Here is a 112,527-nt window from a genome sequence, read left to right on the forward strand (position 1 = left end):
CGAACAGACGCTAAAAAGCCTCAGGCTTGAATACTGACCAGACTCAACAACTGCCCATCCCGCACACCGAACTGCGCATCAAGCTCACTGCCTTTGCGCCACTCGGCTGACAAATCCGTCAACAACCGCAGCCGCACTGCACCGGCCTCAGTCCATTCCAGCACTTCCGCGTGCTCGAAATAAAAGCGCTGCTGCACAATCGGATAGAGCGCCTTGAACAGGCTCTCCTTCACCGAAAACGTCAGCGTCACCCACAACGCCAATTGCTCTGGCGAACCGGCCGCCATGCGCTGCATTTCCGCCGGTGTGAGAATTTCCCCGGCCAGACGTTCGGCGCGCTCAGTGCTCAGCAGGTTTTCCAGATCCATGCCCAAGCCGCGCCAGTGTTGCTTGTTGGCGACAATTGCGGCGGCATGACCGGTGCTGTGGGTGATCGAGCCGCAGATGTGTGCGGGCCAGATCGGCGCGCGATCTTCGCCAATGGGCGGCACAACGTTGGAGCCCTCCAATTGCTGCAACGCCGCCCGGGCGCAGATTCGCCCGGCGAGAAACTCGGCCTGACGCTTGGCCACCGAACGCTGAATGCTCGGCGGTGCAACGATGGCGCTGCGTTGAAAGTCATCGCCAAGCAGTTGGGCGGGGTCGAAGTGAGTGCTGAGCAGCACGGTGTCAGGCAAGACCGTCGGCAACGGCCAGTGGCTGTCGAGCGCGGTGCAGCAGGCGGGGAGGGCGGGGGTGAGATTCATGGCGGGCATTTTGCCGGTTAGTCGGGGCGAGGTCGAGTTCGTACGATGAGGCATTCCCACGCTCTGTGTGGGAACGCCTCATCGGACGCTCCGCGTTCGGCTCTTGGGACGCAGAGCGTCCCGGGCTGCGTTCCCACGCAGAGCGTGGGAACGATCAGGTGCGCAGTGGGTTAGCTGAAGATTTTCTGGAAGAACGCTTTCATGTCCGCCCAGGATTTTTCATCCGCGGCCTTGTTGTAACCAATGTCCGGGCCACCGTGTTCGCCATGACTCAACCGATCGGCATCCGGATTGGTAAAGCCATGCTTGGCGCCATCCAGACTGACAAACTTGTAGTCTGCCCCGGCCTTGTCCATTTCCGATTTGAACGCGGTGACGTTGTCCGGGGTGACCATACTGTCCAGCGCACCGTGCTCGACCAGAATCTTCGCGTTCACACTGCCAGGGGTTGCCGGGGTCTTGGTCGCCAGCGCGCCGTGGAAACTCACCACGCCCGCCAGCGGCTCGCCTTGTCGCGCCGCGTTCAGCACCACGCCACCGCCGAAGCAGTAACCGATGGCGGCGATTTTATTCACGTCGGTCTGCGGCTGTTTCTTCAGCAAGTTCAGCCCGGCCTCGAAGCGCCTGCTGGAAGCAGCCGCGTCCGCAGTGGCTGCCTGCATGAACGCCATCGCGTCTTTCGGGTGCTCGGTGTTCTTGCCTTCGCCGTACATGTCGATCGCCAGTGCGCTGTAGCCGAGCGCGGCGAGATCGCGGGCGCGGCGCTTGGCGTAATCGTTCAGGCCCCACCATTCGTGCACCACGACCACGCCGGGGCGCGCGCCTTTTATGGCGTCGTCATACGCGTAGTAACCGATCAGCTGGGTGCCGTCGGCGCTCTGGTAGGGAATCTCTTCAGTCTTGATCGCAGCCTGGGTGAAGCTGCTGACCGCCAGCAAAGTGAGCGCGAGGAACAGGCGCATGGTCGGGGTCTCCTTATCGAAAGTGGTGAAAACAGCCTAGTCGATTTGGTTCAGGTCAGGTTCAGAGACGGTTCAGGGTCGGTACAGGGGCGGCTCAGTAACCTTGCGCCATACCCAAACAGCACTGTGAAAGAGGAAATACCCATGACTCGTTTTAACAAACTGTTGCTGGCGTTTACCCTGTTAGGCTCCAGCATCGCGGCCAATGCCGACGAGACCAGCAACTTCGCCGGCCTGACCTTTGGCCAGACCAGCGACAAGATCAACAAGTCCAACGCGCTCAACGACAACCTCGGCCACCCGAATGCCACAGGCGCCATCGACGGCAACAACACCTACGGCGTACGCCTCGGTCAGCAAAACAGCCAGGGTCGCTACTACGCCACCTACGACAACGTGTCGGGCTCGCACAATGGCATTAAACTCCGTCAGGAAAATCTGCTGGGCAGCTACGATCTGTTCTATCCAGTGGGCGGCAGCACCAAGTTGTTCGGCGGCGGCACGGCCGGTCTGACCAAGCTGACTCAGGATTCGCCAGGCTACAGCCGCGACAGTGACATCGGTTATGCGGTCGGCGGCCAGTTCGGTGTGTTGCAGCAAGTCTCGCAAAACACCTCGGTCGAACTCGGTTACCGTTACCTGATGAGCAACGCCAGCACCGAAATGAAAGAAAGCGGTGGCAGCAAACAGGGCTCGCTGGATTTGACCAGCAGCGCGCAGACTTACCTGTCGGCTAACTACAATTTCTAAGGAATTGTCGTCAGGCTAAATGTGGGAGCGAGCCTGCTCGCGAAAGCGGTGGATCAGTCGATCAATTTATCGACTGACACGCAGCGTTCGCGAGCAGGCTCGCTCCCACAGGTGTGTTTTTGGAGATTCTGGATTTACCGGGAGAGAGTCATGAAACTGTTGGTCGTCGAAGATGAGGCGCTGTTGCGCCATCACCTGCAAACCCGCCTCACTGAGAGCGGTCACGTGGTCGAATCCGTGGCCAATGCCGAAGAGGCGCTGTACCAGACCGGGCAGTTCAACTTTGACCTGGCGGTGATCGATCTCGGCCTGCCGGGCATGGGCGGTCTCGACCTGATCCGCCAGTTGCGCTCGGGCGGCAAGACCTTCCCGATCCTGATCCTCACCGCGCGCGGCAACTGGCAGGACAAGGTCGAAGGCCTCGCCGCCGGCGCCGACGATTACGTGGTCAAGCCATTTCAATTCGAAGAGCTCGACGCGCGCCTGAATGCCTTGCTGCGCCGCTCCAGCGGTTTCACCCAGTCGACCATCGTCGCCGGCCCGCTGCTGCTCGACCTCAATCGCAAGCAGGCGACTCTCGATGAACAGCCACTGGCGCTGACCGCGTACGAATATCGCATCCTCGAATACCTCATGCGCCACCATCAGCAAGTGGTGCCCAAGGATCGCTTGATGGAACAGCTCTATCCGGACGACGACGAGCGCGATCCGAATGTCATCGAAGTGCTGGTCGGCCGCCTGCGCCGCAAACTCGAAGGCCCGGCCGGGTTCAAGCCGATCGACACCGTGCGCGGCCTCGGCTACCTGTTCAATGAGCGCTGCACTTGATTCGTTCTCTTCGCGTTCGTTTGATGCTCGCCGCCACCACGTTGGCGGTGTTGTTCATGCTCGCCTTGCTCCCGGCGATGCAAGGCGCGTTCAGCCTGGCGTTGCAGGACTCGATCGAACAACGCTTGGCGTCTGACGTCACCACGCTAATCTCAGCCGCGCGTATCGAAAACGGTCGGCTGGTGATGCCCAACCAGTTGCCGGACGAGCGTTTCAACCTGACGGATTTCCGTTTGCTCGGCTACATCTACGACCGTGAAGGGCATCTGGTCTGGCGCTCGAAAGCCACCCAAGAAGAGCAGATCAATTACAAGCCGCGTTATGACGGCCTCGGTAACGAGTTTGCGCGGATCCGCGAGGTCAATGGTCAGGAATTCTTCGTTTACGACGTCGAAGTCAAACTGCTCGGCGGCAAAAGCGCAGCGTTCAGCATTGTCGCCCTGCAACCGGTGCGCGAGTACGAAACCACCCTTGAAGGCCTGCGGGAAAATCTCTATCTGGGTTTCGGCGCGGCTTTGCTGGTGTTGCTGGCGTTGCTGTGGATTGGCCTGACCTGGGGTCTCAAAGCCCTGCGCCAACTCAGCCAGGAATTGGATGAGATCGAAGGCGGCACCCGCGAAAGCCTCACCGAACAGCACCCGCGCGAACTGCTGCGCCTGACCGGCTCGCTCAACCGCTTGCTGCACAGCGAACGCCAGCAGCGCAGCCGCTACCGTGATTCCCTCGATGACCTCGCGCACAGCCTGAAAACCCCGTTGACGGTGTTGCAAGGCGTCAGCGAAGACATGGCCCAGCGCCCGGAAGATCGCGATCAGGCCTGGGTGCTGCAATCGCAGATCGAACGCATGAGCCAGCAGATCGGCTACCAACTGCAACGCGCGAGCCTGCGCAAAAGTGGTCTGGTGCGCCATCAGGTGCGCCTGCAACCAGTGTTGAAAAGTCTCTGCGACACCCTCGACAAGGTTTACCGCGATAAACACGTGCGCGTGGCCTTTGATCTGCCCGAGCATTGTTACGTGCCGATCGAGCAGGGTGCGTTGCTGGAGATGATGGGCAACCTGTTGGAAAACGCCTATCGCCTGTGCCTGGGCGAAGTGCGCATCAGCGTGCGTGAAAATCACGCCGGGGTTGAACTGTGCATCGAAGACGACGGCCCGGGCGTACCGCCGGATCAGCGTGCGCGGATTCTCGAGCGTGGCGAACGGCTGGATGCCCAGCATCCGGGGCAGGGGATCGGCTTGGCGGTGGTCAAGGACATCATCGAAAGTTACAGCGCCAAGCTCACGTTGGGGGATTCGCCGATGGGTGGGGCGGCGTTCAGGATTCATTTTCCTGCGGTTTAGAAGTCGGCAGTACCGGCCTCTACGCGAGCAGGCTCGCTCCCACCTTTGAAATGCATTCCCCTGTGGGAGCGAGCCTGCTCGCGAAAGCGCCCGTTAATTCACCACCGAAAGTCGCGGCTGCCTCACTGCTCCTGCGCCCGATACGCCCCCGGCGTCAGCCCCGTCCACTTCTTGAACGCCCGGTGAAACGCCGACGGCTCGGAAAACCCCAACTGCTCGGCAATCTGCTGCAACGACAAATCCGCGCGGCCCAAATGATAGATGGCGATATCCCGCCGCAGCTGATCCTTCAACTCCTGAAAACTGCTGCCTTCCTCACGCAAGTGCCGGCGCAGCGTTTGCGGGCTGATGTGCAAGTGCGCCGCCACTGCTTCCAGGTCCGGCCAGTTCGCACTGTCGCGGCTGAGCAAACGGCGCAGGCGACTGCTGAGGCTGTCGCCATCGTCCGGGCGCGAGAGCAGGTCGGCGGGGGAGCGTTCGAGAAAGTGTTTGAGCGTGCGCTCGTCTTGCAACAACGGCATCGGCAGGTAGCGGCTATGAAACAGCAGACTGCTGTGCTCGGTGCCGAAGGTCAGCGGGCAGGGGAACAGCAAGTCGTATTCGGCACCATGGGCGGGTTTCGCGTAACTGAAGGTTGCGTGTTCGAGGCGAATCCGCTGGCCGATCAGCCAACTGCCGAGGCGATGCCAGATCACCAGCAGGCTTTCGGTCAGAAAGTGATCCGGGTCCCATAACGCGCAATCGTCGAGGCTCAACCGCACCCATTCGTCTTCGCGGGTCAGGGTCAGACGCGGGGCGCCGGCGAATAGGCTATAAAACAATAAGCCGCGTTGCAGAGCCTTCTCCAGATTGCGGCAGTGAATCGCGGCATGGCACATCATGGCGAAACTGCCGGGTTTGCTCGGGGCGTTGCCGAAGCCCAGGTACTCGTCGTCCAGCGCCAGCCACAACGCCTGAAGCAATTGAGTGAACTGCTCCGGCGCGATGCGCGCACGCGGTTCATCGAGCAGCTCGGGGCTGATGCCCAGTTGCTGCAACAGGTCGGAGTAATCGAAGCCCAGACGGCGCGCGCCACCGAGGGCGGCACGGGCGAAATGACTGGCAATGGTGCGTTCGCGCATAAGCGGCAGATCCTTCCTCTAGTGCCGGATGGTAGTCGGGGGCGATCACCTGCAACAAGGCGGATTTCCGCCAAATTGTAGGACGAGAAGTGGCGAGTTGGCGGAAATCCGCCACACTCAAGTAACCAGGCGGTGACAGTAAAAAACCTGCAGGCCTTGATATCAAAAGGCTTGCAGCGATATGCACCAAAGTGGCACGGCGTTTGCGATAAGAGCGACAGAAGCGTGCGTTTATGCCGTCCGGAAAGCGCCGCTCCAACAACAAATCCCTCCAGTGCAGGAGGGTTCGCAATTCAGGTTTCGCGGTCAACAGATGGATGTTGCCACGCGAGGCTCTTGAGGAAATCTGCAATGACGACTCGTCAGCCACTGTACAAATCCCTGTATTTCCAGGTGATCATCGCGATCATCATCGGTATCGCGCTTGGTCATTACTACCCGCAGTTCGGCGTGGCGGTAAAGCCGCTGGGTGACGGGTTCATCAAACTGATCAAAATGATCATTGCTCCGATCATCTTCTGCACCGTGGTCAGCGGCATCGCTGGCATGCAAAGCATGAAATCGGTCGGCAAGACCGGTGGTTACGCTCTTCTGTACTTCGAAATCGTTTCGACCATCGCTCTGCTGGTTGGCCTGGTTGTGGTCAACATCGTCCAGCCAGGCAACGGCATGCACATCGACGTTGCGACCCTCGACGCTTCGAAAGTCGCTTCCTATGTGGCGGCTGGCGCTGACCAAAGCGTTGTCGGCTTCCTGCTCAACGTGATCCCGACCACCATCGTCGGCGCGTTCGCCACTGGCGACATCCTGCAAGTGCTGATGTTCTCGGTGATCTTCGGTTTCGCCCTGCATCGCCTGGGTGACTACGGCCGTCCGATCCTCGACTTCATCGATCGCTTCGCCCACGTGATGTTCAACATCATCAACATGATCATGAAGCTCGCGCCAATCGGTGCCTTCGGTGCCATGGCCTTCACCATCGGTGCCTACGGTGTCGGCTCGCTGGTGCAGCTCGGTCAACTGATGATCTGCTTCTACATCACCTGCCTGCTGTTCGTGCTGATCGTGCTCGGCGGTATCGCCCGTATGCACGGTTTCAGCGTGCTGAAGATGATCCGTTACATCCGTGAAGAACTGCTGATCGTACTCGGCACCTCGTCGTCGGAATCGGTATTGCCACGCATGCTGATCAAGATGGAGCGTCTGGGCGCGAAGAAGTCGGTAGTGGGTCTGGTGATCCCGACCGGTTACTCGTTCAACCTCGACGGTACTGCGATCTACCTGACCATGGCCGCCGTGTTCATTGCTCAGGCAACCGACACGCACATGGACATCACTCACCAGATCACCCTGCTGGTGGTGCTGCTGCTGTCCTCCAAAGGCGCCGCCGGTGTCACCGGTTCGGGCTTCATCGTGTTGGCGGCAACCCTGTCGGCGGTAGGTCACCTGCCGGTGGCCGGTCTGGCGCTGATCCTCGGTATTGATCGCTTCATGTCCGAAGCACGCGCACTGACCAACCTGGTGGGTAACGCTGTAGCGACCATCGTGGTTGCCAAGTGGGTGAAAGAGCTGGACACCGACGTCCTCGACGCCGAACTGGCTTCCGGCGGTCGCGGCATCTCCGAAACTCGCCCGGAAGACGACCTGGGTGTGGCTGAAGGCCCAACCCCGAGCAATGTGAAGTAAGCTTCGCTTATATGAAAAAACCCGCTTCGGCGGGTTTTTTCTTGGCTGCGATTTGAGCGTAACGGTCACACTCGCTGACATTTCCGGTGATTGCTGCATCGGCAATGGCTGCCTAGGCTGAGTGCATCGCTCAAGGAGTTTGCCCATGTCTGCACCGCTGGCCTCACTGAAGATCCTCGATTTCTCGACCTTGTTGCCGGGGCCGTTCGCCTCGCTGTTGCTGGCGGACATGGGCGCCGAGGTGCTGCGCATCGAATCGCCGACGCGCATGGACCTGCTGCGGGTATTACCGCCGCATGACGGCGGCACATCGGCCAGTCACGCTTATCTGAATCGCAATAAACGCAGCCTGGCGTTGGACCTGAAACAGCCCGAGGCGCTGGAAGTGGTCAAGCAGTTGCTGGGCGAGTACGACATTGTTCTGGAGCAATTTCGTCCCGGAGTGATGGAGCGTTTGGGGTTGGGTTATGAAGCGTTGAAAGCCATCAACCCGAAGTTGATCTACGTGTCGATCAGCGGCTACGGCCAGACCGGTCCGTACAAGGATCGCGCCGGGCATGACATCAACTATCTGGCGCTGGCGGGGCTGGCCAGCTACACCGGTCGCGGCGACAGCGGGCCACTGCCGTTGGGCATGCAAGTGGCGGACATCGCCGGTGGCTCGCTGCACGGCGTGATCGGCCTGCTGGCGGCGGTGATCGCCCGCCAGCAGACGGGGCAGGGCACGCATCTGGACGTGAGCATGACCGACTGCGCGTTCAGCCTCAACGCCATGGCTGGGGCCGGGTATCTGGCTTGTGGCGCGGAACCGGGCTGGGAAGATCAGATGCTCAATGGCGGCAGTTTCTATGACTACTACCGCTCGCGGGATGGCCGCTGGATGTCGGTGGGCAGTCTGGAACCGGCCTTCATGCAGCAATTGTGTGCGGCGCTGGGCCGGCCGGAGTTGGCGGCGCTGGGTTTATCGCCCAAACCAGAACAGCAGCAACAGTTGAAATACGCGCTGACGGTCGAGTTTGAAAAGCATGATTTCGCCGAACTGTGCGAGCTGTTTGCCGGGATCGATGCGTGTGTCGAGCCGGTGTTGAGTCTGAGTGAGGCGGTGCGCCATCCGCAGTTGCAGGCGCGTGAACTAGTGACGCAGGTGCCGCGGGGGGATGGTTCGACCCAAGCGCAGATAGCGTGCCCGTTGAAGTTTTCCGAGGCGTTGCCGGCGCCGCGGCATGTTGGCGCGGCGTTGGGGCAGCATACGGACGAGGTGTTGGCGGAGCTGGGGTTTGGTGCTGAGCGGATTGCTGAATTGCGTTCTGCCAAAGTCATTCTCTAGCGCCTATACCGGCTCTTTCGCGAGCAGGCCAGAACAGGCAATAAAAAACTGACTATTAGCTCGTTCCCACGCTCTGCGTGGGAATGCATCCCGTGACGCTCTGCGTCACAGTGGACGCGGAGCGTCCATGGCGGCGTTCCCACGCGGAGCATGGGAACGATCAGGGAGTCACTCGACGCGCATCTCGCCACTGAACACCAAGGTACTCCGGCAGCGCCGACACAAATATCGCCGCCCCTGCCTGACCAAACCATGGCGCTGCGCCGAGAACGGGAAATCACTGTCGACGCACGGGCATTTGTAGATGTAGCGGGTCACGCTGCGGCGTTTGATTGCATAGGTGTGGCAGCGATCCGGCGGCAGTTCGTAAACGCCGCGCATGATCAATTGCCATTCCTCGCCATGGGGCTGGATACGGTCGCCGAACAACTGATGGGCGATCAAGTGTGCAACTTCGTGGGCCACGGTCTGCTTGAGGAAGTGCTCGACGTTTTCCCGGTACAGCTGCGGGTTGAAGCGCAGCAGGTTCTCGTGCAAATGCGCGACACCGGCTTTTTGCCCGCGCAGCTTGAGGCTCACGACCGGGCGTGGGAAAGAACGTTTGAAAAAGGATTCAGCGAGTTGGTAACAATCTTCGACGCGGGTATTGAGTTGCTCGGGCATGCTTGATGGATCTCCAGAGGCGTCGAGTATGCCGCAACGCCGCCGACTTGCGAATCGTCGAGCTGCCGAATGGTCATCCTCGAAACGACAAGGCCGCCTTGCGGCGGCCTGGATTCAGCCTGACGAGTCAGTTGGTATAAACGGGCCCTACGCCCAGCCCCCAGACAATCACGGTGAACGCCATGATGGCAACCAGCACCACCAGACCCACCGCCAGCACCGAGCTGGAAAACAGGAAACCTTCATCCGACGGGATATTCATGAACGTCGGCAGCCCCACGTACAACAGATACACCGTGTAGCAGATCGCCGCGGTCCCCACGATCATTCCCAGCCACATATGCGGATACAGCGCCGCGAGTCCGCCGACAAACAACGGGGTCGCCGTGTACGTGGCAAATGCCACACAGCGCGCCAGGCTTGGATTGGCATCATAGGTGCGCGCCATCCAGTGCACGAAGGCGCCCATCACCGCGACGCCGCCGAGCATCGCCAGATACGACATGACGGTCATCCAGATCGCGCTTTCGACGGTGAGCATCACCGGCGCACGGTTGCCGATCACCCAGCCGACCTGAGTGGTGCCGATAAACGCCGAGACAGCGGGGATCGCCGCCAGAATCAACGTGTGGGTGAGGTACATGTGGCTGATGCTTTCCTCTTGGTCGCCACGGATTTCCTTCCATTCCTGATCGGGGTGGGTGAAAAGTCCCACTACGTGATGGATCATGCCAGTCACTCCTCTTGTTATTGCCATCGCCCCCCAACGGAGCGCCTACGGGCCAACGAGGCCGAGCAAATTCAGGTCTTCAGATGTGTGCGACCTTACGTCGCAGTATAGAAAGGACTTACCCGCACAGGTATTAGGGGCTTAGAGCAAATCGCGCTGTAAACAAGGCGCGTAATCGCCTCAGGGTCTGTCAACGCGCCGTCGGCGCACCGCGACAACCTGTGCCCACAACCCCGGGGTTTTTGCGTAAAATGCCGGCCTTTCGTCACACCTCACGGATTTCGCGTCATGGGCACTCTTACGGTCAACCAGAACAAACTGCAAAAGCGCCTGCGCCGCCTGGCCGGCGAAGCGGTCGCCGATTTCAACATGATTGAAGACGGCGACAAGGTCATGGTCTGCCTGTCTGGCGGCAAGGACAGTTACACCATGCTCGACGTGCTGCTGCACCTGCAGAAGGTTGCGCCGATCAAGTTCGAGATCGTTGCCGTGAACATGGACCAGAAGCAGCCGGGCTTCCCCGAGCACGTGCTGCCGGCCTATCTGAAAGAGCTGGGCGTCGAGTACCACATCGTCGAGAAAGACACCTATTCGGTGGTCAAGGAATTGATTCCGGAAGGCAAGACCACTTGCTCGCTGTGCTCGCGCCTGCGTCGCGGCACGCTGTACACCTTTGCTGACGAAATCGGCGCGACGAAAATGGCCCTGGGTCATCACCGCGACGACATCGTCGAGACGTTCTTCCTCAACATGTTCTTCAACGGTTCGCTGAAAGCCATGCCGCCGAAGCTGCGCGCCGATGACGGTCGCAACGTGGTGATCCGTCCGCTGGCGTACTGCAACGAGAAAGACATTCAGGCTTATTCGGACTTCAAGGAATTCCCGATCATCCCGTGCAACCTCTGCGGTTCGCAGGAAAACCTGCAGCGTCAGGTGGTCAAGGAAATGCTTCAGGACTGGGAACGCAAGACTCCGGGCCGAACGGAAAGCATCTTCCGCAGTCTGCAGAACGTGATCCCGTCGCAACTGGCCGACCGCAACCTGTTCGACTTCACCAGCCTCAAGATTGACGAGACCGCCGCTTCGCGCTTCGTCAACGTCGTTAACCTGTAAACACCTTCAAATGTGGGAGCGAGCCTGCTCGCGAAAGCGGTGTGTCATTCAACTGATTTGTTGACTGAGGCTCCCACTTCGCGAGCAGGCTCGCTCCCACGTTGGTTTCTTCGCTTTATTCAATAGGAGAGGGCATGCGCGATTACAAGTGGCTGCACGAATACTGTCTGAACCGTTTCGGTTCGGCGGCTGAACTGGAAGCCCATCTGCCCGTACCCAAGACGCCCGCACAACTGCGCAAGATCAGCGACGACCGCTACCTCTCGACCATGGCTCTGCGCGTGTTCCGTGCCGGCCTCAAGCACAGCCTGGTCGACGCCAAGTGGCCGGCCTTCGAAGAAGTGTTCTTCAAGTTCGATCCGGAAAAAGTTGTGCTGATGAGCGCCGAACATCTCGAGCGGCTGATGCAGGACGCGCGGATCATCCGTCACTTGGGCAAGCTCAAGAGCGTGCCGCGCAATGCGCAGTTCATTCTCGACGTGGAACAGGACAAGGGCAGCTTCGGTGCATTGATTGCCGACTGGCCGGTGACCGATATCGTCGGCCTGTGGACCTATCTGAAAAAGCACGGCCATCAGCTTGGCGGGCTCTCGGCGCCACGCTTTTTGCGCATGGTCGGCAAGGATACCTTCGTGCCGAGTTATGACGTGGTTGCGGCGCTGAACGCACAGAAGATCGTCGACAAGGTGCCGACCAGCCAGCGCGATCTGAAGATTGTCCAGGACGCGTTCAACCAGTGGCATGAACAGAGCGGCGGGCGGCCGATGAGCCAGATATCGATGATGCTCTCGTACACCGTCAACCATTAAGTCAATCCGATCGTTCCCATGCTCCGCGTGGGAATGCCGCCCGGGACGCTCCGCGTCCCTGAGACGCAGAGCGTCTCTGGATGCATTCCCACGCAGAGCGTGGGAACGATCGGTGTAGCAACTGATGGTGATCGGTCAGGCGACGGAAATCTCGCCTTCGCCCGCCAGTTTGCGATTCAACTGATACCGCCACCGCACATACAGCAGCGCCGAGCAGAACACCGCCAGGCTCGCAACCATCTCCAGCACCCCAAACAACTGCCGGTTCGGGTCATACGCCGCCAGTGCGCCTTTGATGAAATACAGATTCACCACGAAACACATCCACGAATGACCACGGGCGCTGCCGATGATCATCGCGGGCGCGAGGACGATCCACGGGATCAGCTCGACCAGCAGAATCACCCACGGACGCGCACCGTGCAGGTCGGCGAAGACCAGATAGTAGGCCGCGAGCAATCCGCCCAAAGCGAGAAAGCTCAGCAGGCTGACAATTCGCATCGCTTTCACGCGCGGCTCCAGCCATTCGACCGAGGGCAGGACTTTCGGCTTTTTCGCCACTGTCAGCCCTCCAGTTTCTGCGCAGTCTTGGCCAGGCGCAGACCGAGGGCGCGGCACAGTGCCACTTCGTGCTGATCGAGGGCTTTTTTGCCATCCGCCCCGGCGTGATGACTGGCACCGTAAGGCGTACCGCCGCCCTGGGTTTCCAGCAGCGCCGATTCGCTGTACGGCAGACCGGTGATCAACATGCCGTGGTGCAGCAACGGCAGCATCATCGACAGCAGAGTGGTTTCCTGACCGCCGTGCAAACTGGCGGTGGAGGTGAACACGCCGGCCGGTTTGCCGACGAGGGCGCCGGTCAGCCAGAGGTTGCTGGTGCCATCGAGGAAGTATTTCAGCGGTGCGGCCATGTTGCCGAACCGCGTCGGGCTGCCGAGGGCGAGGCCGGCGCAGTTCTTCAAATCATCGAGGGTGGCGTAGAGCGCGCCTTCGTCCGGGATGCTCGGCGATACCGCTTCGCACTCGGTGGAGATTGCCGGCACCGTGCGCAGACGCGCTTCAAGGCCTGCCTGCTCGACACCGCGAGCAATTTGCCGGGCCATCTCGTTGGTCGAGCCGTTGCGGCTGTAATACAACACCAGAATGTAGGGCGCGCTCACGGCAGCAACTCCAGCACATTCTCCGGCGGACGACCGATGACCGCTTTGTCGCCGACTTCAAGAATCGGCCGCTCCATCAGTTTTGGATGTTGGGCGATGGCGTCGATCAGTTGCGCTTCGCCGAGGCTTTCGTCAGCCAGCTGAAGCATTTTGTATTCATCTTCCCCGGTGCGCAGCAATTGGCGTGCGCTGATCCCGAGCTTGCCGAGCAGGGCCTTGATTTGCGCCGCGTTCAGCGGGGTTTCGAGGTAGCGCACGATGGTTGGGGTCAGGCCGCGGGCTTCGATGAGTTCCAGCGCGCCGCGGGATTTCGAGCAGCGCGGATTGTGATAAAGCGTCAGATCGGTCATGGCGGGTCGCTTCTGGCGTAAAGTGGCGGCTATTCTAACTGTGCAGCGCGCAATCCAGAACTCTCAGAGGCGATGGGTCGCAGGCGCGTTTAAATTTTCACAAGGAACACGACATGACACGGCGATTGGCAGCGGCATTGACGGTAATCGGGGCGTTGATGCTGGGGGGCTGCGGCAACGACTACGGCATCGACCAGAATGGGCAGAAAGTCGCCTCCGAACGTCTGGACAAGCAATGGGTGGTGCTCAATTACTGGGCCGAGTGGTGTGGCCCGTGCCGCACCGAGATTCCGGAACTCAACCATTTGGCCGATGAGCTCAAGGGCAAAAATGTCGGTGTGTTCGGGGTCAATTTCGACAATGTGCAGGGCGCGGAACTGAAGGACGCCAGCGAAAAACTCGGCATCAAGTTCACCGTGCTGGCGCAGGATCCGGCGGAGCTGTTCGACGTGCCGCGCAGCGAAGCGCTGCCGGTGACGTACATCATCGACAACAAGGGCAAGGTGCGTGAACAGTTGCTGGGCGAGCAGACGGCGGCGGGGGTGATGGCCAAGCTTGAGGCGTTGCAGGCGACCCAATAGATCGTTAGTGGAAAAAAAGATCGCAGCCTTCGGCAGCTCCTACAGGGTGGACACGATCCATGTAGGCGCTGCCGAAGGCTGCGATCTTTTGCGGCTTAACCCTCTTCCAGCCACCAGCGCAACGGCTTGCCTTCAGCCGGCCACAAGCGCATCTGCTCGATCGGCGAGATGTCCCAGCGCTCGACATGCTCCAGCGCCTGCAGGAAACGCTGCTCCTGCTCCATCAACGCCGGGGCGCAGAGCTTGCGGGTCTTGCCGATCTTGCCGAAGGTGATCTTGTCGCCTTCGAGGGTGTACGGCGCGAACCAATGGTTGCAGCCACCGTTGCCATAGGCACGGCCATCATCGCCAAGCGTGATGGTCAGGTGACTGTAATCCATCAACGGGCGTTCGCCGATCCACTCCAGAATGTAGCTGCGGTTCTGTTGCAGTTGCACAGGTTCTGCGGCACAGCCCACCAGGCCAGCGCCGACCAGAGCGGTCAGGGCAAGGCGTTTCATCATGCCGGCTCCTGGCATTTCGGGCACAGGTGCTTGTCGCCAACGGCTTTCCAGCCCAGCTCGGCAATGCGCGCGGTGGCGGCCGGTTTTTCCGCGGCCTTGCCCAGTTTGGCGTCGACCGCGAATTCGAAACTCAGCGCTTTGGCGCAGCTGTCGCAGTTGACCTGCCAGGTGTGGATGGCCAGTTCGCCGAACACCGGGCCTGTGGTCATCGCGGTCCATTGGCCCGGCGGGTTGATCAGGTGGCGGACGGTTTCGACGGTCAGTCGCATGGACAAGTCCTTGCTGCCTTTGAGGGTGACCAACAGGGCGTCACCGACGCGAATCGAACCACCGTTGCCGGTGACCTGATAGCGGCCCGGCACCAGGGCGCGGCATTCGGTGAGGGTGTGTTGCGGGTTCATCAGGGTGTAGCGGAAATCGTGTTCGACCATGGGTCCTCCAAATATGCGCGACATGCTAGCACGGCCTCGATTGCAGAATGATGCGCGCGTGCGACCTTCGATCCGGTTCAAATCGACGGGCGCTCATGGCAAACTGCCGCCCTCGACTCTGAAGGAACGGAACATGGCGCTGATTGAATGTTATGAATGCAAGCGGAGCATTAGCTCGGAAGCCACGGCGTGCATTCATTGCGGGGCTCCGATGGCGGAGCAGCCCGCTCACACCCAAGCGCAGCCCGTTGCGGCACCCGTCCAGGCGTCGACGATTTCATTCGGCAGCCTGCCGCGCAACAAGGCGGTTCCCGAAGCCGTAGCCCTGCCGCCGACGCCTGAACCGTTGCCCAAAGTCATCCCGGCAGCGGCGGGGCGGCGGCGTCGTCAGCAGACTGAATCGCCGGGTCAACCGACGGCTCAGCCGCAGATCAATGCCGACGGCAGCCGCCCGGTAGAAGGCTGGCTGAAGATCATGGTGTTTCTGCTGCCGATGGTGTTTGTCTGGTTCCTGCTGCGCAACGGGCATTCGGCGAAACAGCGCTTGTTCGGCTTCGGCTGGCTGGCGCTGCTGATTCTGGCCTCGTCGCTCTCGCCAAAATAAGCTTTAACCTTCGACCTGGTTTTGCGGCGCACCGGCCGCCCAGGTCGCGATGTTGTGCAGGGTGGTCGCGGCAATCGCGCCCAGTGCTTCACGGGTCAGAAAGGCCTGGTGCGCGGTGATGATCACGTTAGGAAAGGTCAGCAATCGCGCCAGCACATCGTCCTGCAACGGCAGGTCGGAGCGATCTTCGAAAAATATCTGCGCCTCTTCTTCATACACGTCCAGCCCCAGATAACCGAGTTGCCCGTCCTTCAAGGCGTCGATCAGCGCCGGCGTGTCGACCAGACCGCCACGCCCGGTATTGATCAGCATCGCGCCGGGCTGCATGTGCGCCAGTGAATCGCGGTTGATCAAATGTTTGCTCTGCGCGTTGAGCGGACAGTGCAGGCTGATGATGCGCGACTGCGCGAGCAATTCCGGCAGGCTCAGGTAGCGCGCGCCCAAGGCCAGCACTTCGGGATTCGGATAGGGATCGTAAGCCAGCAACTCGCAGCCAAAACCGCGCATGATTTTCGCGAACGTCGCGCCGATCTGCCCGGTGCCGACGATGCCGACGGTCTTGCCAACCAGGTCGAAACCGGTCAGACCGTGCAGGCTGAAATCGCCTTCGCGGGTGCGGTTGTAGGCACGGTGCAGACGCCTATTGAGGGCGAGGATCAGTGCCACGGCATGTTCGGCCACGGCGTGTGGCGAGTAGGCCGGCACGCGCACGACGGTCAGCCCCAAGCGTTTCGCCACGGCCAGATCGACATGGTTGTAGCCGGCCGAACGCAGGGCAATCAGGCGTGTGCCGCCAGCGGCCAGACGTTCCAGCACCGGCGCGCCGAGATCGTCATTGATGAAGGCGCAGACCACTTCGTGGCCGTCGGCCAATGCGGCGGTGTCGAGACTTAACCGCGCTGGCTGGAAGTGCAGGTCGATTCCGGCCGGGCAATCGACACCGAGAAAACTGTCGCGGTCGTAGGTCTGGCTGCTGAAAATGAGCGTGCGCATGAAATCCTCCTGGAGCAATGACGCGGGCGCAAATGACCCGCGACAAGCTTAGCGGTCTTGAGCGTTCGCGACATTGCCTTGGATCAGGCGCTGATCTTCGCCTGAGCGGCCAGTCGATGGATCGCCCGCTCCAGGTCATCAAGGGCCATCAGCGCTTTCGGGTCATTCTGTTTGAGCAGGGTTTCACTGCGCTGACACGCCGCGCGCAATTGCGGCACGCCACAGTAGCGGGTCGCGCCGTGCAGGCGATGGACGCGCTCAAGCAGCGCATTCTGGTCATGGCTGTCACGGGCGGCACGAATGGCTTCGCGATCGGCTTCCAGTGAAGCGAGCAGCATCGCCAGCATGTCCGCCGCAAGATCGGCTTTGCCGGCGGCCAGACGCAAACCTTCCTCATGGTCGAGCACCGGCAGTTCATGGCTGACGCCCGTCTGCTCGCTACTGCGTTCCGGGCCTTGATTGCGCAGGGCGAGTCCGGTCCATTTCAATACGACTTGAGCCAATTGCCGCTCGCTGATCGGTTTGGTCAGGTAGTCGTCCATGCCGCTTTGCAGCAGGGCGCGCTTTTCGTTGGCCATGGCGTGCGCAGTGAGGGCGACGATCGGCAGCGGCGTGCAATGCCGTTCGCTTTCCCACTGGCGGATGGTTTCGGTGCTCTGGCGACCGTCCATGCCGGGCATTTGCACATCCATCAGCACCAGATCGAAGGATTCGGTCTGCACCGCTTTGACCGCCGCGTAACCACTCTCGACGGCGAGCACCTTGGCGCCCATGTCTTCGAGCAGGGTTTGCACCAGCAACAGGTTGGCCGGGTTGTCGTCGACGCAGAGCACTTTCGGCGCGCGACTCGCCAACTGTTCTCCCGGCTCGTTGCGCAGCTGGCGCGGGTTGGCCAGATCGGAGAGGGCGCGGCGCAATTTGCGCGTGCAGGCCGGTTTCGCCTGCAACTGGCTGTGCGGGTTCGGTACAGACAGATGGAACAGCGTCTGTTCCGTGGTCGGGCACAGCACCAGCACTTTGCAGCCGAGGTGTTCGAGGTCCCAGATGTGCTGGTTCAAACGCTCGGGGAGCATGTCATTGCTGGTGATGCCGAGCACCGCCAGATCGATTGCCTGATCCGTCTGGTGGGCGCCGGTCACGCCATTAGTCAGGCTCTCAAGGGTGTTGAAGGTGGTGACGTCGAGTCCGCAGTCTTCGAGTTGATGCTGCAACGCTTGACGGGCCAATTCATGGTTTTCCAGCACTGCCACGCGGCGTCCGAGCAACGGCGCGGCCGGCAGGTCTTCGGCGTCGTCGCGGGTTTTCGGCAGGCTCAGGCTGATCCAGAACTCCGAACCTTCGCCCGGTGTGCTGTCGACGCCGATTTCGCCGCCCATCTGTTCGATCAGACGCTTGGAAATCACCAGCCCCAGACCGGTGCCGCCCGGTTGCCGGGACAGCGAGTTGTCGGCCTGACTGAAGGCTTGGAACAACGCGCGCACGTCCTGACTCGACAGGCCGATCCCGGTGTCCTGAATACTGATGCGCAGTTGCACGCTGTCTTCGTGTTCTTCTTCAAGCATCGCCCGGGCAACGATGGTGCCTTCGCGGGTGAACTTGATCGCGTTGCTGACCAGGTTGGTCAGAATCTGCTTGAGCCGCAGCGGGTCGCCGACCAGCGACAGCGGGGTGTCGCGATAGACCAGACTGACCAGCTCAAGCTGTTTGGCGTGGGCGGCGGGCGCCAGAATAGTCAGCGTGTCTTGCAGCAAATCGCGCAGGTTGAACGGAATGTGGTCGAGCACCAGTTTGCCGGCCTCGATCTTCGAGAAGTCGAGGATCTCGTTGATGATGCCCAACAGGCTGTCGGCGGACTTTTCGATGGTGCCCAGATAGTCGAGCTGGCGCGGGGTCAGTTCGCTTTTCTGCAACAAGTGCGTGAAGCCGAGAATGCCGTTGAGCGGCGTGCGGATTTCATGGCTCATGTTGGCGAGGAATTCGGATTTGATCCGGCTGGCTTCCAGCGCCTCTTTGCGCGCCAGATCCAGTTCGATGTTCTGGATCTCGATGGTTTCCAGGTTCTGCCGGACGTCTTCGGTGGCCTGATCGACGCTGTGCTGCAGTTCCTCGCGGGCGTTTTGCAGGGTGCCGGCCATGCGGTTGATGCCCGACGCCAGTTCATCCAGTTCCTGACTGCCGAGCGGCGGCAGACGGGTTTCGAGGTGGCCGTCCTTGAGTTGCGCGACGGCCTGTTTGATCTGGCTCAGCGGCCGGTTGATCGTGCGGCCCATGCGCAACGCCAGCAGCGCCGCCCCGGCCAGACCGGCGGCAATCAACAGCAGGCTGGCAAACAGACTGCGATAACCGCGCAGCAGCATACCGTTGTGCGACAGCTCCAGCTCGACCCAGCCGAGCAGGCGTTCGGACTCTTCCGGGATCAGTTCGCCGGCCAGATTACGGTGCTTGCCGAAGACCGGCATCAGGTAGCGGGTGGCGTCGTTGCCACTGCGTCGTTGCAGGTGCGCGCTGTCACCGCTTGGCGCCTGATTGAGCATGGTCGGGCCGGCGTGGGCCAGGGGGTGAGCGGTCGGGCGCGAGGAACGTCACCGCACGCACGTCCGGTTGTTCCAGGGATTGGGTGGCGATGCGTTCGAGCAGATCACTGTCGCCATGGCCCATGGCGGGGGCCACCAAGGGCGCCAGTTGCTCGGCAATCATTTCGCCGCGCTGCATCAATTGGCTCTGCAGGTCGGACTGCTGCGTCCAGGTGAAATAGCCACCCAGCACCAGCGCCATCAGGCTGGTCGGCAACAAGGTCAGCAACAACACTCGACCTTTGATTCCCAGTTTCTTGAGCACGCCTTTCTCCTGCATCCCGCTGATCTGTTGACTCATGCGTGCATCCGGCACGCGACATGGGCGCAGTGTAGCGATTTGCTCGCGGGCAATCTCCGGAAAAATGCACGCGCAATGAGTCTGATGGGCGGGTGCGCGTTGGTCGGCTGGCTCAACCTTGAGTTGCCCACTGTCCGACAATCTTGAATAATCGCGCCCAACTGAGAATTACTTGCAGATACTCATGACTCCTGTTCCCGTTGGCCCGCCACGCATTCTATCCATCGAGGACGATCCGGTCCTCGGTGCCTATGTCCACGAGCATCTGGGCCGCAGCGGTTTTCAGGTGACCTGGTGCCAGAACGGTCAGGAAGGTCTGAGCATCGCCAGGCGCCAGCCGTTCGACGTGGTGCTGATGGACATTCTGTTGCCGGGCCTGGACGGCTTGAACGTGCTGACCCAGTTGCGCCAGAGCCATTCGACGCCGGTGTTGCTGATGTCCGCCCTTGGCGCCGAAGCCGACCGTATCAGCGGCTTCCGCCTGGGCGCCGATGACTATTTGCCCAAACCCTTCAGCATGGCCGAGCTGCATGTGCGCATCGAAGCGATTCTGCGCCGGGTGGCGCTGGATCGGCGCCCGGCGGCGCTTGCCGTGCCAGTGGCGACGGGCACGCTGCGCTTCGACGATGAGCAGTGCGAGGTGTTCTTTCGCGAACAACCTGCCGGGCTGACCCGCAGCGAATTCCGTCTGCTGGAAACTCTCAATCGCAACGACGAGGAAGTGCTGAGCAAAGCCTTCCTTTATCAGCATGTGTTGCAGCGCGGCTACGCGGCCCACGACCGCAGCCTCGACATGCACATCAGCCAGATTCGCCGCAAACTCAAAGCCATCGGCTATACCGAACGCGAGGTGCGCACGGTGTGGGGCAAGGGTTACGTGTTGAGTGCCGCCGATGAAACGCTCTGAACTGCCGGGGCGGCATTCGCTGTTCTGGAAACTGGCGTGCCTGCTGGTCGCGTTCTGCCTGCTGATGATCTGGCTGAGCTGGTCGTGGGGCCGCTACATGGAGGAGCGCAATCAGTTTCTCTCCGATGAGGCGCGCAGCACCCTGAGCCGATATGCGTCGCAAGCCGAGCAAGCGTGGCAGCGCGGCGGTCGTCGCGGGGTCGATGACTGGTTGCAGAGCATGGAATTGCGCGAAGCCAGTTGGGTCGGTGTGATCGGCGGCAATCTGCAGTCGCTGAGCAATGAGCCGCTGAACGATCAGGAGCTCCAGCACATGACGTTCCTGCGCGGGCTCGACTGGCCGATTCACAAAACAGGCCGACCATGGCTGCGCATTCCTTTTCCTCAAGAGCCCGCCGCCGGCAGTCTGGTGATTGAATTGCCCGAGCGCTTCGTGCCGGGGAAATACAGGCTGTTCTGGCGGGTCATCACCAACGGGGTGATTCCCGGTCTGTTCACTTTATTGCTCTGCGTCGGCCTGTATCGGTTGCTGGTGGTGCCGCTGAACAACCTGCGTGAACAGGCCAACGCCTGGCGCGCCGATCAATTGAATGTGCGGCTGTCGAGCGGCATCACCCAGCGCCCGGACGAACTCGGCGAACTGGCCCGCGCGTTCGACTCGATGTCCGAGCGGCTGCAAACCACCGTCGCCCTGCAACAACAGTTGCTGCGTGATCTGTCCCACGAACTGCGCACGCCATTGAGCCGCTTGCGCGTCGCCAGTGAAAGCGAACAAAGTCTGCTGCAGTTGCGCGAGCGCATCGGTCGCGAAGTCGACGGTATGCAAAGACTGGTCGAAGACACCCTGCAACTGGCCTGGCTCGACACCGACCGCACGCCGCTGCCCGACGAGGCGATCCAGATTCAGGCCCTGTGGGAAATGCTCACGGATAACGCCTGTTATGAAAGCGGCTGGCCGAGTTTGCAATTGCAGTGTTCGGTCGAAGCGTCATGCTGGGTGCGTGGCAACCTGAATACGCTGGCGCAGGCACTGGAGAACATTTTGCGCAACGCCATTCGGCATTCGCCGGAGGGCGGGATCGTGCGACTGGATGGACGGCGCGATGGCGATTTCTGGCATCTGTGGCTGGAAGATCAGGGCGGCGGCGTAGCGGAAGGGGATCTGGAACGGATCTTCTCACCGTTCACCCGGCTCGACGGGTCGCGGCCCGGTGATGGCGGTTTTGGCTTGGGGCTGAGCATTGCGCGCAATGCCGTGCAGCGTCAGGGCGGAAGGATTTGGGCGGAGAATGCCGGGGCGGGGTTGCGGTTGAATTTGCGGTTGCTGGCTGAGGGTGATGTTGCGCCGACTGACGCCTTCGCGAGCAGGCTCGCTCCCACATTGGATCTCGGTTCGCCGCAGATTGTGTGAACAACAGTTAATAGTGTCATCACCGCTGACACTATTCTGCGAATGACACTACTCCCGGTGGGAGCGAGCCTGCTCGCGAAGAGTCTCTGTGCGTCATCACCAATGAAAATGGCTCCCCACAAAAGTCGCACCACTGGCGCGACTTTTAATCGCTTATTCCCATAAACCATAAGCACCGCACTTTGCGTGATATGGCCTGCGCAGGTTTGCCGGTATGATAGGCGCCCCCGCACGTCTGGATTGCGAATACGCCATGACCCTGCAGTACCCAACCATCGCCGATTGCGTCGGCAACACTCCGCTGGTGCGTTTGCAGCGCCTGCCCGGTGAAACGAGCAACACCCTATTGCTCAAGCTCGAAGGGAATAACCCGGCGGGTTCGGTCAAGGATCGTCCGGCGCTGTCGATGATCACCCGTGCCGAATTGCGCGGGCAGATCCACGCCGGCGATACGCTGATCGAAGCGACCTCGGGTAACACCGGGATCGCGCTGGCCATGGCGGCTGCGATCAAGGGTTACAAGATGATCCTGATCATGCCCGACAACTCCAGCGCCGAGCGCAAAGCGGCGATGACCGCTTACGGTGCCGAGCTGATTCTGGTCAGCCAGGAAGAAGGCATGGAAGGCGCGCGCGATCTGGCGCAGCGTATGGAAGCCGAAGGCCGTGGCAAGGTGCTCGATCAGTTCGCCAACGGCGACAATCCTGAAGCGCACTACACCACCACCGGCCCGGAAATCTGGCGCCAGACCCAGGGCAGCATCACCCACTTCGTCAGTTCGATGGGCACCACCGGTACCATCATGGGCGTGTCGCGTTATTTGAAAGAGCAGAGCGACAGCGTGCAGATCGTCGGTTTGCAGCCGATGGAAGGCTCGGCCATTCCGGGCATCCGCCGCTGGCCGCAGGAATACCTGCCGAAGATTTATCAGGCTGACCGCGTTGATCGCATCGTCGACATGGCGCAAAGCGAGGCCGAGGACGTCACCCGTCGTCTGGCCCGCGAAGAAGGCATCTTCTGCGGCGTGTCCTCGGGCGGTGCGGTCGCAGCGATGCTGCGCCTGTCCAAAGAAGTTGAAAACGCGGTGATCGTCGCGATCATCTGCGACCGTGGCGACCGTTACCTGTCGACCGGCATTTTCGACGCGCCCAACTGATGGCCAAGCACGAGAGAGGCCTGCGCTTCCAGCCCACGGGCGGAAGCAAGGCCCCGCAAATCCCGACCGGCAAAAAGCAGCGCTTGAGCATCGAGCGCCTGGCCAATGACGGTCGCGGCATCGCGTTTTTCGAAGGCAAAACCTGGTTCGTCCTCGGCGCCCTTGCCGGTGAGGAGGTCGAAGCGCGGGTGCTCGGCGCCCACGGCAAAGTGGTCGAGGCGCGCACCGAGCGCGTGTTCAAGGCCAGCGAATTGCGTCGCCCGGCACCGTGTCAGCATGCCGGCCGCTGTGGCGGTTGCAGCGTGCAGCATTTGTCCCATGACGAACAACTCGCCCTGAAACAGCGCATGCTCGCCGAGCAATTGTCGCGCGTTGCTGGTGTCGAACCTGAGGAATGGGCAGCACCGCTGACCGGCCCCGAATTCGGCTATCGCCGTCGCGCCCGGATTGCGGTGCGCTGGGACATGAAGGCGAAGAAACTCGAAGTGGGTTTCCGCGCTGCCGGCAGTCAGGACATCGTCGCGATCAGCGAATGCCCGGTGCTGGTACAGCCCTTGCAACCGATCATGACCCGTTTGCCGGAGATGCTCCGTCGTTTGAGCAAACCGCAGGCGTTGGGTCATGTCGAATTGTTCAGTGGCTCGTCACTGGCGGTGTTGCTGCGGCACATGGCGCCGTTGTCCGAAGCGGATCTGAGCATTCTCAAGGACTTCTGCCAGTTCCATGAAGCGCAACTCTGGCTGCATGGCGAAGGCGAGCCGCAACCGGTCGATGCGACCCAGTCGTTGGGCTATCGTCTGGAACAGTGGGATCTGAATTTGGCGTACCGGCCCGGCGACTTTATCCAGGTCAATGCCGGCGTCAACGAGGCAATGGTGGCGCAGGCGCTGGACTGGCTGAAACCGGGGCGCGACGAGCGCGTGCTGGATCTGTTCTGCGGTCTGGGCAACTTCGCCTTGCCGCTGGCCAAAGCCGTGCGCGAAGTGGTGGCGGTGGAAGGCGTGCAGACTATGGTCGATCGCGCGGAAGCCAACGCCGCCAGTAACAATTTGCATAACACAAAGTTTTTTCAAGCCGATTTATCCCAGCCTTTGAGCCATGCTCAGTGGGTCGGAAATGGTTTTTCTGCGGTACTCTTGGACCCACCCCGTGACGGTGCTTTCGAGGTGGTACGCAAGCTGGCGACCCTGGGCGCGAAACGGTTGGTGTATGTGTCGTGCAACCCGGCAACGCTGGCGCGCGACACGGTGGAATTGATCAAGCAGGGCTACCGGTTAAAACGTGCCGGGATTCTCGATATGTTTCCTCAGACGGCACATGTCGAGGCCATGGCGTTATTTGAAGCGAGCCAGGATGGCTCGTCTGAATCCGCCTGACCTGTCCGCGCAGCGCTCGCATTAGCCCCGCGAGCGCAAACGGGCAGCAGAGGTCAGCGATTTGACGCATTGAATCTGCGTCGTAGGGAAGGTAAAGCAAGATGGTACAGGTGAGAGCACACCAGCCGATCAACACTGACGGCAGTATCAATCTCGAGGCTTGGCTCGATCACGCGGTCAGTGTCGATCTGGCACTGGATCGCGAAGCCTTGAAAGAAGCCTGCGAGTTCGCTCGCGAGGCCGAACAACAGTCCAATGCCAAGAAGAATCTGTGGGCCGAAGGCTCCGGCAGTTTCAGTACTGGTTTGGAGATCGCCGAGATTCTCGCCGACCTCAAGCTCGATCAGGATTCGCTGGTCGCGGCGGTCCTGTATCGCGGCGTACGTGAAGGCCAGATCGAACTCGCGGCTATCGGCCAGCGCTTCGGCCCGGTGGTGGCCAAGCTGATCGACGGCGTGCAGCGCATGGCCGCGATCAGCGCCAGCCTCAGCCCGCGTCAGTCGATGGTCATGGGCACGCAAGGGCAGGTGGAAAACCTGCGCAAAATGCTCGTGGCGATGGTCGACGACGTGCGTGTTGCGCTGATCAAACTGGCCGAGCGTACCTGCGCCATCCGTGCGGTGAAAACCGCCGACGATGAAAAGCGTAACCGGGTCGCCCGCGAAGTCTTCGACATTTATGCGCCGCTCGCGCACCGCCTCGGCATCGGTCATATCAAATGGGAACTGGAGGACTTGTCCTTCCGTTATCTCGAGCCGGATCAATACAAGCAGATCGCCAAGTTGCTCCACGAGCGACGGCTGGATCGCGAGCGTTTCATCGCTGATGTGATGACCCAGCTCAAGGACGAATTGCAGGCCACCGGCGTCGACGCTGACATCAGCGGCCGGGCCAAACACATCTATTCGATCTGGCGCAAAATGCAGCGCAAGGGTCTGGAGTTCAGCCAGATCTACGACGTGCGTGCGGTGCGCGTGCTGGTGCCGGAAATGCGCGACTGCTACACCGCGCTCGGTATCGTCCACACCTTGTGGCGGCACATCCCGAAAGAATTCGACGACTACATCGCCAACCCTAAAGAGAACGGCTACCGCTCGCTGCACACCGCGGTGATTGGCCCGGAAGGCAAGGTTCTCGAAGTGCAGATCCGTACGCACTCGATGCACGAGGAAGCCGAGCTCGGCGTCTGCGCGCACTGGCGCTACAAGGGCACCGACGTCAAATCCGGCTCAAACCATTACGAAGAGAAAATCTCCTGGCTGCGTCAGGTGCTCGAGTGGCACGAAGAGCTGGGCGATATCGGCGGTCTGGCTGAACAGTTGCGCGTCGATATCGAGCCTGATCGGGTTTACATCTTCACCCCCGACGGTCACGCCATCGACTTGCCGAAAGGCGCGACGCCGCTGGACTTCGCTTACCGCGTGCACACCGAGATCGGCCACAACTGCCGTGGCGCCAAGATCAACGGGCGCATCGTGCCGCTCAACTACAGCCTGCAGACCGGTGAGCAGGTCGAGATCATCACCAGCAAGCACGGCACGCCGAGCCGCGACTGGCTGAACTCCAACCTCGGTTACGTCACCACCTCGCGGGCGCGGGCGAAGATCGTTCACTGGTTCAAATTGCAGGCGCGCGACCAGAACGTTGCGGCCGGTAAAACCCTGATCGAGCGCGAACTGACGCGCCTCGGTCTGCCAGCGGTGGATTTCGACAAGCTGGCCGACAAGGCCAACATGAAAACCGCGGAAGACATGTTCGCCGCCCTCGGTGCCGGCGACTTGCGCCTGGCGCAACTGGTCAACCTGGCGCAGCAACTGGTCGAGCCGGAACGCGGTAACGAGCAACTGGAGCTGATTCCGCGCAAAGCCACCGGCTACAAACCGGGCAAGCGCGGCGACATTCAGATTCAGGGCGTCGGCAACCTGATGACGCAGATGGCCGGCTGCTGCCAGCCGCTGCCGGGCGATGCAATCGTCGGTTACATCACTCAGGGCCGTGGCGTGAGCATTCACCGTCAGGACTGCGCCTCGGTGCTGCAACTGGGCGGGCGCGAGCCTGAGCGGATCATCCAGGTCAGCTGGGGCCCGGTGCCGGTGCTCACCTATCCGGTGGACATCATCATCCGCGCCTACGATCGCTCCGGTCTGCTGCGTGACGTTTCGCAAGTGCTGCTCAACGAGCGGATCAACGTGCTGGCGGTCAACACCCGCTCGAACAAGGAAGACAACACCGCGTTGATGTCCCTGACCATCGAGATCCCGGGTCTGGATGCGCTGGGGCGGTTGCTGGGACGGATTTCCCAGTTGCCGAACATCATCGAAACGCGGCGTAACCGTACTCCGTGATGTGGTTTCTCTGTGGGAGCGAGCCTGCTCGCGAAGAGGGCGTGTCAGTCGACAACATTGTTGCAGACACACCGCTTTCGCGAGCAGGCTCGCTCCCACAAGGTTTTGTGTTGAGAGATAAATGATGTACAGCCTTGAAGACCTGCTCCACCTGATGAACCGTCTGCGTGATCCGCAGTTCGGTTGCCCGTGGGACATCAAGCAAACCTACGCGACCATCGTTCCGCACACCCTCGAAGAAGCCTACGAAGTGGCCGATGCCATCGAGCGTGGCGACTTCGATCATTTGCAGGGCGAGCTCGGCGATCTGTTGTTTCAGGTCGTCTATTACAGCCAGCTCGCGAAGGAAGAAGGGCGCTTCGAATTCGCCGGGGTGATCGACAGCATCACCCGCAAACTGATCCGTCGTCATCCCCATGTGTTTCCAACGGGCGATCTGTACGCACCGCTCGACGTGCCGCGCTTGAGCGAAGAGCAGGTCAAGCAACGCTGGGAAGAGATCAAGGCCGAAGAACGCGCCGAGCACTCCGCTGCGCCCGAACAACTGTCCCTGCTTGATGACGTGCCGGCCACGCTGCCGGCACTGTCGCGCTCAGCCAAGCTGCAGAAGCGTGCAGGGCAGGTCGGTTTCGACTGGCCGGAGGCCTTGCCGGTGTTCGACAAAGTCCGCGAAGAGCTCGATGAAGTGCTCGAAGCCATGTCGGAAAACGATCCCGTGGCTGTGGCGGACGAGATCGGCGACCTGCTGTTTTCCGTGGTCAATCTGGCCCGGCATCTGAAGGTCGATCCGGAAACCGCACTGCGTGGCGCCAACGGCAAGTTTGAAAGACGTTTCCGATTTATCGAACAGGCATTGCGCGACACCCACCGTCCCATAGAAGATTGCACCCTCGAAGAGTTGGACGCCCTGTGGGGTGAAGCCAAACGTCAGGAAAAGAATGCGCCCAGCTGCGGCTGAGCAACTGCCCAAGTGAGTAAGCCCCATGAGTATTTCCCTTCGCGACCAGTTGCTCAAAGCAGGCCTGGTCAACCAAAAGCAGGCCAAACAGGTCGGCAAGGACAAGCAGAAGCAGCAGCGTCTGGCCCACAAAGGCCAGATCGAACTGGATGACTCGCAACAGCGCGCCGCTCAGGAAGCCAAGGCCGAGAAGGTCAAGCGCGATCAGGAGCTGAACCGCCAACAGCAGGAGAAAGTTGAAGCCAAGGCGCGTGCCGCTCAGGTCAAGCAACTGATCGAAGTCTCCCGTCTGCCGAAGCTGACCACCGAGGACTACTACAACTTCGTTGACGACAAGAAGGTCAAGCGCATCTCGGTCAACACGCTGATGCGCAACAAGCTCAGCAGCGGTTCGCTGGCGATCGTGCACCATGCCGGTGGTTACGAAGTGATTCCCCGTGAAGCGGCCCTGAAGATCCAGGAGCGCGACCCGCAGCGCATCGTGCAGCTCAACGTGCAGACCGAAGAAGTCAGCACCGAAGACGATCCGTATGCGGCCTACCAGATCCCTGATGATCTGATGTGGTAAATCGATAAAGCTGCAACAACGACAAACCCCGCTCATGGCGGGGTTTGTCGTTTTCAATGCTGTGGTTGAATCAGGCGGATTTCAGATCCCGTTGCTGCTCTTGCACTTCGAGTTCGGCCTTGTAGTTGTGGGCATCGATCTCGTTGTGAAACATGCCGACCAGCAAGTCTTGTTGATGCACGTCCCAGATGCGGATACCGGCGGCTACGCCTTCGTGGGACATGTGTGAATCGTCGCGTTCAGTTACTTTTACAGTCATCTGCTAGCTCCAAATCTCAAGTTATCTGCAGCAAGGCGTGTGCAGGACTCTTTTATATGATTGGTTAGCTTGCTAAGTAAACGGCTTATTTGTGCAAGGTGTTGTTGCGTTTTATGCAACAGTGCTGCAGCCCGCTGAATCCGCGACATTCGGTCGCAGGGGGCAAAGTTTCATGACAGAAGTTTCATCTCCAGACGCTGGGCAAGTCCACTGTGGGAGCGAGCCTGCTCGCGAATTCGGTGGGTCAGACGATGATAAGGTGACTGAAATATCGCATTCGCGAGCAGGCTCGCTCCCACAGGGGTTAGCGGTGTAAGTGCCATTTTCTGCAGACGAAAAAAAACGCCCCGAACCAGTCGGGGCGTTTTCATGTGTGGCTCAAGCGGGGAGAATTACTTGCCTTCCCAGCGCTTCAGTACCAGCGTGGCGTTGGTGCCGCCGAAGCCGAAGCTGTTGCTCATCACGGTGTTGATGGTGGCGTTTTCGCGGGTCTTGGTCAGCACCGGCAGATCGGCCACTTCAGGGTCCAGCTCGTCGATGTTGGCGGAACCGGCAATGAAGTTGCCTTCCATCATCAGCATGCAGTAGATCGCTTCGTGAACGCCGGCGGCGCCCAGGGAGTGACCGGACAGGCTCTTGGTCGAGCTGATCGCTGGAGCCTTGTCGCCGAACACTTCACGCACACCTTTCATTTCCGCGACGTCGCCGACCGGAGTCGAAGTGCCGTGGGTGTTCAGGTAGTCGATCGGGGTGTCGACGGTGGACATCGCCATCTGCATGCAGCGGATCGCGCCTTCGCCACTTGGGGCAACCATGTCGTAGCCGTCGGACGTTGCGCCGTAGCCAACGATTTCGGCGTAGATCTTGGCGCCACGGGCCAAAGCGTGTTCCAGCTCTTCAACCACGACCATGCCGCCACCGCCAGCGATGACGAAACCGTCACGGTCAGCGTCGTAGGCACGGGAAGCTTGTTCCGGCGTGTCGTTACGCTTGCTGGACAGAGCACCCATGGCGTCGAACAGGAACGACTGGCTCCAGTGCTCTTCTTCACCGCCACCGGCGAAAACGATGTCCTGCTTGCCCATCTGGATCTGTTCCATGGCGGTACCGATGCAGTGAGCACTGGTGGCGCAGGCAGAAGCGATGGAGTAGTTCAGGCCTTTGATCTTGAACGGCGTGGCCAGGCAAGCGGAAACGGTGCTGCTCATGGTCCGCGTTACACGGTATGGGCCAACGCGCTTCACGCCTTTCTCGCGCAGGATGTCCAGCGCTTCCATCTGGTTCAGCGTGGAAGCACCGCCGGAACCGGCGATCAGGCCAGTGCGCGGGTTGGACACTTGCTCTTCGGTCAGGCCGGAGTCAGTGATCGCGTCTTTCATGGCCAGGTAGGCGTATGCCGCTGCGTGGCCGACGAAGCGATAGATCTTGCGATCGATCAGCTCTTCAAGGTTGAGGTCGATGGAGCCGGAAACCTGGCTACGCAGACCCATTTCGGCATATTCCGGGTTGAACCGGATGCCAGGGCGGCTTGCACGCAGGTTAGCGGAGACGGTCTCTTTGTCATTGCCCAGGCACGAAACAATGCCCAGACCAGTGATAACGACGCGGCGCATGCGAATAACCCTTAGAAGTTGTCAGTGGAGGTGAACACGCCGACGCGAAGGCCTTCGGCGGTGTAGATTTCGCGACCGTCAACAGACACCGAACCGTCGGCAATGGCCAGGTTCAACTTGCCCTTGAGGACGCGCTTGATTTGAATGTTGTAGGTGACTTTCTTGGCGGTCGGCAGAACCTGACCGAAGAATTTCACTTCGCCCGAACCCAGCGCACGGCCACGGCCCGGCAGACCTTGCCAACCCAGGAAGAAGCCGACCAATTGCCACATGGCGTCCAGACCCAGGCAGCCCGGCATCACCGGATCGCCTTCGAAGTGGCATGCGAAGAACCACAGGTCAGGGTTGATATCCAGTTCGGCGACCAATTCACCTTTGCCGTACTTGCCACCTTCTTCGCTGATATGGGTGATGCGATCCACCATCAGCATGTTCGGGGCGGGCAGTTGCGCGTTACCTGGGCCGAACAGCTCACCGCGACTGCAGCGCAGCAGATCTTCCCGAGTAAAGGCGTTTTGTTTGGTCATGCGAGCTCCTCAATAATCCCATGCGGCAGGTGGGGCAAATCTTCCCGACCGTTCGAAGCGTTCATGCCTCGAACCGGCAGCCTACTCATAGACTATTGCGTTGTGGTGAAAGTCACAGCACCAAGGACATGAATGTACACTTGTGCACTGAAATTTTTAATCAAGCCCCTTTTGAGGCCCGTTCGGGTGCCTAAGACTGCCGCACTTTCGCTTTTCACGCCAGTCGCAGATGGTCGAAAAGCCGTCACTACTGCACCCAGCGCTGCAGAATCTGCTGTAGGTCATTGCGTTTGAACGGCTTGGCCAGATAATCGTTCATGCCGGCGGCCAGACAGGTTTCGCGGTCGCCCTGCAAGGCATTGGCGGTCAGCGCGATGATCGGTATGTCCGTACGTCCGGGCAGACGGCGGATCTGCCGGGTCGCTTCGTAACCGTCGATAATCGGCAAGCGGCAATCCATCAAAATCACTTCGAACGCGCCGTCCTCGGCACTGCGCACTGCTTGCGCGCCATCGGTGGCCACACTGACAGTAAAGCCCAGACTGCGCAGCATCGCTTCGATCACAGTCTGGTTGACCGGATTGTCTTCGACCAGCAAGACGTTACGCCCTCCGCCATGGCCGTTGCCACTGAGTGCCCGTGGCGCGGCCAGTGGCGGCAACGCCTGCTTATAAAGTGCCAACGGAATTTCCAGGGTGAACACCGAGCCGCGACCTTCTTCGCTTTGCGCGCGCAGTGTGCCGCCCATGCGTTCAGCGAGCGTGCGGGCGATCGGCAAACCGAGGCCGGTGCCACCGTAACGCCGCGAAATCGAACTGTCGGCCTGCTGGAATGCGTTGAACATCAATTCCAGGCTCTCGGACGAAATACCGATGCCGCTGTCGCGCACCGAGCAGGTGAACCATAGCAGTTCGTGATCCAGCGACTGCCACTGCGCCTCGATGCTGACCCGGCCCTGTTCGGTGAACTTCAACGCGTTGCCGACCAGATTGACCAGAATCTGCCGGATCCGCGTCGGATCGCCCTGTACCTGCAAACTGCGCATGTCGTCGGGGATACGCAGGTTCAGCGCCAGCCCGCGTTGCACGGCGCTGTGCTGGAACGACTGCGCGCAGGCACCGATCAGCTCGGCGAGATTGAACGGGATGTGTTCCAGCTCCAGTTCCGAACGCTCGATGCGCGAGAAGTCGAGAATGTCGTTGATGACTTTCAACAGGTGCTCGGTGGATTCCGAGGCGAGGGCGGCGTACTCGACCTGCTCCTCGGTCATCTCGGTGGTTTCCAGCAATTGCAGCATGCCCAGCACACCGTTCATGGGCGTGCGCAATTCATGGCTCATCATCGCGAGGAAATCGGATTTGGCGTTGTTGGCCTTTTCCGCTTCTTCACGGGTCTGGATCAGTTGCGCCATGGCCTGATGCTGCTCGCGGCTGGCCTGCTCCAGTGCCTGGGCGAGATTGTTGATGTGCTGCGACAACGCGCCCAGTTCGGTGTCATCGACGATCGGCAGCGGGGTCTTATAGTCGCCGTCCTGAATCGCCTTCACCGCATCGCCGATATCGCGGATCGGCTGCGACAGGCTGCCGGCCAGACGCCGCGCCAATACAAAGGTGAAGAGCAGGGCGAACAGCGCGAGGATCCCGGCCTTGAGCAGAATTTCCTGCTGGCGTTGACTGAACGCGTCGTTGGACAGACCGACGATCACCCGTCCCAGATAATCCTCGCTGGCGCCGCTGTTACTGCCTTTGCCATCCTGAAAAAAATCGTTGTGCAGGGCGATGCGCTGCAGTCGCACCGGTGCCTGAAAAACCTCCACCTGATGCGGGCGATTGTGGATGGCTGCCGGTTGTTCGACGTAGACCAGAATCCGGTTGGCGCTGTCCTGCACCTCCAGAAAGCGCACGTTGGGCGTGGCCAGCGTGGCTTTGAGCAGGCTCTCCAGCACTTCGTTGTTGCCGGAAATCACCCCGTACTCGGTGGCAGGCGCCAGTTGGTTGGCGATCAGTTGGCCGGTGTGGTTCAGCTCCTGACGCAAATCCTGGATGCGCACAAAGGTGAAGAAGCTGATCAGCAACAACGTCAGCAACAGTGCCGGGCCCAAGCTGATCAGCTGGGTGCGGGTGTTGATGTCCCAACGGCGACGAAAACTCATGGGCGGCGTTCTCCTTCGGCCAGCTCGCTGGCGACAGAGGCTTCATTCAAGGGTTCGATGCCTAATGAACGAGCGACTTGCGCATTACTTGAAACTTTAAAGTGTGCGGGATAGAGCGTTCGCGGCCAGGTGGCCGTGGGCTGGTCGAGCAAATGATCGAGGATCGTCAGCCAGTCGCTCTGGTCGCTGTAGGTGCTGGCCAGACTGCCGGCGCGGACGAAGGCAATGTTCGGTCCGATCAACGCCACCTGCCGCGAATAACTGCTGAGCAGCAGGTTTTTCGCGGTCTTCGGGTTGTATAAATCGGGATCGTCGAGGCCGAGCAAGACATCGCTGTTTTTCAGCACCGCTTGCAGGGGGCGGCTGTCTTGCGTGTTGTCCCAACGCTGGGTGACGATTTCCAGATTCAGCGGCTGCGCGGCCTGGTGCAGCTCTTTGAGCAGAAATTCGCTGTGCTGATCGAACAGCACGCCGATGCGACGGGCCTGCGGCAAAATTCGCCGGATCAATTGCAATTGCCGGCTCAGCGGCGGATCGCTCCACAGCAGACTCAGGCGCGTCGGTTGAACATCACCCAAACGCTGCCGTGCTTGTAGTCGACTGATGCGCAGCACCAGCGTCGCCGGGCCTTGAGAATCCTGCAGGCGCCAGTCGAGGGCCGGTAAATCCAGCAGGATCAGACGCAGGTTGGCCGGCAGTTTGCCCGGCGCCGGCAGACTCGCCAGCGGCTGGAAACGCACGGTATCGGTCGGGCGCAATTCGCTGAGGGCTTGAACGAACGCCTGCACGCCGGGGCTTTCCTCGGCGCCGGTGAGCAGAATGTCGGCGGCCTGTACCGCGACGCCATGCAGCCATGCGGTCAAGAACAGACAGACCCCGGCCAGCCAGTGGCCAAGGGTTGGTATCTTCCGTGATTGCCCGTAACGCATCCTAAAACTCCAGCTCGGCGCTGAAGTACATCACCCGGCGTTCGTCGTAATTGTTGTCGACGAAGGTGGTCGGCTCATGGTCGAGACGCTGTTGCAGCACCCCGGCCAGTTGCAACTGGGCTTTGCCCAACGGGATACGTTTGGCGATGCGCGTGTCGACCCGTTCGAAGCGGTAGCCATTGAGCGCGTTGTCGCCGTAATAGAAGAGGGCGCTGTTCCAGCCATGGCCCCAATCGCGCAGCCATCCGGCCGAACCGCTGTTGCGCGAGGTGAACTGCTGATCCAGTGGATTGCTCGCTTCAGCGTCGACGAAGGCGTAAGTGAAGCGCAAGCGATCGGCGAGGCTCACGCGCCAGTCGAGTTGGGTTTCCGTGCCGCGAAAGCGTGAGCTGTTAGCGTTACTGGCGATGTACTGATTGTTGCGCAGCGGCTCACTGATCATCCCGGTGATTTCGTCATAGAACAGCTTTACATCGACGGCCAGACCCAGCTCGGCGAAATAGCCGTTGTAGCCCAACTCCCGCGAGCGCATGTGTTCCTGATCGAGATCGCCGGGGCCTCGGGTCTTGACGAAGTAACGCGCCGAAGACTGCCCATAAGCCGAGGGCCGCAGGTTGCTGACCTGATAGCTCCAGTTGACGTTGTTCTCGAACATGTCCGGCGAACGGATCGCTTCCGAGTACACCGCGCGCAGGCCGTGACGCGGGTTGATCAGATAATTGACGGCAAAGCGCGGGGTCAGCGAACTGCCGATCAGTTGCGTGTCTTCGAACATCGCCCCGCCCTGTAACAGCCAGTGTTCGGTGGCGCGCCATTCCAATTGGCCGAAGGCGCGCCATGTGGTGTCGTCCAGCGTGCCGTTGAAATAGGTCTCGGAGTCGGCGCGGTCGTAACGATAGTTCATGCCGCTGACCAGACGCAGGCTGTCGGACAGACTGAGGGTGTCTTGCAGTTCGAGGTCGTAGCGCGATTCCCGGGCGCTCTGGTCGATGTCGCCGCACAAGGTCTGGCTGGCACCGTTGCGCCACTGATCGAGCACTCGATTGGCCAAGGCCATTTCCTGCGGTGTGCCCGGTGCTGCGCCGGGGCCGGTGAACTGGGTGATGTTGCGTGCCAGGCGTTCGGTGTAATTCGGGTTGAGCTGCCACAGTTGCGTCAACTCGGGGCTGAACGACACTTCGGCATCACAGGCGCGCCACACTTGCTGGCGATCCCAGTGCTGCGCTGAACCTTGTACATAAAGGCTGTGATCGGGATTGATGTCGAGATTCCAGCGCAGCGAGCCGGCGTAATCCTTGGCCACTACGTCGGAATTGTTACCAGCATCGGTAATCCCGGAGAACACCGGGCGGTAGGTGTAGGGCCGCTGATTGCTGCCGTCCTTCGCGTTGAGCTGCCAGTCGAGGCTCTGGTCGTCGTTGAGGCTATGGCTGACGGCGAGGTTGAAACGGGTCAAGCGGCGGCTGTCGCGGTAGTCGGCGCCGCTGCGATCGCTGTCGAAGCCATCGTCTTCCTGGCCGGACAGCGACAAACGCAGATCGCCGCCATCCCAGACAGTGCCCTGGCTGGCATAAAAATCATTGATGCCGCGCTGACCACGGGTGTATTTCAGCCGCGTACCGTGGCTGTCCGCCGGGTGGCGAGTGATGATGTTGATCACCGCCATCAGCGCATTGGCGCCGTAGCTGACAGTGTTCGGCCCGCGAAAGACTTCGATGCGCTCGATGTCTTCCATCGCCACGGGGATATCGCTCCAGTCCACCGTCGCCAGACCCGCGCGATACACCGAGCGGCCGTCGATCAGCACCTGCATGCGTCGCGCTTCGGTGGCATTGGTGCCGTGGTAATTGACCGCCGCCTGATTGCCATTGATGTTGCCGACCATCATGCCCGGCACCAGCCGCAGCAGTTCGCTGATGTCGCGGGCGCCGCTGGCGTGGATCAATTCGCTGTCGAGTACGGTCATGCTTCCCGGCACTTCCGCCGGGGTTTGTTTCAGGCGCGTGGCCGTCAGCACCTGCGGCAGCGTTTCGCTGTCGACAAACAGGTCATCCGCCAGTAACGCCGGGCTGAACAGCAGCGCCAGCAATAATGACGAACGCGGTGAGGGAGGGCCAAAAAGCACAACGCAGCCTATAGAGAAAAGAATTGGCGCGCATGTTAACCGAGGGCAGCGACTTTTCCAGTCACGTTGCAGGCATTTTCCTAGGTTTTATTGGTCTTCTTCCTACAAGTGTCGGTAATTGTTGCGGGGGCTGGCCGCGACCGGGTCGCCCCGTATAATGCCGCCATCGCCACTGGTATGGATTAACGGATTGCATATGACTGAACAGCGCCCGATTGCGGTCCTGGGAGGCGGAAGTTTTGGTACCGCCGTGGCCAATCTTTTGGCCGAGAACGGCCATCAAGTCCTGCAGTGGATGCGAGACCCCGAGCAGGCTGAAGCCATCCGGGTCAATCGCGAAAACCCGCGTTACCTCAAAGGCATCAAGATTCTGCCGGGCGTGACTGCCGTCACCGACCTGCAAGCAACCCTCGACGCCTGTGATTTGTGCTTTGTCGCGCTGCCGTCCAGCGCGTTGCGCACGGTGCTCGCCGCCCACGCCGAGCGCCTGAGCGGCAAGATGCTGGTCAGCCTGACCAAAGGCATCGAAGCGCACACCTTCAAGCTGATGAGCCAGATCCTCGAAGAGATCGCGCCGAATGCGCGCATCGGCGTGCTCTCCGGGCCGAACCTGGCACGCGAGATCGCCGAGCACGCGCTGACCGCCACGGTGGTCGCCAGCGAAGACGAAGAACTCTGCAAAGCCGTGCAAGCCGCATTACACGGTCGCACCTTCCGCGTGTACGCCAGCGCCGACCGTTTCGGCGTCGAGTTGGGCGGGGCGTTGAAAAACGTGTACGCGATCATCGCCGGCATGGCGGTGGCCCTGGAAATGGGCGAGAACACCAAAAGCATGCTGATCACCCGTGCGCTGGCCGAGATGACTCGCTTTGCGGTGAATCAGGGCGCCAACCCAATGACCTTCCTCGGTCTGGCTGGCGTCGGTGATTTGATCGTCACCTGTTCGTCGCCGAAGAGCCGCAACTATCAGGTCGGTTTCGCCCTCGGTCAGGGCCTGAGCCTCGACGAAGCAGTGTCGCGCCTCGGTGAAGTCGCTGAGGGCGTGAATACGCTGAAAGTGCTCAAAGCCAAATCCCAAGAAGTCGGCGTGTACATGCCGCTGGTCGCCGGGCTGCACGCGATCCTGTTTGAGGGACGCACGCTGGAGCAGGTGATTGGTCTACTGATGCGAGCCGAGCCGAAAACCGACGTCGACTTTATTTCCACCAGTGGTTTCAACTGAGACCCCAGCACGGAGCAAGCCATGAACGATCCGAAAACCGAAGCCAAGTACGAATCCATCCTCCTGCGGGTGTTGTGGATGATCGTCTATGTGCTGGTCTGGCAAGTGGCGCAGTTCATCCTCGGCGCGGTGGTGCTGGTGCAACTGATCTATCGTTTGATCTACGGCGCCCCGAGCGCCAGCCTGATGAACTTCGGCGACAGCCTGAGCCAGTTTCTGGCGCAGATTGGCCGTTTCGGCAGTTTTCACAGTGATCAGAAACCGTGGCCGTTCGCCGACTGGCCAGCGCCGCGTACCCCGGAAGGTGAAGCGCCGCACGCCGTCGCCCCCGCACCGCATCCGGTCCGGGATGAGGAGCCCAAGCTATGAAACTCTGGGTATTGCGTCACGGTGAGGCCGTGCCTTACGGCTCTTGCCCCGACTCCGAACGTGAACTGACCGATCATGGTCGCAAGGAAGCCTTGAGCGCCGCCGCCCACTTGATCGGCCAGCCGCTGACGGCGATCTACGCCAGCCCTTATTTGCGCGCGCAGCAGACCGCGCAGATTGTCCGCGAGGCGCTGGGTTTTGAGCCGGAGATTCGTACGGTTGAATGGCTGACGCCGGAGGTTGATCCGGACAAGGTCACCGATCAATTGGTATCGGTGAGTAATGTTCTGCTGGTCAGCCACAACCCGTTGGTGGGCAATCTGCTGAGCTATCTGCAGCATGGCGCCGGGCATCCGCCGGAGCGGGTCAGCACGGCCGGGTTGGCGGAGCTGGAAAGCCCTGAGCTGCTGATTGGCTCGATGACGCTTAACAGCCTCAAACATCCTTAACGCCGATCCCTTGTGGGAGCGAGCCTGCTCGCGAAAGCGGAGTGTCATTCACCGATGAGGTGCCTGACAGCCTGCATTCGCGAGCAGGCTCGGTCCCACACTGGTTTCTGCCATTCATGAAATTATTTGTGTGAATTTTCCAACCAAGCACTTGCTTGGTTGACTACGCTTGCTCCAGACCAAAATCACAGGAGCGAGTCGCATGTCTGCCGCCTTCCGATTGCCGCTGGACGTGTTTTACGAACGTGAAGCCCGGCATCCGCGCCAGCGCTTTCTGGTTCAGCCCACCGGCGGCGGGCAAGTCGAGACCCTGAGCTGGGCCGACGTCGGCCATCAGGCTCGCTGCGCTGCGCATTGGTTGCGGGCGCGGGAGTTGCCGCAAGGCAGTCATATCGCCCTGATCTCGAAAAACTGCGCGCACTGGATCATCGCCGACCTCGCCATCTGGATGGCCGGCCATGTTTCGGTTCCGCTTTATCCCAATCTCACCGCCGACTCCGTGGCGCAGGTGCTCAACCATTCGGAGAGCGTACTGGCGTTTATTGGCAAACTTGATGACTGGTCGAACATGTCCAAAGGTGTGCCCGCGGATCTGCCGACCATCAGCCTGCCGCTGCACCCGCCCGGCGCGTTCGATTTCAGCTGGTCCGACTTGCAACGCAGTTCGCCGATCCAGGACGACCCGCGTCCCGCCGCCGAGCAACTGGCAACGATCATCTACACCTCAGGTACCACGGGGCTGCCAAAAGGCGTGATGCACAGCTTCGCCAATCTTGGTTTCGCCACGACCCGTGGCACGCATTTGTTCGGCCTTAACGAGAACGACCGGCTGTTGTCGTACTTGCCGCTGTGCCATGTCGCCGAGCGCATGTTCGTGGAGTTGGCGTCGATCTACACCGGGCAAACGGTGTTCTTTGCCGAGAGCCTCGACACGTTCATCACCGATTTGCAGCGGGCGCGGCCGACTGCGATGTTCGGCGTGCCACGGATCTGGACCAAATTCCAGATGGGCGTGTACAGCAAAATCCCCGCTAAACGTCTGGATTTCCTCCTCGGCCTGCCGTTCATTGGTAAGCGGGTCGGGCATAAAGTCCTCGCTGGGCTGGGCTTGGACGCTTTGCGTGTGGCGTTGTCGGGCGCGGCGCCGGTGCCGCAGACGTTGCTCACTTGGTATCAGAAGCTCGGCCTCGATGTGCTTGAGGTTTACGGCATGACCGAGAGTTGCGGCTATTCGCACATTTGCCTGCCGGGCCAGTACAAACAGGGCTGGATCGGCAAACCGTGCCCGGATGTCGAGGTGCGCATCGATGAGCTGGGCGAAGTGCAGGTGCGCAGTCAGGCGAACATGCTCGGCTACTTCAAGGAGCCGCAGAAAACCGCTGAGACGATCACAGAAGACGGCTTTCTGCGCACCGGTGACAAGGGCGAGCAGGACGCCGAGGGACGTCTGCGCCTGACCGGGCGACTCAAGGAAATCTTCAAGACCAGCAAAGGCAAATACGTCGCCCCGGCGCCGATCGAAAACCGCTTGGCCGTGCATTCACGGATCGAACAGGTCTGTGTGGTCGGCGACGGATTGAGCGCGCCGCTGGGCTTGTGCGTGCTGTCGACGGTCAATCAGGAGGAGGGCCGGGCGAGTCTGCATTCGAGCCTGGAAAAACTCCTGGAAGAGGTCAACGCCGTCCTCGACAAGCACGAACGCCTGCGCCGACTGGTGGTGGTCAAGGACAGTTGGGCGGTGGAGAACGGCTTTCTCACGCCGACTTTGAAGATCAAGCGCAACGTCATCGAAGACACTTACGGCGCGCGCTTCGAAGAATGGAGCGAGCGCAGCGAGGCGGTGCTGTGGCAGGATTGAGCGACCACTACAACAACAAAGGAAGTCTGCGATGAGCTTGTGGCGCACCACTCCCAACATCGAGCAGTTGAATGCGATTCAGAAAAACACCATCGGCGAAGTGCTCGACATCCGCTTCGAGTCGTTCGACGAAGAATCGCTGACCGCGAGCATGGTCATCGATCATCGCACCCATCAGCCTTACGGTTTGCTGCATGGCGGCGCGTCGGTGGTGCTGGCGGAAAGCGTCGGCTCGATGGCCAGCTATTTGTGCATTGATGCCAGCAAGTTTTACTGCGTCGGGCTTGAGATCAACGCCAACCATCTGCGCGGCTTGCGCAGTGGACGGGTCACGGCGGTGGCCAAACCCATTCACATCGGCCGCACCACCCACGTCTGGGATATCCGCTTGACCAGTGACGAAGGCAAGGCCAGTTGCGTGTCGCGGTTGACCATGGCGGTGGTGCCGTTGGGCGAGCAGCCGCCGGCGCGTTGATGTCGAAAAAGCCCCTCACCCTAACCCTCTCCCAGAGGGAGAGGGGACTGACCGGGCTGGATGTTCGAGTTGCGCCGACCTGAGTTATCGAGCCGAACTCAGGTTTTGAAACTCATGCAGATCTGCGCCCTTTCCCCCTCGCCCCCTTGGGGGAGAGGTTGGGGTGAGGGGGGAAGCTATCTCCCTGACACACCATCACGCTGACCGGACTGTCATCATTCCTGGCAGTTACGGTCATTGCTGTGGGGCGCGGTCTTACGGACAATCAACGCCACGTTTCCCGCCCATGGATTTACCGGTATGTCGCAACCGATCTTTTTCGCCCACGCCAACGGCTTCCCTTCGGGCACCTATGGCAAGTTGTTCGCGGCGCTGGCGCCCGAGTATCGGGTCGCGCATCTGGAACAGCATGCCCATGACCCGCGCTTTCCGGCGGATGACAACTGGTACAACCTCGTTGACGAGCTGATCCACCATTTGCAGCAGCAGGATCAACCGGTGTGGGGTGTCGGCCATTCCTTCGGCGGCGTGCTGCATTTACATGCGGCGCTGCGTTGCCCTGAGCTGTATCGCGGCGTAGTGATGCTCGATTCGCCGGTATTGACCCGCACCGATCAGTGGGTGATCCGCGCTGCCAAACGTTTCGGCTTCATCGACAAACTGACCCCGGCCGGGCGCACGTTGGGCCGCCGCGAAGAGTTTGCCGATCTCGCCAGTGCGCGTAGCTATTTCGCCGGCAAAACCCTGTTTCGTGGATTCGATCCGGAATGTTTCGATGCCTATCTGCAACACGGCTTGCACCAAGTCGGCGACAAGCTGCGCCTGCGCTTCGATCCGGCGACTGAAATCAGCATCTATCGCGGTGTGCCGCACACCAGCCCTGGCCGTACCCGGCAATTGCAGGTGCCGCTGGCCGTGGTGCGCGGACACAAAAGCCGCGTGGTCATGCGCCATCACACCCGTTTCGTTTCGCGTCTGGCCCAAGGCGAGGCGTTGAGCATGCCCGGTGGGCACATGTTTCCATTGGAACGGCCGCAGGACACCGCACGCCTGCTGAAGACTCTGTTCAGCCGCTGGGAAAACCGTCAGGACAAGGATTGCGCATGAGCCCGACCTTCGAAGAAGTGCGCCTGAGCCTGCCGCATATCGAATTGGCCGCGCATTTGTTCGGTCCAGAAGACGGCGTGCCGGTGATTGCCTTGCATGGCTGGCTCGACAACGCCAACAGCTTCGCCCGGCTGGCGCCGAAGCTCAAAGGCTTGCGCATCATTGCCCTGGACATGGCCGGGCACGGGCATTCCGGGCATCGACCGAACGGCGCCGGTTATGCGCTGTGGGACTACGCCCATGACGTGTTGCAAGTCGCCGAACAACTGGGCTGGAAGCGTTTCGGCCTGCTCGGGCATTCGATGGGCGCGATCGTTTCCATGGTGTTGGCCGGCTCGATGCCGGAGCGCGTCAGCCATCTCGCGCTGATCGACGGCGTGATTCCTCCTACGGACAAAGGCGAAAACGCTGCCGAGCGGATGGGCATGGCCCTGCAAGCGCAACTGGATCTGCGCGAGAAGCGCAAACCGGTCTACAACACCCTCGACCGTGCGATCGAAGCGCGGATGAAAGGCTTAGTGGCGGTCAGTCGCGAAGCCGCCGAACTGCTCGCGCAACGCGGTTTGATGCCAGTGCCCGGCGGCTACACCTGGCGCACCGACAATCGCCTGACCCTGCCGTCGCCGCTGCGTCTGACCCAGGAGCAAGCGATGGCCTTCGCCCTGCGGGTCAGTTGCCCGGCACATCTGGTGGTTGCCGCCGATGGCATGCTGGCCAAACATCCGGAGCTGCTGGAGCGTCTACCCTTTAGCCGGGAACAGCTGCCCGGCGGGCACCATTTGCACCTGAACGACGAGTCGGGCGCGGGTCTTGTCGCAGACTGTTTCAATCGCTTCTTCGCCATTCCTTGACTTGCCGTGGGCAACTGTCGAGGCTGGGCGGGTTGAAATGGGAGACAACCACGATGGATCTATACACCGCTGCGACCCCGAATCACTCAGTCATGCCGATCCGATGAGGCTGACTATGCGGTCACTCAGTCTGTTGGCACTGTGCTGTTTCAGTTCCGTTTCATTCGCCGCCGATGTGCCGGGCAGTCACGATCTGCAGATCGTGCCACGACTGGCCGATGCGCAGATCGTCGACTATCGCCCTCCGGCCGAGCTGGAGCGCATCTATCCGACGGGCTCGATCCGCAAGATCAGCGGCCAGTTGCGTTTCGACGGTCAGGTGACCGCGCGCGGTCAAACCACCTCCGTGACATACGAATTGCCCCCCGAACATTCCGCCACTGAAGCGTTCACCGCCGCCCGTGAAGCCTTGCAGAAACAGGACGCCGAGTTGCTGTTCTGGTGCCAGGCCCGCGATTGCGGGGAAAGCAGCCTGTGGGCCAACGAGGTGTTCGGCAATTCCAAACTGTACGGTTCGGATGAGCAGCAAGCGTATCTGCTGTTGCGACTGGCACCGCCGCGGGACAACACGCTGGTGGCGCTGTACAGCATCACTCGCGGCAATCGCAAAGCCTATCTGCACGTCGAACAGTTCGAAGCGACGGCGCCGCTGGGTGAGCTGCTGCCGACATCGGCAACCCTGTTGCGTCAGCTCAAAAGCACCGGCGAACTGGATTTCCCAGATCGAGTCGATGATCCCGATGACACCTGGTTGCGTCTGATTTCCCGTGGACTCAACCTCGACACGACCTTGCGCGTGACGGTGTCCGGACCCAAGGCCGAGGCCTGGCGTCAGGCTCTGATCAATCAGGGCGTGCGTGCCGCGCGGATGGAAACCGGCACTGTCGAAGGCTCTGGCCTGCGCATCGACCTGTTGCGTTAAGCTGTGACGAGCGAGCACGCACGGCGGGTTCGCCTACTCTTGGCCTGACTGACTTTTTCGAGATTCTACATGCTCAATAACGATCGCCTGCTGGTGCAGATCCTTTTGCTGGTGCTGTTCGGCGCCAGTCTGTGGGTGATGGCCCCGTTCTGGTCGGCGCTGTTCTGGGGCGCGGTGCTGGCATTCGCCAGTTGGCCGCTGATGCGTCTGCTGACCCGTTGGCTCAATGGTCGCGAATCGTTGGCGGCGGCGATTCTGACCTTGGGCTGGATGTTGCTGGTGGCGGCGCCATTGGTTTGGCTGGGCTTCAATCTGGCGGATCATGTGCGCGATGCCACGGCGTTCATCAAGGATGTCCAGGTTGACGGTCTGCCGGAGGCACCGGTGTGGCTGGGGACTGTGCCGTTCGTAGGGGAGAGGCTGGTCGGGCTGTGGAACAGCATTGATCAGCAAGGCGCAGCGCTGATGGTCTCGGTCAAACCGTATCTGGGGCAGGTGGGCAACTGGTTGCTGGCGCGCAGTGCGCAGATTGGCGGCGGCATTCTCGAGCTGACCCTGAGCATTGTCTTTGTGTTCTTTTTCTATCGGGACGGGCCACGGCTGGCGGCGTTTGTGCACAGTCTGCTGGAGCGCTTGATCGGTGATCGCGCCGGGTATTACATCGAGCTGGTGGCCGGTACGGTGCAGCGAGTGGTCAACGGTGTGATCGGGACGGCGGCGGCGCAGGCGATTCTGGCGTTGATCGGGTTCCTGATTGCCGGCGTGCCCGGGGCGTTGGTGCTGGGGATTGTGACGTTTCTGCTGAGCCTGATTCCGATGGGCCCGCCGTTGGTGTGGGTGCCGGCGACGGCTTGGCTGGCGTGGAAGGGTGAGTACGGGATGGCGGTGTTTCTCGGGATCTGGGGGACGTTCATCATCAGTGGCGTGGATAACGTGCTCAAGCCGTATCTGATCAGCCGTGGTGGGAATTTGCCGTTGGTGATTGTATTGCTCGGGGTATTTGGCGGGCTGATTGCGTTTGGGTTTATCGGGTTGTTTATTGGGCCTACGTTGTTGGCGGTGGCTTACAGTTTGTTGACGGACTGGAGCAAGAGTCAGGCCCGGGTTTAAGACATGGCGGCCTTCCAGCCGACCAATCCTCGCTGACTGCATGCAATCCCCCTGTGGGAGCTCGCCCTGCTGGCGATGGCGACCTTCCAGTCGCCCACTCTCTGGCCGGTGGATGCGGTTCAAACTGTGGGAGCGACCCTGCTTGCGAAAAGGTGGTTCCGGCCAGGCAATTTTTCTCGGATGTCATCAAATGACCGTCTCCAAGCGCACCACTTGGAAACGATCAGCCTTCACCGGATCAATTCACGTCGCCACATTCAAATACTTGCCCACCGACGCGGTGTTTTCCAGCGAGTATTGCTTGCTCAAGTTCGCAATCATGCGGTTCAGCGCTTCAGTGGTGCTCTGCGTCGAAGCGGTCTGCTCTTCATCCGGCCGTTCACGCCCTGCCTGTAAAGCCGCTTTCAATTCATCGCTGCTCACGCCGCCGCTGCTGTCGCTATCGAGAACCTTGAGCAGCGCTGCGCTGGTGTCAGTGCTGGTGGTTGAAGTCGAGCTGGCGCTGGTTTGCAGGGCGCTGCTCAGTTCGGTGGCGGTGACGCTGCCGTCGCCATCGCTGTCGAGTTGGCTGAACAGTTCGTCGCTGTTGATGTGTGGAGGTGGCGGTGGCGGTGGGGGCAGGCTGGCGGTGAGTTCGTCCTGGCTGACGGTGCCGTCCTTGTTCTTGTCCAGGGCGGAGAAAATTTCGGTGCTGTCGGCGGTGCTGCCGGCGCTGGTCAGGCCGCTGCTCAGTTCGTCGCTGCTGATGGCGCCGTCGCCATCGGTGTCGAGGGCGCTGATCAGGGCGTCGGCCAGATCGGTGTCTGGCGCTTGATCTTGCGGCGGTGGCGGTGGCGGCGCCATGGCGGTCATTTCGTCAGCGCTGAGGCTGCCGCTGGTGTCGCTGTCCAGATCGCCGAACTGTTTGCTCAGGCTGACCAGCAGGCCATCGTCGGACTTTTGCGACAGGGCGCTTTTCAGTTCGTCCTGATCCACCGCGCCGTCGGCGTTGCTGTCGAGTTTGGCGAACAGTTCTTTTTGCAGTTGCGTGCTGCGCGCGTTCTGCGTGGCGGTGCTGCTGGTGCTGGTATAGCTCGTGTAGTTGCTGACGCTACCGATCATCGGGCTCACTCCTTGGACTGGAAAACCGGTGGGTGTACCGGCTTATGCAGGGTCAGGGCGCAAGGTGTCGGGCGTATGTGAGGTTTGTACCGGGTGGTACACAGATGCAATGAACACCGCTGAACCCCTGTGGGAGCGGTGTTATCAGGTGCGCGGCAGGCGGATGACAGCCGTGAGGCCACCGCCCGGAGTTTCTTCCAGATTCAATTGCCCGCCCAAACGCTGCGCGGCCTCGCGTGCAATGGTCATACCCAGCCCGACGCCGCCGGAGTTGCGATTGCGCGAGCCTTCCAATCGATAAAACGGCTCAAACACGGCTTCGCGTTTGTCGGCGGCGATCCCCGGGCCGTGGTCGATCACGCGAATCAGCAATTGCTCGCGCTGATCCTGTAATTCGATCTGCGCCTGTCCGGCATAACGCAAGGCGTTGTCCATGAGGTTATTGATGCACGAACGCAATGCCATCGGCTGCACCGGCATTGGCGCGCAATGGCCGCTGACCTGCACATCAGCGCCCTGATCCTGCGCGTTCTCGCTCAGCGATTCGACCAGCGCCTGCACGTCCATCATTTGCACGGCTTCGCTGGTGCGCTGTTCGTGCAGGTAGGTGAGGGTGGCGTCGAGCATGCCGATCATGTCGTCGAGGTCCTGACGCATCTGGCCCTGGAGCTTTTCATCGCTGATGTTTTCCAGGCGCAGTTTCAGGCGCGACAGCGGTGTGCGCAGGTCGTGGGAGACCGCGCCGAGCATGCGTGCGCGTTGCTGCACTTGTTCGCGAATGCGTTGCTGCATCAGGTTGAAGGTGTGCGCCGCTTGCCGTGCTTCGCGCGGGCCGGACTCGTCCAGTGGCGGGCTGTCGAGGTCCTCGCTGAGACGTTCGGCGGCGTCGCTCAGGCGCTGGATCGGGCGGCTGAGGAGTTTGGCGCCGTACCACGCCGCGATCATCAGCGTGATGAATTGAAAGGTCAGGGGCACCACCGGGCCGCCGAACCACGGGCGCGGTGGTCGTGGCGGGTAGCGTGGGTCTTGCGCTATCGGTTGGCCGTCCGCGCCTTGGGAAAATTCCGGCGGCGGCGGAGGCGGGGGCGGGCCGTAGAGGCGGAACCAGGTGAAGGCCAGCAGGTGCGCCAGGACAATCGCCACGAACAGCACGCCAAACAGGCGGCCGAACAGCGTGTCGAAGCGCGCCCGCATCAGCCGATGTCCCGCGCGTCGAACAGGTAACCCTCACCGCGTACGGTTTTGATCAACTGCGGGGCCTTCGGGTCGTCACCAAGTTTTTGCCGCAGGCGCGACACCAGCAGATCGATACTGCGGTCGAACGCTTCGATCGAACGACCCCGGGCGGCGTCGAGCAATTGTTCGCGGCTGAGCACCCGGCGCGGACGCTCGATGAACACCCAGAGCAAACGGAATTCGGCGTTGGACAGCGGCACCACCAGACCATCGTCGGCGATCAATTGGCGCAGGACGCTGTTCAGGCGCCAGTTGTCGAAACGAATGTTGGCCCGTTGCTCGGTCCGGTCATCGCGCACACGGCGCAGGATGGTCTGGATGCGCGCGACCAGTTCACGCGGCTCGAACGGCTTGGCCATGTAGTCATCGGCACCCAGTTCGAGGCCGATGATGCGGTCGGTGGGTTCGCAGCGCGCAGTGAGCATCAGGATCGGAATATCCGATTCGGCGCGCAGCCAGCGGCACAGCGACAGACCGTCTTCACCGGGCAGCATCAGGTCGAGCACGACCACATCGAAGTGTTCGGCCTGCATCGCCACGCGCATGGCCGCGCCGTCGGTGACCCCGCTGGCGTGGATGTTGAAGCGGGCGAGGTAATCGATCATCAGCTCGCGGATCGGCACATCGTCGTCGACGATCAGCGCGCGGATGCTCCAGCGCTTGTCGTCTTTTGGCTCATCCGTCGCGGTCGTTTGGGTGTTGTGCATGGGGCTGTTCATCTGCCAGTAGGCCGCCAACCACAAAGATGGGCTGCGAGGTTGTGGTTTCAGCATAGGCGTCCTGCCGTGAGGCGGGAAGTGCTGATGTAAGGGCGTGTTGCGGCTGGCGAGGCTAGCGCGGGCGCGTGTTGGCGGCGTGTCGGTTGTGTATCGGAGTCGACACAATAGCAGCGGACGCTATGCTGATCACGGTTGGCGCGACGATTTACCGATCATCGGGTGCCGCGCCGCCGCCGGTTCCGCTACAATGCGCGCCGATTTCGTCCTGCCTGAGAGCCCATTCATGTCCGCCTGCCAGACTCCTATCATCGTCGCCCTGGATTTCCCTACCCGTGACGCCGCACTGAAGCTGGCCGACCAGTTGGACCCGAAACTGTGCCGGGTCAAAGTGGGCAAGGAACTGTTCACCAGTTGCGCCGCTGAAATCGTCGGCACCCTGCGTGACAAGGGTTTCGAAGTGTTCCTCGATCTGAAATTCCACGACATTCCCAACACCACCGCGATGGCCGTGAAAGCCGCTGCCGAGATGGGCGTGTGGATGGTCAACGTGCACTGCTCCGGTGGCATGCGCATGATGGCTGCCTGCCGTGAAGAGCTGGACAAGCGCAGCGGCCCGCAGCCATTGCTGATCGGCGTGACCGTGCTGACCTCGATGGAGCGTGAAGATCTGGCCGGTATTGGTCTGGATATCGAGCCGCAAGAACAAGTGCTGCGTCTGGCCGCATTGGCCGAGAAGGCTGGCATGGACGGTCTGGTGTGCTCGGCGCTGGAAGCCACTGCGCTGAAAGCCGCGCACCCGTCGCTGCAATTGGTGACCCCGGGGATTCGTCCGGCGGGCAGCGCGCAAGACGATCAGCGCCGCATTCTGACCCCGCGTCAGGCGCTGGATGCCGGTTCCGATTATCTGGTGATTGGCCGTCCGATCAGCCAGGCGGCTGATCCGGCGCAGGCGTTGGCTTCGGTTGTCGCCGAAATCGCCTAAGTAATACCGTAGATCCAAATGTGGGAGCGAGCCTGCTCGCGAATGCGGTGAATCAGTCGATGTAGATGTCGACTGACACTCCCTCTTCGCGAGCAGGCTCGCTCCCACATTGGTTTTTGGGGGGGCTTAAACCTTCAGCACCAACTTGCCAAAATTCTCACCGCTGAACAGTTTCATCAGCGTCTCCGGAAAGGTCTCCAGACCTTCGACGATGTCTTCCTTGCTCTTGAGCTGCCCCTTGGCCATCCACCCGGCCATTTCCTGCGCCGCGCTGGCGTACTGCGCCGCGTAATCCATCACCACGAAGCCCTCCATCCGCGCACGGTTGACCAGCAGCGCCAGGTAGTTGGCCGGGCCTTTGACCGCTTCTTTGTTGTTGTACTGGCTGATGGCGCCGCAGATGACCACTCGGGCTTTCATGTTCAAACGGCTCAACACCGCGTCGAGAATGTCGCCGCCGACGTTATCGAAATACACGTCGACGCCTTTCGGGCATTCGCGTTTAAGACCGGCGACGACATCTTCTGACTTGTAATCGATGGCGCCGTCGAAGCCCAATTCATCAATCAGGAATTTGCACTTGTCGGCGCCACCGGCAATGCCGACCACGCGGCAGCCTTTGATCTTGGCGATCTGCCCGGCAATGCTGCCCACCGCACCGGCTGCACCGGACAACACCACGGTGTCGCCAGCCTTCGGTGCGCCGACATCGAGCAGGGCGAAATACGCGGTCATGCCGGTCATGCCCAGTGCGGACAAGTACACCGGCAGCGGTGCCAGTTTCGGATCGACTTTATAGAAACCTCGTGGCTCGCCGAGGAAATAATCCTGCACGCCAATGGCGCCGTTGACGTAGTCGCCGACGGCAAAGCCCGGATTGTTCGAGGCGATGACTTTTCCCACGCCAAGTGCGCGCATGACTTCGCCGATGCCGACCGGCGGGATGTAGGACTTGCCCTCGTTCATCCAGCCGCGCATGGCCGGGTCGAGGGACAGGTATTCGTTCTTGACCAGAATCTGTCCATCTGCCGGCTCGCCGACTGGCACTTCCTGATAGGTGAAGGTCTCGCGGGTGGCGGCGCCCACCGGGCGTTTGGCGAGCAGGAACTGGCGATTGGTCTGGTTGGTCATGACAGGCACTCGAACGAAATGAAGTGTTGTTGATAGACCTTCAGTCGGCATGTCGCAAGGTGAGCGGGCGTGGCGAATGCAGGTCGATCCAAAGCGGTGATAGTACACGCCAGGGTTTTATCACTGCCACGCATGGGCGGATAAACAGCCTTCTGATAGTGCTGACGCCGGGCCAACCCCAGTGGCTATGCTGCAATGCCACACCCCCAGCATCTTTGCGTTCGAGGACATAACAATGAGCATGACGTTTTCCGGTCAGGTCGCCGTCGTCACGGGAGCGGCCAATGGCATCGGCCGTGCGACGGCCCAGGCGTTCGCCGCCGAGGGCTTGAAGGTGGTGGTGGCCGACCTCGACACCGCAGGGGGCGAGGGCACCGTAGCGCTGATTCGTACAGCCGGCGGCGAAGCAACCTTCGTGCGTTGTAACGTGACCATCGAAAGCGAAGTAAAAAATCTGATGGACGAGGTGATCAATACCTACGGCCGTCTCGACTATGCCTTCAACAATGCGGGTATCGAAATCGAGAAAGGCAAACTGGCGGAAGGCTCAATGGATGAGTTCGACGCAATCATCGGCGTCAACGTCAAAGGTGTGTGGCTGTGCATGAAGTATCAGCTGCCGCTGCTGCTGGCCCAGGGCGGCGGGGCGATCGTCAACACGGCGTCGGTAGCCGGGTTGGGCGCGGCGCCGAAGATGAGCATTTATGCGGCGTCAAAACACGCGGTGATCGGCCTGACCAAATCGGCGGCCATCGAATACGCGAAGAAGAAAATCCGCGTCAACGCCGTGTGCCCGGCAGTGATCGACACCGACATGTTCCGCCGCGCCTATGAGGCTGACCCGAAGAAGGGCGAGTTCGCCAACGCCATGCACCCGGTCGGGCGGATCGGCAAGGTCGAGGAAATCGCCAGTGCCGTGCTGTACCTGTGCAGCGACGGTGCTGCGTTCACCACGGGCCATTCGCTGGCGGTGGACGGTGGCGTGACCGCGTTCTGAAAAAACGGCTATATGAAAAACCCGCCTTCGTGCGGGTTTTTCTATGTCTGTCGTTTAGTTCGGTGAATCGGCGCTAAACAATGTGTATCAAATAGTTAGAGCAAGCACTTTTGACGGTGTTGTCGCACAGCCTGTCGAGCGCGGCTGTGATTTACTGCCGCCAGCAAAACGGACAGGAGTTTGCTTGCTCATGGAATTGAGAATTGACCGACAGGCAATGGTGCCTGTCGTGCAGCAGATTGTTGACGGGGTCATTGACTGGATCACCCGCGACGCGGTCGCACCGAATACTCGTCTGCCCTCGGTACGGCAGATCGCGCGCTGCAATCTGCTCAGCCAATCATGCGTGGCAGAGGCATGCGAACGGCTCGTCGCCCAAGGTGTTCTGGCCTCGCGCCACGGTGCAGGATTCATGGTCGCGGCATCGCCTTCGTTGGCGCCAGGCAAGTCGCATCGTCCGGGCAGCGAAGGCACTCACAGTGTCCGTGGCTTTGGCGCCTGGCTGAAACTCGGTGATGGCGGCCTGCCCGAAAACTGGCGGGAGTCCGATGACCTCAATTACGCGATTCGCCAGGTCGCGCGAGCCGACATGGCCAGCCTGTTCAGCTATAGCTCGCCGTTGGGATTGCCGGTGTTGCGCGAGCAAATTGTCAAACGTCTCGGGCTGGTCGGTATCGAGGCTTGCGAGAAACAGGTGCTGACCACCAGCGGCGCCAGCCATGCGCTGGATCTGCTGGTCAGGACGCTGCTCAAGGCCGGTGATTATGTGGTGGTGGAAAGTCCGGGCTATGCGCCGCTGTTCGATCTGTTGCGGCTGCACGGCGTCCACTTGCTGGAGGTGCGCCGCACCCCCAGCGGTCCGGACACTGCCATGCTGGAGACGTTGCTGAAAAAATTCCGCCCGGTCGTCATGTTCATCAACAGCCATCACCACAACCCGACGGGCAGCTGTTTGACGCAGCCCGTTGCACAACGGATCTTGCAGCTGTGTGCAACCCATGGCGTGCGGCTGGTTGAAGACGATGTCTATGCGGACATGCATCACGGCAACGGCATGCGCCTCGCTGCACTGGATGCGCAGGTGATCTACGTCGGCAGTTTCTCGAAAACCCTCAGCAGTTCGCTGCGGATCGGCTTTGTGCTGGCGGATGACGCGCTGATTGCACGCCTGGCGCAGGTCAAAATGGTCACCAGCCTCGGCGTTTGCCGTTTCGCCGAAGCGGTGTTGGCCAGCCTCCTGGCCAGCGGTGCCTACCGCAAGCTGGTGCAACGTCAGCGCCAGCGTTTGAACACCGATCGTGCCGCTGCCCTGCAAGCGCTGGAAGACGCCGATTGGGAAGTGTTCGGCAAACCGGTCGGTGGCTTGTTCATCTGGGCGCGACCGCCATTGACCGACCCCGCCCGATTGCACAGAACTGCACAGCGCAGTGGCGTGGAGTTGCCGGTGGCGAGTGCGTTCAGCCCCAGCGGCGAGATCACCGAGTGGCAGCGCATCAATGTCGCGCATGCCTGCGATCCACGGGCCCGGCAGTTTTTTCGCAACACTCGCGCGGATCGACCTCAAGCGTTCTGAAAACGACGGGGGCGTAGCTTTTTGCCATTATTCCGACGCCAGAGACTTGTGCAGTTGGATGGCCGTTGCGAATCTTCGTCTACAGACTATGGCAGAGGGCTACGCGCAATGATTTCGGCCGTGCAAGGACGTTTTGCCAACCTCGGTATGGCGAAAAAACTGGGTATCGGGTTCGTGCTCGTCCTGCTGCTGACGGCGCTGGTTGCCGCCATTGGTGTCTGGTCCCTGCAAACCATCAGTCAACGCTTTGATGGCCTCAAACAGATGTCTTCGCTCAATAGCGGCTTGCTCAAGGTGCGCTTGCTGGAACAGGACTATGCCCTGCACGCCAACCCGAAAACCGCCGATACCCTGCGCGAAGGTGTCGACGGTTTGATTGCACTGGCCGATCAGCTCAAAGCGCAGTCGCCGGCCAACGTCTCGGTGATGAACGATGTTCAGCTGTCGCTGGGGGCGTACCGCAAAGCTTTCGATGAGTTTGTTTCGCTGACTCAGGCCAAGGATCTTGCGCTGGAAATGGCCAGTTGGTCGGTCTCCAGTGTGGCCAATAATCTTGATGTGCTGCAGGCCGGGCTGGCCGACGACGGCGCGTATACCTTGAAAGACAGCGAAGGCAAGGACGGTGCGCAGTTCATCGAACAGGCCAATCAGGTCAGCCAGGTGTCGCGGCTGATGCTTCAGGCGATGAACGAGGCGCGGGTGCGTCTGGATCAAAGCCGCAAGGGCGATGCCGACAGCGCCGGCGAGGGCAATATCGAGCAGGCTGCGCAGGCGCAGACGCAGGCCGAGGAGCTGAAGTCCACGGTCAAGGATGAGGGTTACCTGACGGTGCTCAATGAAGTGTCCGGACACATCGCCGGGTTCAACGACAAACTGGCCGAGTACACCGGTTTGCTCGCCCAGGAAAAAACCGTCTATGCGCAATTGCACCAGCGCGCGAATCAGGTGGTTGAGCGCGTCGATCAGGCCTATGTCGCCGAAGACGCGGCCATGCAGACTGAGCTGAAGAAAAACTCGCTGCTGATCATTGGTTCTTCAGCGCTGGCGTTGTTGGTCGGGTTGATTGCCGCGTGGGTTATCACGCGCCTGATCGTCTCGCCGCTGCGCAGCGTGATTCAGCTGGCGCAGCAGATCGCTGCCGGTGATTTGAGTGCGACCGTCGAGGTGACCCGACGTGACGAGATCGGCCAACTGATGCTGGCGATGCAACAGATGGGCGCGGGGCTCAGCACGATCGTCAGCGGTTTGCAGGCGGGCATCGAGCAACTGGCCAGCTCGGCGCAGTCGTTGTCGGCGGTGACCGAGCAGACCAATCTTGAGGTCAGCAGTCAGAAGGAGGAGACCGAGCAGGTCGCCACTGCCATGAACCAGATGACGGCCACCGTGCATGACGTTGCGCGCAATGCCGAAGAAGCGGCGCTGGCCGCACAGACAGCAGACGACAAGGTGGAAAGTGGTCAGCAGGTGGTGCGTCAGAGCATGGCGCGGATCGAGCAATTGGCGGATTCGGCGACGTCGGCCAGTTCGAGCATCGAGAGCCTCAGTGCGCAAATTCAGAATATCGGTACCGTGCTTGACGTGATCAAGAGCGTGGCGGAGCAGACCAATCTGTTGGCGCTGAATGCGGCGATCGAGGCGGCGCGGGCCGGGGAGCAGGGCAGGGGCTTTGCGGTGGTGGCCGATGAGGTGCGGGCGTTGGCGCGGCGTACGCAGCAATCGACCGAAGAGATCGAGCGGCTGGTCAGTGCATTGCGCGCGGCGGCGCATGCGTCGGTGCAGCAGATTCAGGGCAGTGGTGAGTTGGTCAAGCTGGCGGTCAGTGATGCGCTGCAGACGGAGAGTGCGTTGGGGAGTATTGCGGCGGCGGTGTCGTTGATCCAGCAGATGAATCAGCAAATTGCGGCGGCAGCGGAGCAGCAGAGTTCGGTGGCGGAGGAGATCAATCGCAGTGTCACGAGTATTCGTGCGAGTGCGGATCAGTCTTCGTTGGCGATGCGCGGGAATGCGGCTTCGAGTGTTGAGCTGGCGCAGTTGGGGGTTGGGTTGCGTGGGATGGTTGGGCATTTTCGGCTGTGACGCTTTGGACTTGGCGGCCTTTGGGCCGGCCATGCTTTTGGGGTTTTGGGTGAATATCCGGTTTTGCGGGTGGTGCTTCTGGCGGTTTCGCCCTTACGGCGAGTCACTTTGGCAAACGCCGGAGTGCCGGCCCAGCCCAAAGTAACCAAAGGTCTGCGCCCTGACGTTCGGCCCACTCGCTGGGGCTCGGGGTTCCTTCGCTCCGGGATCGATCCGGGCGCATCGCCTACGGTGTGCTTCGCTGCACCTCCTCTCGATGCATTTGGCTTCGCCAAACGCCCACCCCGGATCAATCCCTCCACTCAGCCTGCCGACGGGCTTAAGATCAAAAGCGGTACTCGAGCTTGCGCTCATTGTTTTGAGTGGGGCGGCTTTGCCGCATGGGTGTTCGCAAATCAAAACTGTGTGGCTTGCCGTCGATGGCGGCCTGACAGCCGACCAATTTTTTGCAGGACGTATGCGATCAAACTGTGGGAGCCAGCTCTGCTGGCGATGGCGGTCTTCCATTCACCCGATCCCCATCGGTCAGCCACAAAAAAGCCACCTCTGCGGTGGCTTCCTTTCTTGCATCGAGGATCAGTCGTAGATCACTTTTTTCTTCCAGTCTGCATCCGCTTCGACGTCTTTGAGGCCGGCGGTGAGTTGGTTTTCTTCGCCTTCGACAGGGGCGATTTTGTCCATGACCTGGGCGTTGGCGCGGGCCAGTAGTTTTTCCAGGTATTGCAGTTGTTCGGAGTAGATCTGCGGGTCTGGCTGTTTGCGCAGGTATTGCACGCCGCGTTCGAAGGCGAGGCGGGCCTGGCCGGGTTGGTTTTGTTGCAGGGACTGTTGGCCGAGGTTGTTGAAGAACTCGATGTGCAGCAGCACCAGGATGTGGCGCACTTCGCGAATCCAGTGTTTGGCTTCGTTCGGTGGCAGGAAGCCGTCGTGGGCGGCGCGGGTGATCTGGCCGTGCAGGGCTTCCAGGAGGAAGCGCACGTCTTTGGCTTTGGCTTCGGTGATGATCGGGGCCGGCGGGTTGTTGACCGGGATCGATTCGCCTTGGGCGACCATGGCGCTCAGTTCGGTGATGCGTGCCTTGGTGGTGGCGCTGGTTTTTTCGAGGTTCAACAGGCGCTGGCAGACGTTCAGTTCCAGGCGGGTCAGCAGCAGCTTGAGCGCAGGCGTCATGAACTGGCCGGGGAAGGTTTCGGTCAGTTCGCCGCAACGACGCAGGCGATCGTTGAGTTCGACTTTGGTGCGGGCCTTCTCCAGTTTGTTGGCTTCCACCACATGGTTCATGTAGCCAATGGCGATCAGGATTGCGATCCCGGCTACGACGAGCAGGGTGATCATGAGTGGTGTCACCGGTAAGACCTCTTTATAGGGTTCGCACGCGAGTGTAGTGGCTGGGCACTTGGGCGCCTAGCGCCGCTCGACGAGTTGGATCGGCGGGTTCAATCTGTATCGGCCGCGTGCTGCTTATATGAATGCTGGCGCTTGATGTGCAGATTGCCATCACTGAGCAGTGGACTATAACGTCTTGGCGAGTGTCGGAATATAGGCGTCAAGGACTGGGCGAAGGAAAAGCCCGATTGCTCCCGTAAAGCAGGTCGAAGTCATTGATTTAAATAAATTTATATCTGGGGGTTGACGACCTCTCAATCCATCCATAGAATGCGCGCCACTTGCAGCGTAAAGCACACAGCGAAGCGCGGCAGGGAGTGAATGTTGTAGTGTGTCCCCTTCGTCTAGTGGCCTAGGACACCGCCCTTTCACGGCGGTAACAGGGGTTCGAGTCCCCTAGGGGACGCCAATGCGGGAATAGCTCAGTTGGTAGAGCACGACCTTGCCAAGGTCGGGGTCGCGAGTTCGAGTCTCGTTTCCCGCTCCAATTTTAAACAGCAGCGCTTTCGGGCGGTGCTGAGTGAAACCAGAACCAAGTCTTCGGACACGGATCTGGACACCGAAACACACACCATGTGTTCCGGGTAGCGTGTCCCCTTCGTCTAGTGGCCTAGGACACCGCCCTTTCACGGCGGTAACAGGGGTTCGAGTCCCCTAGGGGACGCCATTTGCGGGAATAGCTCAGTTGGTAGAGCACGACCTTGCCAAGGTCGGGGTCGCGAGTTCGAGTCTCGTTTCCCGCTCCAAATTCTAAAAACGCCGCTCAGTGAGCGGCGTTTTTATTAGTGAAAGTTGTAGCCTGTGTCCCCTTCGTCTAGTGGCCTAGGACACCGCCCTTTCACGGCGGTAACAGGGGTTCGAGTCCCCTAGGGGACGCCATTGCGGGAATAGCTCAGTTGGTAGAGCACGACCTTGCCAAGGTCGGGGTCGCGAGTTCGAGTCTCGTTTCCCGCTCCATATTCAACAAAAACGCCGATCAGTGATGATCGGCGTTTTTGTTTGTGCGCAATTTGTCGCGCCCACAAAAAAGGACCTTCGCGGGTCCTTTTTTGTGGGCGTCTGAACCCGATCCAACAACTGCGACCGGGTTCGAACGATGGATCACAGCTTCGGCAGTTGCCCGATGCGGCCCATCATTTCGGTAACGATCTGCAGATCCAGCAAGAACTGGTCAACGGTCTTGAACTCGCCATCGGTGTGCCCGGTGTATTTCACTTCCGGACGCGCCAGGCCGAATTGCACGCCGTTTGGCAGTTCATGCACCGAGGTTGCACCGGCAGAAGTGCCGAACTCGTGCTTCATGCCAAGGTTTTCCGTGGACACCGCCAGCAGCGCCTTGACCCATTCACCTTCCGGATTGCGATACATCGGTTCGGCGACCGAGTAATCGAACGCCACGGCGACGTTGGTTTTCTTCGTCCAGGCACTCAGTTTGTCGGCGATCTCAGCCTTGAGTTTTTCCGGGGATTTGCCCTTAGGCACCCGCAGATTCACCGCCAGTTTGAACGCATTGGCATCCTCGCCGACGTAGGTCAGGGAAGTGGTCAGTGGCCCCATGAAATCATCGGCGAAGCCCACGCCGAGTTTTTTGCCCAGGTAATCCAGGCCCCAGTTATCGGCGGCGTAGCGAGCGGCGTCGGTGAACTGGTTGTGCTTGAGCGCGACCTTGCCATCAAGGCTGTTGATGAACACCAGCATGCGCGCCACCGGGTTAACCCCGGATTCCGGCTCTGAGGAGTGCGCGGAAACCCCGGTCACCGTCAGTTTGACGTCTCTGCCGTCGACCTTCGCCGCGACCTGGAAGTCGCCACCATTGGCTTTGGCGTAAGCAGTGCCGGCCTTTTGCAGGCTGGCCGCGAGTTCGGCAGGCTTGTCGGTCACCAGCGTCACGACGGACGCCGATGGAATCTGGTTGGTCGCCAGGCCGCCGGTCATTGAGGTGATTTCTGCGCCTTTGCCTTCAGCGGTGCGTTTGGCAAATTTGGCCATCACGGTGCCGTAGCCTTTCTCGGCAATCACCACCGGGTAACCACCGTCCAGCGCCATGTTGTAGGCCGGTGTCGGGTTGTGTTCGAAGTAATAAGGGATCGCGTCACCGCTGGTTTCTTCGGTGGTGTCGACCAGCAATTTGAAGTTGCGCGCCAGCGGCAGCTTCTCTTCCTTGATCACTTTCATTGCGTACATGGCGACGACGATGCCGTTCTTGTCATCCTCGGTGCCGCGACCGTACATGCGATCGCCGATCAGGGTGACTTTGAACGGATCAAGCTTGGTGCCGTCCTTGAGCACCCAGTTTTCCGGGGTGACGGGCACAACGTCAGCGTGAGCATGAATGCCGACAACTTCGTCGCCCTGACCTTCGAGGGAAATTTCGTAGACGCGGTTATCGACGTTGCGGAAGTTCAGGTTGAACGACTCGGCAAGGCTTTTGATCTTGGCCGCGATCTTGATGAATTCAGGATTGTCGTGCTGCGCCACGCCTTCTTTCTGGAAGGTCGGGATCTCGACCAGTTCGCGCAGGGTTTCCAATGCGGCTTTGCCGTACTTCACTCGGGTGTAAATGCCCAGCAGGCGATGAATTTCGTTCTGCTGTTCAGCATTCAACGTCTTGTTGTCGAGAAAAGTGCTGATGGTCGGGCCGAGATTGTCGCTTTTGGCGATGTCGCTCTTGGCCAGACTTCCCAGAAACTCGCGAAAATCCGTGACGCTTTTGTCGTCGAAGGATTTCAGGATGACCGCGCTCTGCTGGGGGGTGATGTTGGCTTGAGCGGCGGTGGTGAAGGACGCGAGGCTGGCCAGCATCAGGGTAGCGGCGGCCAGTTGCTTGAGGGAGAAATCCATTACGGAGGCTTTCCTTGCGGGCAATTGATAGAGATATTTCTGTCGGTTGCGTCAGAAACATTTTGCAAACTAACACTGTGGGCGACTAACGAGGGAGTCTTGAAACTTGATCTGTCGCACAGAAACGCAAAAGAGGCGCAGAAATGAAAAAGTCCCGGCAAGCGCACGCCGGGACTTTTTTGTGGGTTACATCGACAGCACCAAGCGCCCGGCGAACAGAATCAGAATCACGCCCATGCTGCGTTCGAACCAGTGGCCCAGGCGCATAAACAGCAAACGCACTTTGTTGCTGGAGAAAAACAGCGCGACGATGACGAACCACAACGCGTTCACGAAACACATCCACACGCCATAGAAGGCCTGGACTTGCAGCGGTGTGGTGGCGCTGATGATCGTGGTGAAGATCGCCAGAAAGAACAGCGTTGCCTTAGGATTGGTGGCGTTGGTCAGGAAACCGGTACTGAACGCCTTGAACAGTGATTGTTCAACCAACGGTTCCTCTGCAGTTTTTTCGCCTTCGAGGGCGGTTTTCGGTTTGCTGCGGATCAGGCTGACGCCGAGGTACAGAATGTAGGCGCCACCTACGACCTTGGCCACGGTCAGCAACCACGGTGTGGTGTGCATCAGCGCCCCGACGCCGAGCAGCGTGTACAACACGTGCACGGAAATCCCTGCACCAATGCCCAGCGCCGTGCAAATCCCCACCAACCGTCCGAAGCGTACGCTTTGCCGAATGGTCACCGCGAAGTCCGGTCCGGGAGCGACCACAGCAAGAAAATGGATGGTGGCCAGGGCCAGAAATTCGCCCAGATAATTCGAATACATCTCAGCTCCAGAAAGTCAGGGGTGAAGCATTGCCGCGATAGCCGACAAAGAAGGAAAGGCTCAAGCGCGGATCCGCCACGCCCGGGGTCACCGAGTGCATGCAGCGCGAATTGAACATGATGAAATCGCCGGGCTCAGGCCGCACCTCAAGGGCCGGTGCGCCGAGCAGTGCCGGGTCGATGCCGTAACTGTCGCCGCGCATCTCGTCGAACTGGTCCGGGCTAATGTCGTCGTCCCACATCTGCAATGCGCCGCCTGCGGTGGGCATGTTCAGGTAGACATTGCAGGCGAACTGCGCCTCCAGGCTGCGCGCCTGAAAGCTTTCCGGGGCGTCCTTGGCAAAGATGTCGTGGTGGGCGAGAAAGCACACACCGGGTTTCACCACGCGGGAAAGGCCGACATACATCTTGCGCCCGTAGAGGTTTTCCAGATGGGCGCCGGCGGGCCAGGATTCATCGAGCATGCAGCGCAAGGTGTCGACCGGCGACGAGTAGGGCGAGCAACGCTGACGCAACTCGGCGATGTTGCGGGTGGCGCGCTCGAAGTAATCTTCGATCAGCAGTGGCTGGTTTTCCGCCTCGTAAAATGCCATGCCGATGCGCCCGATGCTCGGGGCGTTGATGTAGCCCTCAAAACCCGGCGCAAGAATCTTGTCGCCAATCTCGATCGCCAGCGGCGTGGGCAAGAAGCCTTTGACGCGGATGGCGAGGACTTCTTCGTTGGCCAGTTTATTTATGCACGTCTCATCGAGACGCTCGACGTCTAGCATCATGTTGTCTAGGTCCATCTATCGATAGTCAACGGAACCGGCGAGTGCGGTTCCTCCGGCGACGGACGCTGCGCAACGCAGCGCCCGAAATGCTCAATCCACGCTGTAGTGGACGGACAGCGTGCCTTTCTTCTGCGAAAGGGACGCGATCGTGACTGTGCCCAGTTCCTTCAGGCTGCGTACATGGGTGCCGCCGCAGCCATAGGCCGGGAGGTCACCAAAACCGATTTCCCGCGCGCCTTCGCGCAGCGAGGTGAGGCGCGGCAGATCGTGCTCGATCCACTGGCCGATGCCGTGTTGAACGGTCTCCGCTTCGACTTCCTGCGCAGCATCGCCGGGTTTGAATTGCACCCGGCCTTCGTCTGGCCAGTGGTGCGCCTTGATCGGCGTCCAGCCCAAGGCTTGAACGAAATGGCCGATCAGATGCCCGGCCGAATGCATGCGGGTGTTGAAGCGGCGGCGATCTTCATCGACGCGGATGCAGGTCATGCCGATCGCTACCGGTCGGTCGACGAAATGCACGATTCGATCTGGCTCCTGCACCACCCGCAGCACTCGGCTCTCGCCAATCCAGCCGGTATCGCAAGGCTGACCGCCACCCTGCGGATGGAACAATGTGGCGCGCAGTACGACGGCAAATTCATTCTCGTGGGGCGTGCAGTCGAGGACTTCCACGTTCGCCTTGAGGTCATCGCTATGGAAAAACAGGCGAAGCGTCATGTTCCATGCCCTTAGGAAAGTTTCTATTTTTTATTATATGAATCGTGCAATAACGTGATAATCCGTTCAAACATCAAAGGACTTGTGCACTGTGAGCATCAATCTGCCGTTGCCATTGCTGGGTGAAATGGCGATTTTCGTCAAAGTCGTCGAGACCGGCAGCTTCTCTGAAGCGGCCCGGCAACTGGGCTCTTCGCCATCGGCGGTCAGCCGCAGTATCTCGCGTCTGGAAAAAGCCCTGGCCACCCGCTTGCTGCAACGCACCACGCGCAAACTGCGCTTGAGCGACGGCGGGGAGGAGGTGTTCAAGCGCTGCCAGGAGATGGTCAGTGCGGCCAAGTCGGTGATGGAGATCAGTGGCCAGTTCACCCACGAAGCAGAAGGGCTGGTGCGAGTCAGCGTGCCGAAAGCGGTCGGGCGCTTTGTGATCCATCCGCATATGCCGGAATTTCTGCGGCGTTATCCCAAGGTCGATGTCGAGTTGTTGCTGGAGGACCGCCAGGTCGATTTGATCGATGATCATGTCGACCTGGCGATTCGCATCACCGACCGCCCGCCGGCAGGATTGGTCGGGCGGCAACTGTTGACCATCGACCATTTGCTCTGCGCGACGCCGCAATATCTGGCCGAACACGGCACGCCAACCCATCCCCACGACTTGCTCAATCACAGCTGCATTTATCTGGGTGAAACCCCGAGTGATGCGCGCTGGAAATTCAAGAAGGGCAGCAAAGCCGTCACGGTTGGCGTGCGCGGTCGCTATGCCGCCAACCATACCGGCGTGCGTTTGGGCGCGGTGTTGCAACACATCGGTATTGGCAGCCTGCCGTACTTCACCGCGCGTTATGCCTTGGAGCAGAAGTTGATCGTGCAAGTGCTGCCGGACTGGACGTTCCTCGCGTCCTACCACGGCGGACTCTGGCTGCTGCATTCGCCGACGCGGTATCTGCCGCCGAAGTTGCGGGTGTTTATCGATTTTCTGGTGGGGTGCCTGGAGAAAGAGCCGACGTTGAGCAAACCTGGGAAGTCGGGCGATGACAGCACAGTATCGATGGAGTATGAGTTGCCTGAGAGCGAGGGGCTGCTGTAACGCCTGCAAAAAAAAGGCCCGCATGGATCACCCTGCGGGCCTTTTCATAACGAGTGACAATCAGTGCTTGCTGTCCTGAGCGGACATCGCCAGCAACTGTTTTTCCTGATTCCAATCGAACGGTTCATCGTTCTGTTCGGCGTCGTAGCGACGTTCTTCCAGCGCCTGATACAGGTCGATTTCTTCATCGGACAAGTAATGCAGGCAGTCACCGGCGAAGAACCACAGCAGATCCCGCGGGATCAGGTGGGCAATTTGCGGGTAACGGGTAATCACTTGAGTCAGGATGTCCTGGCCCAGGTATTGGCTTTCGATCGGATCGATCGGCAGCGATGCCAGCAGTTCGTCGAAGCGCTCCAGGAACAAGGCATGGCTTTCTTCGGGAACCTGTTCGGCCTCACCTACGGCGACCAGGATACTGCGCAGGTGGTCGAGCAATACAAGATGATCGGCAACGACGTTGGACACGAGATAAGTCCTCAAGAGCAAAACGGGCGCGGGAGTATAAAGCTCCCGCGCCCTCTTGGACATGCCTGTCAGGATCAGCGGACTTTGCCCTCTGCCTGTTTCAGCTCCTCTTTATCGAAATCATCGACATCGATCACTTTGCGTCGCGCCGCTTCGGCATCGCGCAGGCTCTGCGCTTCCACCGGCTGCAGCACGCCGGCTTCCAGCGCCGCATCAATGGCGTGTTCGCCTGCGGTCGGTTTGACCTGACCGCTTTTCAGCGAGGTGTGCAGCTTTTTGTGCAACGGCTGCGCGGCATTCAGCAGGTCGCTGGCATGTTGCAATGCACCGACCGCGTCGTCCGCAGACTGTGGGCGATAGCAACCGGCAAGCAATTCTTCCAGCGCCGGATCGCCCTTGGCGCGACCAATTACGCCAGCCACTTCGGCGCCGAGTTTGTCCGACGGACCTTTGTGACGACGACCAAACGGGAACACGATGACCCGCAGCAGACAGCCGAACACTTTGTTCGGGAAGTTGCTCAGCAGTTCATCCAGCGCTCGTTCCGATTGACCGAGGCTTTCTTCCATCGCCCAACGGAACAATGGCTCCATGTGGGCCGGCGAATCCAGATCGTGATAACGCTTGAGCGCGGCGGAAGCCAGATACAGGTTGCTCAACACATCACCCAGACGTGCCGACAAACGTTCGCGACGTTTCAATTCGCCACCGAGCAGCATCATGCTGAAGTCGGCGAGCATGGCGAACGCTGCAGCCTGACGATTGAGAGCGCGGAAGTAGCCTTGGCTGATCTTGTCGCCGGGCGCACGTTCGAAGTGGCCGAAACCGAGGTTCAGCACCAGCGTGCTGGCGGCGTTGCTCACGGCAAAACCGATGTGTTTGAGCAGCAGGCCGTCAAACTCTTTGAGGGCTTGATCCTTGTCTTCACGACCGGCAAGCGCCATTTCCTTGAGCACGAACGGATGGCAACGAATGGCGCCCTGACCGAAGATCATCAGGTTGCGCGACAGAATGTTCGCGCCCTCCACGGTGATGAAGATCGGCGCACCGTTCCAGCTGCGGCCCAAGTAGTTGTTCGGGCCCATGATGATCGCTTTGCCGCCGTGCACGTCCATCGCGTGGCTGATGCATTCACGACCGCGTTCGGTCAGGTGGTACTTGAGGATCGCTGACAACACCGAAGGTTTTTCGCCCAGATCCACCGCGTTGGCGGTGAGCATCCGCGCGGCGTCCATCATCCACGCGTTGCCGCCGATGCGCGCCATGGCTTCCTGGATGCCTTCGAAAGCCGACAGCGGCACATTGAATTGCTCACGAATCTGCGCGTACTGACCGGTGACCAGGCTGGTGAATTTGGCTGCGCCGGTGCCGACTGCCGGGAGCGAAATCGAACGCCCGACCGACAGGCAGTTCATCAGCATCATCCAGCCTTTGCCGAGCATCTCCTGACCACCGATGAGGTAGTCCAGCGGGATGAACACATCTTTGCCCGAGTTCGGCCCGTTCATGAACGCCGCGCCCAGTGGCAGGTGACGACGGCCGATTTCGACCCCTTCGGTATCGGTCGGAATCAGCGCCAGGCTGATGCCGAGGTCTTCCTTGTCACCCAGCAAATGCTCCGGGTCATAGGCCTTGAAGGCCAGACCGAGCAGGGTGGCCACGGGGCCGAGAGTGATGTAACGCTTTTCCCAGTTCAGGCGCAGGCCGATGACTTCCTGACCTTCCCACTGACCTTTGCAGATGATCCCGGTGTCCGGCATCGCCCCGGCATCGGAACCGGCGAGCGGGCCGGTGAGGGCGAAGCACGGGATGTCGTCGCCGCGAGCCAGTCGTGGCAGGTAATGATTGCGTTGTTCGTCAGTGCCGTAATGCAGCAACAGTTCGGCCGGGCCGAGGGAGTTGGGCACCATCACGGTGGAAGCAAGGTCGCCGCTGCGGGTGGCGAGTTTCATCGCCACTTGCGAGTGGGCGTAAGCCGAGAAGCCTTTGCCGCCAAATTCTTTCGGAATGATCAGGGCAAAAAAGCCGTGTTCCTTGATGTGCGTCCAGGCTTCGGGCGGCAGGTCCATCGCCTGGCCAATCTGCCAGTCAGTGACCATGGCGCAGAGTTCTTCGGTCGGGCCGTCAATGAACGCCTGTTCTTCGTCAGTGAGTTGCACCTTCGGGTAGGCCAGCAGTTTGTCCCAGTCCGGACGGCCGCTGAACAGCTCGCCATCCCACCAGACGGTGCCGGCATCGATTGCGTCGCGCTCGGTCTGCGACATCGGCGGCAGGGTTTTCTGGAACCAGTTGAACAGCGGCGCGGTGAAGTGTTTGCGACGCAGGTCGGGCAGCAACAAAGGCGCGGCGACCACCGCCAGCACGACCCAGAAAACCAGCAGCAGCCAGCCGGGTGCGTGACTGAAAATACCCATCGCCAAGAGGTACACGGCAAAGATGCCCAACGCGGGCAGCGGGGAAATACGCCGGTGGGCGAGATACGCCACGCCGACCAGCAAAACCAGTATCCACAACAACAGCATATTCAGTCCTCCGTGAACCAAGGCAAATCGACCCTCCAGAGCTTAGACCGCATCTGCGAATCAGGGTGGTCAGACCAAGGTGATTGAAATCGTGGGAAACCCCGGATGGTGTTCGTAGGTTCGGTGGGCAACACGTGTGGGAAATCGTTCGGTCATCCCGCGTCTTTGCGTCCAAGTTTGGCCGAAACGTCGTTATCTCTGTGCTTGAGCTGTCGCTAGACTCCAGGCTCATCCAGGAGATTGCCGTCATGCACGAGTATCTGAACCCCGGCCGCTTCATCGATAGTGACCACCCGGCGGTGGTGGAGTTCGCCGAACAACATCGGGGTGCCAGCCGCGATCCGCTGGAGCAGGCGATCAGCCTTTATTACGCCGTACGCGAGGCCGTGCGCTACAACCCCTACACCTTCAGCCGGGATCCGCAGACCTTGTGCGGCAGCTATGCGTTGGCGACGGGGGAGAGCTATTGCGTTCCTAAAGCCACGCTGCTCGCCGCTTGCGCGCGACATTGCGGGATCCCGGCACGGATCGGCCTGGCCGACGTGAAAAATCACCTGTCGACCCCGCGTCTGCTCGAGTTATTGAAAAGCGACATGTTCGCCATGCACGGCTACACCGAGTTTTTTCTCAATGATCGTTGGGTCAAGGCCACCCCCGCGTTCAACCAGAAGCTCTGTGAATTGTTCAACGTCGCGCCGCTGGAATTCGACGGGATCAACGACAGCGTTTTCCATCCGTATAACCGCGACGGCGCGCAGTTGATGGAGTATCTGGTCGATCACGGCCAGTTCGCTGACGTGCCGGAAACCTTCTTCTTCGAACACCTGCAAAAGTGCTATCCGCATCTGTTCACTGATCAACAGCCGTCTTTGCTCGGCGATATGCACAGTGATGTGAGTCGCGTCTGATCCGGCGTATGCTGCCTGCCCACGCATTGGAAAAGAGGCGGTCATGCTGAAGATCTGGGGACGGAAAAACTCATCGAATGTCAGGAAGCCATTGTGGGCCGCCGAGGAACTTGGCCTGGCCTACGAGGCGATTGATGCCGGCGGCGCCTTCGGTGTGGTCGACACAGCCGAGTACCGGGCGATGAACCCGAACGGTCGCGTGCCGGTGATCGAAGACGACGGTTTCGTGCTGTGGGAATCCAACGCCATCGTGCGTTATCTGCTGGCCAAACACGCGCCTGACAGCTCGTGGTATCCAACGGATCCGCAAGCCCGCGCCATGGCTGACAAGTGGATGGACTGGACCACGTCGAGTTTCGCCGGCCCCTTCCGCACGGTGTTCTGGGGTGTCTTGCGCACACCGGCGGATAAGCAGGACTGGGCCGCCATCAACGCCGCGATGAAGGAATGCAGCGAGTTGCTGAGCATGGCCGACGAGGCGTTGGCCGGTCAGCCTTACCTATCCGGCAAAGACATCGGCATGGGCGATATTCCGCTGGGCAGTTTCATTTATGCCTGGTTCGAGATGCCCATCGAACGCACACCGCAAGCGCATCTGCAAGCCTGGTACGAGCGCCTGAAACAGCGTCCGGCCTATCAAAAAGCGGTGATGACCGCGTTGACTTAATACTTACTATCGACACACTTGACTGTACTTGTACGGCGGCGGCAAGCACCATTGCGCACTTGCGCTGCGGTTCGATCCATCGCCGCCGTCTCCTTTTTTCCTTCAATGGTGCGTAAATCAGATATGAGTTCCGCTCTGTCCATCCGGCAGCTAACCAAAACCTACGGCAACGGGTTCCAGGCCTTGAGTGGTATCGATCTGGACGTCGCCGAAGGTGACTTTTTCGCCTTGCTCGGCCCTAACGGTGCCGGCAAATCCACGACCATCGGCATTCTCTCGACCCTGGTGAACAAGACCAGCGGCACGGTGAATATCTTTGGCAATGACCTGGACAAAAATCCTGCACAGCTCAAACGCTCAATCGGCGTAGTGCCCCAGGAATTCAACTTCAACCAGTTCGAAAAGACTTTCGACATCGTCGTGACCCAGGCCGGTTACTACGGCATTCCGGCGAAGATCGCCAAGGAACGCGCCGAGCAGTACCTGACGCAACTGGGCCTGTGGGACAAGCGTGATGTGCCGTCGCGGTCGCTGTCCGGCGGCATGAAACGGCGCTTGATGATTGCCCGCGCGCTGGTGCACGAACCTCGCCTGCTGATCCTCGATGAACCGACCGCAGGCGTCGACATCGAGCTGCGCCGTTCGATGTGGACGTTCCTCACCGAGTTGAACCAGAAAGGCATCACCATCATCCTCACCACGCATTACCTGGAAGAGGCTGAGCAGTTGTGCCGCAACATCGGCATCATCGACCACGGCACCATCGTCGAGAACACCAGCATGAAACAGTTGCTGGGCCAGTTGCACGTCGAAACCTTTTTGCTCGATCTGAAAAACGACTTGAGCGCGGCGCCACAATTGCTCGGCTACCCGGCCCGGTTGATCGACGGCCATACCCTGGAAGTTCAGGTCGACAAGTCGATGGGCATCACGGCGTTGTTCAGCCAATTGGCGCTGCAGAACATTGAAGTGCTGAGCCTGCGCAACAAAACCAATCGCCTCGAGGAGCTGTTCGTGTCCCTGGTGGAGAAAAATCTGTCGAAGGTGGCGGTATGAGTTCTGAATTCCGTCCCAACCTCGTCGCCCTGCAGACCATCGTTTACCGCGAGGTCAAACGCTTCACGCGGATCTGGCCACAGACGCTTCTGCCGCCGGCGATCACCATGGTTCTGTACTTCGTGATCTTCGGTAACCTGATCGGTCGGCAGATCGGCGACATGGGTGGCTTCACCTACATGGAGTACATCGTGCCGGGGCTGATCATGATGTCGGTGATCACCAACTCCTACGGCAACGTGGTCTCGAGCTTCTTCGGCAGCAAGTTCCAGCGCTCCATCGAGGAATTGATGGTTTCGCCGGTGTCGCCGCACACGATTCTGATCGGCTTCACCATTGGCGGCGTATTGCGCGGTTTGATGGTCGGCGTGATCGTGACGATGCTGTCGCTGTTTTTCACCCACTTGCAGGTGCATCACCTCGGCGTGACCATTCTGGTGGTTGTACTGACGGCGACGATCTTCTCGCTGCTGGGCTTCATCAACGCGGTGTTTGCGCGCAACTTCGATGACATTTCGATCATCCCGACGTTCGTCCTGACCCCGCTGACCTACCTGGGTGGCGTGTTCTACTCGATCACCTTGCTGCCGCCGTTCTGGCAAACCGTGTCGCTGGCGAACCCGGTGCTGCACATGGTCAACGCCTTCCGTTACGGCATTCTCGGTGTGTCGGATATCCGCATTGGTATTGCGATCACTTTTATGCTGGTGGCGACGGTGGTGCTGTACCTCGGTTGTGCGCGGTTGCTGGTGAGTGGGCGCGGGATGCGCACCTGATCCGAGACCGCGTCTACCGCTTCGCGAGCAGGCTCGCTCCCACAAGAGATCTTCAGCGCAACATATATCCAATGTGGGAGCGAGCCTGCTCGCGAATGCAGACAACACAAAACAAAACGGCCTCCCACTGCGGAGGCCGTTTTGCATTCAACGCTTTCTGCTTTTCTTGCGCCGCGCCCATTGCCGCGCGACCCACCAGCGCCAGTACATCATCACCAGACAATAGGCGAGGGCGCCGAGCACCAATCCTACAACCACCGAGCCGAGCAAGAATGGCTGCCACAACGTCGACAGCTCACCGCTGATCCATTCCCAGGTCAGCTCATCCGGCAGATGCCGCGCGGGCACGTCCATCAAAAACGCACCGGCCTGATAGGTGCAGAAAAACACCGCTGGCATGGTGATCGGGTTGGTCAGCCAAACCAGGCTCACGGCAATCGGCATGTTGCCGCGCACCGCAACCGCCAGCGCCGCCGCCACGAGCATCTGCGCCGGTATCGGCAGGAAGGCGGCAAACAAACCGACAGCCATCGCCCGCGCGACCGAGTGGCGATTGAGGTGCCAGAGGTTCGGGTCATGCAGCAACTTGCCGAGAAAGCGTAAGGATTTGTGTTCCCTGATGCTCGTCGGGTCGGGCATGTAACGTTTGAATAAGCGCCGGGGCATAAGGCTTCTCGGTCGGTTAAGGCGGCAAGTATGTCTGGATTCTACGAAGCGCCCATTCAGACTTTGTGACAATTGTTGACGACGCAGGTGCCCGACACCCGCTATGCCTAAGTGCGGGACTCTCAAGGACGGGCTTATGCGCACAGGGATGATGGCGCTGGCAGTCGGTCTGCTGGCCCCGATGTTTTTACCGGCATTGCCGTCGGTCGGGTGGATGCTGCTGTTGCCGGTGGTGGGTTTGATGTTGTTGCCGTTTCGCAGCTATCCATTGGCGCTTTTGTTGTTCGGTTTCACCTGGGCTTGCGTGAGTGCGCAGTGGGCGCTGAATGATCGTTTGCCGGCGCATCTGGATGGCGAAACCCGTTGGCTCGAAGGGCGGGTGAGCGGTTTGCCGCAAAACGCCGACGGCGTGGTGCGTTTCGAGTTGGCCGACGCGCAATCACGTCACGGGAAATTACCCACGCTAATGCGTCTGGCGTGGTACGCCGGGCCGCCGGTCAATAGCGGCGAGCGCTGGCGGCTGGCGGTCAAACTCAAGCGTCCCAGCGGTTTGCTCAATCCGCACGCTTTCGATCATGAGGCGTGGCTGTTGGCGCAACGCATCGGTGCGACCGGCACGATCAAGGATGGCCAACGCCTGAGTGAAGCCCGCTGGGCCTGGCGTGACAGCATTCGTCAGCGCTTGCTGGCAGTGGACGCGCAAGGTCGGGCCGGAGCGCTGGCGGCGCTGGTACTCGGCGATGGATCCGGGCTGAGCCGCGAGGATTGGCAGATTCTCCAGGACACCGGCACCGTGCATTTGCTGGTGATTTCCGGCCAGCACATCGGAATGCTGGCGGCGGTGATGTATCTGCTGGTCGCCGGGCTCGCGCGGTATGGCCTGTGGCCGCTGCGTTGGCCGTGGCTGCCGTGGGCCTGTGGGCTGGCATTCGCGGCGGCGCTCGGTTACGGCTTGCTCGCTGGATTTGATGTGCCGGTGCAACGCGCCTGTGTGATGGTCGGGTTGGTGTTGTTGTGGCGTCTGCGTTTTCGTCACCTTGGGGCGTGGTGGCCACTGTTGCTGGCTTTCAATGGCGTGCTGCTGCTCGATCCGCTTGCCAGTCTGCGTCCGGGCTTGTGGCTGTCGTTTGCGGCGGTGGCGGTGCTGATCTTCACCTTTGGCGGTCGCTTGGGCGCGTGGCGCTGGTGGCAGACCTGGACACGCGCGCAGTGGTTGATCGCCATCGGTCTATGTCCGGTGCTGCTTGCGCTGAATCTGCCGATCAGCCTTAGCGGACCGCTGGCGAATCTGTTGGCGGTGCCGTGGGTCAGTCTGCTGGTGCTGCCGCCCGCGCTGCTTGGAACGCTGTTGCTGGCGGTGCCTTACATCGGCGAAGGGTTGCTGTGGTTGGCCGGTGGTTTGATCGATGGGTTGTTTCGCGCTCTGGCGCTGATTGCCGGGCAATGGCCGGCGTGGATTGCACCCTCGATACCTGTTTGGGACTGGGCCATTGGCAGCCTCGGCGCGCTGTTGTTGCTAATGCCGCGGGGTGTGCCGATGCGAGCGCTGGGCTGGCCGTTATTGCTGATTCTGGTGGTGCCGCCGCGTGAGCGACTGAACGAGGGACTGGCCGATGTCTGGCAGCTCGATGTCGGCCAGGGTCTGGCAATCCTGATCAGAACCCGTCACCACACGTTGCTGTATGACGCCGGGCCGCGTTTTGGCGATTTCGACCTCGGCGAGCGCGTCGTACTGCCCGCAATGCGCAAACTCAGCGTTAAAAAACTTGATCTGATGCTGCTCAGCCATGCGGACGCCGATCATGCCGGCGGCGCTTTGGCGATCAAACGTCATTTGGCCGTCGATCAAGTGATCAGTGGCGACCCGGCCGGACTGCCCGCGCAATTGAGCGCCGAAGCGTGTGAAAGCGGCCAACAATGGCAGTGGGACGGCGTGCGCTTTCAACTCTGGATGTGGTCGCAAGCCCACGACAGCAATCAGCGCTCCTGCGTGTTGCAGATTGAAGCCAACGGTGAGCGGCTGCTGCTGACCGGCGATATCGACACCCACGCCGAACGTGACCTGCTCGACAGTCCCTTGGCAGTGCCGACGCAATGGCTGCAGGCGCCTCACCACGGTAGCCGCAGTTCCTCGTCAATGGCCTTGCTCAAAGCCTTGCAGCCCGAGTCGGTGCTGATCTCCCGAGGCCACGGCAACTCCTTCGGCCATCCGCACCCGACGGTGCTGGCGCGCTACCGCAAACAAGGTCTGCGCATTTACGACAGCGCCGAGCAGGGCGCCATTCATCTGCAATTGGGTAGCTTCAAAGCGCCGCGGACGATGCGCCAACAGCGGCGTTTCTGGCGCGATCCGCCGACGCTCGCCCGTTGATCGGTGCCAGTATGGATGGCACATCACGGTCGTCGGGCCAGCGGGTCTTAATCGCGGATCGGTATGGTAAAGTGGCGCACTTTCTCGAGGGGACTGTCACTGTGTGGGAATTGGTCAAATCCGGCGGCTGGATGATGTTGCCGATCATTCTGAGTTCCATCGCGGCCATGGCGATCGTCGCCGAGCGCCTGTGGACACTGCGCGCCAGTCGCGTTACCCCTGAGCATTTGCTGGGTCAGGTCTGGGTCTGGATCAAGGACAAGCAGCTCAACAAAGAAAAACTCAAGGAATTGCGCGCCAATTCGCCGCTGGGGGAAATCCTCGCCGCCGGTCTGGCCAACTCCAAGCATGGTCGCGAGATCATGAAAGAGTGCATTGAAGAGGCCGCCGCCCGCGTCATCCATGAGCTCGAGCGCTACGTCAATGCGCTGGGCACCATCGCTGCGATGTCGCCGTTGCTCGGCCTGCTGGGTACGGTGCTGGGCATGATCGATATTTTCAGCGCCTTCACCGGTTCCGGTATGACTACCAATGCCTCGGTATTGGCCGGGGGTATTTCCAAAGCGCTGATCACCACCGCTGCAGGCCTGATGGTCGGTATTCCAGCGGTGTTCTTCCACCGGTTCCTGCAACGCCGCATTGATGAACTGGTGGTGGGCATGGAGCAGGAAGCGATCAAACTGGTTGAAGTGGTGCAGGGTGACCGTGACGTCGACCTGGCCGAGGGCCGCGTGTGAAATTCCGTCGCAAGCCTCGGGAAACGATCGACATCAACCTCGCTTCGTTGATCGACGTGGTGTTCATCCTGCTGCTGTTTTTCGTCGTGACCACCACGTTCACTCGCGAAACCCAGTTGCGCGTAGACCTGCCGGAAGCGGTCAGCGGCTCGCCGGCTGAAGATCAGCAGCTCAAACAACTGGATGTCGCGATCAGTGCTGAAGGCGTGTTTTCGGTGAACAACAAGATCCTGCCGAAAAACGATCTGGCGACCTTGATGGAAGCCATGCAGAAAGAAGCCAACGGTGACACCAACATGCCGTTGTCGATCAGCGCCGACGGCAAGACTCAGCATCAATCAGTGATCACCGCCATGGACGCGGCCGGCAAGCTCGGTTTCAGCCATCTGCGCATGACCACGGTTGAGGCTGCGCCGAAATCCTGATGAGCCTGTCCGATCGCTTGCTCGCCGCGTGGTACCAGGGGCACCCGGCTCTGGCGTTGCTGCGGCCGCTGGAGTCGTTGTACCGCCGGGTAGTGATCAACAAGCGTCAGCGTTTTCTCGACGGTGAAGGCGAGATCTACCAGCCGCCGGTGCCGTTGATCGTGGTCGGCAACATTACCGTCGGCGGCACCGGCAAAACGCCGATGATTCTCTGGCTGATTGAGCATTGCCGACGCCGTGGTTTGCGCGTCGGTGTGGTCAGCCGCGGCTACGGCGCCAAGCCGCCGCACTTGCCATGGCGGGTTGAAGCAGATCAGACCGCCGACATCGCTGGCGACGAACCGCTGCTGATCGTCCAGCGCACCGGCGTGCCCTTGATGATCGATCCTGATCGCAGCGCCGCCGTCAAAGCCTTGCTCGCCAGCGAACCGCTGGATCTGATTCTCTCCGATGACGGCATGCAGCATTACCGTCTGGCGCGGGATCTGGAGCTGGTGTTGATCGATGCCGCGCGTGGCCTCGGCAATAAACGCTGCCTGCCTGCGGGGCCGTTGCGCGAACCGATCGAGCGTCTGCAAAGCGTCGACGGCGTACTGTTCAACGGCGCCACTGCCGATCGCGATGACGGTTTCGCTTTCCATCTGCAACCGACTGCGCTGGTCAACCTGCGCAGCGGCGAGCGCAAACCGCTCGATCATTTTCCGTCCGGTCAAAACGTGCACGCGGTCGCCGGGATCGGCAATCCGCAACGTTTCTTCAATTCCCTCGAAGCGCTAGACTGGCGAGCAGTCCCGCATGCGTTTGCCGACCACGCCGAATACAGCGTGCAGGCGTTGAATTTCACACCGTCATTGCCAGTGGTGATGACCGAAAAGGACGCGGTGAAGTGCCGTGCCTTCGCTGCTGCCGAGTGGTGGTATCTGGCGGTCGATGCCGTGCCGTCGCCGGCCTTTGTGGCCTGGTTCGACACACAGCTGATGCGCCTGCTACCCGATCGGCTTTTGCCTTAATTCTTTTATCCAGGGAAAGTTCATGGACACCAAATTGCTCGACATCCTCGCGTGCCCGATCTGCAAAGGCCCGCTCAAGCTCAGCGCCGACAAGACCGAGCTGATCAGCAAGGGCGCCGGCCTGGCCTATCCGATCCGCGACGGCATCCCAGTGATGCTCGAAAGCGAAGCCCGCACCCTGACCACCGACGAGCGTCTGGATAAATGACCACCGCCTTCACCGTTGTCATCCCGTCGCGTTACGCCTCGACCCGTCTCCCGGGCAAGCCGCTGCTGGACATCGCCGGCAAACCGATGATCCAGCATGTCTGGGAACAGGCGAGCAAAAGCAGCGCGACCCGCGTGGTGGTTGCCACTGACGATGCGCGCATTGTCGAGGCCTGCAAGGCTTTTGGCGCCGAAGTGGTGCTGACCCGTGAAGATCACAATTCCGGCACTGATCGTCTGGCCGAAGTCGCGGCGAAACTGGGCCTTGAGCTCGACGCGATCGTGGTCAACGTCCAGGGTGATGAGCCGCTGATCCCGCCAAGCGTGATCGATCAGGTCGCCGCCAACCTCGCCGCTCACACCGAAGCGCGCATGGCCACCCTGGCCGAGCCGATCGAAGACGTCGACACCCTGTTCAATCCGAACGTGGTCAAGGTCGTTAGCGACATCAACGGTCTGGCGCTGACCTTCAGTCGTGCCACGTTACCGTGGGCACGCGATGCCTTCGCCAAGAGCCGCGAGCAATTGCCGGAAGGTGTGCCATACCGTCGCCACATCGGCATTTATGCCTACCGCGCCGGTTTCCTTCAGGACTTCGTGAGTTGGGGCCCGTGCTGGCTGGAAAACACCGAATCCCTTGAACAGCTGCGTGCCCTGTGGCACGGCGTGCGCATTCACGTTGCCGACGCGTTGATCGCGCCGCCGACCGGTGTCGACACTGTCGAAGACCTCGAGCGCGTTCGTCGCCTGCTGGGGGCTTGATGCGCGTTCTGTTTGTGTGCCTGGGCAACATTTGCCGTTCGCCCACGGCCGAAGGGGTTTTGCGCCACAAATTGCGTGAAGCGGGGCTGGCGGATCAGGTCGAAGTGGCCTCCGCCGGCACCGGTGACTGGCACGTCGGCAACCCGCCGGACAAGCGCAGTCAGGCTGCGGCGAAAGTGCGTGGATATGACCTGTCGGCGCAACGCGCGCAGCAGGTCAGCCGTGCTGATTTCGCCAGTTACGACCTGATTCTGGCCATGGACAACAGCAACCTGCGCAACCTCAAAGCCCTGCAACCGTCCACCGGCAAAGCCGAGCTGGATCTGTTCCTGCGCCGTTATGCCGGTGTGGTCGATGAAGTGCCGGATCCGTACTACGACGGCGATCAGGGCTTCGAGCAAGTGCTGGATCTGATCGAAGCGGCTTGTGACCAATTGCTGATCGAAGTGAAGGGCCGGTTATGAGTTTGCAGGTGCAACCGCAGGTTTCCCTGAAACCGTTCAACAGTTTTGGTGTGGACGTGCGCGCGCAACTGTTCGCTGAAGCCCATAGCGACGCCGATGTCCGTGAAGCACTGGCGTATGCCACCGCGCACGATGTGCCGTTGCTGGTGATCGGCGGTGGCAGCAACTTGCTGCTGACCGCGGATATCCCGGCGCTGGTCCTGCGCATGGCGACACGCGGGATCCGCGTGATCAGCGATGACGGCAACCGCGTGGTGATCGAGGCGGAAGCGGGCGAACCGTGGCATCCGTTCGTGCAGCACACGTTGGCGCTGGGCTTCTCCGGGCTGGAAAATCTCAGCCTGATCCCGGGCACCGTTGGCGCCGCACCGATGCAGAACATTGGCGCTTACGGTGTCGAGATCAAGGATGTGTTCGCCGGGCTCACCGCGTTGGACCGCCACACCGGCGAGCTGCGCGATTTCACTCTGGAAGAATGCAACTTTGCCTACCGCGACAGCCTGTTCAAGCAGCAGCCGGGACGCTGGCTGATCCTGCGGGTGCGCTTCACGCTTAATCGCGTGGCGCATTTGCATCTGGAATATGGCCCGGTGCGTCAGCGCCTGAGCGAGCAGGGCATCGAGCAACCGACGCCGACCGATGTCAGCCGTGCGATCTGCAGCATCCGCAGCGAAAAACTGCCGGATCCGGCGGTGCTCGGCAATGCCGGCAGCTTCTTCAAGAACCCGCTGGTGTCGGCGGCCATCGTCACGCAGATCAAAGCGCAGCACCCGGATGTGGTGGCTTACGCGCAGCCGGACGGCCAGATGAAGTTGGCCGCTGGTTGGTTGATCGAGCGCGCCGGCTGGAAAGGTTTCCGCGAAGCCGATGCCGGCGTGCATAAATTGCAGGCGCTGGTGCTGGTCAATTACGGCACCGCGACCGGCCTGCAATTGTTCGATCTGGCGCAACGTATCCAGAAAGACATTGCCGAACGTTTCAATGTCGACCTGGAAATGGAGCCCAATCGGTATTGAAGCAGCTGCGAGCTTCAAGCTTCTAGCGGCAAGCTACAATCTTGAGCGTGAGCCAGCTACTGCTTTTACTTGCGGCTTGTAGCTAAACGCTCGCCACTGAAAAGCCCTGTCTCAGCAGGGCTTTTTCGTTAATGCTGGGTTAACTTAGCGAGCTAACGATAACCGTCATTTGCTCCACCAAAGGCCCGGTGCAGACGTTCGCGTCGACACAAGAGAGCCTCATTAGCCTGAGTCGATCTGCGTGAACCACCGCCGATGCAACGGCGGCAGATTGCTCGACCCCATAACCACCAACAATATGCGGGCGTGCCCATGATTACCCTGAAACTCAATGGTCAAGACCATCCCCTTGATGTCACGGAAGACATGCCGCTGCTCTGGGCCATCCGCGACGTCGCCGGTTACAACGGCACCAAATTCGGCTGCGGTATGGGCCTGTGTGGTGCCTGCACCATTCACATCGACGGTCTGCCGGCACGCAGTTGCATCACGCCGATCGGCTCGGTGATCGGGCAGAACGTCACCACCATCGACAACCTGCATGCCGACCCCGTCGGGCAAGTCGTCCAGCAAGCCTGGCTCGACACGGCGGTCGCGCAGTGCGGTTTCTGTCAGGGCGGGCAAATCATGTCGGCCACCGCATTGCTCAAAACCAATCCGAACCCGAGCGACGAGCAGATCGAAGAAGCCATGGTCGGCAACATCTGCCGCTGCGGCACTTATAACCGCATCAAAACCGCGATCCGCCAAGCCTCCACGCATTTGAAGGAGGCGAAAGCATGAGTCGCCTTCCGAACGATTTCGCCCTGAGCAATCTCAGTCGCCGCGGTTTCCTCAAAGGCGTCGGCGCGACGGGCGCGTTGGTGCTTGCCGCGAGTTGGGGTTGGCAGGATGCGCTGGCCGACGAGAAAGAAAAGAAATTCGGCGCTGACGGCATGCCCAACGGCTGGATCGATGATCCGAAAGTTTATGTGAGCATTGCGGCTGACGGCACTGTCACCGTGGTCTGCAATCGCTCGGAGATGGGCCAGGGCGTGCGTACCAGTCTGACCATGGTCGTTGCCGATGAGCTGGACGCCGATTGGGCCAAGGTCAAAGTGCAGCAGGCGCCGGGCGACGAAGTGCGTTTCGGCAATCAGGACACCGACGGCTCGCGCAGCATGCGGCACTGGTACGAACCGATGCGGCGTTGCGGCGCTGCGGCCCGGACGATGCTCGAACAAGCGGCGGCCGCGCAGTGGAAAGTGCCGGTCGGCGAATGCCACGCGCAACTGCACAAAGTCATTCACCAGCCATCCGGGCGTGAGCTGGGTTACGGCGAACTCGCCGCCGCAGCCAGTGCGTTGACGGTGCCTGCGCGTGACAGCCTGCGCCTCAAGCAACCATCGGAATTTCGCTACATCGGCAAGGAAGGCACCAAAGCCATCGATGGCGACGACATCGTCAACGGCCGCGCCGTGTACGGTGCCGACGTGCATTTCGACGGCATGTTGTTCGCGACCATTGCCCGTCCGGCCGTATATGGCGGCAAGGTCAAATCGGTGGATGACAGCGCTGCACTGAAAGTCCCCGGTGTGCTTAAAGTGATTCAAATTGAAGGTCGTCCGTTGCCTTCTGAGTTTCAGCCATTGGGCGGCGTGGCCGTCGTGGCCAGCAACACCTGGGCGGCGATCAAGGGCCGCGAGGCGTTGAAAATCGAGTGGGACGATGGCCCGAATGCCAGTTACGACTCGATTGCCTATCGCAAGGAGCTCGAAGCCGCCTCGCTGAAGCCCGGCAAAGTGGTGCGCAACACCGGCGATATCGACAAGGCCTTGAGCAGCGCCGCGAGTACGCTCGAAGCGTCTTACTATCTGCCGCACCTGGCGCAGTCGCCGATGGAGCCGATGGTTGCCATCGCCCGTTACAAGGATGGCGTCTGCGAAGCCTGGGCACCGAGTCAGGCGCCGCAAGTCACCCGCGAACGCATTAGCGAGCGTCTGGGTCTGCCGTTCGACAATGTCACCTTCAATGTCACGCTGCTGGGCGGCGGTTTCGGTCGTAAATCCAAACCGGACTTCGTCGTTGAAGCAGCGATTCTTGCCAAAGAGTTTCCCGGCAAAGCAGTGCGGGTGCAGTGGACCCGTGAAGACGATATCCATAACTCGTATTTCCACACGGTGTCCGCCGAATATCTCAAGGCTGGCGTCGGCAAGGACGGCATGCCGGCGGGCTGGTTGCATCGCACGGTGGCGCCGAGCATCACCGCGCTGTTTGCCCCGGGCATGAACCATGAAGCGGCATTCGAGCTGGGCATGGGGTTTACCAACATGGCCTACGCGATCCCCAACGTGCGTCTGGAAAACCCGGAGGCGACCGTGCATACGCGGGTGGGCTGGTATCGCTCGGTGTCGAACATTCCCCATGGTTTCGCCATCCAGAGTTTTGTCGATGAACTGGCGCACAAGGCCGGCGAAGATCCGCTCAAGTATCAGATCAAGCTGCTCGGCCCGGATCGGCAGATCGACCCGCGCACGTTAAGTGAAGAGTGGAACTACGGCGAATCTCCCGAGCGTTATCCGATCGACACCGGACGCATGCGCACCGTGCTGGAAACCGCCGCGAAGGCCGCCGGTTGGGGGCGTAAACTGCCCAAGGGCCGTGGTCTTGGCCTCGCCGTGCATTACAGTTTCGTCACCTATGTGGCGGCGGTGATCGAAGTTGAAGTCAAGGACGACGGCACGCTGATCGTGCACAAGGCTGATATCGCCGTGGATTGCGGGCCGCAGATCAACCCTGAGCGTATTCGCTCGCAGTTCGAGGGTGCGTGTGTGATGGGGCTGGGCAACGCGGTGCTGGGTGAAATCAGCTTCAAGGACGGCAAGGTCCAGCAGGACAACTTCCATATGTACGAAGTGGCGCGCATGTCGCTGGCACCGAAGGAGGTCGCGGTGCATCTGGTGACGCCACCGGGCGATGTACCGTTGGGTGGCGTTGGTGAGCCGGGCGTACCGCCGATTGCCCCGGCGCTGTGCAATGCGATTTACGCCGCCACCGGCAAGCGTATTCGTAACCTGCCGGTACGCTATCAGTTGCAGGGCTGGCAGAAGGCAGACGCCTGATGGACAGCGTCGACCTCAACGTCTTGCGCAGTGTCCTTGAGTGGCGCCGCGCGGGGCAGCGGGTGGTGTTGTTCAGCGTGGTGCAGACCTGGGGCACCGCGCCAAGATCACCCGGTGCGATGCTCGCCTTGCGCGAGGATGGCGTGGTGATTGGTTCGGTGTCGGGCGGCTGTGTCGAGGATGACTTGATCGCCCGTTTGCACGACGGCCGCATCGCCACCGACGGGCCGCCGGTGCAATTGATCACTTACGGCGTGACACGTGAAGAGGCAGCGCGATTTGGCTTGCCTTGCGGTGGCACGTTGCGCCTGACCGAGGAACGCGTGGGTGATCCGGCGTGGGTGGCTGACTTGCTCGCACGTTGTGAGGCCCATGAGATTGTTGCCCGTGAGCTGAACATCGAAACGGGCGAAGTGGTTTTGACGGCGGCAGGCAAAAGCGATTCGCTGGCGTTCGACGGCAAAACCCTGCGTGCGATTTACGGCCCGCGTTGGCGTCTGCTGCTGATCGGCGCCGGGCAATTGTCGCGCTATGTGGCGGACATGGCACGATTGCTGGATTTCGAGGTGCTGATTTGCGATCCGCGCACCGAGTTTGTGTATGGCTGGGAAGAGCATCACGGTCGTTTTGTCCCGGGGATGCCGGATGACGCGGTGTTGAGCATCCAGACCGACGAACGCACAGCGATTGTCGCGTTGACCCATGATCCGCGTCTGGATGACATGGCCCTGCTGACGGCGCTCGACTCGCCAGCCTTCTACGTTGGTGCGCTCGGTTCGCGGGTCAACAGCCAGAAGCGCCGGGAGAATCTGGCTCAGCTAGGCTTGTCGGTACAGGCGATCGATCGACTGCATGGTCCGATCGGTCTGCACATTGGCAGTCATTCGCCTGCGGAAATTGCCCTGTCCTTGCTGGCGGAGATCGTCGCGATCAAGAACGGCGTCGAACTGAAACAGAAGAAAACTTTGGAGGACGCATGAGTCGATCCATCGCAGTGATTGTGCTGGCGGCAGGCGAGGGCAGCCGCTTTCGCCAGGTGGCGGGTGCGGACAAGGACAAGTTGCTGGCCGATTGCACCGGGCGTGATGGCGCGGTGCGTTCGGTGATCGAGCAAGTGTTGGTTAATCTGCCGGCCAGTCTTGATAAGCGCGTGTTGGTGACAACTGAGGCGCGACCCCAAGCGATGCGCATGGCGCAGGCGTATGGCTGCGATATCGTTTCGATTGAATCGACCGGAATAGGTGACAGCATTGCCGCCGGTGTTGCGGCTTGCCCGGACGCCGATGGCTGGTTGATTGTGCTGGGGGATATGCCGTTTATCTTGCCATCGAGTATTGAACGAGTCGTTGCGGCCATTGCAGATGATGCGGTGAGCGTGCCGGTGCAGGATGGCGAGTTTGGCCATCCGGTCGGATTTGGCCGCGCGTTTGGTGCGGGGTTGCTGGCGTTGAGCGGTGATCGTGGGGCCAGACCGTTGTTCGCGCAGGGCAGGGTGGTGGAGGTTGCCGTCGATGATCCAGGTGTGCTGTGGGATATCGATGTGCCTGACTTTCTGGTGTTCACCCAATCCTGAGTCTTGCATAGACCCCTGTGGGAGCGAGCTTGCTCGCGATAGCGGCGTGTCAGTTGACACATCTTTTTGCTGAACCACCGCTATCGCGAGCAGGCTCACTCCTACAGGGGGCCGTGTTAAGGTTTAAATTTCAGGCATAAAAAAAGCCCCGCCAGGTTTTCACCGGGCGGGGCTTTTTAACGGCTTTGGAAATTACACGAGTGGTTTAGGCTCGTGTTCTTTTTCCTCGGCCTCTTGGTGTTGCTCAACCGCGTCCTGAACGGAGCGTGGTGCTTCAGCGATCACCGATTCAACCACGGCGTCTTCAGTCACCGGGGCAGGAGCTGCCTCGACCACTTCAGCAACCACGGCTGGCTCGGCAGCGACTGGAGCAGCAGCGGCAGCCAGTTCGGCTTCCTTCTGCAGACGCTCTTCTTCACGCTTGCGACGACGCACTTCACGTGGGTCGTTCGGCGCGCGGCCGCTTGGCGTCAGCGCGCTGACCGGAGCCGGTGCTTCAACCACTGGGGCTGGCGCTTCGGCAACCACCGGCGCTTCGACAACCGGCGCTGGTTCAGCAACGACCACTGGCTCGGCAGCTTTGCTCTCTTCAACCACAGGAGCTTCAACCACAGGCGCTTCGAACACTGGCGTTTCAACAACCGGTGCTTCAACCACTGGCGCTGGCGTTTGAGCAACTGCTGGCTCGGCAACCCAGTTGAAAGCGGTCTGCTCTTCGCGAACTTCACGCACGGTTTCAGTGACTGTTTCAGAAACGGTTTCAACCACCGGCTCGGCAGCCACAAATGGCGCTGGCTCGACCTGAGGCAGGGTTTCCTGAACCGGAGCCACTTCGACTTCCGGAGCAGCAACCACTTCTACCGGGGTAGTCGCTTCAACAACCGGCGCTTCCACGGCGGCAGTTTCTTCAACGGCGGCGGTGGCGCGTTCAGCTTGCTCGTGGGCTTGAGCTTCGGCAGGCGCGCTGATCACGGTGCTGGCAACGGCTGCGGTAACCGCCAGGCCGGCGGCCAGATCGGCAGTGCTTGGGCCCTCTGCGTTTTCGCCGTTTTCGCCGGCTTCGGATTCTTCCGAGCCTTCGATCACGTTGCCGTTGGCATCACGCTGACGCTCACGACGGTTGCTGCGACGACGCTGACCGCGGGAGCGACGACGTGGACGATCGCCTTCGGCGCTCTCCGAACCGTCTTCCGGCAATTGCTCTTCGTTGGTGTTCACTTCTTCTTCAGCGACGGCAGCAGCGGCCTGCTCGGCACGCGGTTGACGCTCTTCACGCGGCGGACGCGGTGCGCGCTCTTCGCGTGGCTGACGCGCCGGACGCTCTTCAGCGGTTACGGCAACGGCGGCTGCAGCAGCTGGAACGGCGTCCAGTGGCTCGCGCAGTTCACGTACACGCTCTTCACGCTCGCCACGAGGCTTGCGATCTTCACGCGGCGCACGTGGAGCACGTTCTTCACGCGGGGCGCGTGGTGCGCGTTCCTCGCGGGCTACTGGCGCTTCGGTGCGAGCTTCACGTGGCTCACGGGCTTCGCGTGGAGCGCGTTCTTCACGCGGCTCGCGTGGGGCACGTTCTTCACGGGGGGCACGTTCTTCGCGCGGCTTGCGTTCTTCATCGCGGCGACCGTTACGGTTGCGGCTCTGCTGACGACCGTTGCGACGCTCTTCGTTTCGGGCCGGACGCTCGGTAGCCGGTTTTTCAACCACGGCCGGGGCAACTGGCTCTTCTTTGGTAGCAAACAGGCTGACCAGCGACTTCACCAGACCTTTGAACAGGCTTGGTTCTGGCGCGGCAACCGGAGCCGGTGCAGCGGCGACTGGTGCGGCAACTTCGGTCGGAACCGGAGCGTTGGCACGAGCCGGAGCAGTCTTGACCGCGGCTTCCTGGCGAACCAGGGTGCGGGTCGCGGCGGCTGGCTGAACTTCTTCGACTTCGGCAGCGGCGGCAGCGATTTCGTAGCTGGACTGGTTGGTCGCGGCTTCCGGGCTGTCGTCACGCAGACGCTGTACTTCGAAGTGCGGCGTTTCGAGGTGATCGTTCGGCAGAATGATGATGCGGGCACGGGTGCGCAGTTCGATCTTGGTGATCGAGTTGCGTTTTTCGTTGAGCAGGAACGCGGCGACCGGGATCGGCACCTGAGCGCGCACTTCGGCAGTGCGGTCTTTCAGGGCTTCTTCTTCGATCAGACGCAGGATCGCCAGCGACAGCGATTCAACGTCACGGATGATGCCGGTGCCGTTGCAACGCGGGCAGACGATGCCGCTGCTTTCGCCCAGGGATGGACGCAGGCGCTGACGGGACATTTCCAGCAGGCCGAAGCGCGAGATGCGACCGATCTGCACGCGAGCGCGGTCGGCTTCCAGGCATTCGCGGACTTTCTCTTCCACGGCGCGCTGGTTCTTGGCAGGGGTCATGTCGATGAAGTCGATGACGATCAGGCCGCCGATGTCGCGCAGGCGCAACTGACGGGCGATTTCTTCGGCCGCTTCAAGGTTGGTTTGCAGAGCGGTTTCTTCGATGTCGCTGCCTTTGGTAGCGCGCGCCGAGTTGATGTCGATGGACACCAGGGCTTCGGTCGGATCGATGACGATGGAGCCGCCGGAAGGCAGTTCAACAACGCGCTGGAAAGCGGTCTCGATCTGGCTTTCGATCTGGAAACGGTTGAACAGCGGAACGCTGTCTTCGTACAGCTTGATCTTGCTGGCGTACTGCGGCATCACCTGGCGGATGAAGGTCAGGGCTTCGTCCTGGGCTTCAACGCTGTCGATCAGCACTTCGCCGATGTCCTGGCGCAGGTAATCGCGGATGGCGCGGATGATCACGTTGCTTTCCTGGTAGATCAGGAATGGCGCGGAGCGATCCAGCGAGGCTTCTTTGATGGCGGTCCACAGTTGCAGCAGGTAATCGAGGTCCCACTGCATTTCTTCGCTGCTGCGGCCCAGGCCGGCAGTGCGCACGATCAGACCCATGTCGGCCGGTGCGACCAGACCGTTCAGCGCTTCACGCAGTTCATTGCGCTCTTCGCCTTCGATGCGACGGGAGATACCGCCGGCACGCGGGTTGTTCGGCATCAGCACGAGGTAACGACCGGCCAGGCTGATGAAGGTGGTCAGGGCTGCGCCCTTGTTGCCACGTTCTTCTTTTTCGACCTGAACGATGACTTCCTGGCCTTCGCTCAGGACGTCCTTGATGTTGACGCGGCCTTCAGGGGCTTTCTTGAAGTATTCGCGGGAGATTTCTTTGAGGGGCAGGAAGCCGTGGCGCTCGGAGCCGAAATCGACAAAGGCAGCCTCAAGGCTTGGTTCGATGCGAGTGATGCGGCCTTTATAAATGTTGGCCTTCTTCTGCTCGCGTGCACCGGATTCGATGTCCAGGTCGTAGAGGCGTTGGCCATCTACCAGTGCAACACGCAACTCTTCGGGTTGAGTTGCGTTAATCAGCATTCTTTTCATGTAGTACCGTCGGTTTCCGGGCTGCCGGAAACGGCGTTCGGCACACACGACTTCTCACGGTCGGTGTCAGGTGCGTCGGGAGTGGTTGGCCATTCCCGTGTCCAGCGATGTGCGACCAATTGGGCCGATATCGCGACGTACGCGTCCTGCTTGCTGTGGCTACTTAAGCACTCAGTCAGGAGGAGGAATCAACCAGCGGCTGTGGACGAGATGAAGCGTCTTGATAAAGCCTATTGCTACACAGTCCGGCGGTTGTGCATCTCCACCCTACACGTATCCCTGATAATTCGGGTGCTGCCGCGCGCAGAATCCGCAGCGGGTTGGCATTTACCGTGAGCTCCGAAAGGGGAGGTCACGCATCATGGCTAATTCAGGCGTTGTTTCCGAAGCATTCGCTCGGGGTCATCGGCAGCTGACTGCACTTTGTGAACTGGCCTTGAATGTGTGCCTGCCAGGCGAGTAAAAACTCTGCTCGGCGGTGTAATTCAGGCCTCATGTCACCTGCGCTCGTTACAACTGCAAACTCCACCGTTACGTAGCGAAAGCCCCGTAGGACGGCCTCGCGTCCTGGTGAATTGCGATGGTCAGGGCCGGTTTTTGACCGTGGTTCCGCTGTCCAGGCCGCTTTTGGCGGCGTTCGCGACTATAGCAGCAATGATTAAGTGCTTCAATTCCATAAAAATTGTTATCATCGCCGGCATGACAACTACTGCCCCTTCGACTCCAGGCGTTCAATTGCTTGAAGTCTCGCCGGAGTATGCCGGCCAACGAATCGACAACTTTCTCCTCGCCCGGCTCAAAGGCGTGCCCAAGACCTTGATTTACCGCATTTTGCGTAAAGGCGAAGTGCGCGTGAACAAAGGTCGGATCAAGCCCGAATACAAGCTGCAGGCCGGCGATATCGTGCGCGTGCCGCCGGTTCGCGTGCCTGAGCGTGACGAGCCGGTGCCGCTGGCACAAGGCTTGTTGCAGCGCCTGGAAGCTTCGATTGTCTTCGAAGACAAAGCCCTGATCGTGATCAACAAGCCCGCCGGCATTGCAGTTCACGGTGGCAGCGGCTTGAACTTCGGCGTAATCGAAGCCTTTCGTCAGTTGCGTCCCGATGCCAAAGAGCTGGAGCTGGTGCACCGTCTCGACCGTGACACCTCCGGCCTGCTGATGATTGCGAAAAAACGCAGCATGTTGCGTCACTTGCATGAGCAATTGCGCGGCGATGGCGTCGACAAGCGCTACATGGCGCTGGTGCGCGGCAACTGGGCGACCTCGATCAAGAAAGTCAGCGCGCCATTGCTCAAGAGCAATCTGCGTTCCGGCGAGCGCATGGTCGAAGTCAACGACGAAGGCAAAGAAGCCCTGACGATGTTCAAGGTGCTGCGCCGCTTCGGTGATTTCGCCACCATGGTCGAGGCCAAGCCGGTTACCGGTCGCACCCACCAGATTCGCGTGCACACCTTGCATGCTGGCCATTGCATTGCGGGTGACAGCAAGTATGGCGATGAGGATTTCACCAAGGAAATCCGCGATCTGGGCGGCAAGCGCCTGTTCCTCCACGCGTACATGCTGACCGTGCCGCTGCCCGATGGCGGCAAGCTGACCTTACAGGCGCCGGTCGATGAAATGTGGGCCAAGACCGTGGAGCGATTGAGTGCGCCCATCTGATTACAAACTGCTGATTTTCGATTGGGACGGCACGCTGGCCGACTCCATTCATCGGATCGTTGAGGCGATGCATTCGGCGTCGGGGCGCTCCGGTTTCGAGTTGCGCGATGATTTCGCCGTCAAAGGCATCATCGGTTTGGGCTTGCCCGAGGCGATCCGCACCCTGTATCCGGAAATCAGTGACGCTGAAATGACCCTGTTCCGCGAGTACTACGCCGATCACTACATCGCCGCTGAAGCTGTGCCTTCGCCGTTGTTCGAGGGTGTCGTCGAGTCGATGGCGTCCTTTCGCGAGCAGGGTTATCACTTGGCTGTCGCGACCGGCAAGAATCGTCGCGGGCTGGATCGGGTGCTCAAAGCCAATGGCTGGGAAGATTATTTCGACATCACCCGTGCCGCCGATGAAACTGCCAGCAAGCCGCACCCTCTGATGCTGGAGCAGATCCTCGCTCATTGTGGTGTGCGTGCGGAGCAGGCGCTGATGGTCGGCGATTCGTCCTTCGATCTACTGATGGCGCGCAACGCGGGGATGGACTCGGTGGCGGTCAGTTATGGCGCGCAATCGATCGCGTCGCTGCAACAGTTCGAGCCGCGCCTGTCGATCGACCGTTTTTCCGAATTGCATGCCTGGCTGGGGCAGCGGGCTTAATACGTTTTTGCTGGGGTGAATGGCATGACCGATGAATGGAAGGCACCGGCCAAGGCAAGTGCCGACGACGGTGACCAGAAAAGCTGGAAACTGTTGGAAAAAACGCTGCTCGCCGGCGTGCAGGAACAGCGCCGTTCGCGCCGCTGGGGCATCTTCTTCAAGCTGCTGACCTTTGTTTATCTGTTTGTTGCGCTGATCCTGTTCACGCCGCTGATGGACATGGAAAAGAGCGCCACCCGCAGTGACAACTACACCGCGTTGATCGATGTCACCGGGGTGATCGCCGACAAGGAGCCGGCCAGCGCCGATAATATTGTCGGCAGTCTGCGTGCTGCGTTCGAGGACAAGAAGGTCAAGGGCGTGATTCTGCGGATCAACAGCCCTGGCGGCAGTCCGGTGCAGTCGGGTTATGTCTATGACGAAATCAAGCGCCTGCGCGCCCTGCATCCGGATACCAAGCTGTATGCGGTGATTTCCGATCTCGGTGCCTCCGGTGCCTATTACATCGCCAGTGCGGCGGATCAGATCTATGCCGACAAGGCGAGTCTGGTCGGTTCGATTGGTGTGACGGCGGCCGGTTACGGTTTTGTCGGCACCATGGAGAAGCTGGGTGTCGAGCGTCGTACGTACACCTCGGGCGAGCACAAGTCGTTCCTCGACCCATTCCAGCCGCAGAAGCCTGAAGAAACAGCGTTCTGGCAGACGGTGCTGGATACCACGCACAAACAGTTCATCAACAGCGTCAAGCAGGGGCGTGGCGATCGTCTGAAAGACAAGGATCATCCAGAGCTGTTCTCCGGATTGGTCTGGTCCGGAGAGCAGGCGTTGCCGCTGGGCTTGATCGATGGTCTGGGCAATGCCAGCTCGGTGGCGCGCGATGTGATCGGCGAGAAGGAGCTGGTGGACTTCACCGTTCAGGAATCGCCGTTTGATCGCTTCTCGAAGAAGCTGGGTGCCAGTGTCGCTGAGCAGTTGGCGATGTGGATGGGTTTCCACGGGCCTTCGTTGCGCTAACGAACTGCTGCAAAAAAACCGGCCTTGATGGCCGGTTTTTTGTGGGTCAGGGAATCTGCACGCCTTCAGCGAGCAACATGTCGATCAGGCGAATCAGTGGCAGGCCAATCAGGCTGGTGGCATCAGGGCCTTCGGTGGATTGGAACAGGCTCACGCCGAGACTTTCAGCTTTGAAGCTGCCAGCGCAGTCGTAAGGCTGCTCGATGCGCAAGTAACGTTCGATGCTTGCCTGATCCAGTGTGCGCATGTGAACCGTGAACGGCACGCAATCGACTTGGCACTGACCGGTCTGGCTGTTGAGCAGTGCCAGGCCGGTCAGGAAACTCACGCTGGCGCCACTGGCTGCCATCAGTTGCTCGCGAGCCTTCTCGAAGGTGTGCGGCTTGCCGATGATCTGATCGCCGAGTACAGCAACCTGGTCTGAGCCGATGATCAGGTGGGCGGGATGGCTGTCGGCCAGTGCCCGGGCTTTTTGCTCGGCAAGGCGTTTGACCAGTTCGATGGCTGACTCGCCCGGGCGATGACTTTCATCGATGTCCGGTGAGCTGCAGACGAACGGTAGGTGCAGGCGGGCGAGCAATTCCCGACGATAGGTCGAGCTTGAAGCGAGTAATAAAGGCAACATTCGCGTCTCCTGAGGCAGGTGCAGATTCTAGCGGAGGCACGCAAGTGACGGACAGGGCACAATTTCCTTTGACATGGGTGGGTGCATCCCTATAATGCTGCGCCTATGTTGAATGACCCGATTCCACCTCACGTTGACCCGCGCAAATTGGCTGACCGTGGCACCACCCTTCAAGGTGAACTGCTGCTGGCCGATTTGAAGAGACTCTGCGACCCGCTTTCCGACGATGTCGGTACGGTGCAGGCGAAATTCGTTTTTGAACGAGATGAACGTAAATCTGTGGTAATCCACAGCTTTATCGACACCGAAGTCAAAATGGTTTGCCAGCGTTGTCTTGAGCTGGTCACCCTGCCGATCCACAGCGAATGCAGTTACGCTGTAGTGAAGGAGGGTGCGAATACCCAGTCGTTGCCGAAAGGTTATGACGTGCTGGAACTGGGCGAAGATCCATTGGATCTGCAGTCACTGGTCGAGGAGGAGCTTCTGCTTGCCTTGCCTATTGTGCCTGCTCATCATCCGGAAGAATGCCAGCAGCCGGCGGGTCTCGATGAGCCCGAACCGAGCGAGGACGAGTCAACGCGGTCCAACCCGTTCAGTGTATTGGCGCAGTTAAAGCGTGACCCAAACGTTTAGGAGTTAATCAATTATGGCTGTTCAGCAGAACAAAAAATCCCGCTCTGCCCGTGACATGCGCCGTTCGCACGACGCTCTCGAGGCTAGCACTCTGTCTGTAGAAAAAACCACTGGTGAAGTTCACCTGCGTCACCACGTATCGCCAGAAGGCGTATACCGTGGCCGTAAAGTGATCGACAAGGGCGCTGACGAGTAATCACTTGTCCGCTCAAGTCATCGCGATTGACGCAATGGGCGGGGACTTCGGTCCCCGCAGCATTGTCCAGGCCAGTCTCGCTTGCCTGTCTGCTACACCCTCGCTGCACCTGACCCTCGTCGGTCAACCCTCCCTTCTTGAAGAATTGATCCACGGCCAATCGGCTGCCGATCGCGCGCGCCTGACGATTGTCGGTGCCAGCGAAGTCATCACCATGGATGAAAAACCGACCCAGGCCCTGCGTGGCAAGCCGGACTCGTCAATGCGTATTGCCCTGGAACTGGTGCGCGATGGCAAGGCTCAGGCCTGCGTCAGTGCCGGCAATACCGGTGCGTTGATGGCGTTGTCGCGATTCGTGTTGAAAACCTTGCCGGGTATTGATCGTCCGGCGATGGTGGCGGCGATTCCGACGCAGAAGGGTTTTTGCCAGTTGCTCGATCTGGGCGCCAACGTCGATTGCAGTGCCGAGCATCTGCTGCAGTTTGCAGTGATGGGGTCGGTGGCGGCGCAAACGCTGGGCATCAATCGTCCGCGCGTGGCGTTGCTGAATATCGGCACCGAAGACATCAAGGGCAATCAACAGGTCAAGCTGGCGGCGACGCTGCTGCAGGCTGCTCGCGGCATCAACTACATCGGCTTCATTGAAGGCGACGGGTTGTATCGTGGTGAGGCGGATGTGGTGGTTTGCGACGGTTTTGTCGGCAACATCCTGCTCAAGTCCAGCGAAGGCCTGGCGACGATGATTGCTGCACGCATTGAAGCGCTGTTCAAAAAGAATCTGGCCTCGCGCGCCATCGGTGCCTTGGCGCTGCCGTTGATGAAGCGGTTGCAGGCAGATCTGGCGCCGGCGCGACATAACGGCGCAAGCTTTCTGGGTTTGCAGGGGATCGTGGTGAAAAGTCACGGTTCGGCCGGGGTGCAGGGCTTCCAGAGTGCGATTCAACGCGCGCTGATCGAGATCCAGGAGAACTTGCCTGAGCGCCTTCACGGCCGTCTGGAGGATCTGTTGTCTTAGGCGTTTTCGTCGGACAATGCTTAAATGTGACCGCCCGGTTCAAAGGGCCATCCAAACTGTCAGTTTCTTGCGTCCCTCAGCGGGGCGTCATTTTTCGACGACAAGATCATTAGGGGCTTGTTACATGTCTGCTTCCCTCGCATTCGTCTTTCCAGGACAGGGTTCGCAGTCCCTCGGCATGCTGGCCGAGCTGGGCGCGGAATATCCGTTGATCCTCGAAACATTCAAAGAAGCCTCTGAGGCTCTGGGCTATGACCTTTGGGCGCTGACCCAGCAAGGTCCGGAAGAGCTGCTCAATCAAACCGACAAAACCCAACCGGCCATTCTGACCGCTTCGATCGCCCTGTGGCGTCTGTGGCTGGCGGAAGGTGGCGCGCGTCCGGCCTTTGTTGCCGGTCACAGCCTTGGTGAATACAGCGCGCTGGTTGCCGCTGGCAGCCTGACACTGGCTGACGCGGTGAAGCTCGTTGAGCGCCGTGGTCAACTGATGCAGGAAGCGGTTCCGGCCGGGCAGGGTGGCATGGCTGCCATTCTCGGTCTGGAAGATGCTGACGTGCTGGCTGCCTGCGCAGAAGCTGCGCAAGGTGAAGTGGTCAGTGCGGTCAACTTCAATTCGCCGGGCCAAGTGGTCATCGCCGGCGCCAAAGCTGCCGTTGAACGCGCCATCGAAGGCTGCAAGGCTCGTGGCGCCAAGCGTGCCATGCCACTGCCAGTGAGCGTGCCGTCGCACTGCGAGCTGATGCGCCCGGCTGCCGAGCGTTTTGCCGAATCCATCGCCGCCATCGACTGGCAGGCGCCGCAGATCCCAGTGGTACAGAACGTCAGCGCACAAGTGCCGGCCGATCTGGAAACCCTCAAACGTGATCTGCTCGAACAACTGTACAAGCCAGTACGCTGGGTCGAGTCGGTACAGACTCTGGCCGCCAAAGGCGCGACCAATCTGGTCGAATGCGGCCCGGGCAAAGTGCTGGCCGGTCTGAACAAACGTTGCGCCGAAGGCGTGGCGACTTCCAACCTCAATACCCCAGACGCTTTCGCTGCCGCTCGCGCAGCACAAGCCTGAATCAGGAGAAACTTGCATGAGTCTGCAAGGTAAAGTTGCACTGGTCACCGGTGCAAGCCGCGGCATTGGCCAGGCCATTGCGCTGGAACTGGGTCGTCAGGGCGCCATTGTTGTTGGCACCGCGACCTCCGCTTCGGGCGCCGAGCGCATTGCCGCGACCCTGAAGGAAAACGGTATTCAGGGCACTGGCCTTGAGCTGAACGTAACCAGCGATGAATCGGTCAGCGCTGTGCTGGCAAGCATTCAGGAGCAGTTCGGTGCGCCAGTGGCGATCCTGGTCAATAATGCCGGTATCACCCGCGATAACCTGATGATGCGCATGAAAGACGATGAGTGGTACGACGTGATCGATACCAACCTGAACAGTCTATTCCGCCTGTCCAAGGGCGTTCTGCGCGGCATGACCAAGGCTCGCTGGGGTCGAATTATCAGTATTGGCTCGGTAGTGGGTGCCATGGGCAACGCTGGCCAAGTAAACTATGCAGCCGCCAAGGCCGGTCTGGAAGGTTTCAGCCGTGCAATGGCGCGTGAAGTCGGTTCGCGTTCGATTACGGTCAACTCGGTAACCCCAGGGTTTATCGACACCGATATGACCCGCGAACTGCCTGAAGCACAGCGTGAAGCCTTGCAGACGCAGATTCCGCTGGGTCGTCTGGGACAAGCTCAAGAGATCGCGTCCGTGGTCGCTTTTCTTGCATCCGACGGTGCGGCATACGTCACTGGGGCTACAATCCCGGTGAACGGTGGGATGTACATGTAAGTAAAATGTGACGGATTGCTTCAAAAAAATGTCATACGAGCTGTCTAAAATCCGTTATAAAGCTGCAATCTATTTATAGGCAGAGGGTCGCAGGGTTTGAGGAGTGAAGCTTTCAGTTGAAAAGCTGAAAAGTCTTTCTATACACTTACCCACTGGCCAGCTGCCTGAATTTGTCCATTAGGAGTGAAAACAAGGTATGAGCACCATCGAAGAGCGCGTCAAGAAAATCGTTGCCGAGCAACTGGGTGTTAAAGAAGAAGAAGTGGTTAACACCGCTTCCTTCGTAGAAGACCTGGGTGCCGACTCCCTTGACACCGTTGAGCTGGTGATGGCTCTGGAAGAGGAATTCGAGACCGAAATCCCTGACGAAGAAGCTGAAAAGATCACTACTGTACAAGCTGCAATCGACTACGTTACTAGCCACCAGGCGTAATAGTTTGTAATCGTTGTTTGCTGTCATGGAAAAACCGCACTGCCATCATGGCGTGCGGTTTTTTCTTTAGGCCTGATGCAAAGTCGTCGTCATTTGAAAAAGGAGAGTGCTGTGTCGCGTAGACGCGTCGTAGTCACCGGTATGGGTATGTTGTCGCCACTGGGCACGGATGTGCCGAGCAGTTGGCAGGGCATTCTGGCTGGCCGCAGTGGCATTGGTCTGATCGAACACACCGACCTTTCTGCCTATTCCACCCGCTTTGGCGGCTCGGTAAAGGGTTTCAATGTCGAGGAATACCTGTCGGTCAAGGAAGCGCGCAAGCTCGACCTGTTCATTCAGTACGGCCTCGCCGCAGGCTTTCAAGCCGTGCGCAATGCCGGTCTGGAAGTCACTGACGCCAACCGTGAACGCATTGGCGTGGCCATGGGTTCAGGCATTGGCGGTCTGACCAACATCGAAGAAACCAGCCGTACTCTGCATGAGACGGGCCCGCGTCGAATCTCGCCATTCTTCGTGCCAGGCTCGATCATCAATATGATTTCCGGTTTCCTGTCCATCCATCTGGGCGCACAGGGACCTAACTACGCCATCGCCACAGCGTGCACCACCGGTACGCACTGCATCGGCATGGCGGCGCGCAACATCATGTACGACGAAGCCGACGTGATGATTGCCGGCGGTGCCGAAATGGCCGCGTGCGGTCTGGGCATGGGCGGCTTCGGCGCGTCCCGTGCGCTGTCGACCCGCAACGACGAACCAACCCGCGCCAGCCGTCCATGGGACAAGGGCCGCGATGGCTTCGTCCTGTCCGACGGTGCCGGTGCTCTGGTGCTCGAAGAACTGGAGCACGCCAAGGCACGTGGCGCGACCATCTACGCCGAGCTGATCGGCTTTGGTACCAGCGGCGATGCGTTCCACATGACCTCGCCACCGGCCGACGGCGCCGGTGCAGCACGCTGCATCACCAACGCGTTGCGCGATGCCAAAATCAACATCGATCAAGTGCAATACATCAACGCTCACGGCACATCGACACCGGCCGGCGACCTCGCCGAAGCCAATGCGATCAAGTCCGTGTTCGGCGATCACGCCTACAACCTGGCGGTCAGCTCGACCAAGTCGATGACCGGTCACCTGTTGGGTGCCGCGGGCGCGGTCGAAGCGATCTTCAGCGTACTGGCAATCAACAGCCAGGTAGCGCCGCCAACCATCAACCTCGATGAGCCGGACGAAGGCTGCGATCTCGACTTCGTGCCGCACACCGCGCGCAACATGGACATCGATGTCGTGCTGTCCAACTCCTTCGGTTTTGGCGGCACCAACGGCACACTGGCGTTCCGTCGGTTCGCAGGCTGATGGACTGCTGGGTCGACGGTCAACCGGCTGACAGTCTGTCGCTGAAAGATCGCGGCCTGGCTTACGGCGACGGTCTGTTCGAGACCCTCGCTGTGCGCAACGGTCAGCCAATCCTGCTGGATCGGCACCTGACGCGCCTGGCCGATGGCTGCGCGCGTCTGGCCATCGCGGCGGATATCGAGCTGGTTCGCCAAGAGCTGCTGAGCTACGCGGCAGCGCTGGGCGAGGGCGTGCTCAAGCTCATCCTCACCCGTGGCGACGGCTTGCGCGGTTATGCGCCCGACCCTACGGCGCCGGGCCGACGCATTCTGCAAGGCAATCCACCGGCGGCTTATCCTGCTGTTCATGCAGACCACGGCGTTCGCCTGTTCCCGTGCAGCACGCGCCTGGCCAAACAGCCGTTACTCGCCGGACTCAAACACCTCAATCGCCTTGAACAGGTGCTCGCCCGCGCCGAATGGCAGGACAGCGATCACGCCGAAGGCTTGATGCTCGATCAGGCCGGTCGAGTGATTGAGGGCGTGTTCAGCAATGTATTTCTGGTGCGCGACGGTGTATTGATCACCCCGGACTTGAAGCGCTGCGGCGTGGCCGGCGTGATGCGCGCCGAAATATTGTTTCAGGCCGAGTCATTGGCCATCCCCACACAAATCGCCGACATCAGCCTCGAACAGCTGCAATGGGCCGACGAAGTCTTTCTCTGCAATAGCGTTTATGGCGTCTGGCCGGTACGCGCCTACGCTGCACTGAGCTGGCCGGTTGGCCCGCTCACCCGTAAACTGCAAACCATTGCCCGCGCCCTACTGGATGCCTGATTAGTGAGACGTAAACTTTTGCTGCTGCTGGAAACCGGACTGGTTCTGGCAGGGCTGTTGCTGGGCGCCAGCGCCTGGAAGATTCACTCCGCACTGGAACAGCCTCTGAACATCACGCAGGAAGAATTGCTGGATGTGAAGAAAGGCTCGACACCGACCCGTACTTTCCTTGCACTCGAAACCGATGGCGTCATCAAGGACGCGTTCTGGCTGCGGGTCTATTGGCGCTTCAACCTCGCCGGGACACCGATCCACAGCGGCGAATACCGCATGCAACCGGGCATGACCGTCAACGGTCTGATCGACTTGTGGAAGCGGGGCGACGTGCTTCAGTACAGCCTGACCCTGGTCGAAGGCTGGAATTTCCATCAAGTGCGCGCCGCATTGGCCAAAGACGAGAAGATCGAACAGACCCTCAACGGTTTGAGCGACAGCGACGTCATGGCGAAGATCGGCCACAAGGGTTTGTTCCCGGAAGGACGTTTCTTCCCTGATACCTATCGCTTCGTGCGCGGCATGTCCGATGCCGAGCTGCTGAAGAAAGCTTTTGAGCGTCTCGACGAAGTGCTGGCCAGTGAATGGGAAAAACGTTCAGCCGATGCACCGTACTCCGAACCCTATCAAGCGCTGATCATGGCGTCGCTGGTCGAGAAAGAGACCGGCGTGCCGCAGGAGCGCGGGCAGATTGCCGGCGTCTTCGTGCGGCGAATGGCGCTGGGCATGCAATTGCAGACCGATCCGACCGTCATTTATGGCTTGGGTGATCGCTACACCGGCAAGCTGACCCGCGCGCATCTGAAAGAGCCGACGGCGTACAACACGTACGTGATTCCCGGGCTGCCACCGACACCGATTGCGATGGTCGGCCGTGAAGCGATTCACGCTGCGTTGAACCCGGTCGAAGGGACGAGTTTGTACTTCGTGGCCCGTGGCGACGGCAGTCATGTGTTCTCTGACGATCTGGATGCGCACAACAATGCGGTGCGCGAGTATCAGCTCAAGCGTCGCGCGGATTACCGTTCCAGCCCGGCGCCGGCGGTAACACCTGAAGCGGCGCCGGCTGCGCAAGATGCGATTCCTGCAGCATCACCGGACACAGCGCCGGAAGCGTTGCCGCCAGTTCCCGCCGAGGAACCCGCGCCAGCCCCGGCTGCGGAAAATTCCGCACCACAAAACGCGCAATGACTGTGATTAAGGACTGCCTGTGACTGGCTTGTTTATTACCCTCGAAGGCCCGGAAGGGGCCGGCAAAAGTACCAACCGCGAATACCTCGCCGAGCGCCTGCGCGCCGCCGGTATCGAAGTGGTGCTGACCCGCGAGCCGGGCGGTACGCCACTGGCCGAGCGGATCCGCGACGTGCTGCTGGCCCCGGCCGACGAAGTCATGAACCCGGATGCCGAGCTGTTGCTGGTATTCGCTGCACGCGCCCAGCATTTGGCCGAAGTGATTCGCCCGGCATTGGCCCGTGGCGCGGTGGTGCTGTGTGACCGCTTCACTGATTCGACCTATGCCTATCAGGGCGGCGGTCGCGGTTTGTCGCTGGAACGCATCGCCACGCTGGAAACTTTCGTACAGGGTGATCTGCGTCCGGATCTGACACTGATTTTCGATCTGCCAGTGGAAATCGGTTTGGCCCGCGCCAGTGCCCGGGGTCGGCTGGATCGTTTCGAACTCGAAGGCCGGGCGTTTTTCGAAGCGGTGCGCAATGCGTTTCTCAAGCGCGCTGAAGCCGATCCTTCGCGCTATGTGCGCATTGATGCCGGTCAGCCCTTGGCCAAGGTTCAGCAATCGCTGGATACCCTGATTCCGAACTTGCTGGAGCTGGCCCGTGGCTGAGGCCTATCCGTGGCAAGACAGCCTCTGGCAGCAACTGGCCGGGCGCAAGCAGCACGCGCACGCCTATCTGCTGCATGGCCCGGCCGGCATCGGCAAGCGCGCCTTGGCTGAGCGTCTGATGGCGAGTCTGTTGTGCCAGCGTCCGACGCCAGAAGCGTGCGGCGAGTGCAAATCCTGCCTGCTGCTCAAGGCCGGCAGTCACCCGGATAACTACATCCTCGAACCGGAAGAAGCCGACAAGGCCATCAAGGTCGATCAGGTGCGTGATCTGGTCAGTTTCGTGGTGCAGACCGCGCAACTGGGCGGGCGCAAAGTGGTGCTGATCGAGCCGGTCGAGGCGATGAACATCAACGCCGCCAACGCCTTGCTGAAAAGCCTTGAAGAGCCGTCCGGCGATACGGTTTTGCTGTTGGTCAGCCATCAGACCAGCCGTTTGCTGCCGACGATCAAGAGCCGCTGCGTGCAGCAGGCCTGTCCATTGCCGGGCGAGGCGATGAGCCTGCAGTGGCTGGCTCAGGCGCTGCCGGACTGTTCCGAAGAAGATCGCGTCGAATTGCTGACGCTGGCCGCCGGTTCACCGTTGATGGCGGTGAGTCTGCAGTCCCAGGGCGTGCGTGAACAGCGTGCGCAAGTGGTCGAAGGCGTGAAGAAGTTGCTCAAGCAGCAGCAATCGCCGACGCAACTGGCTGAGGAATGGAAAACTATTCCTATGCTGCGTCTGTTCGACTGGTTCTGCGATTGGTCGAGCCTGATCCTGCGCTACCAACTGACCCAAGATGAAGCCGGCCTCGGTCTGACCGACATGCGCAAAGTGGTGCAGTATCTGGCGCAGAAGAGCGCCCAAGGCAAAGTCCTCGACATTCAGGACTGGATTCTCGCTCAGCGGCAGAAAGTCATGAGCAAAGCCAACCTCAATCCGGCGTTGCTGCTGGAAGCGCTGTTGGTGCAATGGGCGAGTTTGCCTGGCCAAAGATAAGAATGTGTACCTAGACTCTGAAGATCAGCAGTGGAGGTCAACATGAATGAACCCTTAAGCCCGGGGCCGCGCAACGGCATTCTGTCCCTGACCATCAAGGACAAGTCGGTGCTGTATGCCGCTTACATGCCGTTCATCAAGAACGGCGGCCTGTTCATCCCGACCAACAAGAGCTACAAGTTGGGCGACGAGGTGTTCATGCTGCTGCACTTGATGGACGAAGCGGAGAAGATTCCGGTCGCCGGCAAAGTCACCTGGATTACCCCCAAAGGTGCGCAAGGCAACCGCGCCGCCGGTGTCGGCGTGCAGTTCAACGACGGCGACAACACTGCGCGCAGTCGCATCGAAACCCATCTGGCCGGAGCGCTTAAGTCCGACCGTCCCACTCATACGATGTAAGTAGCCGTATTTTTTATGCTCGTAGATTCCCATTGTCACCTTGATCGCCTCGACCTCGCCGCCCATGACGGCTCGCTGGATGCCGCACTCGCTGCTGCACGTGAGCGCGGGGTAGGGCACTTTCTGTGCATCGGCGTGAGTGCCGATAACGCCGCCGACGTCAAAGCCCTGGCTGATCGTTACGACGACGTCGATTGTTCGGTCGGCGTGCATCCGCTCGATGTGCAACCGGGCGCGGCGCCTGCGCTGGATTGGCTGTTGCACGAACTCAATCACCCGAAGGTAGTGGCGATCGGTGAAACCGGTCTGGACTATCACTACGAGCCAGAAGCCGCCGAGCTACAGCAGGAATCTTTCCGACTGCACCTGCAAGCGGCGCAGCAGACTGGCAAACCGGTGATCATCCACACCCGTGGCGCCCGCGCCGATACCCTTGAGCTGTTGCGTGAAGCGGCGTTACCTCAGGCCGGTGTGCTGCATTGCTTCACCGAAGACTGGGACATGGCCAAGGCTGCGCTGGACATGGGCTATTACATTTCCCTGTCGGGGATTGTCACGTTCCGCAATGCCGATGCATTGCGCGATGTCGCGAGCAAGGTGCCGGCGGATCGCCTGCTGGTGGAAACCGATTCGCCATACCTGGCGCCGATTCCTTATCGTGGCAAGCCGAACCTGCCGCAATACGTGCGTGAAGTCGCGGAATTTCTGGCGATGCTGCGCGGTGAAAACTACGAGCGCTTTGCCGAACAGACCACCGAGAACTTCAAGCGTCTGTTTCCGCTGGCGAGTGTTAAATCTGCCCAGTAGCCGTTTGCCAAATCGCAGGCAAAAAAAACCCGGGTTCTGGGGGGTGAATCCGGGTTAAGACCATTAGGAGTAAAACAAAGGCACGCGGTCCGTTGGTACCTTTATCGGCGCGACACTTGGGGGAGATGTCGCCCGACAGTTCAAGTATTGATCAGTCTGGCGTGCAGTCCAGTAAGCCGGTCGGGGTTTTTAAACAAATTTGGAATACGTTTGCTTCAGTTGAGTTCTCATTGCGCCCAAAACGTTCTCAAAACGAACAAGAAACACAGATATGGTCGGATGATCCGTGCATTTTTGCGCAAGTTAGGCATAATACGCGGCTTCGAATTTTGACCCTTCAGACCTTTTCTTATGCACAAAGAACCTCGTAAGGTCCGTGAGTTTCGTCGCCGCGAGCAAGAAATTCTCGATACCGCGCTCAAGCTGTTCCTCGACCAAGGTGAAGACAGTGTCACCGTCGAGATGATTGCTGATGCCGTGGGTATCGGCAAAGGCACGATCTACAAACACTTCAAATCCAAGGCCGAGATCTATCTGCGCCTGATGCTCGATTACGAGCGGGATTTGAACGAGCTGCTGCATTCGGCCGATGTCGACAAGGACAAGGAAGCGCTGTCCCGCGCCTACTTCGAATTCCGCATGCGCGACCCGCAGCGCTATCGCTTGTTCGACCGCCTCGAAGAGAAGGTGGTCAAGGGCAATCAGGTCCCGGAAATGGTCGAGGAGCTGCACAAGATCCGTGCCTCGAACTTCGAACGCCTGACCTTGTTGATCAAGGGCCGCATCAGCGAAGGCAAGCTCGAAGACGTGCCGCCGTATTTCCATTACTGCGCATCCTGGGCGTTGGTGCACGGCGCTGTTGCGCTGTATCACTCGCCGTTCTGGAGCAATGTGCTGGAAGATCAGGAAGGTTTCTTCCAGTTCCTGATGGACATCGGCGTGCGCATGGGCAACAAGCGCAAGCGCGATCCGGAAACCCCAAGCAGCTGAACCATTCAGCCGCCTTATTGCGCCATGATTTCGCTACATGACGCAGTACCGCAGGAATATACTCAGGCATAGGGCTTGCTAAAACTTGATTTGTGAGTCAAGTTTTAGCGGCTCGAAATTCTTTCGCCGGAGTGATCATGATCGTTGACCGTCAAGGCAGGCGTTTTCGCAATTTGCGCATCAGCCTGACCTCAGCCTGCAATTACGCGTGTACCTACTGCGTGCCCAACGGCAAGCGGTTGGTGGCTGCGCAGGATGAACTGTCGGCCGAAGCCATGGCGCGTGGCGTGGCGTATCTGATCGAAGCCGCCGGCATCGAACGACTGCGCATCACGGGTGGCGAGCCGCTGGTCAGTCCTAAGCTCGAATCGTTCATGACTGCCGTCGGCAAGATGGGCCTGGAAGACATTAGCCTGACGACCAACGGCCAACTCCTCGCGAAAAAACTCCCGCTGCTGGTCGATGCCGGCCTGCGTCGGATCAACGTGTCTCTTGATACCCTTGATGCCAGTGCTTTCCGCAGCATCGCCCGTGGCGGTGATCTGGCCACCGTGCTCGATGGCATGGACCAAGCCGCAGCGGCGGGGATGAAGATCAAGGTCAATATGGTGCCGTTGCGCGGGCAGAATCTTGATCAAGTGATGCCGCTGCTGGATTACTGCCTGGAGCGCGGATACGAACTGCGCTTCATCGAGTTGATGCGCATGGGTCATCTGGCCAAGGACAACAATGCCTTCCTGCAACAGTTCGTCAGCCTGCAGCAGTTGCTGGAGCTGATTGGCGAGCGCTACGAATATGCGCAGACCGATGCGCCCGTGGACGCTACCGCCGTGCGCTACGCGATTCCGGGAATGGGCAACTTCGGCGTGATCGCCAATGAAAGCGTGCCGTTTTGCCGGACGTGCTCGCGCCTGCGCTTGTCGTCGACCGGTTGGCTGCACGGTTGCCTGTCGTCGAGCAACCGCCACTATGTCGGTGATCTCCTCGACAAGCCGCGCCATGAGGCGTTGCCGGCGCTCCAGCGTTTGTTGGTCAAGGCGTTGGGGGACAAGCAGGAAGTGGCATTTTCGGGCGGTGCCACCGTCATGAAGATCATCGGCGGCTGAAAAACCGCTTTCGCGAGCAGGCTCGCTCCCACCTTGGAATGCATCCCCCTGTGGGAGCGAGCCTGCTCGCGAATACGATTTAACCAACAACGAAAAAACAGAGCTGGCGCAAAAGCTGCATCCCATGGCCATTCGCCGGTTTTCCGTCACCGGCCTCTGGAGGAATAGGATGCGTAGCCTGGTTTTGCTGCTGGCCGTTTTGGCGCTTGGCGGCTGTATGACTGTCAGCGATATGGCCGAAGGCACTCGCTATCAAATGAGCGATGCAGGGCTGCTGGATCACAGCGACAGCCGTCGCGTAAACAATTTCCGCATTCAGCCGGACTCGTTCATCTACATCGCCCAAGGCGCGTTCGCACCGCCGGGCGGTTCTTACCCGCGCCCTAACGTCGTCGCCGAAGAAGCCTTCAAAGGGTTCGTCGAATACTTCCCGATGGTCCGCCGCGCCCGTGCGCCGGAAGGCCTCGATCAAGCGATGGGCGAAGCTCGCGACGCCGGCGCGCACTATCTGCTCTACACCCGTTTCGCCAAGGCTGACGACCGCATCGGCAACTCCGATGAGTGGCTCGATCAAGAAGCCGTGGATCGCCTCGGCATCGACGGCGGCGTGATTCAGATCATGTTGATCGAGACCAACACCCAATATTTGATTGATACTGCACGCATCAAGAGTCGTGGCGGTTTACTGACGTTCCACGACAGCAAGCCAGAAGACCTGATCGGCCCGCCGCTGGCACAGTACGCGCGCAGCCTGTTGGGAGTCGGCGACCAATAATTCAAAGGAGAACACCATGAGTGGCCCGCAAAAAGCCAATGACCTGTTGGGACAGATCCCCAAAACCAAAGGCTTGCCGCCGGTGCACTTGTGGAACCCAGACTTCTGCGGCGACATCGACATGCGCATCGCCCGCGACGGCACCTGGTATTACCTGGGCACACCGATCGGGCGCAAGCCGATGGTCAAATTGTTCTCGACGATCATCCGCCGCGATGGCGATGATTATTTCCTGATCACCCCGGTCGAGAAGGTCGGGATCAAGGTCGACGATGCGCCGTTTGTGGCGATTGCCGTTGAGGTTGAAGGTGAAGGGGAGGCGCAGTTGTTGCGCTTCACCACCAACGTTGAAGAAACCGCTGAGGCTGGATCTGAGCATCCGATCCGCGTCGAGATCGATCCGCAAACGCAAGAGCCCGCGCCTTACGTGCATGTGCGCACCAACCTTGAAGCGTTGATCCACCGCAATGTGTTCTACCAACTGGTGGAACTGGCGGTGAGCCGTGAGATCGATGGCCAGCGCTGGTTGGGCGTTTGGAGCGGCGGCGAGTTCTTTCGCATCGGCCTCGAACCCTGATTAATACCCATCCCTGAGTGTGGGAGCGAGCCTGCTCGCGAAAGCGGTCTGTCAGTCGATGCTTAGGCTGACTGATCCACCGCTTTCGCGGGCAGGCTCGCTCCCACATTGGTTGTGTGGATCACCTGAAATTCCCGATTGACTGTTATTCGTATGATGATTAGCTTGATCACCCATCGCGATCCGCTTTGAGGTGTCCATGTCCAGCAGCTTTCACGCATCCACCGTCGACTGGCTGGGCAGCTGGATCGCCGCTGGCCAGGTCAAACCGGGGCAGACCATCAAGGTCGAGGCCGATCTGGGCGAACAGCTCGGGGTCAGCCGCACCGTCATCCGCGAAGCGATCAAAACCCTCGTCGCCAAAGGCATGCTCGAAGTCGGGCCGAAAGTTGGCACCCGCGTATTGCCGGTGCGCCGCTGGAACCTGTTCGATCCGCAAGTCGTCGGTTGGCTGTCGCGTAATGGCTTGCCGGAAAACTTCGTCGATGACCTGCTCGACCTGCGCCGCACCATCGAACCGATGGCCGTGCGCTGGGCGTGCGAGCGGGCCACGCTGGAACAGATCGAGGCGGTGCAACTGGCCTACAACGCCCTTGAGCGCGCGGTGGACTGCGATGCCGATTACAACCGCGCAGACCAGTTCTTCCACGAATGCATTCTCGCCGCCAGCCACAATCAGTTCATCGAACAAATGGTCCCGGCCCTCGGCGCGTTGCTGGCGGTGTCGTTCGAAGTCTCCGCCGCCGACCCCGATGAACTGCGCCGCACATTACCCATCCACAAAGACATGGCTGATGCCATCGCCGCCCGGGATTCCGCGCGGGGCGTATGGGCGTGCATGACCTTGATCGACAACGCCGATCTGGCGATCAAACGTTTTTACCCGAAGGTCATGGCCGACAAAAAAGCCGGTTAATACAAATTTCCCTGTGGGAGCGAGCAGGCTCACTCCCACATTTAAAACAACAAGATCCAAGGAGTTTCCATGACGTGGACCGCCCTGACCCAACACCGCGCCCAACTCGGTGAAGGCCCGTTCTGGGATGCGCCGACCCAGGCGTTGTACTGGGTCGACATTGCCGGCAAACAAGCCTTGCGCCTGATCGGCCAGAATGTGCAGATCTGGCAAATGCCCGAGCACGTTTCCGCGTTCATCCCCTGCAACAGCGGCGACGCGCTGGTGACACTGACTAGCGGCGTCTACCGCCTCGATCTCGACTCGCCCGGCCTCGCACCGCGCCTGACGCTGTTCTGCGTCGCTGACCCGCAGCCCGGCAATCGCCCCAACGAAGCGCGCTGCGATGGCCAAGGTCGGCTGTGGCTCGGCACCATGCAAAACAACATCGGCGAGCAGGGCGAAGATCTGCCGATCACTCGTCGCTCCGGCGGCTTGTTCCGGGTCGATCCGGACAAGCGCGTCACGCCCTTGCTGCGTGGCCTGGGGATTCCCAACACGCTGCTGTGGAGCGATGACGGCGCCACGCTGCTGTTCGGCGACAGCATGGACAGCACACTGCATCGCTACTTCATTCACACCGACGGCAATCTCGATGCCGCACAAGTCTGGTACGGCCCCGACCAGCAGGGCGGCCCGGACGGTTCGGCGATGGACGCCGAAGGCTATGTGTGGAATGCCCGTTGGGACGGCAGTTGCTTGTTGCGCCTGACGCCTGAAGGCAAGGTCGATCGCAAAATCGATCTTCCGGTCAGTCGTCCAACCAGTTGCGTGTTCGGTGGCGATGACCTCAAAACCCTGTTCATCACCAGCGCTCAGAGCCCGCTTAGCCATCCTTTGGACGGTGCTGTGCTGTCGATGCGGGTTGATGTTGCAGGAAAACTCTGTACGCGATTTGCTGGATAGATCCCAAAATATGGGATGCAAAATTATATATTGAGATTATTTGGCGGTCGGGTTTATAGTCGGCTCCAGCAGTAACACGCACTCACACTTAAAAAGAACAAAACAGGTGAAGTGATGCAGCGAATTTCCACCGCACTCTCATGCGGAGTCCGCGTCTCGCAACGGCTCGATGCCGTCAGCGACGCCTGCCTGTTTTGTTCCCCACGCATTCCGAGCCGGACATCGTCAGATGCCCGGTTTTTTTGCGCCGGCGAAACAGGAGTCCTGATCCATGGCTGAGCCTCTTTCCCTGCCGTCGGTGCCCGCACCGCCGAAGGGCGAGCGTCTGAAAAACAAGGTTGTGCTGCTAACCGGCGCCGCGCAAGGCATCGGTGAAGCGATCGTGGCTGCGTTTGCCTCGCAGCAAGCGAAACTGCTGATCAGCGATATTCAGGCCGAAAAGGTTGAGAAGGTTGCCGCCCATTGGCGTGAGCAAGGCTATGACGTGCAGGCGCTCAAGGCCGATGTCTCGCGCCAGCACGATCTGCACGCGATGGCCAGACGCGCCGTTGAGCTGCACGGGCGTATCGATGTGCTGGTCAACTGCGCCGGGGTCAACGTATTCCGCGATCCATTGGAAATGACCGAAGAAGACTGGCATCGCTGCTTCGCCATCGATCTGGATGGCGCCTGGTTCGGCTGCAAAGCCGTGCTGCCGCAGATGATCGAGCAGGGCGTCGGCAGCATCATCAACATCGCTTCGACCCACTCCAGCCACATCATTCCCGGTTGCTTCCCGTACCCGGTGGCCAAACACGGTTTGCTTGGTCTGACTCGCGCCCTCGGCATCGAGTACGCCGCGAAAGGCATTCGCGTCAACGCCATCGCGCCGGGATACATCGAAACGCAATTGAACGTCGACTACTGGAACGGTTTCGCCGACCCGCACGCCGAGCGTCAGCGCGCCTTCGATCTGCACCCGCCGAAACGCATCGGCCAGCCGCTGGAAGTGGCGATGACTGCGGTGTTTCTGGCCAGTGATGAAGCACCGTTTATCAACGCGTCATGCATCACCATCGATGGTGGCCGCTCGGTGATGTACCACGACTGAGCGCTGCAGCTTTCACGCGGATAGATCCGGGTGAAATCCAATCATCATACGATATGACTATTTTCAACAGGCTTTGCAGGAACACGCTTTAACGCTTTTCAAACATTGCTCAAAAAAAATAACAAGGAGTCAGCTTATGAAACGTCGTTTCGGGATTCGTACCCTGTGCACTACCGCCCTGGCGGTCACTGCGTTCAGCCTGAGCAGTTCGCTGCTCGCTGCCGACACCGTGAAAATCGGTTTTCTGGTCAAGCAGGCTGAAGAGCCATGGTTCCAGACCGAGTGGGCCTTCGCCGAGAAAGCCGCCAAGGACAAGGGCTTCGAACTGATCAAGATCGCTGTGCCGGACGGTGAGAAAACCCTCTCGGCCATCGACAGCCTTGCCGCCAACGGCGCCAAGGGTTTTGTGATTTGCCCGCCGGACGTCTCGCTCGGCCCGGCGATCATGGCCAAAGCCAAACTCAATGACCTCAAAGTGATTGCCGTCGATGACCGTTTCGTCGACGCCAACGGCAAGTTCATGGAAGACGTGCCGTACCTCGGCATGGCCGCTTTCGAAGTTGGCCAGAAGCAGGGCAACGCGATGGTCGCCGAAGCGAAAAAGCGTAACTGGGACTGGAAAGACACCTACGCGGTGGTCAACACCTACAACGAACTCGACACCGGCAAGAAGCGCACTGACGGCTCGGTGAAATCCCTCGAAGACGCTGGGATGCCGAAAGATCACATCCTCTTCGCCGCACTGAAAACCCTCGACGTACCGGGCAGCATGGACGCCACGAACTCGGCGTTGGTGAAACTGCCAAGCGCGGCGAAAAACCTGATCATCGGCGGCATGAACGACAACACCGTGCTTGGCGGCGTGCGCGCCACCGAAGCCGCCGGTTTTGCCGCGACCAACGTGATCGGCATCGGCATCAATGGCACCGACGCCATCGGCGAACTGAAAAAGCCTAACAGCGGCTTCTTCGGCTCGATGCTGCCAAGTCCGCACATCGAAGGCTACAAGACCGCCGAGATGATGTACGAGTGGGTCACCACCGGCAAAGAACCGCCGAAGTACACCGCGATGGACGACGTCACCCTGATCACCCGCGAAAACTTCAAGCAAGAGCTGGAAAAAATCGGCTTGTGGAACTGATGCAGCGACGGCCCGGGCAGCCGGGCCGTTTTTCGGTGTGAAGAGGTGGCTTTATGCACGCGCAAGTACAGACACAACAACACAGCTCCAGCGGCAGCCTGCGCTTCAACGGGATCGGCAAAACCTTTCCCGGCGTGAAGGCGCTGGACGCCATCAGTTTCGTCGCGCATCCGGGGCAGGTTCACGCCTTGATGGGCGAGAACGGCGCCGGCAAATCGACCCTGCTGAAAATCCTCGGCGGCGCCTACATCCCGAGCAGCGGCGAGTTGCAGATCGGCGAGCAGACCATGGCGTTCAAGTCGACGGCTGACAGCATCGGCAGCGGCGTCGCGGTGATTCACCAGGAGCTGCATCTGGTCCCGGAAATGACCGTCGCCGAAAACCTGTTTCTCGGCCATCTGCCGGCCAGTTTCGGTTTGATCAATCGCAGCACACTGCGTCAGCAAGCGTTGAATTGCCTCAAAGGTCTGGCCGATGAAATCGACCCTCAGACCAAAGTCGGACGCTTGTCGCTCGGCCAGCGGCAATTGGTGGAAATCGCCAAAGCGCTGTCGCGCGGCGCTCACGTCATCGCTTTCGACGAGCCGACCAGCAGTCTTTCGGCGCGCGAGATTGACCGCTTGATGGCGATCATCGGGCGCCTGCGTGACGAGGGCAAAGTGGTGCTCTACGTCTCCCATCGCATGGAAGAAGTGTTCCGCATCTGCGACGCGGTGACGGTGTTCAAGGACGGTCGCTACGTGCGCACCTTCGACGACATGAGCCAGCTGACCCACGATCAACTGGTGACCTGCATGGTCGGTCGCGACATTCAGGACATCTACGATTATCGCCATCGTCCACGCGGCGCCGTGGCGCTGAAGGTCGATGGATTGCTCGGCCCGGGCCTGCGCGAGCCGATCAGTTTCGAAGCGCACAAAGGTGAAATTCTCGGCCTGTTCGGATTGGTTGGGGCAGGGCGCACCGAGCTGTTTCGTCTGCTCAGTGGTTTAGAGCGCAACACCGCCGGACGCCTCGAACTGCGCGGTCATGAGTTGAAATTGCGCTCGCCACGGGATGCGATTGCTGCCGGGATTTTGCTCTGTCCGGAAGATCGCAAGAAGGAAGGCATCATCCCGCTGGCCAGCGTTGCCGAGAACATCAACATCAGTGCGCGTGGCGCGCATTCGAGTCTCGGTTGCCTGATTCGTGGTCTGTGGGAAAAGGGCAACGCCGACAAACAGATCAAAGCGCTGAAAGTGAAAACTCCGCACGCTGGCCAGCAGATCAAATTTCTTTCCGGCGGCAATCAGCAGAAGGCCATTCTCGGCCGTTGGCTGTCGATGCCGATGAAAGTCTTGCTGCTCGACGAGCCGACGCGCGGCATCGACATCGGCGCCAAAGCGGAGATTTACCAGATCATCCACAACCTCGCCGCCGAGGGCATTTCGGTGATCGTGGTGTCCAGCGACCTGATGGAAGTAATGGGCATTTCCGACCGCATTCTGGTGCTCTGCGAAGGCGCCCTGCGCGGCGAAATCAGCCGCGATCAGGCCAATGAATCCAACCTGCTGCAACTGGCTTTGCCGCGCCACCGCGCTGACGGCGTGGCGAACTGAGAGGTGACTATGATGACAACCCAAAACGAAACCCTGCCCAAAGAGCGCAAACCGCTGGACATGCGCCGCTTCCTGGATGACTGGGTCATGCTGCTAGCAGCGATCGGCATTTTCATTGCCTGCACGCTGTTGATCGACAACTTCCTCTCGCCGCTGAACATGCGTGGCCTGGGCTTGGCTATTTCCACCACCGGGATTGCCGCGTGCACGATGTTGTACTGCCTGGCGTCGGGGCACTTCGATTTGTCGGTGGGCTCGGTGATTGCCTGCGCCGGCGTGGTCGCGGCTGTGGTGATGCGCGACACCAACAGCGTGTTTCTCGGTGTCAGTGCGGCGTTGGTGATGGGCCTGATTGTCGGGCTGATCAACGGGATTGTGATCGCCAAGTTGCGGGTCAATGCGTTGATCACGACGTTGGCGACCATGCAGATCGTTCGCGGCCTGGCGTACATTTTTGCCAATGGCAAAGCGGTAGGCGTGTCGCAGGAATCGTTCTTCGTGTTTGGGAACGGCCAGTTGTTTGGCGTGCCGGTGCCGATCCTGATCACGATCGTGTGCTTTCTGTTTTTCGGCTGGCTGCTGAATTACACCACCTACGGGCGCAACACCATGGCCATCGGTGGTAACCAGGAAGCGGCGTTGCTCGCGGGCGTCAACGTTGACCGCACCAAGATCATTATCTTTGCCGTGCACGGCGTGATTGGTGCGCTTGCGGGTGTGATTCTGGCGTCGCGCATGACCTCGGGGCAGCCGATGATTGGCCAGGGTTTTGAGCTGACGGTGATTTCAGCTTGCGTGCTGGGCGGGGTGTCGTTGAGCGGCGGGATCGGCATGATCCGGCATGTGATTGCCGGGGTGTTGATTCTGGCGATTATTGAGAATGCGATGAACCTGAAGAATATCGATACCTTCTACCAGTACGTGATTCGTGGATCGATCCTGTTGCTCGCCGTCGTCATCGACCGCCTCAAACAACGCTAAGATCAAGAGCCCCTCATCGGAACGCCGCCCGCCCAGCCCTCTCCCAGAGGGAGAGGGAGCCGACCGAGTGGTCTTGCGTGATACATCGACCTGAAAGATTGTGTCGATTATGGATTCAGCAAGGCGCTTTCAAGTCGGCGAACCTCCTGAGCATCCCCCATCCAGTCCCCTCTCCCTCCGGGAGAGGGTTAGGGTGAGGGTGCTTTTGACCTTCAACCTTCCGTCACTTCCCCTAAATTTCCCTTGCCCGCCCGAACCCGTTTCGGTTATCACTTTGTACATGATTAGACAGGTACGATTTGACAAGAAACAACGGGTGGTCGACGAGCTCGTCCGGCGCATCGAAAGCGGCCTCATGGAGGACGGCTTTCTGTTGCCCGGCGAACATCAGTTGGCTGAAGAATTCAAGGTCAGCCGGGGCACGCTGCGCGAAGCGCTGGCCGAACTGAAACGGCGCAAATACATCGCCACGCAAAGCGGCGTCGGTTCGATCGTCACCTTCGACGGTGTCGCGCTCGACCAACGCAGCGGCTGGGCGCAAGCCTTGGCTGACAGCGGGGCGATGATTCATACCGAAGTGCTGCGTCTGGAAGCCGTGACCCGGCCCGATCTGCTGTCGCGTTTCGGCACCGACCAATTCATTACCCTCGACCGCCGCCGTCGTTCCAATGAAGGCACGCTGGTCTCCCTCGAACGCTCTTTGATGCCGGCCACCGGCGGCCTGGAAAGCCTGCCGCGTGTCGGTCTGATCGACAATTCCCTGACCATCACCCTGGCCGCCTACGGTTACGTCGGCGAGCGCGGCGATCAATGGATCGGCGCTGAACCGCTGAATGCCGAAGACGCCGAACTGCTCGGCCGCCCGGAAGGCACGGTGTTCCTCAAAGCCCTGCGCACCACCTACGACCGGCAGAACCGTTTCATGGAGCTGGTCGAAAGCCTGCTCGACCCGGTGCATTTCCGTTTGCACCTGCAATTTGGAGAATCGAAATGACCGCGCTCAACCGTGCCCTCGGTGCGTTTTATGGCCTGGCCCTCGGTGATGCGCTGGGCATGCCGACGCAATCGCTGAACCGCGAAACCATCAAGACCCGGTTCGGCACCATCACCGATCTGCAGGACGCCGGTCCGCTGCAACCGATCGCCGCGAACATGCCCAAAGGTTCGATCACCGACGACACCGAGCAGGCGATTCTGGTGGGTGAGTTGCTGGTCGAAGGCAAGGGCCACATCGAACCGGCCATCCTCGCGCAACGCCTGATTGCGTGGGAAGCCGCGATGCAGGCCAAGGGTTCGCAAGACTTGCTCGGCCCCTCGACCAAGCGCGCCATCGAAATGATCCTCGCCGGTCATTCGCCGGAGGAAGCCGGGCGCTACGGCACCACCAACGGCGCGGCGATGCGTATCACGCCGGTCGGGATTGCGGCGGACGTGACCGACCCCGAGCGCTTTATTGCCGCGGTGGTGCAGGCCTGCCAAGTGACGCACAACACCACGCTGGGCATTTCCAGCGCGGCGGCGGTGGCGGCGGTGGTGTCTGCCGGCATCAATGGCGTGGACTTGGGCGAGGCGCTCAACCTCGGCCAGCACATCGCTCAGCAAGCGGAAGCGCATGGTCACTGGGTCGCCGGTGGCCGCATCGGTTCGCGCATCAGTTGGGCGCGCAGCATCAGCGTCGACAGTGACAAAGCGTTGCTCGCCGATCTGCTCTACGACGTGATCGGTACATCGGTGGCGTCGCAGGAATCGGTGGTGGTCTCGTTCGCGTTGGCGCAGCAAGTGGCCGTCGGTGAGATGAGTGCGTTCGATGCGCTGTGCATGGCGGCGAGTCTGGGCGGCGACACTGACACCATCGCGGCGATTCTCGGGGCGATGCTGGGGGCCTGCCTGGGTCTTGAGTGTTGGCCTGCCGAGATGATCGAGACAGTGAAAACCGTCAACGATCTGGAGCTTGAACCGTTGGTGCAGGGGCTGTTGGCTTTGCGCTGACAGGGCTGACGCTTTCGCGAGCTGGCTCGCTCCCACAGGGGGTATGTGAACGCCACAAATCCAGTGTGGGAGCGAGCCTGCTCGCGAAGGCCGCACCGCAAATCTTGAATATTCACCCGCAATGGATCGCGCAGACAGGCCCGGGACGGCCGCGATGTCTTGTCATTCTGCGTCATTGCCACAACCACAAAAAAGGCAAACAGGAGCACCTTCATGAGTCCATCAAACGCCGGGCAAAGCGCCGGGCAACTGGAAACCCGCGGCATCGAACCGGTGCCGGAAGCCGAGTGCAACGGTCATCCGCTGCAACTGTTCTGGGTCTGGTTCGCCGCCAACATTTCCATCCTCGGTCTGCCGCTGGGCGCCACGCTGGTGGCGTTTCGTGGCCTGGCGATCTGGCAGGCAATCATCGTCGCGATCATCGGCGCCGCCGGTTCGTTTGCGGTTGTCGGGATCATCTCGATTGCCGGCCGTCGTGGCCGCGCGCCGAGCCTGACGTTGTCACGCGCGATCTTCGGCGTACGCGGCAACATTGGCCCGACGCTGGTCTCGCTGATGTCGCGTCTGGGCTGGGAAACCGTCAACACCACCACCGCCGCGTTCGTTTTGCTGTCGCTGTGCTCGATCCTGTTTGGCTCGCCGGTTGAAGCGAAAAGCGCACCGGTGCTGACCCTTATCTTCATCGCGATTTTCGTCCTGCTGACCTTGTCGGTGTCCGGTCTCGGTCACGCCACATTGCTGGTGATACAGAAGTGGGCGACCTACGTGTTCGGCGCACTGAATATTCTGGTCGGTGGCTTCCTCTGCGCGACCATCGACTGGAGCGCGGTGTTCAACGCCACGCCCGCGCCGATGAGCGCAATGATCATCGGCATCGGCACCATGGCCGCCGGCACCGGCATCGGTTGGGCCAACGCTGGCGCCGACATGTCGCGCTATCAGCATCGCAGCGTCAAAGCTGTGCGTCTGGTTGCGTCCGCTGCATTCGGCGCGGGTATTCCGCTGGTGCTGCTGATCACCCTCGGCGGCTTGCTCTCGGTCGGTAATAACGATCTGGCCTCGGCGACTGACCCGATCGTGGCGATCCGCGACATGCTGCCAACGTGGATGGCTGTGCCATACCTGATCACTGCTTTCGGTGGCTTGCTTCTGTCGAACAACCTGTCGGTGTACTCCGCCGGTTTGACCACGCTGACGCTCGGTCTGAAGGTCAAACGGGTTTACGCCGTGGTGGTCGACATCGTGGCGATCTTCGCTGGTTCGATTTACTTCATGCTGATCGCCGACAGTTTCTACGGCCCGTTCATCACCTTCATTTCCCTGCTGGCGGTGCCGATCACCGCGTGGGTCGGGATCTTCGTGGTCGACCTGATTCACCGTCACTACTACAGCCCGACAGACCTGCTCGACGTCAGCCCGAGCAGTGCTTACTGGTATCGCGGTGGCATCGAGTGGCGTGCATTCGGCGCGTGGGCGATTGCCATCGTGCTCGGTTTTAGCTTCACCACCATCGGCACGACTGCCGAGAACGTCTGGTTCAAAGGCTTCCTCTCCGACTCGTGGCTGGGCCACAACGGCCTTGGCTGGATCGTGACCTTCGTGGTCGCCGGTGGCATTTACTTCGTCCTCGGCGGGGCGAAAGATCGCCGCGCCGCGCCAAGCGAGAATGCTCATGCCTAAGATGTTGCACACCGGCCAGGTCATCATCGACCTGGTCATGGCCGTGGATAAACTGCCGCAGATTGGCGGTGACGTGCTGGCGCAGTCGGCCGGTTTCGAAGCGGGCGGCGGTTTCAATGTGATGGCGGCGGCGGTGCGTAACGGCCTGCCGGTGGTCTATCTCGGTCGACATGGCAGCGGGCGTTTCGGTGATCTGGCGCGGCAGGCGATGAACGCCGAGGGAATTCACATCGGCATCACCGAACCCGCGCAGAAGGACACCGGTTTATGTGTGGCGCTGACCGATGCGTCGGCCGAGCGCAGTTTCATTTCCTACATCGGCGCTGAAGGCGAGGTGACCGAGGACGATCTGAACAGCGTCACGGTGGAGGCGGGCGACTACGTTTATCTGAGCGGCTATAGCCTGTTGCACGAGGGCAAGGCGCAGGCGTTGCTCGACTGGACGCTGGCGTTGCCGGACTCGGTCAACGTGGTGTTCGATCCGGGCCCGCTGGTGGAATCGCCGGAGTCGCCGATGATGCAAGCGCTGCTGCCGCGCATCGATGTGTGGACGAGCAACAGTGTTGAGGCGTTGCGATTTACCGGGTCTGAAGACATTGCTGTGGCGCTGGATC

The 112,527-nt window shown here is 60.3% G+C and carries 107 protein-coding genes, 6 tRNA genes and 2 pseudogenes (1 of these 115 only partly in view); 83 read left to right on the plus strand and 32 right to left on the minus strand.

The genetic code is table 11. The annotated features are described in order from the left end of the window. Nucleotides 1–20: 20 nt before the first annotated feature. Together ACQ4OE_RS11445 and ACQ4OE_RS11450 are read right to left on the minus strand one after the other, a co-directional pair. On the minus strand, nt 21–746 hold the full coding sequence (locus ACQ4OE_RS11445; protein ID WP_430946700.1) for a 4'-phosphopantetheinyl transferase family protein: 726 nt from the start codon (nt 744–746) through the stop codon (nt 21–23). A gap of 170 nt (nt 747–916) precedes the next feature. Continuing rightward, the gene (locus ACQ4OE_RS11450) at nt 917–1,708 is read right to left on the minus strand and encodes a dienelactone hydrolase family protein (protein WP_430946701.1); all 792 of its coding nucleotides are present in this window, start codon (nt 1,706–1,708) and stop codon (nt 917–919) included. A 144-nt stretch (nt 1,709–1,852) separates the two neighbouring features. Between ACQ4OE_RS11450 and ACQ4OE_RS11455 the strand changes: the two genes are divergently transcribed. The 3 genes from ACQ4OE_RS11455 (at nt 1,853) to ACQ4OE_RS11465 (ending at nt 4,629) form a co-directional block, all read left to right on the plus strand. Then, nucleotides 1,853–2,458 (plus strand): hypothetical protein, encoded by a 606-nt coding sequence (locus tag ACQ4OE_RS11455; protein WP_122592277.1) that lies wholly within the window; start codon nt 1,853–1,855, stop codon nt 2,456–2,458. A gap of 150 nt (nt 2,459–2,608) precedes the next feature. Continuing rightward, the gene (locus tag ACQ4OE_RS11460) at nt 2,609–3,286 is read left to right on the plus strand and encodes a response regulator transcription factor (protein ID WP_008079190.1); all 678 of its coding nucleotides are present in this window, start codon (nt 2,609–2,611) and stop codon (nt 3,284–3,286) included. Next, complete coding sequence (locus tag ACQ4OE_RS11465) at nt 3,283–4,629, plus strand: ATP-binding protein (protein ID WP_430946702.1); 1,347 nt, start codon at nt 3,283–3,285, stop codon at nt 4,627–4,629. The genes ACQ4OE_RS11460 and ACQ4OE_RS11465 overlap by 4 nt, the downstream gene beginning before the upstream one ends. A 122-nt stretch (nt 4,630–4,751) precedes the next feature. On the opposite strand, the gene ACQ4OE_RS11470 is transcribed toward ACQ4OE_RS11465, so the two are convergent. After that, the gene (locus ACQ4OE_RS11470) at nt 4,752–5,750 is read right to left on the minus strand and encodes an AraC family transcriptional regulator (protein ID WP_430946703.1); all 999 of its coding nucleotides are present in this window, start codon (nt 5,748–5,750) and stop codon (nt 4,752–4,754) included. 351 nt (nt 5,751–6,101) lie between these two features. Here ACQ4OE_RS11470 and ACQ4OE_RS11475 point away from each other — a divergent pair, with 351 nt between their 5' ends. Together ACQ4OE_RS11475 and ACQ4OE_RS11480 are read left to right on the plus strand one after the other, a co-directional pair. Continuing rightward, the gene (locus ACQ4OE_RS11475) at nt 6,102–7,436 is read left to right on the plus strand and encodes a dicarboxylate/amino acid:cation symporter (RefSeq protein WP_122592274.1); all 1,335 of its coding nucleotides are present in this window, start codon (nt 6,102–6,104) and stop codon (nt 7,434–7,436) included. Nucleotides 7,437–7,581: 145 nt separating this feature from the next. Further along, nucleotides 7,582–8,763, plus strand: coding sequence for a CaiB/BaiF CoA transferase family protein (locus ACQ4OE_RS11480; protein ID WP_430946704.1), 1,182 nt, complete (start codon nt 7,582–7,584; stop codon nt 8,761–8,763). A 168-nt stretch (nt 8,764–8,931) separates the two neighbouring features. On the opposite strand, the gene ACQ4OE_RS11485 is transcribed toward ACQ4OE_RS11480, so the two are convergent. Both ACQ4OE_RS11485 and ACQ4OE_RS11490 read right to left on the minus strand, forming a co-directional pair. Continuing rightward, nucleotides 8,932–9,426, minus strand: a complete 495-nt coding sequence (locus ACQ4OE_RS11485; protein ID WP_122592272.1) for a SprT family zinc-dependent metalloprotease — start codon at nt 9,424–9,426, stop codon at nt 8,932–8,934. A 127-nt stretch (nt 9,427–9,553) separates the two neighbouring features. After that, complete coding sequence (locus ACQ4OE_RS11490; RefSeq protein WP_007917515.1) at nt 9,554–10,156, minus strand: Yip1 family protein; 603 nt, start codon at nt 10,154–10,156, stop codon at nt 9,554–9,556. A gap of 288 nt (nt 10,157–10,444) precedes the next feature. Here ACQ4OE_RS11490 and ttcA point away from each other — a divergent pair, with 288 nt between their 5' ends. Continuing rightward, nucleotides 10,445–11,269, plus strand: a complete 825-nt coding sequence (ttcA, locus tag ACQ4OE_RS11495) for a tRNA 2-thiocytidine(32) synthetase TtcA (RefSeq protein WP_093442168.1) — start codon at nt 10,445–10,447, stop codon at nt 11,267–11,269. 134 nt (nt 11,270–11,403) lie between these two features. Then, nucleotides 11,404–12,078 carry a DNA-3-methyladenine glycosylase I gene (locus ACQ4OE_RS11500; protein ID WP_122592270.1) on the plus strand — a complete coding sequence of 225 codons (675 nt, stop codon included), beginning with the start codon at nt 11,404–11,406 and terminating at the stop codon, nt 12,076–12,078. Nucleotides 12,079–12,213: 135 nt separating this feature from the next. Here ACQ4OE_RS11500 and ACQ4OE_RS11505 read toward each other — a convergent pair whose 3' ends face one another. Genes ACQ4OE_RS11505 through arsC form a run of 3 tightly spaced genes read right to left on the minus strand, consistent with a single transcriptional unit; the run spans nt 12,214 to nt 13,588 of the window. After that, on the minus strand, nt 12,214–12,639 hold the full coding sequence (locus tag ACQ4OE_RS11505) for a DUF2069 domain-containing protein (RefSeq protein WP_430946705.1): 426 nt from the start codon (nt 12,637–12,639) through the stop codon (nt 12,214–12,216). A gap of 2 nt (nt 12,640–12,641) precedes the next feature. Then, complete coding sequence (gene wrbA / locus ACQ4OE_RS11510) at nt 12,642–13,238, minus strand: NAD(P)H:quinone oxidoreductase (RefSeq protein ID WP_122592268.1); 597 nt, start codon at nt 13,236–13,238, stop codon at nt 12,642–12,644. After that, nucleotides 13,235–13,588: an arsenate reductase (glutaredoxin) gene (arsC, locus tag ACQ4OE_RS11515; RefSeq protein ID WP_430946706.1), complete on the minus strand. Its 354-nt coding sequence runs from the start codon at nt 13,586–13,588 to the stop codon at nt 13,235–13,237. The genes wrbA and arsC overlap by 4 nt, the downstream gene beginning before the upstream one ends. Before the next feature lie 113 nt (nt 13,589–13,701). On the opposite strand from arsC, the gene ACQ4OE_RS11520 reads away from it, so the two are divergent. Further along, nucleotides 13,702–14,169, plus strand: coding sequence for a TlpA disulfide reductase family protein (locus ACQ4OE_RS11520; protein WP_122592266.1), 468 nt, complete (start codon nt 13,702–13,704; stop codon nt 14,167–14,169). Between the two features lie 95 nt (nt 14,170–14,264). Here the strand turns inward: ACQ4OE_RS11520 and ACQ4OE_RS11525 are convergent, their stop codons facing one another. After that, nucleotides 14,265–14,669, minus strand: a complete 405-nt coding sequence (locus ACQ4OE_RS11525; RefSeq protein ID WP_122592265.1) for an META domain-containing protein — start codon at nt 14,667–14,669, stop codon at nt 14,265–14,267. Continuing rightward, entirely contained in the window at nt 14,669–15,103 is a 435-nt protein-coding gene (locus tag ACQ4OE_RS11530; RefSeq protein WP_430946707.1) for a hypothetical protein, read from the minus strand. The genes ACQ4OE_RS11525 and ACQ4OE_RS11530 overlap by 1 nt, the downstream gene beginning before the upstream one ends. 133 nt (nt 15,104–15,236) lie before the next feature. On the opposite strand from ACQ4OE_RS11530, the gene ACQ4OE_RS11535 reads away from it, so the two are divergent. Further along, a complete protein-coding gene (locus ACQ4OE_RS11535; RefSeq protein ID WP_122592263.1) occupies nt 15,237–15,707 on the plus strand; it encodes a hypothetical protein in 471 nt (156 codons plus the stop codon). A gap of 3 nt (nt 15,708–15,710) precedes the next feature. Here the strand turns inward: ACQ4OE_RS11535 and ACQ4OE_RS11540 are convergent, their stop codons facing one another. Both ACQ4OE_RS11540 and ACQ4OE_RS11545 read right to left on the minus strand, forming a co-directional pair. Beyond that, nucleotides 15,711–16,700: a 2-hydroxyacid dehydrogenase gene (locus ACQ4OE_RS11540; protein ID WP_122592262.1), complete on the minus strand. Its 990-nt coding sequence runs from the start codon at nt 16,698–16,700 to the stop codon at nt 15,711–15,713. Nucleotides 16,701–16,783: 83 nt separating this feature from the next. Beyond that, nucleotides 16,784–19,538, minus strand: a pseudogene (locus tag ACQ4OE_RS11545) (response regulator). A gap of 220 nt (nt 19,539–19,758) precedes the next feature. On the opposite strand from ACQ4OE_RS11545, the gene ACQ4OE_RS11550 reads away from it, so the two are divergent. The 7 genes from ACQ4OE_RS11550 to ACQ4OE_RS11580 all read left to right on the plus strand — a co-directional run bounded on the left by ACQ4OE_RS11550 (nt 19,759) and on the right by ACQ4OE_RS11580 (nt 28,295). Next, nucleotides 19,759–20,481, plus strand: coding sequence for a response regulator transcription factor (locus tag ACQ4OE_RS11550; protein ID WP_122592261.1), 723 nt, complete (start codon nt 19,759–19,761; stop codon nt 20,479–20,481). Then, nucleotides 20,468–21,892, plus strand: a complete 1,425-nt coding sequence (locus ACQ4OE_RS11555; RefSeq protein ID WP_430946708.1) for a histidine kinase sensor domain-containing protein — start codon at nt 20,468–20,470, stop codon at nt 21,890–21,892. The genes ACQ4OE_RS11550 and ACQ4OE_RS11555 overlap by 14 nt, the downstream gene beginning before the upstream one ends. A 253-nt stretch (nt 21,893–22,145) precedes the next feature. Continuing rightward, a complete protein-coding gene (gene cysM / locus ACQ4OE_RS11560; RefSeq protein ID WP_163005011.1) occupies nt 22,146–23,048 on the plus strand; it encodes a cysteine synthase CysM in 903 nt (300 codons plus the stop codon). Further along, a complete protein-coding gene (gene rlmD / locus ACQ4OE_RS11565) occupies nt 23,048–24,424 on the plus strand; it encodes a 23S rRNA (uracil(1939)-C(5))-methyltransferase RlmD (protein WP_122592256.1) in 1,377 nt (458 codons plus the stop codon). The genes cysM and rlmD overlap by 1 nt, the downstream gene beginning before the upstream one ends. A 101-nt stretch (nt 24,425–24,525) precedes the next feature. Next, the gene (gene relA, locus ACQ4OE_RS11570; protein ID WP_064391594.1) at nt 24,526–26,769 is read left to right on the plus strand and encodes a GTP diphosphokinase; all 2,244 of its coding nucleotides are present in this window, start codon (nt 24,526–24,528) and stop codon (nt 26,767–26,769) included. Nucleotides 26,770–26,893: 124 nt separating this feature from the next. Then, nucleotides 26,894–27,727 carry a nucleoside triphosphate pyrophosphohydrolase gene (mazG, locus tag ACQ4OE_RS11575; RefSeq protein WP_430946822.1) on the plus strand — a complete coding sequence of 278 codons (834 nt, stop codon included), beginning with the start codon at nt 26,894–26,896 and terminating at the stop codon, nt 27,725–27,727. 25 nt (nt 27,728–27,752) lie between these two features. Beyond that, nucleotides 27,753–28,295 (plus strand): DUF2058 domain-containing protein, encoded by a 543-nt coding sequence (locus ACQ4OE_RS11580; protein ID WP_053122756.1) that lies wholly within the window; start codon nt 27,753–27,755, stop codon nt 28,293–28,295. 70 nt (nt 28,296–28,365) lie between these two features. Here ACQ4OE_RS11580 and ACQ4OE_RS11585 read toward each other — a convergent pair whose 3' ends face one another. The 6 genes from ACQ4OE_RS11585 to ACQ4OE_RS11610 form a co-directional block, all read right to left on the minus strand. After that, nucleotides 28,366–28,554, minus strand: a complete 189-nt coding sequence (locus ACQ4OE_RS11585; RefSeq protein WP_007917473.1) for a hypothetical protein — start codon at nt 28,552–28,554, stop codon at nt 28,366–28,368. 392 nt (nt 28,555–28,946) lie between these two features. After that, entirely contained in the window at nt 28,947–30,167 is a 1,221-nt protein-coding gene (gene fabB, locus ACQ4OE_RS11590) for a beta-ketoacyl-ACP synthase I (RefSeq protein ID WP_007968959.1), read from the minus strand. An 11-nt stretch (nt 30,168–30,178) separates the two neighbouring features. Continuing rightward, the gene (fabA, locus tag ACQ4OE_RS11595) at nt 30,179–30,694 is read right to left on the minus strand and encodes a 3-hydroxyacyl-[acyl-carrier-protein] dehydratase FabA (RefSeq protein ID WP_003172830.1); all 516 of its coding nucleotides are present in this window, start codon (nt 30,692–30,694) and stop codon (nt 30,179–30,181) included. A gap of 247 nt (nt 30,695–30,941) precedes the next feature. Beyond that, complete coding sequence (locus ACQ4OE_RS11600; RefSeq protein WP_430946709.1) at nt 30,942–32,846, minus strand: ATP-binding protein; 1,905 nt, start codon at nt 32,844–32,846, stop codon at nt 30,942–30,944. Continuing rightward, nucleotides 32,843–33,775, minus strand: coding sequence for an ABC transporter substrate-binding protein (locus ACQ4OE_RS11605; RefSeq protein ID WP_430946710.1), 933 nt, complete (start codon nt 33,773–33,775; stop codon nt 32,843–32,845). Before ACQ4OE_RS11605 ends, ACQ4OE_RS11600 begins: the two co-directional genes overlap by 4 nt. A 1-nt stretch (nt 33,776) precedes the next feature. Further along, nucleotides 33,777–35,900, minus strand: a complete 2,124-nt coding sequence (locus ACQ4OE_RS11610; RefSeq protein WP_430946711.1) for a TonB-dependent receptor plug domain-containing protein — start codon at nt 35,898–35,900, stop codon at nt 33,777–33,779. A gap of 196 nt (nt 35,901–36,096) precedes the next feature. Between ACQ4OE_RS11610 and ACQ4OE_RS11615 the strand changes: the two genes are divergently transcribed. The 9 genes from ACQ4OE_RS11615 to ACQ4OE_RS11655 all read left to right on the plus strand — a co-directional run bounded on the left by ACQ4OE_RS11615 (nt 36,097) and on the right by ACQ4OE_RS11655 (nt 44,263). Then, nucleotides 36,097–37,122: an NAD(P)H-dependent glycerol-3-phosphate dehydrogenase gene (locus tag ACQ4OE_RS11615; RefSeq protein WP_430946712.1), complete on the plus strand. Its 1,026-nt coding sequence runs from the start codon at nt 36,097–36,099 to the stop codon at nt 37,120–37,122. Nucleotides 37,123–37,143: 21 nt separating this feature from the next. Then, nucleotides 37,144–37,491, plus strand: a complete 348-nt coding sequence (locus ACQ4OE_RS11620) for a DUF4389 domain-containing protein (RefSeq protein ID WP_122592244.1) — start codon at nt 37,144–37,146, stop codon at nt 37,489–37,491. Next, nucleotides 37,488–37,940 (plus strand): phosphohistidine phosphatase SixA, encoded by a 453-nt coding sequence (gene sixA / locus ACQ4OE_RS11625; protein ID WP_122592243.1) that lies wholly within the window; start codon nt 37,488–37,490, stop codon nt 37,938–37,940. Before ACQ4OE_RS11620 ends, sixA begins: the two co-directional genes overlap by 4 nt. 202 nt (nt 37,941–38,142) lie before the next feature. Further along, nucleotides 38,143–39,798, plus strand: a complete 1,656-nt coding sequence (locus tag ACQ4OE_RS11630) for an AMP-binding protein (RefSeq protein ID WP_430946713.1) — start codon at nt 38,143–38,145, stop codon at nt 39,796–39,798. A gap of 31 nt (nt 39,799–39,829) precedes the next feature. Continuing rightward, on the plus strand, nt 39,830–40,273 hold the full coding sequence (locus ACQ4OE_RS11635) for a hotdog fold thioesterase (protein WP_430946714.1): 444 nt from the start codon (nt 39,830–39,832) through the stop codon (nt 40,271–40,273). A gap of 300 nt (nt 40,274–40,573) precedes the next feature. Then, nucleotides 40,574–41,380, plus strand: a complete 807-nt coding sequence (locus ACQ4OE_RS11640) for an alpha/beta fold hydrolase (protein ID WP_122592237.1) — start codon at nt 40,574–40,576, stop codon at nt 41,378–41,380. Continuing rightward, nucleotides 41,377–42,231, plus strand: coding sequence for an alpha/beta hydrolase (locus ACQ4OE_RS11645; protein ID WP_430946715.1), 855 nt, complete (start codon nt 41,377–41,379; stop codon nt 42,229–42,231). Before ACQ4OE_RS11640 ends, ACQ4OE_RS11645 begins: the two co-directional genes overlap by 4 nt. Nucleotides 42,232–42,346: 115 nt before the next feature. Then, nucleotides 42,347–43,153, plus strand: coding sequence for a DUF4892 domain-containing protein (locus ACQ4OE_RS11650; protein ID WP_430946716.1), 807 nt, complete (start codon nt 42,347–42,349; stop codon nt 43,151–43,153). A 69-nt stretch (nt 43,154–43,222) separates the two neighbouring features. Continuing rightward, a complete protein-coding gene (locus ACQ4OE_RS11655) occupies nt 43,223–44,263 on the plus strand; it encodes an AI-2E family transporter (protein WP_430946717.1) in 1,041 nt (346 codons plus the stop codon). Nucleotides 44,264–44,506: 243 nt separating this feature from the next. Here the strand turns inward: ACQ4OE_RS11655 and xopAW are convergent, their stop codons facing one another. From xopAW to ACQ4OE_RS11670, 3 genes are all read right to left on the minus strand, one after another. Beyond that, nucleotides 44,507–45,364, minus strand: a complete 858-nt coding sequence (xopAW, locus tag ACQ4OE_RS11660; RefSeq protein WP_430946718.1) for a XopAW family type III secretion system calcium-binding effector — start codon at nt 45,362–45,364, stop codon at nt 44,507–44,509. Between the two features lie 144 nt (nt 45,365–45,508). Beyond that, nucleotides 45,509–46,558 (minus strand): ATP-binding protein, encoded by a 1,050-nt coding sequence (locus tag ACQ4OE_RS11665; protein WP_122592229.1) that lies wholly within the window; start codon nt 46,556–46,558, stop codon nt 45,509–45,511. Continuing rightward, on the minus strand, nt 46,558–47,307 hold the full coding sequence (locus ACQ4OE_RS11670; protein WP_008087827.1) for a response regulator: 750 nt from the start codon (nt 47,305–47,307) through the stop codon (nt 46,558–46,560). The genes ACQ4OE_RS11665 and ACQ4OE_RS11670 overlap by 1 nt, the downstream gene beginning before the upstream one ends. Nucleotides 47,308–47,602: 295 nt before the next feature. Here ACQ4OE_RS11670 and pyrF point away from each other — a divergent pair, with 295 nt between their 5' ends. Next, nucleotides 47,603–48,301, plus strand: a complete 699-nt coding sequence (gene pyrF / locus ACQ4OE_RS11675) for an orotidine-5'-phosphate decarboxylase (RefSeq protein WP_430946719.1) — start codon at nt 47,603–47,605, stop codon at nt 48,299–48,301. Nucleotides 48,302–48,427: 126 nt separating this feature from the next. Here pyrF and ACQ4OE_RS11680 read toward each other — a convergent pair whose 3' ends face one another. Next, nucleotides 48,428–49,432 carry an MDR family NADP-dependent oxidoreductase gene (locus ACQ4OE_RS11680; RefSeq protein ID WP_122592227.1) on the minus strand — a complete coding sequence of 335 codons (1,005 nt, stop codon included), beginning with the start codon at nt 49,430–49,432 and terminating at the stop codon, nt 48,428–48,430. A gap of 235 nt (nt 49,433–49,667) precedes the next feature. On the opposite strand from ACQ4OE_RS11680, the gene ACQ4OE_RS11685 reads away from it, so the two are divergent. The 4 genes and pseudogenes from ACQ4OE_RS11685 to ACQ4OE_RS11700 all read left to right on the plus strand — a co-directional run bounded on the left by ACQ4OE_RS11685 (nt 49,668) and on the right by ACQ4OE_RS11700 (nt 54,078). Next, the gene (locus ACQ4OE_RS11685; protein ID WP_122592226.1) at nt 49,668–50,429 is read left to right on the plus strand and encodes an SDR family oxidoreductase; all 762 of its coding nucleotides are present in this window, start codon (nt 49,668–49,670) and stop codon (nt 50,427–50,429) included. A gap of 190 nt (nt 50,430–50,619) precedes the next feature. Further along, entirely contained in the window at nt 50,620–52,002 is a 1,383-nt protein-coding gene (locus tag ACQ4OE_RS11690; protein ID WP_430946720.1) for a PLP-dependent aminotransferase family protein, read from the plus strand. Between the two features lie 990 nt (nt 52,003–52,992). Then, nucleotides 52,993–53,217 (plus strand): annotated as a pseudogene (locus ACQ4OE_RS11695) (HAMP domain-containing protein); the annotation flags it as partial. Next, nucleotides 53,215–54,078, plus strand: a complete 864-nt coding sequence (locus ACQ4OE_RS11700; protein ID WP_430946823.1) for a methyl-accepting chemotaxis protein — start codon at nt 53,215–53,217, stop codon at nt 54,076–54,078. The pseudogene ACQ4OE_RS11695 and the gene ACQ4OE_RS11700, both read left to right, overlap by 3 nt. A 576-nt stretch (nt 54,079–54,654) precedes the next feature. On the opposite strand, the gene ACQ4OE_RS11705 is transcribed toward ACQ4OE_RS11700, so the two are convergent. Next, on the minus strand, nt 54,655–55,413 hold the full coding sequence (locus ACQ4OE_RS11705; protein WP_205933022.1) for a hypothetical protein: 759 nt from the start codon (nt 55,411–55,413) through the stop codon (nt 54,655–54,657). 384 nt (nt 55,414–55,797) lie between these two features. Between ACQ4OE_RS11705 and ACQ4OE_RS11710 the strand changes: the two genes are divergently transcribed. From ACQ4OE_RS11710 to ACQ4OE_RS11735, 6 genes are all read left to right on the plus strand, one after another. Then, nucleotides 55,798–55,873: transfer RNA gene (locus ACQ4OE_RS11710), tRNA-Glu, on the plus strand. Between the two features lie 2 nt (nt 55,874–55,875). After that, nucleotides 55,876–55,951 (plus strand) — tRNA-Gly (locus ACQ4OE_RS11715). Nucleotides 55,952–56,055: 104 nt separating this feature from the next. Further along, a tRNA-Glu gene (locus ACQ4OE_RS11720) sits at nt 56,056–56,131 on the plus strand. A 3-nt stretch (nt 56,132–56,134) separates the two neighbouring features. After that, nucleotides 56,135–56,210: transfer RNA gene (locus ACQ4OE_RS11725), tRNA-Gly, on the plus strand. 57 nt (nt 56,211–56,267) lie between these two features. Then, nucleotides 56,268–56,343, plus strand: a tRNA-Glu gene (locus tag ACQ4OE_RS11730). A gap of 2 nt (nt 56,344–56,345) precedes the next feature. Beyond that, nucleotides 56,346–56,421, plus strand: a tRNA-Gly gene (locus tag ACQ4OE_RS11735). A gap of 144 nt (nt 56,422–56,565) precedes the next feature. Here ACQ4OE_RS11735 and ACQ4OE_RS11740 read toward each other — a convergent pair. The 4 genes from ACQ4OE_RS11740 to ACQ4OE_RS11755 form a co-directional block, all read right to left on the minus strand. Continuing rightward, nucleotides 56,566–58,305 carry a dipeptidase gene (locus tag ACQ4OE_RS11740; RefSeq protein ID WP_430946721.1) on the minus strand — a complete coding sequence of 580 codons (1,740 nt, stop codon included), beginning with the start codon at nt 58,303–58,305 and terminating at the stop codon, nt 56,566–56,568. 186 nt (nt 58,306–58,491) lie between these two features. Continuing rightward, entirely contained in the window at nt 58,492–59,130 is a 639-nt protein-coding gene (locus ACQ4OE_RS11745) for a LysE family translocator (protein ID WP_430946722.1), read from the minus strand. Between the two features lies 1 nt (nt 59,131). Further along, nucleotides 59,132–59,902 carry a 2OG-Fe(II) oxygenase gene (locus ACQ4OE_RS11750; RefSeq protein WP_430946723.1) on the minus strand — a complete coding sequence of 257 codons (771 nt, stop codon included), beginning with the start codon at nt 59,900–59,902 and terminating at the stop codon, nt 59,132–59,134. 90 nt (nt 59,903–59,992) lie between these two features. Then, nucleotides 59,993–60,619, minus strand: coding sequence for an alanyl-tRNA editing protein (locus ACQ4OE_RS11755; protein ID WP_430946724.1), 627 nt, complete (start codon nt 60,617–60,619; stop codon nt 59,993–59,995). 91 nt (nt 60,620–60,710) lie between these two features. Between ACQ4OE_RS11755 and ACQ4OE_RS11760 the strand changes: the two genes are divergently transcribed. Next, on the plus strand, nt 60,711–61,709 hold the full coding sequence (locus ACQ4OE_RS11760; RefSeq protein WP_430946725.1) for a LysR substrate-binding domain-containing protein: 999 nt from the start codon (nt 60,711–60,713) through the stop codon (nt 61,707–61,709). Between the two features lie 60 nt (nt 61,710–61,769). Here ACQ4OE_RS11760 and ACQ4OE_RS11765 read toward each other — a convergent pair whose 3' ends face one another. Next, nucleotides 61,770–62,177: a PA2817 family protein gene (locus ACQ4OE_RS11765; protein WP_042610681.1), complete on the minus strand. Its 408-nt coding sequence runs from the start codon at nt 62,175–62,177 to the stop codon at nt 61,770–61,772. A gap of 74 nt (nt 62,178–62,251) precedes the next feature. After that, nucleotides 62,252–64,699: an acyl-CoA dehydrogenase gene (locus ACQ4OE_RS11770; protein WP_430946726.1), complete on the minus strand. Its 2,448-nt coding sequence runs from the start codon at nt 64,697–64,699 to the stop codon at nt 62,252–62,254. Between the two features lie 248 nt (nt 64,700–64,947). Here ACQ4OE_RS11770 and ACQ4OE_RS11775 point away from each other — a divergent pair, with 248 nt between their 5' ends. The 4 genes from ACQ4OE_RS11775 to ACQ4OE_RS11790 all read left to right on the plus strand — a co-directional run bounded on the left by ACQ4OE_RS11775 (nt 64,948) and on the right by ACQ4OE_RS11790 (nt 68,106). Next, entirely contained in the window at nt 64,948–65,607 is a 660-nt protein-coding gene (locus ACQ4OE_RS11775) for a transglutaminase-like domain-containing protein (protein ID WP_430946727.1), read from the plus strand. A 43-nt stretch (nt 65,608–65,650) separates the two neighbouring features. Beyond that, nucleotides 65,651–66,274, plus strand: a complete 624-nt coding sequence (locus ACQ4OE_RS11780; protein WP_430946728.1) for a glutathione S-transferase family protein — start codon at nt 65,651–65,653, stop codon at nt 66,272–66,274. Between the two features lie 123 nt (nt 66,275–66,397). Then, nucleotides 66,398–67,330 carry an ABC transporter ATP-binding protein gene (locus ACQ4OE_RS11785; RefSeq protein WP_122592205.1) on the plus strand — a complete coding sequence of 311 codons (933 nt, stop codon included), beginning with the start codon at nt 66,398–66,400 and terminating at the stop codon, nt 67,328–67,330. After that, nucleotides 67,327–68,106, plus strand: coding sequence for an ABC transporter permease (locus ACQ4OE_RS11790; protein WP_430946729.1), 780 nt, complete (start codon nt 67,327–67,329; stop codon nt 68,104–68,106). The genes ACQ4OE_RS11785 and ACQ4OE_RS11790 overlap by 4 nt, the downstream gene beginning before the upstream one ends. 147 nt (nt 68,107–68,253) lie before the next feature. On the opposite strand, the gene ACQ4OE_RS11795 is transcribed toward ACQ4OE_RS11790, so the two are convergent. Beyond that, the gene (locus ACQ4OE_RS11795; protein ID WP_122592201.1) at nt 68,254–68,772 is read right to left on the minus strand and encodes a DUF2062 domain-containing protein; all 519 of its coding nucleotides are present in this window, start codon (nt 68,770–68,772) and stop codon (nt 68,254–68,256) included. Between the two features lie 136 nt (nt 68,773–68,908). Here ACQ4OE_RS11795 and ACQ4OE_RS11800 point away from each other — a divergent pair, with 136 nt between their 5' ends. From ACQ4OE_RS11800 to ACQ4OE_RS11855, 12 genes are all read left to right on the plus strand, one after another. After that, complete coding sequence (locus tag ACQ4OE_RS11800; protein WP_430946730.1) at nt 68,909–71,143, plus strand: DNA internalization-related competence protein ComEC/Rec2; 2,235 nt, start codon at nt 68,909–68,911, stop codon at nt 71,141–71,143. 101 nt (nt 71,144–71,244) lie between these two features. After that, a complete protein-coding gene (locus ACQ4OE_RS11805) occupies nt 71,245–71,880 on the plus strand; it encodes a MotA/TolQ/ExbB proton channel family protein (RefSeq protein ID WP_038364506.1) in 636 nt (211 codons plus the stop codon). Continuing rightward, nucleotides 71,877–72,305: an ExbD/TolR family protein gene (locus tag ACQ4OE_RS11810; protein ID WP_122592197.1), complete on the plus strand. Its 429-nt coding sequence runs from the start codon at nt 71,877–71,879 to the stop codon at nt 72,303–72,305. Before ACQ4OE_RS11805 ends, ACQ4OE_RS11810 begins: the two co-directional genes overlap by 4 nt. Next, nucleotides 72,305–73,315, plus strand: coding sequence for a tetraacyldisaccharide 4'-kinase (lpxK, locus tag ACQ4OE_RS11815; protein WP_430946731.1), 1,011 nt, complete (start codon nt 72,305–72,307; stop codon nt 73,313–73,315). The genes ACQ4OE_RS11810 and lpxK overlap by 1 nt, the downstream gene beginning before the upstream one ends. A 22-nt stretch (nt 73,316–73,337) precedes the next feature. Then, the gene (locus ACQ4OE_RS11820; RefSeq protein WP_003174668.1) at nt 73,338–73,523 is read left to right on the plus strand and encodes a Trm112 family protein; all 186 of its coding nucleotides are present in this window, start codon (nt 73,338–73,340) and stop codon (nt 73,521–73,523) included. After that, nucleotides 73,520–74,284, plus strand: a complete 765-nt coding sequence (gene kdsB, locus ACQ4OE_RS11825) for a 3-deoxy-manno-octulosonate cytidylyltransferase (protein WP_430946732.1) — start codon at nt 73,520–73,522, stop codon at nt 74,282–74,284. Before ACQ4OE_RS11820 ends, kdsB begins: the two co-directional genes overlap by 4 nt. Continuing rightward, the gene (locus ACQ4OE_RS11830) at nt 74,284–74,748 is read left to right on the plus strand and encodes a low molecular weight protein-tyrosine-phosphatase (RefSeq protein ID WP_016986041.1); all 465 of its coding nucleotides are present in this window, start codon (nt 74,284–74,286) and stop codon (nt 74,746–74,748) included. Before kdsB ends, ACQ4OE_RS11830 begins: the two co-directional genes overlap by 1 nt. Next, entirely contained in the window at nt 74,745–75,764 is a 1,020-nt protein-coding gene (murB, locus tag ACQ4OE_RS11835; protein WP_430946733.1) for a UDP-N-acetylmuramate dehydrogenase, read from the plus strand. Before ACQ4OE_RS11830 ends, murB begins: the two co-directional genes overlap by 4 nt. Nucleotides 75,765–76,076: 312 nt before the next feature. Beyond that, complete coding sequence (locus ACQ4OE_RS11840; protein WP_008086294.1) at nt 76,077–76,547, plus strand: (2Fe-2S)-binding protein; 471 nt, start codon at nt 76,077–76,079, stop codon at nt 76,545–76,547. Beyond that, entirely contained in the window at nt 76,544–78,865 is a 2,322-nt protein-coding gene (locus ACQ4OE_RS11845) for a molybdopterin cofactor-binding domain-containing protein (protein ID WP_430946734.1), read from the plus strand. Before ACQ4OE_RS11840 ends, ACQ4OE_RS11845 begins: the two co-directional genes overlap by 4 nt. Next, nucleotides 78,865–79,845, plus strand: coding sequence for an XdhC family protein (locus ACQ4OE_RS11850; protein ID WP_430946735.1), 981 nt, complete (start codon nt 78,865–78,867; stop codon nt 79,843–79,845). Before ACQ4OE_RS11845 ends, ACQ4OE_RS11850 begins: the two co-directional genes overlap by 1 nt. Further along, on the plus strand, nt 79,842–80,438 hold the full coding sequence (locus tag ACQ4OE_RS11855; RefSeq protein WP_430946736.1) for a nucleotidyltransferase family protein: 597 nt from the start codon (nt 79,842–79,844) through the stop codon (nt 80,436–80,438). Before ACQ4OE_RS11850 ends, ACQ4OE_RS11855 begins: the two co-directional genes overlap by 4 nt. A gap of 192 nt (nt 80,439–80,630) precedes the next feature. Here the strand turns inward: ACQ4OE_RS11855 and rne are convergent, their stop codons facing one another. Further along, entirely contained in the window at nt 80,631–83,888 is a 3,258-nt protein-coding gene (gene rne, locus ACQ4OE_RS11860) for a ribonuclease E (RefSeq protein ID WP_430946737.1), read from the minus strand. A 699-nt stretch (nt 83,889–84,587) separates the two neighbouring features. Between rne and rluC the strand changes: the two genes are divergently transcribed. The 3 genes from rluC to sppA are packed head-to-tail and all read left to right on the plus strand — an operon-like array spanning nt 84,588 to nt 87,210. Beyond that, the gene (rluC, locus tag ACQ4OE_RS11865) at nt 84,588–85,547 is read left to right on the plus strand and encodes a 23S rRNA pseudouridine(955/2504/2580) synthase RluC (protein ID WP_034155359.1); all 960 of its coding nucleotides are present in this window, start codon (nt 84,588–84,590) and stop codon (nt 85,545–85,547) included. Further along, the gene (locus ACQ4OE_RS11870) at nt 85,534–86,196 is read left to right on the plus strand and encodes an HAD-IA family hydrolase (RefSeq protein ID WP_430946738.1); all 663 of its coding nucleotides are present in this window, start codon (nt 85,534–85,536) and stop codon (nt 86,194–86,196) included. Before rluC ends, ACQ4OE_RS11870 begins: the two co-directional genes overlap by 14 nt. 24 nt (nt 86,197–86,220) lie before the next feature. Further along, a complete protein-coding gene (sppA, locus tag ACQ4OE_RS11875) occupies nt 86,221–87,210 on the plus strand; it encodes a signal peptide peptidase SppA (protein ID WP_430946739.1) in 990 nt (329 codons plus the stop codon). Between the two features lie 46 nt (nt 87,211–87,256). Here the strand turns inward: sppA and ACQ4OE_RS11880 are convergent, their stop codons facing one another. After that, nucleotides 87,257–87,835, minus strand: a complete 579-nt coding sequence (locus ACQ4OE_RS11880; protein WP_430946740.1) for a Maf family protein — start codon at nt 87,833–87,835, stop codon at nt 87,257–87,259. 105 nt (nt 87,836–87,940) lie between these two features. Between ACQ4OE_RS11880 and ACQ4OE_RS11885 the strand changes: the two genes are divergently transcribed. The 27 genes from ACQ4OE_RS11885 to ACQ4OE_RS12015 form a co-directional block, all read left to right on the plus strand. Further along, a complete protein-coding gene (locus ACQ4OE_RS11885) occupies nt 87,941–88,468 on the plus strand; it encodes a YceD family protein (protein ID WP_122592176.1) in 528 nt (175 codons plus the stop codon). A 13-nt stretch (nt 88,469–88,481) separates the two neighbouring features. Continuing rightward, a complete protein-coding gene (gene rpmF, locus ACQ4OE_RS11890; protein WP_003179396.1) occupies nt 88,482–88,664 on the plus strand; it encodes a 50S ribosomal protein L32 in 183 nt (60 codons plus the stop codon). 4 nt (nt 88,665–88,668) lie between these two features. Further along, the gene (gene plsX, locus ACQ4OE_RS11895; protein ID WP_430946741.1) at nt 88,669–89,679 is read left to right on the plus strand and encodes a phosphate acyltransferase PlsX; all 1,011 of its coding nucleotides are present in this window, start codon (nt 88,669–88,671) and stop codon (nt 89,677–89,679) included. A gap of 124 nt (nt 89,680–89,803) precedes the next feature. Continuing rightward, nucleotides 89,804–90,742, plus strand: coding sequence for an ACP S-malonyltransferase (fabD, locus tag ACQ4OE_RS11900; protein WP_034155355.1), 939 nt, complete (start codon nt 89,804–89,806; stop codon nt 90,740–90,742). Between the two features lie 16 nt (nt 90,743–90,758). Continuing rightward, complete coding sequence (gene fabG / locus ACQ4OE_RS11905) at nt 90,759–91,502, plus strand: 3-oxoacyl-ACP reductase FabG (protein ID WP_008086267.1); 744 nt, start codon at nt 90,759–90,761, stop codon at nt 91,500–91,502. A 196-nt stretch (nt 91,503–91,698) separates the two neighbouring features. Beyond that, complete coding sequence (gene acpP, locus ACQ4OE_RS11910; protein ID WP_003175607.1) at nt 91,699–91,935, plus strand: acyl carrier protein; 237 nt, start codon at nt 91,699–91,701, stop codon at nt 91,933–91,935. 111 nt (nt 91,936–92,046) lie between these two features. Then, entirely contained in the window at nt 92,047–93,291 is a 1,245-nt protein-coding gene (gene fabF, locus ACQ4OE_RS11915) for a beta-ketoacyl-ACP synthase II (RefSeq protein ID WP_430946742.1), read from the plus strand. Beyond that, entirely contained in the window at nt 93,291–94,106 is an 816-nt protein-coding gene (gene pabC / locus ACQ4OE_RS11920) for an aminodeoxychorismate lyase (protein WP_430946743.1), read from the plus strand. Before fabF ends, pabC begins: the two co-directional genes overlap by 1 nt. A 3-nt stretch (nt 94,107–94,109) precedes the next feature. After that, a complete protein-coding gene (gene mltG / locus ACQ4OE_RS11925; protein WP_430946744.1) occupies nt 94,110–95,291 on the plus strand; it encodes an endolytic transglycosylase MltG in 1,182 nt (393 codons plus the stop codon). 19 nt (nt 95,292–95,310) lie between these two features. Continuing rightward, nucleotides 95,311–95,943 carry a dTMP kinase gene (gene tmk / locus ACQ4OE_RS11930; protein WP_430946745.1) on the plus strand — a complete coding sequence of 211 codons (633 nt, stop codon included), beginning with the start codon at nt 95,311–95,313 and terminating at the stop codon, nt 95,941–95,943. Then, nucleotides 95,936–96,919, plus strand: a complete 984-nt coding sequence (locus ACQ4OE_RS11935) for a DNA polymerase III subunit delta' (protein WP_430946746.1) — start codon at nt 95,936–95,938, stop codon at nt 96,917–96,919. Before tmk ends, ACQ4OE_RS11935 begins: the two co-directional genes overlap by 8 nt. Before the next feature lie 42 nt (nt 96,920–96,961). Next, nucleotides 96,962–97,318 (plus strand): PilZ domain-containing protein, encoded by a 357-nt coding sequence (locus ACQ4OE_RS11940; protein ID WP_122592161.1) that lies wholly within the window; start codon nt 96,962–96,964, stop codon nt 97,316–97,318. Between the two features lie 15 nt (nt 97,319–97,333). Then, entirely contained in the window at nt 97,334–98,125 is a 792-nt protein-coding gene (locus ACQ4OE_RS11945) for a TatD family hydrolase (protein ID WP_122592159.1), read from the plus strand. A gap of 351 nt (nt 98,126–98,476) precedes the next feature. Further along, nucleotides 98,477–99,115, plus strand: a complete 639-nt coding sequence (locus tag ACQ4OE_RS11950; RefSeq protein ID WP_007908276.1) for a TetR/AcrR family transcriptional regulator — start codon at nt 98,477–98,479, stop codon at nt 99,113–99,115. Between the two features lie 137 nt (nt 99,116–99,252). Beyond that, the gene (locus ACQ4OE_RS11955) at nt 99,253–100,221 is read left to right on the plus strand and encodes a GTP 3',8-cyclase MoaA (protein ID WP_430946747.1); all 969 of its coding nucleotides are present in this window, start codon (nt 99,253–99,255) and stop codon (nt 100,219–100,221) included. A gap of 169 nt (nt 100,222–100,390) precedes the next feature. Then, on the plus strand, nt 100,391–100,996 hold the full coding sequence (locus ACQ4OE_RS11960; RefSeq protein WP_122592155.1) for a DUF4823 domain-containing protein: 606 nt from the start codon (nt 100,391–100,393) through the stop codon (nt 100,994–100,996). A 16-nt stretch (nt 100,997–101,012) separates the two neighbouring features. Then, the gene (locus ACQ4OE_RS11965; RefSeq protein WP_430946748.1) at nt 101,013–101,573 is read left to right on the plus strand and encodes a DUF1285 domain-containing protein; all 561 of its coding nucleotides are present in this window, start codon (nt 101,013–101,015) and stop codon (nt 101,571–101,573) included. 199 nt (nt 101,574–101,772) lie between these two features. After that, nucleotides 101,773–102,489: a FadR/GntR family transcriptional regulator gene (locus ACQ4OE_RS11970; RefSeq protein ID WP_430946749.1), complete on the plus strand. Its 717-nt coding sequence runs from the start codon at nt 101,773–101,775 to the stop codon at nt 102,487–102,489. A 69-nt stretch (nt 102,490–102,558) separates the two neighbouring features. Next, nucleotides 102,559–103,434 carry an SMP-30/gluconolactonase/LRE family protein gene (locus ACQ4OE_RS11975; protein ID WP_430946750.1) on the plus strand — a complete coding sequence of 292 codons (876 nt, stop codon included), beginning with the start codon at nt 102,559–102,561 and terminating at the stop codon, nt 103,432–103,434. 271 nt (nt 103,435–103,705) lie between these two features. Then, on the plus strand, nt 103,706–104,524 hold the full coding sequence (locus tag ACQ4OE_RS11980; protein WP_430946751.1) for an SDR family oxidoreductase: 819 nt from the start codon (nt 103,706–103,708) through the stop codon (nt 104,522–104,524). A 136-nt stretch (nt 104,525–104,660) separates the two neighbouring features. After that, nucleotides 104,661–105,665: a substrate-binding domain-containing protein gene (locus tag ACQ4OE_RS11985; RefSeq protein WP_008087257.1), complete on the plus strand. Its 1,005-nt coding sequence runs from the start codon at nt 104,661–104,663 to the stop codon at nt 105,663–105,665. Between the two features lie 53 nt (nt 105,666–105,718). Next, nucleotides 105,719–107,263, plus strand: a complete 1,545-nt coding sequence (gene araG / locus ACQ4OE_RS11990; RefSeq protein WP_122592143.1) for an L-arabinose ABC transporter ATP-binding protein AraG — start codon at nt 105,719–105,721, stop codon at nt 107,261–107,263. Nucleotides 107,264–107,275: 12 nt separating this feature from the next. Continuing rightward, on the plus strand, nt 107,276–108,244 hold the full coding sequence (araH, locus tag ACQ4OE_RS11995; protein WP_042704903.1) for an L-arabinose ABC transporter permease AraH: 969 nt from the start codon (nt 107,276–107,278) through the stop codon (nt 108,242–108,244). Between the two features lie 280 nt (nt 108,245–108,524). Beyond that, complete coding sequence (locus ACQ4OE_RS12000; RefSeq protein ID WP_430946752.1) at nt 108,525–109,238, plus strand: GntR family transcriptional regulator; 714 nt, start codon at nt 108,525–108,527, stop codon at nt 109,236–109,238. Beyond that, the gene (locus ACQ4OE_RS12005; protein WP_430946753.1) at nt 109,235–110,233 is read left to right on the plus strand and encodes an ADP-ribosylglycohydrolase family protein; all 999 of its coding nucleotides are present in this window, start codon (nt 109,235–109,237) and stop codon (nt 110,231–110,233) included. The genes ACQ4OE_RS12000 and ACQ4OE_RS12005 overlap by 4 nt, the downstream gene beginning before the upstream one ends. Nucleotides 110,234–110,446: 213 nt before the next feature. Then, nucleotides 110,447–111,913, plus strand: a complete 1,467-nt coding sequence (locus ACQ4OE_RS12010; RefSeq protein ID WP_430946754.1) for a purine-cytosine permease family protein — start codon at nt 110,447–110,449, stop codon at nt 111,911–111,913. Continuing rightward, nucleotides 111,906–112,527: the 5' portion of a PfkB family carbohydrate kinase gene (locus ACQ4OE_RS12015; RefSeq protein WP_430946755.1), read on the plus strand. 308 nt of this gene lie beyond the right edge of the window; 622 of the gene's 930 nt are visible here — the first part of the coding sequence; its start codon is at nt 111,906–111,908; the stop codon falls past the right edge of the window. Before ACQ4OE_RS12010 ends, ACQ4OE_RS12015 begins: the two co-directional genes overlap by 8 nt.

This window comes from Pseudomonas sp. WC2, assembly GCF_050586545.1.
Classification (GTDB): domain Bacteria; phylum Pseudomonadota; class Gammaproteobacteria; order Pseudomonadales; family Pseudomonadaceae; genus Aquipseudomonas.

Coding starts and splice junctions, on each gene's coding strand:
- ACQ4OE_RS11445 (WP_430946700.1), bottom strand. CDS start 746: ATGAATCTCACCCCCGCCCTCCCCGCCTGCTGCACCGCGCTCGACAGC.
- ACQ4OE_RS11450 (WP_430946701.1), bottom strand. CDS start 1,708: ATGCGCCTGTTCCTCGCGCTCACTTTGCTGGCGGTCAGCAGCTTCACC.
- ACQ4OE_RS11455 (WP_122592277.1), top strand. CDS start 1,853: ATGACTCGTTTTAACAAACTGTTGCTGGCGTTTACCCTGTTAGGCTCC.
- ACQ4OE_RS11460 (WP_008079190.1), top strand. CDS start 2,609: ATGAAACTGTTGGTCGTCGAAGATGAGGCGCTGTTGCGCCATCACCTG.
- ACQ4OE_RS11470 (WP_430946703.1), bottom strand. CDS start 5,750: ATGCGCGAACGCACCATTGCCAGTCATTTCGCCCGTGCCGCCCTCGGT.
- ACQ4OE_RS11475 (WP_122592274.1), top strand. CDS start 6,102: ATGACGACTCGTCAGCCACTGTACAAATCCCTGTATTTCCAGGTGATC.
- ACQ4OE_RS11480 (WP_430946704.1), top strand. CDS start 7,582: ATGTCTGCACCGCTGGCCTCACTGAAGATCCTCGATTTCTCGACCTTG.
- ACQ4OE_RS11485 (WP_122592272.1), bottom strand. CDS start 9,426: ATGCCCGAGCAACTCAATACCCGCGTCGAAGATTGTTACCAACTCGCT.
- ACQ4OE_RS11490 (WP_007917515.1), bottom strand. CDS start 10,156: ATGATCCATCACGTAGTGGGACTTTTCACCCACCCCGATCAGGAATGG.
- ttcA (WP_093442168.1), top strand. CDS start 10,445: ATGGGCACTCTTACGGTCAACCAGAACAAACTGCAAAAGCGCCTGCGC.
- ACQ4OE_RS11500 (WP_122592270.1), top strand. CDS start 11,404: ATGCGCGATTACAAGTGGCTGCACGAATACTGTCTGAACCGTTTCGGT.
- arsC (WP_430946706.1), bottom strand. CDS start 13,588: ATGACCGATCTGACGCTTTATCACAATCCGCGCTGCTCGAAATCCCGC.
- ACQ4OE_RS11520 (WP_122592266.1), top strand. CDS start 13,702: ATGACACGGCGATTGGCAGCGGCATTGACGGTAATCGGGGCGTTGATG.
- ACQ4OE_RS11525 (WP_122592265.1), bottom strand. CDS start 14,669: ATGAAACGCCTTGCCCTGACCGCTCTGGTCGGCGCTGGCCTGGTGGGC.
- ACQ4OE_RS11530 (WP_430946707.1), bottom strand. CDS start 15,103: ATGGTCGAACACGATTTCCGCTACACCCTGATGAACCCGCAACACACC.
- ACQ4OE_RS11535 (WP_122592263.1), top strand. CDS start 15,237: ATGGCGCTGATTGAATGTTATGAATGCAAGCGGAGCATTAGCTCGGAA.
- ACQ4OE_RS11540 (WP_122592262.1), bottom strand. CDS start 16,700: ATGCGCACGCTCATTTTCAGCAGCCAGACCTACGACCGCGACAGTTTT.
- ACQ4OE_RS11550 (WP_122592261.1), top strand. CDS start 19,759: ATGACTCCTGTTCCCGTTGGCCCGCCACGCATTCTATCCATCGAGGAC.
- ACQ4OE_RS11555 (WP_430946708.1), top strand. CDS start 20,468: ATGAAACGCTCTGAACTGCCGGGGCGGCATTCGCTGTTCTGGAAACTG.
- cysM (WP_163005011.1), top strand. CDS start 22,146: ATGACCCTGCAGTACCCAACCATCGCCGATTGCGTCGGCAACACTCCG.
- rlmD (WP_122592256.1), top strand. CDS start 23,048: ATGGCCAAGCACGAGAGAGGCCTGCGCTTCCAGCCCACGGGCGGAAGC.
- relA (WP_064391594.1), top strand. CDS start 24,526: ATGGTACAGGTGAGAGCACACCAGCCGATCAACACTGACGGCAGTATC.
- mazG (WP_430946822.1), top strand. CDS start 26,894: ATGTACAGCCTTGAAGACCTGCTCCACCTGATGAACCGTCTGCGTGAT.
- ACQ4OE_RS11580 (WP_053122756.1), top strand. CDS start 27,753: ATGAGTATTTCCCTTCGCGACCAGTTGCTCAAAGCAGGCCTGGTCAAC.
- ACQ4OE_RS11585 (WP_007917473.1), bottom strand. CDS start 28,554: ATGACTGTAAAAGTAACTGAACGCGACGATTCACACATGTCCCACGAA.
- fabB (WP_007968959.1), bottom strand. CDS start 30,167: ATGCGCCGCGTCGTTATCACTGGTCTGGGCATTGTTTCGTGCCTGGGC.
- fabA (WP_003172830.1), bottom strand. CDS start 30,694: ATGACCAAACAAAACGCCTTTACTCGGGAAGATCTGCTGCGCTGCAGT.
- ACQ4OE_RS11600 (WP_430946709.1), bottom strand. CDS start 32,846: ATGAGTTTTCGTCGCCGTTGGGACATCAACACCCGCACCCAGCTGATC.
- ACQ4OE_RS11605 (WP_430946710.1), bottom strand. CDS start 33,775: ATGCGTTACGGGCAATCACGGAAGATACCAACCCTTGGCCACTGGCTG.
- ACQ4OE_RS11615 (WP_430946712.1), top strand. CDS start 36,097: ATGACTGAACAGCGCCCGATTGCGGTCCTGGGAGGCGGAAGTTTTGGT.
- ACQ4OE_RS11620 (WP_122592244.1), top strand. CDS start 37,144: ATGAACGATCCGAAAACCGAAGCCAAGTACGAATCCATCCTCCTGCGG.
- sixA (WP_122592243.1), top strand. CDS start 37,488: ATGAAACTCTGGGTATTGCGTCACGGTGAGGCCGTGCCTTACGGCTCT.
- ACQ4OE_RS11630 (WP_430946713.1), top strand. CDS start 38,143: ATGTCTGCCGCCTTCCGATTGCCGCTGGACGTGTTTTACGAACGTGAA.
- ACQ4OE_RS11635 (WP_430946714.1), top strand. CDS start 39,830: ATGAGCTTGTGGCGCACCACTCCCAACATCGAGCAGTTGAATGCGATT.
- ACQ4OE_RS11640 (WP_122592237.1), top strand. CDS start 40,574: ATGTCGCAACCGATCTTTTTCGCCCACGCCAACGGCTTCCCTTCGGGC.
- ACQ4OE_RS11645 (WP_430946715.1), top strand. CDS start 41,377: ATGAGCCCGACCTTCGAAGAAGTGCGCCTGAGCCTGCCGCATATCGAA.
- ACQ4OE_RS11650 (WP_430946716.1), top strand. CDS start 42,347: ATGCGGTCACTCAGTCTGTTGGCACTGTGCTGTTTCAGTTCCGTTTCA.
- ACQ4OE_RS11655 (WP_430946717.1), top strand. CDS start 43,223: ATGCTCAATAACGATCGCCTGCTGGTGCAGATCCTTTTGCTGGTGCTG.
- xopAW (WP_430946718.1), bottom strand. CDS start 45,364: ATGATCGGTAGCGTCAGCAACTACACGAGCTATACCAGCACCAGCAGC.
- ACQ4OE_RS11665 (WP_122592229.1), bottom strand. CDS start 46,558: ATGCGGGCGCGCTTCGACACGCTGTTCGGCCGCCTGTTTGGCGTGCTG.
- ACQ4OE_RS11670 (WP_008087827.1), bottom strand. CDS start 47,307: ATGCACAACACCCAAACGACCGCGACGGATGAGCCAAAAGACGACAAG.
- pyrF (WP_430946719.1), top strand. CDS start 47,603: ATGTCCGCCTGCCAGACTCCTATCATCGTCGCCCTGGATTTCCCTACC.
- ACQ4OE_RS11680 (WP_122592227.1), bottom strand. CDS start 49,432: ATGACCAACCAGACCAATCGCCAGTTCCTGCTCGCCAAACGCCCGGTG.
- ACQ4OE_RS11685 (WP_122592226.1), top strand. CDS start 49,668: ATGAGCATGACGTTTTCCGGTCAGGTCGCCGTCGTCACGGGAGCGGCC.
- ACQ4OE_RS11690 (WP_430946720.1), top strand. CDS start 50,620: ATGGAATTGAGAATTGACCGACAGGCAATGGTGCCTGTCGTGCAGCAG.
- ACQ4OE_RS11700 (WP_430946823.1), top strand. CDS start 53,215: ATGGGCGCGGGGCTCAGCACGATCGTCAGCGGTTTGCAGGCGGGCATC.
- ACQ4OE_RS11705 (WP_205933022.1), bottom strand. CDS start 55,413: ATGATCACCCTGCTCGTCGTAGCCGGGATCGCAATCCTGATCGCCATT.
- ACQ4OE_RS11740 (WP_430946721.1), bottom strand. CDS start 58,305: ATGGATTTCTCCCTCAAGCAACTGGCCGCCGCTACCCTGATGCTGGCC.
- ACQ4OE_RS11745 (WP_430946722.1), bottom strand. CDS start 59,130: ATGTATTCGAATTATCTGGGCGAATTTCTGGCCCTGGCCACCATCCAT.
- ACQ4OE_RS11750 (WP_430946723.1), bottom strand. CDS start 59,902: ATGATGCTAGACGTCGAGCGTCTCGATGAGACGTGCATAAATAAACTG.
- ACQ4OE_RS11755 (WP_430946724.1), bottom strand. CDS start 60,619: ATGACGCTTCGCCTGTTTTTCCATAGCGATGACCTCAAGGCGAACGTG.
- ACQ4OE_RS11770 (WP_430946726.1), bottom strand. CDS start 64,699: ATGCTGTTGTTGTGGATACTGGTTTTGCTGGTCGGCGTGGCGTATCTC.
- ACQ4OE_RS11775 (WP_430946727.1), top strand. CDS start 64,948: ATGCACGAGTATCTGAACCCCGGCCGCTTCATCGATAGTGACCACCCG.
- ACQ4OE_RS11780 (WP_430946728.1), top strand. CDS start 65,651: ATGCTGAAGATCTGGGGACGGAAAAACTCATCGAATGTCAGGAAGCCA.
- ACQ4OE_RS11785 (WP_122592205.1), top strand. CDS start 66,398: ATGAGTTCCGCTCTGTCCATCCGGCAGCTAACCAAAACCTACGGCAAC.
- ACQ4OE_RS11790 (WP_430946729.1), top strand. CDS start 67,327: ATGAGTTCTGAATTCCGTCCCAACCTCGTCGCCCTGCAGACCATCGTT.
- ACQ4OE_RS11795 (WP_122592201.1), bottom strand. CDS start 68,772: ATGCCCCGGCGCTTATTCAAACGTTACATGCCCGACCCGACGAGCATC.
- ACQ4OE_RS11800 (WP_430946730.1), top strand. CDS start 68,909: ATGCGCACAGGGATGATGGCGCTGGCAGTCGGTCTGCTGGCCCCGATG.
- lpxK (WP_430946731.1), top strand. CDS start 72,305: ATGAGCCTGTCCGATCGCTTGCTCGCCGCGTGGTACCAGGGGCACCCG.
- ACQ4OE_RS11820 (WP_003174668.1), top strand. CDS start 73,338: ATGGACACCAAATTGCTCGACATCCTCGCGTGCCCGATCTGCAAAGGC.
- kdsB (WP_430946732.1), top strand. CDS start 73,520: ATGACCACCGCCTTCACCGTTGTCATCCCGTCGCGTTACGCCTCGACC.
- ACQ4OE_RS11830 (WP_016986041.1), top strand. CDS start 74,284: ATGCGCGTTCTGTTTGTGTGCCTGGGCAACATTTGCCGTTCGCCCACG.
- murB (WP_430946733.1), top strand. CDS start 74,745: ATGAGTTTGCAGGTGCAACCGCAGGTTTCCCTGAAACCGTTCAACAGT.
- ACQ4OE_RS11840 (WP_008086294.1), top strand. CDS start 76,077: ATGATTACCCTGAAACTCAATGGTCAAGACCATCCCCTTGATGTCACG.
- ACQ4OE_RS11845 (WP_430946734.1), top strand. CDS start 76,544: ATGAGTCGCCTTCCGAACGATTTCGCCCTGAGCAATCTCAGTCGCCGC.
- ACQ4OE_RS11850 (WP_430946735.1), top strand. CDS start 78,865: ATGGACAGCGTCGACCTCAACGTCTTGCGCAGTGTCCTTGAGTGGCGC.
- ACQ4OE_RS11855 (WP_430946736.1), top strand. CDS start 79,842: ATGAGTCGATCCATCGCAGTGATTGTGCTGGCGGCAGGCGAGGGCAGC.
- rne (WP_430946737.1), bottom strand. CDS start 83,888: ATGAAAAGAATGCTGATTAACGCAACTCAACCCGAAGAGTTGCGTGTT.
- rluC (WP_034155359.1), top strand. CDS start 84,588: ATGACAACTACTGCCCCTTCGACTCCAGGCGTTCAATTGCTTGAAGTC.
- sppA (WP_430946739.1), top strand. CDS start 86,221: ATGACCGATGAATGGAAGGCACCGGCCAAGGCAAGTGCCGACGACGGT.
- ACQ4OE_RS11880 (WP_430946740.1), bottom strand. CDS start 87,835: ATGTTGCCTTTATTACTCGCTTCAAGCTCGACCTATCGTCGGGAATTG.
- ACQ4OE_RS11885 (WP_122592176.1), top strand. CDS start 87,941: ATGTTGAATGACCCGATTCCACCTCACGTTGACCCGCGCAAATTGGCT.
- rpmF (WP_003179396.1), top strand. CDS start 88,482: ATGGCTGTTCAGCAGAACAAAAAATCCCGCTCTGCCCGTGACATGCGC.
- fabD (WP_034155355.1), top strand. CDS start 89,804: ATGTCTGCTTCCCTCGCATTCGTCTTTCCAGGACAGGGTTCGCAGTCC.
- fabG (WP_008086267.1), top strand. CDS start 90,759: ATGAGTCTGCAAGGTAAAGTTGCACTGGTCACCGGTGCAAGCCGCGGC.
- acpP (WP_003175607.1), top strand. CDS start 91,699: ATGAGCACCATCGAAGAGCGCGTCAAGAAAATCGTTGCCGAGCAACTG.
- pabC (WP_430946743.1), top strand. CDS start 93,291: ATGGACTGCTGGGTCGACGGTCAACCGGCTGACAGTCTGTCGCTGAAA.
- ACQ4OE_RS11940 (WP_122592161.1), top strand. CDS start 96,962: ATGAATGAACCCTTAAGCCCGGGGCCGCGCAACGGCATTCTGTCCCTG.
- ACQ4OE_RS11945 (WP_122592159.1), top strand. CDS start 97,334: ATGCTCGTAGATTCCCATTGTCACCTTGATCGCCTCGACCTCGCCGCC.
- ACQ4OE_RS11950 (WP_007908276.1), top strand. CDS start 98,477: ATGCACAAAGAACCTCGTAAGGTCCGTGAGTTTCGTCGCCGCGAGCAA.
- ACQ4OE_RS11955 (WP_430946747.1), top strand. CDS start 99,253: ATGATCGTTGACCGTCAAGGCAGGCGTTTTCGCAATTTGCGCATCAGC.
- ACQ4OE_RS11960 (WP_122592155.1), top strand. CDS start 100,391: ATGCGTAGCCTGGTTTTGCTGCTGGCCGTTTTGGCGCTTGGCGGCTGT.
- ACQ4OE_RS11965 (WP_430946748.1), top strand. CDS start 101,013: ATGAGTGGCCCGCAAAAAGCCAATGACCTGTTGGGACAGATCCCCAAA.
- ACQ4OE_RS11970 (WP_430946749.1), top strand. CDS start 101,773: ATGTCCAGCAGCTTTCACGCATCCACCGTCGACTGGCTGGGCAGCTGG.
- ACQ4OE_RS11975 (WP_430946750.1), top strand. CDS start 102,559: ATGACGTGGACCGCCCTGACCCAACACCGCGCCCAACTCGGTGAAGGC.
- ACQ4OE_RS11980 (WP_430946751.1), top strand. CDS start 103,706: ATGGCTGAGCCTCTTTCCCTGCCGTCGGTGCCCGCACCGCCGAAGGGC.
- ACQ4OE_RS11985 (WP_008087257.1), top strand. CDS start 104,661: ATGAAACGTCGTTTCGGGATTCGTACCCTGTGCACTACCGCCCTGGCG.
- araG (WP_122592143.1), top strand. CDS start 105,719: ATGCACGCGCAAGTACAGACACAACAACACAGCTCCAGCGGCAGCCTG.
- araH (WP_042704903.1), top strand. CDS start 107,276: ATGACAACCCAAAACGAAACCCTGCCCAAAGAGCGCAAACCGCTGGAC.
- ACQ4OE_RS12000 (WP_430946752.1), top strand. CDS start 108,525: ATGATTAGACAGGTACGATTTGACAAGAAACAACGGGTGGTCGACGAG.
- ACQ4OE_RS12005 (WP_430946753.1), top strand. CDS start 109,235: ATGACCGCGCTCAACCGTGCCCTCGGTGCGTTTTATGGCCTGGCCCTC.
- ACQ4OE_RS12010 (WP_430946754.1), top strand. CDS start 110,447: ATGAGTCCATCAAACGCCGGGCAAAGCGCCGGGCAACTGGAAACCCGC.